Raw genomic sequence first — 115,343 nt, forward strand, 5'->3', positions numbered from 1 at the left:
TGATGACGAGATTATTCCGATCCAAAAAAATCCGCGTCATCCGTTTCATCCGCGTCATCCGTGTTCTATTTTACTTCGAAGCGAATGGAACACGGATTCGGCGGATTTGTGCGGATTGTACGGATTATTTTTATTGATGTCGAGATTATTCCGACCCAAAAAAATCCGCTTTATCCGGATCATCCGTTTTCTATTTTACCTTTAAGCGAATGGAACACGGATTTGACGGATTGTTTTTATTGAGGACGAGATTTAATTCAATACAAAAAGATCTCCTTTATCCCTGCCTTCCGCAGGCAGGCGTGTCATCCGCATCATCCGTGTTCTATTTCACTTCCAAAAAGGATGGCCCGCAGAACTTGTCCCGGTTTTTCGGGATTGAGCTGATTTCCGCGGATTGTTTTTATTGAGGTCGAGATTTAATTTAACCTGATACAATCTGCTTTATACGTGTTATCTGAGGGCAATTCTACCATGAAGTAAATTCAATACTGAACTATATGGATTCCAGGGCCTTGATGAGTTTTTCCTTCACTTCGCCTGCAAGTGGTTCAATTGCTGGATTGTCAACAGCAGCCATGGCCGCCGAGGGGTCCATGATGGCCACTTCAATTTCTCCGGTTTCAGTTTCGCGGATAGTTACGTTGCAGGGCAGGAGGGCACCAATATTTGGTTCAGCCTGCAACACTTTATCTGCAAACGTCGGGTTGCATGCGCCAAGAATTAAATAAGGTTTGTAAACCTTGTCTAATTTCTTTTTCATGGTGGCCTGAATGTCTATTTCTGTTAATATTCCGAAACCTTCTGCTTTAAGGGCATCCTCCGTTTTTGTGCGTACGGAAGCAAAGGATTGGTCAGAGATTGTTTTTGCTATGAAGTATTTCATGGAGAACTTGTATTTGTTTAGTTAAAGGTAAGAAAAAATTGATTTGTTTTTTGTGATATGAGATACAAAAGGAGTCATGTCTAATCGATTGGTTATATGGGAAGAATGATCCGTCTAAACATGTCCCCAAAAATAAAGTGGAAACCAGTTCTTAGATTTATCTCAAAAGGAGAAAAATGCTTTAAAAATTTGCGTATTTCGGAAGAAAATTACTCAATTTTTGAATTGGTTTAATTTATTTCCCAAATCCGCTGAGTAAAAAAGATATAGGGGGGAATTGAATTTAATAAAAAATAATTTGCGATCTAACAATTTTGCCTTACATTGGGTTTGAACTATGGAAATGGTTCCAATCAACCCAAAATAATTGCTGAATAATTGGTTTTAGCGGGTTCTTTGGATCAATCCATCTGTCAAAAGTTAACCTATAAAACCTAAATGTATGCTTAAAAAATTCTACAAGGACCGTTTGTCTGTCGTTATTAGGACAGGAACGGTTTTTTTATGTTTGATTGTGACCCTGTTAGGAGCTCATAGCGCCAGGGCCCAAGGTTCCCAACCTTTTCAGGTAAGCGGAACAGTTACTTCCTCCGATGGGGGGGAAACCTTGCCGGGTGTTAATGTCCTGGTGAAAGGTACTAGTATTGGTACAGCGACCGATATGGATGGCAACTATTCGCTGCAAGTTCCATCAGCAGACGCTGTTTTGAGCTTCTCCTTTATCGGATTCGAGGTACAGGAAATTAGAGTAGGCAATAGGGCCAATATCGACGTGGTTCTGAGTCAGGAGCTATCGGCACTTTCCGAAGTTGTCGTAGTGGGTTATGGTACTCAGGAACGTGCAAAAGTTACCGGGGCGATTTCCTCCATTAGTTCAGACGAAATTAGGGCCTTGCCGGTTCCCAACCTTGCTTCCGCCTTACAGGGACGTGCCGCAGGTGTAAGTGTCACCAATGCAGGTGCACCGGGAACCAATCCAATTGTCCGCGTGCGCGGTATAGGTACGGTGGGCAATAATGACCCGCTTTATGTTATTGACGGTGTGCCTGCCGGAGGGCTAAACCAAATCAATCCTGCTGATATCGAATCCATAGAGGTATTGAAGGATGCATCTGCTGCGGCAATCTACGGTTCCAGGGCCGCAAACGGTGTGATTCTGGTCACAACCAAAAAAGGAAAAATAGGTGCTCCACGGGTATCGGTAGACTCTTATTATGGAACTCAAACCGCCTGGAGACAACTGGATCTTTTGGATAGGGATCAGTATATCGCATTTGGCAGAGATCTTTTAGCCAATGGAAACCAGCCTGCCCCACAACGTTTTGATGATTTGGGAGAATATGAGGATGTAAATACCGATTGGCAGGGAGAAATGTTTCAAACCGCACCTATCCAAGACCATAACGTGGCTATCTCTGGAGGATCGGAGACAGCATTGTATAACGTGTCTTTTGGTTATTTCAAGCAGGAAGGTATCATGAGGGGAACCGGCTTCGAGCGTGTTTCATTCCGAACAAATACAGATTTTAAAATCAACAACCGAATAAAGATTGGGCAAACGTTGACTTTCGCCTATTCTGATCGGGCCAACGAGCCACTGACCGGTGGCAGAAGCCAAATCGAACATATGGTAAAGCAGGTCCCATATATACCTGTCAGGGATCCAAACCGATTGGGAGGATTTCGTTCGCCCGATCGGGTGGACGGTTCTGACCCAGAAAACCCCGTTTTGAATGCCGCATTAAGAACCAATCGTCAACAAGATTTTAAAATGTTGGGAACGGCTTACTTGGATGTAGACATTTACGAGGGGTTAAAATACAAGTTTCTAGTCGGTATGGATATAGGCATTGGGACGCAGGACCAATATACACCGAGGTTTGATGCTGGTGATTTTAATTTCCAGCCTTTTGCCTCAATTTCCCAAAACCGATCCACATTCGTGTCACCGTTGATTAGTAATCAACTGTCTTATAGTAAGACTTTTGGCAGCCATACGCTTGATGCTTTGGCCGTATTGGAGCAACAGACATTTGTGTCTTCCGGACTGACTGGCAATGGCCAAAACTTTCTGACGAACGAGGTTAGGGTATTGCAGGGAGTTCAAAACCAAACAACCTCTGGGGATAAAACCGAGTATGGCCTTATTTCTTACATCGGAAGAGTAAATTATGACTATGACCAGAAATACCTGATTAGTGCGTCTGTAAGAAGGGATGGCGGATCGCGGTTTGGACCGGCCAATAAATGGGGGACGTTTCCATCATTATCTGTGGGATGGAGACTAAGTCAGGAGGCCTTTATGGAGTCTTTACCGGCTGTCAGTGATTTGAAATTAAGGGCAAGTTATGGGGAGACGGGAAATGACCGAATTGGTGATTATGTCTACCAAGGAACAATAAATAGCAACCACTTCTATAATTTTGCGGGTTCTTTGGAAGGTGCAAGTACCATATCCGCATTAGCTAATGCGAACCTGCAGTGGGAAACGACCATCATGAAAAACATTGGATTTGATTTAGGATTGTATAATGACCGGATAAATTTGTCAGCAGAATGGTTTGACAACACCACAGAAGGAATGATACTGGGAGTGCCAATCCCACCGTCTTTGGGGTATGACACTGCTCCAGTAGCAAATGTGGGTAACGTATCCAACCGAGGATTGGAGTTTACTGCTGGATATCGCAAATATACCGGTGATTTCCAATTTTCGATTGACGGAAATATCGGTTTTATATCAAATCAACTGACTTCTTTAGGCTCGGGGAATACAATTTTTGGACCTGAATTTCAAGGTGATGCCATGACATTTACGGAAGAAGGTCAGCCTATTGCCTATTTCTACGGCTGGCAAATGGATGGTCTGTTCCAGCAAGGAGATGATTTCAGCCAGCAACCTAATGCAGCCCCAGGCGACATCCGGTTTAAAAAATTCGATGATGAATCAACGCTTCTTTCAGATGCAGACAGAACCAATTTGGGACATTATCTGCCTGATTTTACGTATGGACTGAATCTGTCAGCGAATTACAAGAATTTCGATTTCACCATGTTTTGGCAAGGGGTACAGGGAAATGAGATATTCAATTTATTGAGATTTCATACCGAAGGAATGACTAGGTTGTTTAATGCTAGTACCGTTGTATTGGACCGTTGGACACCCGAAAATACCAGTACAGATGTGCCAAGGGCGGTATCTGGTGATCCTAACCGTAATGCCCGCTCCAGTTCACGCTGGATTGAAGATGGTTCTTATCTGAGATTGAAAAATTTATCAATTGGGTATACTGTGCCTGCGCCGCTGTTGGATTCCTTCAGTAGAGGAAACATCTCGAATCTGAGAGTTTATCTATCCTCTCAAAACCTGTTGACATTTACCAATTACACGGGCTATGATCCGGAGATTGCCGCCCGCGAAGGAATCAACAATACCCTGGGTGCTGGCATTGATTATGGTCAGTTTCCGGCAGCGAGAACCATCATGGCCGGGATCCAACTTACCTTTTAACATAGTATTCATTCAAACTTATATATAGTATGAAATCAAAATCAACATTAACCTTTCTGATTTTGTTGATCGGGTTTGTTTCTTGTGACGAAGAAATACTGGAACCTGTCAATCCAAATCAGTTGGGCATAGAAACCTTTTACCGAACTGGGCCACAATTAGAGGCAGCAGTCAACTCGGTTTATGCGGGTTTACAGGCAAACAATTTGTATAATAGGGAATATTTCTTCCTGCAGGATTTACTTTCGGATGACTGCGATACCGGAGGACCTCAGTTGGAAGGCGCCAGAGCGCAGGTCCTTAATCATGTGTTCGACGCATCGAATCCGTTGGTCACGGCAAACTGGAGAGGCTGGTTTCGCATTGTTCACCGTGCCAACCTGGTACTGGAAAATGCCCCAAATGCTGTAGATGAGATTACAGACAATCTACGTAATCGAATAGTTGGTGAGGCGCATTTCCTCCGGGCATTGGCCAATTTCGAATTGGTAAGCTTATGGGGCCCTATACCTTTAATGACTGAAAGCGCGACCTCCCCGGATGGTTTGCCTAGATCTTCTGAGGAGGAAGTATATGAATTAATCTTTAGTGATCTTCAGGTCGCTATAACCAATCTTCCGTTAAGAAGTGAATTGACAGGAGCAAACACAGGAAGGGCATCAAGAGGAGCAGCTCAGGCATTGGCAGCAAAAGCACACTTGTTTAGAGGTAATTATCCTGCGGCAAAGCCCTTTTTGGAAGCGGTAATTTCTTCCGAGCAGTATAGTTTGGTAGATCGTTTTCTGGATAATTTTGAGGAAGAAAATGAGAACAATGCTGAATCCGTGTGGGAAATCCAATTCACCGAGGAATATGGTGATGCCGGTGGATGGAATGCGGACGGAAGTGGTATAGCAGAAGTAACCTTTCGTGGTCAGGAATATGGTCCTAATGCTTGGCGGAACGTTATCCCAAGTGATGGCCTGGTTGCTGAATTTGAAACCGTTGCGGGAGGTGCCCAAAAGGACGATCCACGAGGAGTTTATTCGTTTTTTAGAATTGGAGACACGTATAATAATGGGCAAAGTGTCCTATCCGCTGGCGATGTACAGGGAAACATAGAACGGCCAAGCTGGAGAAAATACCAGATGATCTATAAAAGGCCCAATGAGGACACCCGTTCAGGAATTAACTTCAGGGTGATTCGCTATGCGGATATCTTGCTGATGATGGCTGAGGTGGAGAATGAAACCGCAGGTCCAGCATCAGCTTTACAATATATCAATCAGGTGAGGGCGAGGGCTGATGTTGACATGCCTCCTTACCCCACGGCACAGTATCCCACAGGGTCCCAAGCTGAAATGCGCAGAGCGATACAACATGAGCGTCGGGTTGAATTTGCCGGTGAGCAAATCAGGAATAGGGATATCCGAAGATGGAGGAGGCAGAATATGCTTCCTTCGGAACCTATCGCTGTATTTAGACCCTATAATGATTTGTTACCACTGCCCCAAGTCGAGATCGACAACAACACGGGGTTATCAGGAGCCGATCAGAATACCGGATATACGGCGGAATAGGAAAAACAAATAAAAAAATAGCCGCATTATTTGCGGCTATTTTTTTGTCTTTTCGGATTGATTCTAACTTTACTGAACTAATATTTTTCTAGATTCATACGATGCAATATGCTTTTTATAGAATTGGGTCTAATTATGGAAGTTATAATTAAATTAATAGCTATGAAAATTTCTTTCTGTTTGTTTATTGTTTTATTAATTAATGGATTTAATTCAAACCAAAATGACCCGTTTTTAATAAAAGGAGATTTGACTTTCCAAAAAGTGTCATTTATGAGTCTTTATGGAGCATCAGATTCTGCTTATCATTTTTATTTGAATAAGATTGATAGTACTTTATTGTTAGGTGAAAACAGGGAGAATCACGAATATGAGTTGTTTAAACATTTCGATAATTTACGAGTGCATAATTTATTAAAAAGCCCTTATGTGTTTCTTCGGGATGAATCTGATTCATCAATAGTTATATATCTGTCTATTAGGGAATATGATAAAATTAAAGATTTTAAACATTCCGAGTTAATTGACGATCATAAAAAAGTTATAATTTCATTAGAAGTTCAGCAATTAGATAAACATATTTATTATTCTGAAAAAATTGTTGATTTAATGAGAGTTAGTGAACAAACATATCCTAATCGAAAACCAATTAAGAAGTTTTTCTAAGTTAGTCTTTTATTTAAATATCGGTTAAGGGGAAATGATAATGTGCTGAAATAGCACCTGGGAAATCATCAATTACCCGGCGATCATTTTCTGAGGAATTTGATTCTAATAGGAATTACAAACTCTTTTTGATAGGAAGGTATAGCTGCAAACTACACCTAGTCGGGGACTTCGTTTTAGCTTTTCGACACATTCCAAGCTTCTAAGAGTTCGTAAATTTTTCTTGAAAAATCTTCTACAACTTCATTTATAAAAAAGAGAAATTGAAACAAGTCTCGACTATGACCGTCAAAAGACACTGTTTCTTTATCAACTATCTCAATTCTTACACCAATTTCTGGATCTCCTGGGCTTATTTTGTGTACTCTCCCTTCTTTTATTTCAATATCTGGTACCTTTTTCCCATCAACTATGTTTCCAGTAACCTTTCCATTGTAGCCTCCCGCAACTATCCCTTTCGTTGTCACAACACCCCACTTAGTGGTTCTCCGGTCTATTTCAATTAATTGTCTATGTTTTAATAAATTATTGAATTTAATGAGCTCGGTTAACATTGGATTTCCTGTTACAAATGGTTGAATGGATAAAATTAAATTATACAAATCTATATTCAAGATCTCCATTGGCCCTACCCAACTTCCTTGGGCTGATTTTTTAAAATTTTCTTCATTGTCATAGAGAGGAAAAAAAATTTGTCTAGGATTCTTGTTTGGACCAGCTTCATTAATATCCATTGCGATGTAATCCAATATGCTGATATAATCTTGTAAAATAGATTTTACTTCGAGCTTAATTTTTAATAAGTTTCTTTTTTTCCTAATACCATTGATTCTGACAATATTATGACGAATTAAATGTTCAATGTCGATTTTTCTAGTATTCATATCTTGCAGTTTATTTGTGGTGAATTTATTCAAAAATAAGCTGATTCCATAGGACTAAATGTTATTTCATGATTTAATCTATTTTCAAACCATTTTTCGGTGATAGAGAAGATAGTAAAGGCCACCTTCTTCGTATCACAATCTTATTTAATCCATTTGTCCTTTAGCGGTCTAGCAAATTCATTATTTTTGAGACCTACCATTCCCATATTCGTGATTCTGGCAGGGATTTGCAATCTATCGTTGTATCCTTATTAATTACTAATTAACTTCTTTGTTGGTCACCATATTTAAGGCTAGAGGGGGTTGGGGATTAGCTAATAATGACAGCCCAACCGATCGAAAATTGTCCGTTCCATTACGTCGCACCGGGATTTCAAATTCCATTTGCATGGAAGACGTTTTTCAATGCTATGTTATATAAGTTTGGTGGCTAATTCGATTTCTTGTGACAAAGACCTTATTTGGTCAAAGAACATATTGCAACTCTTTTTAAGTTTGTTAATATAACTTTGAAAGTTAACTTACCTAGACGAAGTATTCAGGTAATTTTGATGATATTTATTTCATTGTAAATTATTAATTTCTAGGAAATGGCTAATTGGTTGGAAAACTGATTAAACTCATCTTTTTAATTGATTTGTATTGGAAATTATTAACCTTAACTGTCGTATATTAGGGTCAAATAGAAATAGGTATCTGTTAATTATCTCACCATGAAAAAGCTACTAGTGCCCACCGATTTTTCCCCCCATGCTGATCTTGCCTTAGACTATGCTGTTGAAATGGCAAAAAATAACAAGCTTGAAATCGATTTGCTTCATGTGTTGCATACACCTATCAATTGGCTAAAACTTGAAAAGACGCAAGAAAACCTGTACCCTGAGATACAACAATCAATTCGCATAGCCAAGTCAAATTTGTCCGACAGAGTGAATAAGGCCAAGGAAATTGGTGTGATGATCAATTCCCACCTTCATTTTAGCCAAGGAAAGGACCAGATTTTGCCTTTTGCCGCAAGGGAAGGCGCCTCTATGATTGTAATGGGCTCTCACGGCTTCTATGGCTGGAAAGAACACATGCTTGGATCAAACACTTATCACGTGTTGCGAAAATCGCCAATTCCCGTGCTGGTGGTAAAACCGAATGAAAATGCTAACGTGCAGTTGAAAAACGTGGTTTTCGCTACCGATTTCAGCGAAGCTTCAGGAAGAGCATTTGGAAGAATATTAGCTTTCGTTTATACCTTTAAGGCTAAGTTGAGCCTACTTTACGTCAATACGCCGGCAAATTTCTTAGAAGAAAGTCAAATGGAGGAATTGGGAAATGCTTTTCTGGAAAAGTATGCCGATAAAGCATACCCCATCCATTACTACAGTGCATATAAAGAAGAAAGAGGCATTTTACAGTTCACCGAAAAAACTGAAGCTGATGCTGTCGCTGTGGTGACTCATGGAAGGTCGGACTTGCAGCAGTTGTTTTTGCCTTCGGTGACTGAAAATTTGGTCACTTATCTAAAGGTACCAGTGTTTGCAATTAATCTGACCATGTTGAATCAGGAAGCTTGAGAATAAATCCGGCGAATTATATTCCCCCGTGATTTGATGTTCCTTGGCCAATTGTGCGGCCAAAACTTGTAGCTTCGATTGATCCTTTTTGTATTAATTCATTTAAAAGTTCTGGCAAACGGCTCTGTCGCCATTTGCCTTTGGCAATGTAAAGTAAAACACGCTTCCTTTATCCACTATAGATTCTAGCCATATAGAGCCTCCGAGATGCTCGATAATTTTTTTGGTGGTCGCAAGCCCAATTCCGGTTCCCGGAAATTCACTTTTGCTATGAAGTCGTTGGAAAATAGCGAATACTTTTTCGAAATCCCGCTCATTAATTCCAATACCGTTGTCCGAAACGGAAAAAATCCAATGATCAATTTCCTCATTTGCCACGATTTTAATTTGGGGAACAACCCCTTTTTCGGTATATTTCAACCCGTTGCTAATCAAATTTTGGAATATCTGATGTAATGGTGTTTTATTTGAGCGTATGACGGGGAGTGTGTTGTATTGTACAATCGCTTTCTTGTCTTCTATTTGATTTTTCAGCAGTACTTTGATCTCTTCCACCGCTTCGCCCAGATCCACGTCAACCAATTCTTCATCTGTTTTGCCTACTCTCGAATACTCCAGCATATCGAGAATAACCTGTCGCATCCGCTTTGCACCGTCTACAGCATAAAAAATATACTCTTTGGCCTTATTGTCCAGTACATCGCTGTATTTAAATTCCAATTGACTCATGAATCCGGTGACCATACGCAGTGGCTCCTGTAAATCGTGTGAAACAGCGTACGCAAACTGCTCAAGTTCAGCATTTGACAATGCCAACTCCCTTGCCTTTTGTTTTAACTCCAACTCGGCCACTTTTACAGCGGTAATATCGTAGGCAACCCCGTATATTCCTTCGGGAATATTGCCGGTTTCGTCAAACTCATACTTTGTTTTGGAGGCGATATGTTTGACCGTTCCATCCCGTAGCTTAATACGGTGATTCAGCTCCCGAGTAATATAGGTCTTTTGTGAGATCTCAATCTCAGCCAATACATACTCCAGATCATCCGGGTGAATAAACCCTAACCATTCTTCATATGTGTGGAAAATGTCATCGATAGGCAATCCGTATATACGACAGGTTTCCTCAGACCATAATGCTTTGCCAGTTGCAAAGTCCAACTCCCAGTGGCCAAGCTTAGCAAGTGCCTGTGATTCCTTTAGGCGGGCTTCATTTCTGATACGTTCTTGCTCAGCTTTCTTGATTGGCGAAATGTTTTTTGAATGACATGCTGCTCCAATTACAACGTTCTTCTCCCAAATTGGATAATATATGATTTCAGACCAAATTTCTGCGGGAGGACCTGTGTACTCCACCTCTGTGATCACTTCCCCTTTAAAAACCCTTTCATATGTTTTTTTATACTTTTCGTGATGATCCCCAGGAAAACCCTCAATAAATATGGAATCGCCTATACTTACGGCACGACTGGTAATCAAGCTAATTATATCTACAAACGCATTATTGGCGGCTATTAACTTAAAATTACAGTCGATACTCCACATAAAATCACGGGTATTGTTGATCAGTGCTTCAAGGTTGTTTTTCTCAATGAGATTTTGATTTGCTTTAGCCACACGTTCGGTTACATCTCTAAGATTGATGACGACGCCATATACCGCCGGATCATGCAGCATGTTTTTAATTGATGACTCTATTAAGCGCCAAGATCCATTTTTATGCTTCATTCGGAAGGTTTGTGGCGGTAAAACCTTGTTAATTGTGTTTACCATCTCTTCCCAGACTCCGGATAATCTGTCCCGGTCATTCGGGTGTGTCAGCGAGAATATATCCAACTTCCTCGCTTCCGCATTGGTATACCCCAATACAGCTTCGATAGATATTGTGACATATGAAAAAATCCCCTCTTGCGATATAACGGCAACTGCGTCTGTGCTGAGCTCCAAGATTGCTTGAAACCACTTTTCGTTCTCTATTGCTACCTGCTTATTCATGTGAGTTATACTTGATTTAAAAATCGGAAGGTTCTTATGCCCCCTAATCTGCCAATTTAACGTGGCAGGATGCTGGAAATAATATTTAACCTTCAATAGGCTCTGTAGGAGTGAGGGTAAAACCAGAATCAACTTCAGCCAGCAATAAAATAAATGCGCTTCCAAACGACAAATCGGTTGAGGCTTTTTTTGTTGATGTAAGAAAAAACTTTAAAGATTAGTTTTTTGTTGAGGAAAACCCTCCTTTGGCAATATTTCTCTTTAATTTATGTTTAAAATGATAACATTCCTGTTTGTACTATGTTCCCAATCCCCCAACACTTCAATCACCGGATTGATAGGTATTTCCAATTAATGAATAAACATTTTTTGGATTTCAATTATTAACCTACCTTCAACCCAATTGATTTTCTTCTAAATCCCCTTGTTCTATTAACAACATCCGTAACGTTATCCCTTATACTTTTCTTAAAGTTGCTAAAGACTCTTCCCCTACTATACAAACCTACTATCAAAAATTGGCAGTATTCCTCTTTGATATTCCTTATCTATTTGATTCAAAAGGAATTATGGAATAACTAAATACAAAAGTCAGTTTATATCTTATTGCATACTGATATGCAAATATGTCTCAAATATAATGGTTTGTTACAAAATTCAAATATAATTTACCCAAAAACTAAAAGGAATTAGTAAAATGTTGAAAGGTTTGTTTTATGTTTAAATAATTTGATGAAAAAATATTAATAATTTAAGATTAAGTTTTCGACAATTTTCACATCGGTAAATTCTGTTTTCATTTTGACTTAAAAATTAAAATAAAATGCCCCGGACTTTAAGTATACTCAAACCCGGGGCAATTTTGGTCATATTGAAAAAGTTTTATTCTATTCAAAAAACCTTTTTAATGCCGCAATTTTGTTATCGAGCGACATCTCCACAGCCCTGTACGCCTCCCTGTTGGGAAGTTTTTCATTTACGGAAATATAATACTTGATTTTTGGTTCTGTTCCCGAGGGCCTTGCCGAAATTTTGCTTCCGTCTTCCAAATAAAACTGAATTACATTGGACTTGTCAAGTTCTAGAGCCTCTTCAGAGCCGTCTATCATATTATAGACTTTGCTTTCCTGCACATCAACAATTTTAATGACCTTTATACCATTTATTGCCTCAGGTTTGTTAGCACGAAATCCGTGCATTAGTAGCTGTATTTGCTCAGCACCGTCTTTACCTTTTTTGGTAATGGAGATCAACGACTCTTTGTAGAATCCATACTGTAGGTAAATTTCAGCCAGTACATCAATAATATTTAGGCCTTTGGTTTTGTAATAGGCTACAATTTCAGCAACAATCGCGCATGCGGATACGCCATCTTTATCCCTGACAAAATCACCTACGAGAAATCCATAACTTTCCTCGCCTCCGGCAATGAATTGGGCTTTTCCTTCTTGTGCAAGAATGACTTCAGCGATATATTTGAATCCGGTAAGAGTAGAAAAGGTTTTAACCCCAAAGCCTTTGCTTATCTCCGTGATCAAATCTGTTGTGACGATGGTGTTTACGGTAAATTGATCACCTGTCAACCGCCCATGTTCCCTCATTTTACTCAGCAAGTAATAAACGATTAGAGCACCAGTCTGATTTCCGTTGAGCAGTTCATATTCCCGGTTTTCGTTGGGAATGACAGCGGCATATCGATCACCGTCCGGATCACAGGCCAAGACCAGTTCTGCATTTATCTCCTTGGCCAGTTTTACTGACATTTCCAATGCCTCCGCCTCTTCTGGATTAGGGTATATCACAGTGGGGAAATTCCCGTCCGGTTCGATTTGCTCCTTCACGACGTGAATGTTCTCAAAACCAAAAATCCGCAACGCTGCCGGCACCATCTTGCCAGAGGCCCCATGTATGGGTGAGAAGACAATCGTCATGTCTTTCTGAACAAATATTGATTCCGGAGACATGGATAGTTTTTTGACTTCATTTAAGTAAATCAAATCAAAATCCTCCTCAATAAACTCGATCAAATTATCGTTTTTGCTCCAATTTACATCATCTATGGATTTGATTTTTAACACTTCGGCAATGATGTTTTTATCGTGTGGAGGAACAACCTGCCCCCCGTCTTCCCAATACACTTTATATCCGTTGTACTCTTTGGGATTGTGGGAGGCCGTCACCATTACCCCGCTTTGGCATCCATAGTGTCTGATGGCAAAAGACAACATAGGAGTAGGGCGCATTTCACGGAAATACTTGACATGTATTCCATTTGCGGTTAATACATTGGCTGTGGTTTCGGCGAATAGCGTATTGTTGATTCGGCTATCATGGGTAATAGCCAGTTGGATTTTCTGGCCCGGAAAGGATTGAAGCAGGTAGTTAGCCAAGCCTTGGGTTGCCATTCCGACGGTATATACATTCATTCTGTTGGAGCCCACACCCATTAATCCACGCAGTCCCCCCGTTCCAAATTCAAGATCCCTATAAAAGGAATCAATAAGTTCGGTTGGGTCTTCAGATGCCAAAAGGGCCTCTATTTCCGTTTTGGTTGAAAGATCGATGTTACTGGTCAGCCAGGAGTTGGCTTTGGTGATAATTGAAGCGTCTGTCATTGTTTATAAAAAGTTTGTTTAAAATGCTTAGGATATCTATGCTGAAAATTAGGGAATTATTACGTTTTCCCCATATCTGAAAGTAAAAATATCATTTTTTTTCCCAAAGAACTTAGCAAAATCAGGATTAAATCAATCCCTTAAAACCGCAAACCATCCAGGTTTTACGAATAATCAACTAACTGTTCAAGTTGAACGGGTGAAACCCTGAAGGTTTTTTCTCATAAAGATCACCATGTTTCAGGAAAGTACGTCGGATTTTAGGTAATTTTAAAGGTTTTAATTGACAGCTAAATCCATCTCTCTATCGGTTATTAAGATGTATATACAAATTGGTTATTTTTGGCTCCATCTCTCAGGATATCATAAATCAAACCCGCTCCCGCATAAGCTGTAGGTGTAAAATTTAAAGGTGGTTTTTGGAATCTCTTCCTATATCCCGTAACTTCATGTTTTAATTTAACAGCTTTCACCAATTATGGATTTAAATCAATTAGATAAAGACTTGACAGTCATCATAGAACTGCGGATAAGACTGACAAAATATTCGTATGCCGACCATGAATATGATGAAATCGAAGAGGAGCTCCATGATTTGGAAGACGATTTCAACGATAATTACGGGGAAGATTTGGAAAGGGAATTGGAAAAAATCTATGCCAAGTTGAACTCCGATAACGAAGTGCTTTTGCCCTCCGCCTACTTGGCCAATCAATATGTGCCTCTGATGCCTGATGCGAGAGGTATAGTTTCGTATGAAGTGAAAGGCAAACAGGGCGTACCCATAGAGTCGGAGCAATTTGACGGTCAAGATGTTCGATTGGTGCTAATTTCCAATCCTGCTAGAATTGTCATGCAGATCAATGGGCTTTCACTTAAAGACGTATGGAGGTCACGGTAATTGCCGTTGATTTTTTTGATCCTTCGTGAGACTTGGTAAGCATATGAGTAAAAGGTTTTTATTTTTTGGTAGGGTCATCGTTTTGGGAATCATCCTGTATGCTTGTAGCCGACCGCCAGCCAACATAAGTATGGAGTCGGAAATGGATGGAGTATCTTTAACCCAACAATCGACCTCAACTTCCACATCTATTCCTGCTAACGCTGGTCAAAGAATATCCACGGACATGAAACAGCGTACTCAAATAGGCGTGTTTTTTATGCCCTCGTGGAACACCTCTTCCGATCCCGGAGTGGATGTGGACAGTTTTTGGTCCTGCCTACAAGGAAGGGGAGACTGTGCATTTTTGAAAGATCCCTCAAGCTGGGGAAATAATGGCAGGATTTTCAACCGGCAATATCCCTATGAAGGACCTTTTTTGGACAAAAAGCCCCATGTCAGCCTTAAAGGATTTTATAAAAGAGATGACCCTGAGGTGGCGAGGAAACAAATCCAGTATATGAAAGACTACGGGATTGATTTTTTTGTATATAAATGGTTTTTTGGAAGGCATTACTACTATCACCTGGATTATGCTCCCCAATCATCCATATTTTATCCAAAAGGCTGGCCCGTGGATTCGCAGCGGTCGGGGAGGGTGAAAGTGCCCGGAGTCGAACAGTGGGAATCACAATTGAAAGTACTATTGGAGGAGAATGCTAAACTTCCGGCTACGAAGCGGATAAAATTTGCCCTTAGTTGGACAGATGATAGCGACCATAGATGGAACGATTGGCTGAAATTAGGGTCTCCAGGGACTCTTTCCAGTAAAGCAAATTATCCCGGGGAAAAGCCCGATAAGGAAGCCTATCTACAGGTGCACGATAAAATTACCCTCCTTTGGATTCAAAAATACTTTCTGCGGGATGATTATCTGAAGGATGAGACAGGAAGGCCGATTATGTATATGTACTTTCCTCACGATACGGAAGCTAGGGCGTCGTTTTACGGAGTAACCCTAAAAGAACTGCTAGAACGGTCTACTGGATTGGCGAAGAAATCGGGGTTGCCGGGAATCAAATTTGTAGCCGTCACTTCAGGGGTGATGCGGCAGGAGCAAAGGGCGTACGGAATGCCTACTACCTGGAAAGCGAAAGATCCCAATCGCCCCTGGCTGGGTGGGGAGTATGGTGGGCAAATGTTGATGCAAGAATATGTGCCCCGATTGAAAGGAATGGGCTTTGAGGGGATGACTGGATATGTGTATCATATCTATATGAACCGGGACAATAAAAGTTATGACGACATGCGTCAGACCTACCGGGGCCACTGGGATAGGTGGAGTACATTTTTTCGCCCTGATACGGAATTTGAATACCAGGTACCTGTGGCCATGGGCTGGGACCGTAGACCGGCAGGGGGAACCTGGCCTCAACCCAGCGGATTTCCCAGTGAGCCTGCCAAGGACAAGGTAATTAGCACCAAAGCAACCTTTAGGGCGAAATTGGCTGAGGCTAAAGAGGTGTCCGAGTCAAACCGTCCCAGCAACGGAAACACAATTATGATCTGCTGCTGGAATGAATACCTCGAAGGAAACCACATCGAACCCACCGAAGGCCATGGGTTCGGATATTTGGAGGCTATTAAGGAAGTAGTGGGAAAATAATCAATTGCGGCCAAAAGTTATGATTACCAATATAAATCATCGTTCGTCATATCCAGTTATCGCTCCGCAAATGCCCCACCCCTTCCCTCACCCTAAAGGGGAGGGCGATCGGTTCCGTCTTTTGAGATGCTTTTTTACTCTAAATTAATATCTGTTCTCAAAAATATTTCAGCAAAGGCTAGTCCCTGACATTCTCGGAATTTAAACGCTGATTTCCACCTTCGTAATAACCACAAATCCAACATCCCAAAACCGTTTTGTTCTGTGGATCTCCATTACGTTCCGTTATCGGCCGTAAATATTATTTCAACTATATTTCGGCCGCTAGGCCATACCCTGAACCGCTACGATAATCAGGGTCTTCGCTTCGCTCCGATTTCAATTGTATTTCGATTCCCTATATCAAATAAATATCCAATACTAATTAACATCCAATATCAATCAATAGCCAGTATCAACAAGTATCCAATATTTCAGCAGAAGGCTTTATTTCTACCATATTTCCACCATATTTCCATCCCCAATATCCACAAATATCAAAAAATCATCTAAACCCCAACTTCCTCCTTACCCTACCAAGCACCTTAAAGGCAACATCTCTTGCCTTCGCTTCTCCTTCCTCAAGTATCTGGTTAAGTTCTGCTGGATTGCTCATATAATGATCATAAAGCCTACGCTCTTTAGCATACTTTTCCAGAATCAATTGAAGTAATTCTTTTTTGGCATGTCCGTAGCCGAAATTTCCCGCCAGGTATTTTTTTCGTAAATCAGCCGTTTGATCTTTTTCGGCAATTAGGCTGAATAGTTTGAATACCGTACAGGTATCGGGGTCCTTAGGGTCTTCCAGCGCAGTGCTGTCGGTTATGATGCCGTTCACATTTTTCTTAAGTTCCTTTTCTGGCAAAAATATATCGATGTAATTGCTGTAGGATTTACTCATTTTTTTTCCGTCAGTACCGGGAATGATCATGACCTCCTCACTGATACGGGGTTCTGGGAGAAGTAGCATTTCTTCCTCAAACCGGTTGTTAAACGCACTGGCGATGTCTCTGGTGATTTCCAGATGCTGAAGCTGGTCTTTGCCAACGGGCACAATATGGGCATCGTACATCAATATGTCTGATGCCATCAATACCGGATAGATAAACAAACCTGCGTTTACATCTGCCAGCCTATCGGCTTTATCCTTGAAGCTATGCGCGTTGGCAAGCATGGGAAAAGGGGTGAAGCAGCTCAAATACCACGTAAGCTCTGTGACTTCGGGGATGCGGGATTGCCTGTAAAAAACGGTTCGCTCCACATTCAGCCCAAATGCCAGCCATGCCGCAGCTACCGCACGGACATTCTCTTCCCGTTGCGGCCCCTCTTTGACGGTGGTCAGGGAATGGAGGTCGGCTATGAAAATAAATGATTCGTTGGCATCTTCCTTAGCCAAATTGATGGCAGGGAGGATAGCTCCCAATATATTTCCCAAATGAGGTTTTCCCGAACTTTGAATTCCAGTAAGTACACGTGCCATTGGTAAGTTTTTTGACGCAAATTAAATAATTAAACACATTATTCGTCGTGATTTTAACGTTATTTGTACCTATGAAGCTTTCACCTATCTTTTCCTACCTGTTTATATTGACGCTGTTTTCGTGTTTTCCTGCTAACAGTCAGGATGTTGAATCCCCCTTGCTTGCGTGGGAAAAAAGGGTAATTAACTTGGGATCGGTCTTAGAGGAGAATGGGCATGTACAAGCTGCTTTTAATTTCACGAATCGGACTAATCAACGGTTGGTAGTTGAAGAGATTATTACGGAATGCGGGTGTACCACAGCGGAATATTCCCGGGATACCCTGCTTCAAAATGAGAAGGGAAAGGTTGTGATTAACTTTGACCCACAGTCTAGGGGAGGGGAGTTTGCCAAGATGATATTGGTAAAGACCAATGTGGAACCCTACATTGATACGCTCATTGTGGAAGGGTTTAATGTGCCCCTTCCAGCGAGCGCAACAGCTCATTACGCCATTGAAAAGGCCGGACTTGGGTTCAAGCTTGATGTAGTTAACTTGGGGCAGATTTTTACCAACGAACCAAAAATAAAGCATGTCGATTTTTTCAATTTCGGAGATTACCCTGTTCAACTCAATCAAATACAGAGGGATTTACCTACCTATATAAAGGCAAAGCTTATTCCCGCAGTAGTTACTGCGAAAACCAGGGGAGTGCTCGAATTAGTTTATGATGCAAAGGCAAAGGATGATCTGGGTTTCTTCGATGAAACTATAAAACTGGCTTTGCTTTCTGACGAAAAAAAGGAGCTGCCCGTTCAGGTATTGGCTACCATTCATGAGTACTTTGAGCCTGTACCCTATGCAGAAAAGGACAATGTCCCCCGACTTGAAATTAAGGAAATGGAAATTGACCTAAACAAAATTAAAAGCAACTTGGTGATATCCCGCCTAATTACACTGGAAAATAAGGGTGGCCAACCACTTGATATCCGAAAGATTATCTCCAACTGTGATTGTGTAAGCCTTATTGTCCCTAAAGAAAGAATGGAACCTGGAGAAAAAATGGACCTTACGGTTACTTTCGATCCGAAGGGTAGAAAAGGAATTGATCATAGGACAGTAACCATATTCAGCAATGATCCGCTATGGCCCACCCGAACGGTTAAGATCAAAAGCAGGATCAACTAAAAGCCGAAATGCCGGTGATTTCCTGTCCGAGTATTAGCAGATGGATGTCGTGGGTACCTTCATAGGTGACTACGGATTCAAGATTCATCATATGGCGCATAATACTATATTCTCCGGTAATACCCATCCCACCTAAGATCTGTCTCGCCTCCCTGGCGACTTGCAGCGCCATGGCGACATTGTTTCGCTTTGCCATGGATATCTGGGCAGTAGTTGCCTTGCCTTCTTCCATCAATTTCCCAAGACGCCAATTAAGTAATTGTGATTTGGTGATCTCAGTCAGCATTTCAGAAAGCTTTTTTTGAGTCAATTGAAATGATGCGATTGACTTACCAAACTGTATCCGCTCCAACGCATAATTTTTGGCTGTTTCATAGCAATCCATAGCAGCACCTACCGCTCCCCAGGAGATACCGAAACGAGCCGAATCCAAACACATTAGCGGAGCACCGAGTCCACTTTTTCCCGGAAGAAGGTTTTTTTTCGGGACCTTTACTTCATCGAACACTAGTTCCCCGGTACATGAAGCGCGAAGGGACCATTTGTTGTGGGTTTCTGGAGTGGAAAATCCTTCCATACCCCGCTCCACAAGCAAGCCATGGATTCTTCCTTCCTCGTTTTTCGCCCAGACGACAGCGAGGTCAGCCTGCGGAGCGTTTGAAATCCACATTTTGGCTCCATTGAGCAGGTAGTGGTCACCCATATCTTTAAAATTAGTCGTCATTCCAGATGGATTGGAACCGTGGTTGGGTTCCGTTAGTCCAAAACACCCCAGAATTTCCCCAGATGCCAGCCTGGGAAGAAGGCTGCTTTTTTGCTCCTCTGATCCAAATGCATATATGGGATACATGACTAGAGATCCCTGTACGGATGCCGTCGATCGCATACCTGAGTCGCCCCGCTCCAGTTCCTGCATCATTAATCCATATGCGGTGTAATCCAATCCTCCTCCGCCATAATTTTTGGGAATCTGAGGACCGAAAATTCCCTGGTCACCCATTATTTTCACGATGGACGAGGGGAAATAGGATTCTTGTGCCCATGATTCTATATAGGGAGAGATTTCCTTCTTGACAAATGAGCGGATTGATTCCCGGATTAGTTTTTGCTCTTCCGTAAACAATTCATCCAGTTGATAAAAATCCACCCCTTCAAACGTGTCCGACTTTAAAGATTTCTGTTTTTTGCCTATTGAGGTCATATGTTTGGTAAATTAAGTAAAATGATGGAATTTTACACGCAATTACTCCGCCTAAGGTCGGGAATTAGATAATCCAATTCCGAATCAGTTTAGTAAAGTAAACGTATTGGATTCTCATCGGTTTTAAGTTGTATTGTAAAGTGTTGATCCGGAAGGAGACTTCACGGATGAAAGTTGTTGAAATAATTTCAAACAAATACCTGTCAAAATAAATTGTCTTCCATGGATCAGGAATACCCCTCTCCGGAAATTATTGCGAAAATCAAACAGCTTGAGGAAAAATTTCGGTCCTCTGGACAGGACCTTTCGTCTTATTTGGAGGGTTTGCTCCATGCGGACTACCTGAATTATTGGGACTATATTAATTTGGACACCCTGCTCACTCTGCAGCAACCACGTACATCCTTTAAAGATGAACGGATTTTCATTATTTACCACCAAATCACCGAGCTGTATTTTAACCTTATTATTTGGGAAATCGAACAGCTGGCAGCTGTGGAAAATCTCCCGTTAGGTTATTTCAAGGAGCGCTTAAAGCGGGTAATTATGTATTTTGACTTGCTGATATCTTCGTTTGCGGTGATGTCCAAAGGAATGGAAAGGGAGCAATTTATGAAATTTCGAATGTCACTTCTACCATCCAGCGGATTTCAGAGCGCCCAGTACCGGATGATTGAGATCATGTGCACAGATATCCAAAACTTGGTTCATTTGAGGGAGAGGGAGGATTACAAAGATATCAACCTTACCAACATCGATTCCCTGTTTAATATCCTTTATTGGCAATATGGCGCAACGGAGCTAGCTTCTGGTGAAAAAACTTTGACCTTGAAGTCATTTGAGAAAAAATATGGTGTAGAGCTGAAAGAACTGATCGCTTCTTTCCGAAAGAGAAACCTCTGGAAAAAGTACCTTTATTTGGAGGCGAAAGACGAAGAACTGACCAAACTGATGCGGGAGTTGGATCTGAAAGCCAATGTTTTTTGGCCGCTTGCCCACTATAAGTCTGCTGTCAAATATCTCCAAAAGGACCCCAAAGATATAGCCGCTACCGGTGGCACCAATTGGCAAAAATACCTCCCGCCCCGCTTTCAAAAGGTTATATTCTACCCCGAGTTGTGGAGTGGGAGCGAGATAGAAAATTGGGGAAAAAGTTGGGTAGAGGAAGAGGTTTTCGGGACGATTTAGGGATAATTGGTTGTAATAATTCTACCGATAATTCTTTTACCTTGGCTTGATTTCGTCCACCATAAATCGGGGATTCTGTTTGAATTTTTCCCAATCGGATTTCAGTTGTCGTAACAAATCTTGAATATCTTTATTATATTGGACTTCTTCCGGCAATTCATCGATGTATTTCATCAGATTATAGCAGGTTGTGAATTGGCCGCAGGCAACTAAGTTATCCAGTCGGTTTAATTTTCTGTCTTTATCGTCCCACCAAAGGGTTGTAGGCATTTGGGAAGCAATGAGTGCTGATTCTTTAATTCTTTCGCAATGTTTCCCGTAGATTCCTGTATTTATGACGGATTTGATAAGGTTTTGATGCTCACCGTTTAATTCATAGACTGTATTGGTGATGAGTCGGTTTTTATTTTTTGGGTTTTCATAAAGGAAGTTATAGTTGATTCTTCGTAGTTGATGGAGAAAAATATAATTTACCATAGTAAAGGTGGAAGAAAGCCTCTCAGTAAGCATTCGTCGTATAAGAGATACGCTTAGGGTGTCCATTCCTTGTATGTTGGATAAAAGCACGGAAGGGATGTTGTTTCGAAAAACGTTTTGAAGGGAATAATTGAGAAACCGGGCACTTAGGCTGGTGAAAATCCCAAATCCGCTCAAGACAACCCCCATTCCGGCCAAAACTCCTCCGATTATGTATATCCCCGGCCAAGGTTTGCCAAAGAACAAATCCATCGAATTGACCAAGATCAATAAAAGTCCACTCAATAATGTGATAAGGTAGTACCTGTTGAAACTAAGGGCTTTTAAAAAATTGCTGAAAACTGATTCCAGCGATTTTTTCCCATGTTTGGCTAGGTCGGTTTGATCTTCCTGCCAGGGTGGCATCATATAGCTGCCTACATCATTGACCATGATTAAATCCAACGGAGTGCCCGGGTCGTTGGAGTTGTTTATGTTCACCATGCTGCCTATACCTTGGTTGTCCACGATTCCACCATCCATGATGCCAACACCATTTAGGAAATTCGGTTTTTCCTTGAGATTTTGGTAAGCGGCCACCGGCTGGCCGTTTCGGAAGTCATCTGGGAAAATAATCGGCTCAAACCCCATCGGGAAACAAGAAGAGGCGGCAATTGCATCAGCGATACGGATACCTCCCCGGAATGGATCTATTTCTTCACAATAAAGCCTATAGTTGCCAAATAGACCGAGGTTTTGAAAGCGGAAAGCCAAGCCAAAGGAGAAATCAGTGGCGTTGAAACAAACATATTTCAGATGGGAACCCGCTAACTCATCAAGTTCACCCATGTTCGCAGGTTGTAGCAGAGTATCGTAGGCTATGGCAAAAGCGTTTATAAGCGATCTTTTTTTTGAGTTAGATTTCCATAGCTCATCCTCTTCCATATAACAAAGAGCTGTCTTCAGCAGCTCATCTTTATAATGAAAGGTATATAGATTGTCGAAGAATTCAGAAAAAAGGATCCCCTTAGCCTGGCATGAAGCATAATATCCCCCGGTAATCGTTCCGCCGCTGACAGTGCTCATCGCCGTTACTTTTTCTAAGAGAATGCTATCGGCGAAGTGCTTCTGTTGCAGATAGGAAAGGACCCCCAAAGAGAAGGCAGACGCACGGTATCCACCTCCGCTGAAACACAATCCTATCGATTCAAAAGGGCGGAGGGTAGGGTTAGTTAACATATCGAAATCTGTTAAATGAAAACTTTTATTTAATCTAAGTATTTAATTTAGAATATGATACTAATTCCATTTTTTTTTCCGCCGGACAGGATTGAACTTTTTATAGGAAAAATGGGTAAAGAGTCAGGCAATCAGATATGTTCCATTTGACGCCACTTTTACTTTAAGGATAACTACCTTACCCATGAAAAAAGAAATTCAGCTTACCCTATCTCCCAAGGAAGCTTTTGACCCACCAAGTTTCCACCAATCGGTTAGGGAGCGCGTGGGTATTTCTCCAGATGTAGACGATGTTTTTATCCGGCAGACCAAAAGATCCATTGACGCAAGAGGCAGGGATGTTAAAGTCAATGTATCTGCTGAGATTTTTATCAACGAACCGCCAACCCCACTAATCCACGCAGGGAAATCCTACCCAAACGTAAGCCAAGCAGATCCGATCGTAATCGTGGGTGCAGGACCTGCCGGTATGTTTGCTGCATTGCGGGCCATTGAGTTGGGGATTAAACCCATTGTTGTGGAGCGGGGAAAAGACGTGAGGGCCCGGCGAAGGGATTTGGCAGCGATCAATAAAGAGCACCTGGTAAATCCGGAGTCAAATTACTGCTTTGGAGAAGGAGGGGCAGGGACCTACTCAGATGGAAAGCTGTATACCCGTTCAAAGAAACGTGGGGATGTCCGCCGAATCATGGAGATTTTTGTTGCTCATGGAGCCACCGAGGAAATCCTCGTGGATGCTCATCCCCACATCGGGACAAACAAATTGCCCCAATTAGTGACAGCGCTGCGCCAATCTATACTGGATGCGGGAGGTGAGGTGTATTTTGACATGCGGGTGGATGATTTTATCCTTGAGGGAGATGAAATCAAAGGAGTTGTTTGTTCCTCCGGTGAAAAATTTCTTGGACTGGGAGTTATTTTAGCAACAGGCCATTCCGCAAGGGACATCTTTCACCTACTGAGCCGTCGTAATGTACAAATTGAGGCCAAACCTTTTGCACTTGGCGTAAGGATAGAGCACCAACAAAAACTGATAGACCAGATTCAATATCACTGCCCCACCGATCGAGGCCCCTATCTGCCCCCATCCTCTTATTCGCTGGTTCAGCAAACCCAACACGACCAACTCCAGCGCGGTGTCTTTTCCTTCTGCATGTGTCCTGGAGGATTTATCGTTCCGGCGGCCACCTCACCCGGGGAGATCGTAGTCAACGGAATGAGCCCAAGTAGGAGGGATGGCAAATTTGCTAATTCAGGTATGGTTGTTGCCGTAGAGTTGGAAGATCTTGCGGCCTATCAAAAACACGGCCCCCTCGCCGGGATGATCTTTCAGCAGGAAATCGAACAGCGGGCTTGGGAGGTTGGAGGGAGAACTCAGCAAGCGCCGGCCCAACGGATGGTTGATTTTGTAAACGGGAAAGTAAGTGACAGTTTGCTTCCCACGTCTTACCAACCCGGAATTGTATCTGTATCCATGGACAGGGTTTTGCCAGAGTTTATCTCCGCTAGATTGAAACAGGCCCTTGGATTATTTAACAATAAAATGAGGGGGTATTATACTAATGAAGCGCAGCTTATCGGTATAGAAAGCCGTACATCATCTCCGGTCAGGATACCACGGGAAAAGGATACTCTAGAGCATCCGCAAATTAAAAGGCTGTTTCCCTGCGGTGAGGGAGCCGGATATGCCGGCGGAATCGTCTCAGCGGCCATGGACGGTGAGCGCTGCGCTGAGAGACTCATTGAGCTATATAAAAAAAAACAGCGGAGTGACCGCGAATAAATAAAAAATAATGCAGGAAAAAAAAACAGTTATACTTGGAGCTTCACCCAATCAAAGCAGGTATGCTTATGCAGCAGCTCAAATGCTTCACGAACAAGATATTCCATTTGTTCCGGTAGGAATCAAAACAGGTGAGGTATTTGGAGAGAAGATTTTGGACTTGAAGGAAAAACTCTCAATTGATGAGGTGGATACCGTTACCTTGTATATTTCCGCGAAAAATCAGCCGGAATGGTATGATTATATTTTGTCATTAAAACCAAAACGTATTATATTTAATCCGGGAACCCAAAATCCCGAACTGTCGGCGTTGGCTAAAGAAAACCAAATTGCTACCGTATCCGCCTGCACACTAGTCATGTTGAGCTCAGGACAGTACTGATCCGTTTTTGATGCTGTTTAAAATTAGTAAGTAATGGAAATCTCCACCAAGATTGTTTTTGTTATTTAGAAAGGGGCAGGTGCTGCTTGGATGGGTCTTCTAAAAACATGTTCATAACCCAAATGTGGGGAGCGGATATCAAAGATACCATGACAAAAAACAGCAATGTAAGTTCCCTCTCTGGCAGCCAGTCATTAAGAAATATTAATATAAAAGAAATACCGAACATACTGATTAATGAGAATGGTAGGAGTTGCTTTACAAATAACAGGAATTTGTTTTTATTGCCATCAAAGCTTAGGCTTGAATACTCTTCAATAAGACTAGGAAAGGCATGCCAAAAGCCAAAATAAGTGATAAATGCCAACAAAAGGGGCATATGGTATAGACAAATCCCCAAGACAACCATTTCGATGATGTAAAAGAACTTTTTTTGCGACGTTAACCGGGCGATAAAGAAGGAACTCAAGAAAAACAGTGAAATAATCGAAACGGCTGAATATGGGCGGATAACCTGAATATCTACCATAGGTTGGAGAATTTCTGATGTGCGATCAAAATCGCCAAACAAGATAACTGCAAGAAAATAGAACCCCGTACATAAATACAATATGTATTTATTGTTTTCCACCTTTATCGGGATGAAGTTAGCCTGTCCAAAATGATAGGCTGACATAATCAAAAAAAGAATCAGGGATGTAATCGGCAAATAAACCCAGCAAACTAAATAGATAAGCATGATGCCAAGGTAAAAAAAAATGAATTTTTGTAACCCACTTTTGCCACCTGCTTTTTTGTGGTAAAGAAGATGATCAATAGCCCCATGGGGAATACCCAACGAAGCCATCACAAGTAGAAACCATCCCCAAAGTAACGTTTCATTCTCTTGTATTAACCACAGGTAACCCAAACCTATTAGAATCCCTAATGCCTTTCCAACAACTTCAATGGCTTTCATAATTCAATAGGGATTTGATAAAAACCTCGAATTTTAACCGAATTAAAATGGAAAGTTCCTGAAGAAACGAAGTCTCTTCATTTAGAAAAAGTAAAATATCTCTTCCTTTATTTTTTTGGAATAAGTCTTGAAATAAGTGTGGTAACTCGTTTGGCCATTTACAAGCTATATTGAGCAAAATGTTATCGTAAAAGGAGAATCGAAACTTTCTCTTCCACTTTAAATTTTTGCTAGGAGACTTGTTCACTAGAGAGTTAACAACTTTTTTGCTGTGTTTTTGAATAGTGTGGAATGTGTAGCCGGTGGAAGGTTTGGTACAGCCGGCAATGGAACCCAACAAAATCAAATCGGAATGGTCAAGTTGATTATAATTGTTTTTTGTAGACATGGGTATGGCTCCTTCTTCCCTAAAATTTATTTTATAATCCTCCACTCCCAGTTTGTTTTTGATGTATGAGGATAGTTTTGCTTCAAGCTGCGTTTTATCAATATTTGTTTCTTTGGTAAAAATGGTGTACTCTACCAAACCTCGTTTTTCACTGAACGGCAAAATATACACAAAGGCCGTTTCTGTGTCTATTAATGAATCAAAATCCATTAATGTTACCGTCTTTGGGTCAAAACAGGGATTTTTGCTCTCAATTTCCCAACCTACAAACACCTGTTTTAAATATCTTTTTGTTGACTTAGAAGATAGCGGTATTGAATTAAAGATCTTTGTGCCTCTTATTACCCCATGATTTCCCGTTCTCACCACAGGTGCCCCATTTATGATAGGGATATCGATCACAGCGTCTAGAATCCAAGTTATGTTTTTTTGGACCCGGATTTTTGCAAGAACATGGTTGTAAAAATCTGAAGATTTTATTTGGTAATATTTCAGGTTTCCGAGAGATTTATCAACGGAATGCAGGCCGTTTGTAATTGACATTTTATCCCAATAAATCACGGGTCCTGTTCTTGGGTGAATTTCTAATGGATCCTCCGACCAGTAGCACCAGGTACGGTCATTTTGTTGTTTTGGGTCATTATCAATTAGTAAAATTTTTTGATTTTTGAGGGGGCTATTCAATAAATGGTAGACAAAACTCAGTCCAGCACACCCTAATCCCGTTACTACAATGTCATAATCCATAAGCGGATAAAAGTAAAATGGATCCCACGTTTAGCAGGACCCATAGTTTTTTAAGAGGTGGCAACTGCGACTGTCTTACTAGACTCTGACACAGCAACATAGTATATTACCAAGCCAAATCCGATTTTATTAATGGCATCTGCAAGATTATAGAATAAATCTATACTGCTCACTGCAAAAGCACCCGATAATAAATTTCCAGGTAAAACCATATATCCAATTGGATAAATCGACCACCCTAGGGTGATGAATATTTTTAGAAGAAACATAGCCCTTCCTAACGCAGGACTATCCGAAGTTTTTGTCAACCTCGCTATATCACCCGCAAACACCTCGTATACAATATACAAATAGCCGAGAGTAGATATAATGCCCCAAAGAATATTGTTGCTGATACCGGAAGTTTCTCCTATGTATCCTGTGACAAGCATGACTAAAGAAGCAAGAATTAATTTGAACAAGGTACCACCTTTAGCACCAAACGGCTTGGTCAACAAATAGAATTCAACGCACATTAAAGGAACTGTCAGCGTCCAATCCACATATCTGAATGCCGTAGGACTTTGACCAGTTTGGAGATAGAAATCTCTCATGTAATAGTAATGGATGGCCGCGATACCAGTAATTAGGGCGGAGACGAGTAACGAGAGTTTCCACTTACCATCAACTGTACTTCTTTCCACTAAAAAGAAAACGGCTGATGCAAACATAGCCATATATCCTATAAAGAAGGTAATGGCTACCGGGTCAGTGTTAATGATTTTTTCTAGACCGACAATTTCTGCTACTAATGGAATATTCATAACGTGTTTTTAGAGGGGTTATTGATGTATTTTGTGAAATTTATAAAACTTGTCTAGATAAGAAAACAGAATTAAATTTGTTTAAAAAAAAACACATAATATTAAACAAATGTAAATATATAGTTGGTTTTCAAGTATAAAACACGTGTCGTCGTGTTGAGGTTTGTGATGTGGTATTATTAAATAACACAAATTTACAGAATAATATTTTACACATTCGATTTTGTGCGGTAGGTGTCTAAAAATGAAATCATAGGAGTGACAATCGAAAAAATAAGGGTATGTAGTTCGGTTTTTTTTCTGTATTTTTGTAAATAATTTGAGTTTTTAAAAATGGTCCTTTTTAGCAAAAGGATTGCCGTAGATACTTCGCATGAGTAAAGAAAAAGAATCAAACAGGGGTGATTATTCCGCCCAAAACATCCAAGTATTAGAAGGGTTAGAGGCAGTCAGGAAGCGACCTGCCATGTACATCGGAGACATTGGTGTTAGGGGGTTACATCACCTGATTTGGGAGGTGGTTGACAATTCCATTGATGAGGCCTTGGCAGGCCATTGTGACACAATCCGTGTGACGATTAATGAAGATAACTCCGTGACTGTTGAAGATAACGGTAGGGGAATTCCCACCGACTTCCACGAGAAGGAAAACAGATCAGCCTTGGAAGTGGTTATGACGGTTCTTCACGCAGGGGGTAAATTTGACAAAGACACTTATAAAGTTTCCGGAGGACTTCACGGAGTAGGTGTATCCTGTGTTAATGCCCTTTCCATCATGTTAAAGGCAACTGTCCATCGTGGAGGAAAGGTTTTCGAACAGGAATATAGCAAGGGGGTTCCTCAGTATCCGGTCCGGGAAATAGGAACAAGCGAAAAGAGGGGTACCACAATTCATTTCAAGCCGGATGATGAAATCTTCCAGGCAACGGAATACAAATATGAAACCATAGCCACCCGAATGCGTGAAATGTCTTTCCTTAATGCTGGGATAAGCATCCATTTGGAAGATTTACGGGAACAGGAAGACGATGGGACTTACAGAAAGGATCATTTTTATTCGGAAGGGGGCTTGGTGGAGTTTGTCGAATACTTAGACGAGAACAAACAAAAGATCATCGATTCACCCATATACATCGAAACGGAGAAAAATGGTGTTCCTGTACAGGTAGCGATGAGCTATAACTCTTCTTATACTGAAAATGTAGTTTCCTATGTGAATACGATCAACACGTATGAAGGAGGAAGCCATGTTTCCGGATTTAGAAGGGCGTTGACTAGAACCTTGAAGTCCTACGCCGACAAGTCGGGCATGCTGGACAAGGTGAAGTTGGAGATTGCCGGAGATGATTTTAGGGAAGGGCTAACTGCGGTAATTTCCGTCAAGGTCGCTGAACCCCAGTTTGAAGGGCAAACAAAAACCAAGCTGGGGAATTCCGATGTGGTTGGAGCGGTAGATGGGGCTGTTTCAGAGACGCTCCAGTCTTGGCTGGAAGAGCATCCAAAGGAAGCAAAAATCATAGTTGGCAAGGTAGTATTGGCTGCTCAGGCGCGACATGCAGCCAAGAAGGCCAGGGAAATGGTGCAGCGAAAAAACATTTTGGGAGGTGGTGGACTACCCGGAAAACTTGCCGATTGTGCCAATTCTGACCCTACGGTATGTGAGTTGTACCTCGTGGAAGGGGACTCAGCAGGAGGGTCTGCCAAGCAGGGAAGAGACAGGGATTATCAAGCCATCTTACCTCTAAAGGGTAAAATTCTCAACGTGGAAAAGGCACTGGAGCATAAAATTTACGACAACGACGAAATAAAGAACATACTTACTGCGCTTGGAGTTAAGATTGGCACGATGAACGATGAAAGGGAACTTGATCTTTCCCACCTGAGATACCACAAAATCATTATAATGACGGATGCGGACATTGACGGTTCGCACATTCGTACGTTGATATTGACGCTTTTCTTCCGGTATATGCGGACATTGATCGAAAGGGGATATGTCTATATAGCACTACCTCCCCTCTACCTGTTAAAGCGGGGTAAGGAAGAGAGATATTGTTGGTCGGAAGAGCAACGTAAGGTGGTTACCCAAGAACTTGCCCCGGATGGCAAGGTGGAGAGCGTTGGGATTCAGCGGTATAAGGGTCTCGGTGAAATGAATCCTGAGCAGCTTTGGACTACCACAATGGACCCAAGTACCCGTACCTTAAAGCAGGTGACAATAGACTCTGCCGCAGAGGCAGATCACCTTTTCAGTATATTGATGGGTGATGAAGTCGCTCCGAGAAGAGAATTTATTGAAAAGAATGCAAAATATGCCAAGATTGATACCTGATAATCAGGAGCAAATATAAGATAGGGGCTAAATGCCCCTTTTTTTTTCTCTGATTATTTTATTAAAATTACATCATCCATAACAGGATTTAACTAAAATAAAATGATCCAACCCGATAAAATAGAAGAGATTATATATAGTAGTGATTTGATTAGTAGGGACTTGAGCTGGTTGAAGTTTAATGAACGGGTATTTGATCAGATCCTGAAAGACACAAGGAATATATTTGAGAAATTTAAGTTTTTGGCTATAACAGCCTCTAATTTGGATGAATTTTTCATGATCCGGGTAGGATCACTTTATAATTACCTGGATTATGACAAGGTGCGGGTAGACTATTCCGGTTTGAGGGAGGACGCGTTCAAAATGAAACTGATGGTTGAGTGTCAGAATTTTCACGTACGGCTGCAGGAACATTTTTTGAAAGAATTATTGCCAAAGACTGAAGAAGCTGGTTTTATCCTCAGCAATGTAAAGAATCTTCAACCTGAGGAACAGCAAGCCATTAAAGAGTATTTTTTCAAAGCCGTCTACCCCATGTTGACTCCTATGGTGTTTGATGGATACCATACCTTTCCTATCTTGATGAACAAATTGCTGATTTTTGGAGTCATAACTATCAACGAGGGAGATAAAAAAGATAACCGAAAGCTGTCTTTTGTTCAGATTCCTTCCAATATTCCCCGGTTTTTTGAGTTGGAGCGAGAGAATGTGATGATATTCATTCCCATCGAGGAAGTTATCCGTGAGCATATTTTTTCGCTTTTTAGAAATGTCAATATTGAGTCTGTCAACCTTTTTAGGATTACTCGAAATGGCGATTTTACGTTAGAGGAAAGTGAAGATATGGACTCCAATTTTTTGGAAGAGGTAAAGCGAAAGCTCAATGAACGGAAGACTGGCCGAGTGGTAAAAATCGAAATTGAGGAGGGATACAGCAAGTGGATGATCAATTTGTTGAAGGAACGTTGGGTAATCAATGATGATAGCATCTTTAGGATTTCAAGAAAAAGCCTGATGGATTTTACAGGGCTTTGGCAGATGATCGGTAACAAAAGGTTTAAGGAAAAGATACCCTCACCACCTAATCCGGTACCGCCACTTTCATATCCCGATGCAGCTACAGAGGATATCTTTCAGGTATTAAAAAACAAGGATATTTTGCTTCACCACCCTTACAACAGCATAGAGCCAATCATGGTTTTGTTGGAAAAGGCTGTGGATGATCCCAGTGTCATGGCGATTAAGATGACCATCTACCGATTGGCAAAAAATTCCAGGATTGTAGGAGCACTTTTGCGAGCCGTTGAAAACGGGAAACACGTGTCCGTTCTATTTGAGGTAAAGGCCAGGTTCGATGAAGAAAACAATATGCGGGAAGCCAAACGGCTTCAAAAGGCTGGTTGTTTCGTCATTTATGGGGTTACTAACCTGAAGACACACACCAAGCTAATGCTGATTGTGAAAAAGGACGAAAATCAAGTGACCCGGTATGTACATTTGGGGTCTGGAAATTACAATGAAGAGACTTCCAGAATTTACACGGATATAGGTCTGCTGACCACCAATGAAGTGCTTGCCAATGACGTTTCGGAATTCTTCAATGTAATCACCGGACATTCCCTGCCAACGACCTATAAAAACTTGCTCACTTCCCCTCGTGAGATGAGGAAGAAATTGATTGAGTTTATAGAAGAAGAGGCCGAACACGCTAGGAAAGGACTGCCCTCGGGGATTTTCATCAAATTGAATTCTCTTGAAGATTCCGAATTCATCTATGCACTTTATCGGGCTTCACAAGCCGGTGTTTTGATAAAACTTATCATTAGGGGCATATGCTGCTTGAGGCCAGGCCGAATGGGGCTAAGTGAAAATATTGAAGTTCTATCAATCGTCGGGGATTTTCTGGAACATTCGAGGATTTATCACTTTCACAACAACGGAAATTCCCGAACCTATGTGGGTAGTGCTGATGCTATGGTGAGAAGTTTTGACAAGCGGTTGGAGTCTCTGTTTCGGATCGAAACGCCTATTTTAGAAAAGCAGCTAATGAATATCTTGGCCTACAATTTGAAAGACAACGTCAATGCGTATCGCATGCAGGAAGATGGAACCTATGTCAGCAAGCAGACAGAGTCGAATGAGGAACCGTTTAATATCCATGAGAAGTTTTTCAACCTTACCCCTGAAATGATCACCGATGTAAAACTTATTGATTAGGCTGAATTGACGGGTTAAATTGTTTATTGGCCTGATCGAATAGGTAATGCATTACCCCGTCTTTCAATCCAACGTCAGGCACAATCATACGATTTGAATTTGCAGCCGACATAGCCGTAAGATAAATTTTGGATGCGGGAATAATTACATCTGCCCGGTCTTCATTTAGATTGAGCAGATGTACTCTTTCTTCGAAGCTATAACCCTCGAGCCGTGTCTGAATAGTTCTAATGGTCGTTAGGTCTAAGAAACGTTTATTTTTCCGGGGCTTGGACAGTTCCATAATTTTATTGATATTTCCTCCAGTTCCTATACAAGTTACGCTCTGTTCTTTATGTAAATGTTGCGAGATAAAATGGATTAATTCAGTCTCCATGGAAAGAGAGGCATTGTCATTCAGTGTTCTGACTGAACCCAATGCGAATGATTTACTCGCAATTTTTTGCGCCTTTTTGTAGATATTGAGTTCCGTACTCCCTCCGCCCACATCGATATGCAGGTATGTCTTATGATCAATGTACGACCAAAGCGCGCGGTCAATAAGTTCAGCCTCCCTATCGCCATCAATGATAGTGATGGATAATCCGATTTCATCAGACACCTGTTGGGCAATTTCTTCCCCATTTTTCGATTCACGCATGGCTGAAGTTGCACAGACCATATAGTGGTCAACTTCGTACAAGTCGATCAAGGTTTTATATGCTCCCATCAGTTTTATAAACTTCTTACGGTTTGTCGGGCTGATTTCACTATGCAAAAAAACATCTTTGCCCAATCGAAGTGGGAATCGGAGATATTCTACTTTTTTAAAAGTGTGTCTCCCTTGATAGAAAAATACATTTGTGATCTGTAAACGTATGGCGTTTGAGCCAATATCAACTGCTGCTAATTTCACTTGATCTTTAATTTTGGCCATATGCAAATATCGGACAGAAAACCTTCTGTCCGATATTTTTGATGACAATTAAAAGAATATGGCCCAATTTGGTTCGCCAATGCCTATCTTTTCCTGGACAAAGCCACCAATGCTATCCCGGCAACAAGAGCCGCACCTCCAGCATAAGGTGGCCAGTTTACTTGATTTTCTTTTGCAGCAGTGACCTCAATGGGCCCTGCGTCAATAACGGTCTCTTGAGTGGTGTACGTGATTCCTGTGATGATAAACATAACCACCCCAATTACAATCAGAATTATTCCAAAAATTTTCATAGTATCATTGTGTTTGTTTCATCACATTTAATCAAAAAGCTTACCAATTCTACCAAGCTTTATGAAATGAGAAACCGTCAAAACTACATTTCCATATACCTTCCTTTTAGCAACTTTCTACGTAACCGAAAATAATTGATAAAGCCAAGTGCAACTAACAAAACACTGATCAAGAATGAAACATATCCAAAGTCTTTCACATTTTCGAGATCTTCCACTTTGATCAAGGCAGTTCCGCTAACCAAGAAATACAAACTTGTCCTTATATAGGCCAATAAGGTTCGATCGTTGGCAAGTTTAGTACGCTGCCTTGCTAAAAAATCCCTTACTATTAACGTGTTTTCTATTTCAGATTCCATATTTTTGTTTTTGCCAAAATTCAGATTTTATTTTAATTTACTTTGATTTAGTCCAATTGGTGAAAGATATTTTTTTACAAACATTGGCTTAATCGGTTGGTTATTTTGAATATAACTAAGGTAGTTGATTTCCTAAATATAAAATAAATTTAATTGATTCATTTAAACTCAGTTATCATGCGCAAAATAATATTCCTACTTGCAATTTTCTCTGGCTTTACACTTCAAACATTTGCCCAAGTGGAAGAGTTGGCAGATCAACTTGATATTTTATCCGATGAAGCAAAAAAAGACACTACCTACTGGGTTTCAGACTTTAGTGCGGGCCTCAATTTTAATCAGGCAGGATTTAGCGACAATTGGAAGGCTGGTGGTATCAATTCGGTTGCTTTCGGAAGCATTGTGGCTGGTAAAGCATTTTACAAAAAGGGTAAATTAACCTGGGACAACGAATTGGAATTGCTTTACGGTATTGTGAAAAATGAAGGTCAGGGCACAAGAAAGTCGAATGATAGGATGTTTTTTGACACGAAGCTCGGCTATATGCTGTCGGATAAATGGGCGGCATTCTCTTCGGTCAACTTTCTCAGTCAGTTTACTGACGGATTTGAGTATGAGGCAGACGGCTCGCAGCAACTCATTTCCGGATTTATGTCACCCGGCTTTCTTACCTCCTCATTGGGTTTTGAGTATAAACCCAATGATGAATTTAATCTTAGGATCGGCCCCTTTTCCCCAAGGTTTACATTCGTAAATGATCGGGAAATAAGCTTGGCTGTGCCAACAAATTATGGTGTCCCCATTGGAGAAACTACTCGAATCGAATGGTTCGCACTACAACTCTTTGCCAATTATGACAAGGATATCAACGAGAAATTTAATATCAGAAGCAGGTATATGCTTTTTGCCAATTATGAAACCTTAGCTTGGAAAACCATCGATCATCGGCTTGACATAACCTTGACGGCGAAGATAACTGATTTCATAAATGTGACCATGACCAGTATAAGTTTATACGACATCGATCAGGATCCGGGAATTCAGTTAAGCCAAGGCTTGGCATTGGGTATTTTGCTTAAAGTCAACAACAAATAACCGCCATTTACGAACCTTTTTCCAATATGATTTTGATAATTCCATTTAATTATTAATTTTGCTAATATTATGGTAGTTAAATAATAGTTGGTTTAGTTTTCAAAAATAAAAAGCAGGAGATTTTCTCCTGCTTTTTTAATTTAACTCGGTATTATATCTCTTCTATTTACTGAGATCCAATACTCTGATATTTTTAAAATAGACGACATCTCCATGGCCTAGAAACCCGATGTGGCCTCCTTTTCTAGCCAATCCAGAGTGTTCCCTACCGTCCAGCGTTCCTTTTTCTATTGCTTCGGTAATGTCCACATCCAAAATGGTAACTCCGTTTAGGATGACCTTAATCTGATTTCCTTTGGCGACCACTTCCTGATAGTTCCATTCACCCACAGGATTTAAATGACCCCGCTTAGCGGCTGCCACACCATACAATGAACCATGGAATTGGTATTCCTTCAGGTTTTTGTAAATATCGGCGGTATTGTCCAAGATTTGTAGTTCCATACCTGCATAGGCTGCATCGCCTGTCAGCGGAGCCCGGATTCCAAGTCCATTATTGGCGCCCGGAGTTAACTTAAACTCAAATCTGAAAACAAAATCATCAAATTCCTTTTCGGTGAAAAGGTTTCCACTTCCTCCCCGGTCTGGATAAATGGCTATAGTTCCGTTTTCCACCACATAATCCGTCTTATTACCTGTCCATTTATCTAAATGAGTACCGTCAAAAAGCAATTCATATCCCGCTTCTTTTTCTTCGGCACTTAGCTGAAAGGGCTCTGCGCCATCTAGTTCACGTATGTAGATATCCCGGTAGGCGACATAAGTACCATGGGCTTGAAGTTCGATCATTTCCTTTGCAATCAGGGGCTGGCTTCTATCCCAGTAATTCTCCAATGTCACATTATCCACTACCAATTCTCCGTTGAGGTAAACTGTGACCTTTTCCCCGATCATTTTGATATGAAAGGTATTCCATTCTTCCACCGGATTGTCAGCAACCTTAAGCGGTTTGCTTGGGTGTGTGGCGTTGTTATACAAACCACCTGATCCTACCTCCGCACCGACATTAGTCCGGGCAGTGTCCCAAATCTGTACCTGCGGAGTACCTCTTAAATATATGCCCGCATCTCCTTCTGCGGTTATTTTCCAATCTACATACATTTCATAGTCTCCGTAATGCTTTACTGTTCCGATGTTTTCTCCTTTTCCTTTAAAGATGAGTAAGCCGTCTTTTGCTTCCCAACCTTCTTTCATGACAGTATTTGCCTTATCCTGTTCCCTTTGGTAGGATTTTTCATCCATGGCTGCCCGTTTGATAGGATTAGAAAAAACACCCTGCCATCCCTCCAGATCCTTTTCGTTGAATAGGGAATAGAAGCCCTTTCCTTCGCGCATTTCATCCAGGTATTTTTGGAGGGAAGTTTTGTAGTATTGGCTATCTTGGCCACTGATCACATCTCTTGTTTTTTCCACGAGCTCGCGCACAACGTCTCCGTAGAAATCCCCATTGTTTGCAACAATATTCATTACCGATCTCGCAGCAACTTGCGTCAAGGCAGGATTATCCAAATATTTGCCTGCTGTCACCAATGCTTGAAAGGTAGGATATTGACCCAGACCCCTCAAGGCGGTGGTTTTTATGCTGTTGTCGTTTGATAGTTCCAGCGCATTTCGAAGTGCAATAACCTTGTTTTCGTCAGTATCCTTACCAGAAGGTATAAGGGCTACATATCCTTTCAAAGCTTCTTCTTTTTGGGTACCTGAGGCATCTCTAGCGATGCCCAGAAGCATGGATGCAGCGTTGGTATCGGTAGCGGTGTTCAAAGAGCGAATGGCAGCCAGTTTTTGTGTTTGATCTCCACCATCATAGATGGTTTGCAACTGTTCGAATGCTGCTTTTCCCCCTGTCTGGGCAAGAATATCATAAAGTAAGACTTGTTTTGTTTTCTCCAAGCCGCTGATGTTCTGACTCACCCATTGTACCTGGTTGGTAGGATTTTTCATCCTGAGGGCGGCAGTGACGATCGCTTTCTGAATGGATTGAAGATATTCCTGATTTTGTTCAGCCTTCATCAAACCCATTAATTGGTCGAGGTGGGTTGTGTTCGCCATTGAAGCAAGGGCTGTATAGGCTGATTTCTTCACTTCAGGACTTCCATTGTTGATTTGTTGCAAAACGACACCCATATGGGCTTCTGCTGATCTCGCAGCCAGAATTTCAATGAGAATTTTTTTGCCTGGATCAGATGCGCTGGGAATAGCTTTAGCGACTTCTGAAGCAACGTTGTCCCCCGGCATGGTCATCAAAGCAGTTTGGAGGACACTAAGGGCTTCCTCATCAGCATCATTAACGAGTTCCAATAATTCAGTTAAAGCTTCATTTTCTGCTACCAAAACAACGTTACTAATAGCCGCCCTGCGTACGTCGGAATCTGAGCTTTTCAGGTACGGAGATATCAACGGCAACGCCTGTTTATCACCATACTGCCCAAACATGTGGATGATCGAAACTTTTGCGCCCGGAGAAGCTTGGTCCAATGTCGTTTTCCAAGTAGAAAAATTATCTTTCACATCCGTATCAAGGGCATATTTCAGGGCGGCTCCCCGATATAGTTCAGTTTCTGAAAGGGAAGCAGCCTGTAATATTTTTGTAGCATTGGATGGGTTAAGTTTTGCAATCAAACCCAAAGCCCCTGCTTTTGTATGTGGTTGTCCCTTGGCGTCTACTGCTTTGTGAAGACCAGTTGCCAGTTTTAGAGCTTGCTTTTCGGAACCTTCATCCGCCAGCCTGCCTATAAAACGGAGGTACATGGCAGAAGCATTGGTCTCCTCATATGTATAACTGGCTCTTTTTGCCGCACTTCTCAGCACTTTTGCACTTTTAGGTACCGCGATTTGGGCCAGTGCATAGAGCGATACTTTCTGTAAATTGACGTTGTCAGATTTCACAAACGGGACAATGTCTTGAACAGCTTCTTTGCTTTTCATATTTCCCAGTGCCTCGATGAAATTTTTTCGATGCGCGTCATTTTCCGAGGACCTGAGAGCTAACAGCAAGGCTTGCTCAGCGGATGAAGATCCAATGTTATCAAGGACCATGGAGGCTGTGCTGGAAAGCCTTTCATCGTGCAAATAGGGTTCTACAAAAGGAGTAGCGTCTTCTTTTCCTATCCATTGAAACTGGCGAAGCAAAAACTCCTTGCCTTCCAAATAATCCAGCTTGTCCAGTCCCTTACCGTACGCTTGCACGGCCATTCGCGCGTAGTCGCTTTTGGAAGGATGGCTGGCATAAAAGGCAAAACCCGCCAGTGCATATTCCAACTTTTCATTATTGGACGAGGGGGAAAGCATTAGCGCCATTTTTGTAAGGCCCTCCTGGCCCAAACTGGCCATGTTTTCCATCAAATTTATATGGGAATTTTCATCCTGAGAGGGGAATCTGTTTAACAAATCGGCAATCTGGGTGTCCAACGTTCTCCCCGCATCCATAGATCCCTGTGCCAACAACACCGTGTGTTGTATGAGGAATGCCAAAAGGATGTATATTAACTTTTTTATTGCGGTATATGACATATTTTATTTTCTTTTTTGAGGGTATGTTTGTGGAGTTAGATCGTGTAGGGAGCGCGCATGGGTTGATCGATCAACCGGTTGGCCGCATCATCATTGATAAATTCCTGTTTGACAGGATCAAATTCCAGATCCCTTCCCAATCTCAACGCAACTAATCCCATATTGACCATAGTGCATGACCTATGTCCGTTTTCCTCATTCAAGGCAAACTTTTTTCTGGTTTTGACAGCATCGACAAAGTCGGTGACCTGGGGTGCGGGATCAGGGAACTGAGCCAATTTACGTTTAAAGTCAGGAATGTCAGATTCGAACCCTCTATACAGATTTCCCTTTGGTCCTGAAATGTAGGGTGATTCGACGGTTCCTTCCCCATCTAGGATAATTTGGCAGCCGTCCTCATAGGTATAGGTTATTTTTCTCCAAGTACCTACCGCGTCAGGGTGCTGCTGCGGTGCGTCTATTTCTACCTTTACAGGACTTGTGCTGTCTTTGCCCAGAAAATATTGGATTGGATCCATGTAGTGTTGACCCATATCTCCAAGGCCTCCGCCGTCATAGTCCCAATATCCGCGGAATGTCCCGTGGGTACGGTGTTCGTGATAAGGTTTGTAGGGAGCTGGACCCAACCATTGATCGTAATTCAACTCTTTAGGAGGGGTTTCCGGTTGCAAATTGGTGCGGCCCACCCAGTAGAATTTCCAGTCAAATCCCGTGAGTTTTCCAACAGTAACCTTTAAAGGCCATCCCAGCATTCCTGAATCTACCAGTTTCTTGATGTTTTTCACCTCAGTATTCATTCCGTAGAAATTAGCATCAAAGCGGAACCAGGTATTAAGCCGAAATATATTACCATGTGTCTTGATCGCTTCTACTACTTTCTTGCCTTCACCGATGGTCCGTGTCATTGGCTTTTCGCACCAGATATCTTTTCCCTGACGGGCAGCGTCCACTGACATGATACCGTGCCAATGGGGAGGCGTGGCAATGTGCACAATATCCACCTCCGGCAGACGGATCAATTCTCTGTAATCCTCAAACGTTTTCACACCTTGTCCCAGTGTTTCGAGAGATTTTTGTATATGCCGCGTATCTACGTCGCAGATGGCGACTGTTTTGGTGCCGGCATAGTCAAAATGCCCCCTTCCCATACCGCCTACTCCAATTATGCCCTTGGTAAGGTGGTCACTTGGGGCCAGAAAGCCTTTGCCCAGCACATGGCGCGGCACGATGGAAATGCCCCCCAATGCCAAAAGAGAACCTTTAATGAAGTTCCTTCTGGATTTGTTTTGATTATCGTTCATTGTGTATTGAGTTGTTTAAGACCTTGGAAAATTAAGAACCCAGAGGTTAAAGAGTCTTTCCCGGTTTGTTTATATGGAATAATTTATTGAAAATGAGTAATACTTTTTCAGTTCAACCTGTGAATATATCTTCTTGGAAAAGGATTACCAAATAATCGGACTATTAGAACCTGATTTTTATCTAAGGGGAAAGATTCGGATTATCTTCGGTGAAAGTTCGAGATGTGTTTTTTTAGGAAAAATGAAAATCCGGGCTCAAAATCCCCATCAGGTGGACAATTACCGTCGAAAAATCTTCTTGTGGCCATTAAGCACATTAAGGATCTTGCAGTAATGAAATAGCCCACCTTTTTCTAATTAGAAATCATTAAAAAGTAATCCAATCCACATATTTAAGGTTGTTATAGATAGTGGAATGCTGCAATTCCAAAGTCTTTTTAAAAAATATAAATTTTGCTTGATTTATTCTTCTCTGCGTTTTTTCATCGCACTTCTCCAGAAAAAATACCCTATCACGACCAGTGCAGGTAGAATGATAAACATCACCACATTTGCCGTTTCGCTCAAATCTACGGGACCTCTAGGTCTTGGGATACCCGGCTGTTTCTGGCCGTAGGACAAGAATGCCCCAAGGAAAATGACTATAAATGTTAGTATTCGAATGGGAAGTAGGTTTTTCATGATAATTATTGTTTAACAAAAAAACTTGCTGTACAGATTAATCCGCAAACAGCAAGCCATACCCGAATAATTGAAAGAAAAAAGTGGTATTTTAATCAATTGAGTACAGCGGGGTTGGCTAACTTACCCATAAAAAGAAGGGCTCCACTGTGATTTTCCTGTATAAAGAAAACGAAAGGCTTGTCCAGCGTTATCACTGTCGGAGTAGAAGGAATTGAAGTTGTTTCAAGAATCTCCACTATCGTTGCGGCTGCTGCTTCAGTTCCTTTTTCATCCACTTCGATAAAGGCGTCATGGATTACCCGGCTTATTTTTAGTGCGTCAGTCGGGTTGCTGAATAGCCGGGTGAAATTTTCGGGATGGTACTCAAATGGCGAGACCAGGCCCATCTCTTTGAGGTCATCCTTCATATTCTTCATTTTATGTTTCATCTTAAATTTGGGCATTTTTAAGATAAAATTCGCCTCTGAAGCCGTTGCCCTCCAGTTCTCAAGGTTTTCGAAGGAAAAAGATTCTAAGCGGGCGTCAAGGTTATGATCGAATCCAGTGAGGATTCCCATATTGTATTGACCGGTACTATAGGGTATTTCGATGTATTGCAGTTCCCCGTCGGAATAATATCGAAAAGCCGCTGCTTTTTCCAGTTGCATCATATCGACCTCGATTTGCTGGTCAGGAGTGACAAAGAAAGGTTCCTTGGCAGTCTTGTTAGCAGGAAACTGATATTTCCAGTCACCTTTAAAATAAATGGCGTTAACCAAATACATGACGGCATTACCCGGGATAAAATCCAACATGTCCCTAATTATCCCTTGGGTTTTATTTTCTATCCAATTGTTGATGATGTCAACCGATTGCGGATTTGACATATCTAGGGGATCCACCGCGGCATGGTAGTGTTTTTCCGCAGCCTCCTTGAAGGGTGGATGTACCTGATAGCCTTCTTTGTACCAGATTGCGTTTGCTATAGCTATGTTTACTTTAGGATCTACCGCCAAGAGGAACTGGGTGAGTTCTTCCGCAGCCTTATTTGCTTCTTCTATGGACATGCCTTCAAACCGAAGAAGATCAATAAACTCCTCCAACACCTGCCCCTCGTTGCCGTTCATGGTCATGGCAAGCGCCTGATGTATGCTGTATGGGCTATAAAATGAATTTTCCAATCCTGCTTTTTCAAGCTGGTGAAAAAGATCAAGGGCAAATTTGGTGTTTGCAAAGACCATTTCCTTCTCGTAGGCTTGCAGCGTCCGAATATTTGGCGAAATGAGTTCATCACCATCCCCGCCTCCCCAATCGCAGGAAGCAAGTCCTCCGGCAGTTACAAACCAGCACAATAAAGTCCACTTTTTCATAGCACATTTATTTTGAGTCGTTTAAATGCCCAGACGGAGAAGATTCCTCGGATGCTACATTAGAAACAAAAAAAATCAAAAAAAAATAAAAACCCTTATCGGGATTTTTCCAAGGCTCTTTCTATATCCAAAATAATATCATCCACATGCTCCAGTCCTACGGAAAGGCGAACAAGTCCGTTAAGGATGCCCACACGTTCCCTTTCCTCCTCGGAGAGTTTGCTGTGGGTGGTGGATGCCGGGTGGGTGATGATGCTGCGGCTGTCACCTAAGTTGGCGGTTACGGTGATCATTTGTAGCTGATCTATAAAACGCTGTGCCCTTGGCAGCCCGCCTTTCAGGGTGAGCGTGATGATGCCTCCTCCGTGCTTCATCTGCTTTTTGGCCAGATCGTATTGTGGATGGGTAGGGAGAAAGGGGTATTTAACAAATTCCAATTCCTTGCTATCTTGAAAATATTGGGCAATTTTTAGCGCATTTTCACAATGCCTGTCCATACGAACAGCCAAGGTTTCCATGCTTTTGGCCAATACCCACGCATTGAAAGGGGAGAGGGAGGGACCAGTATGCCGCATAAAAAACTGTACTTCTTCGATGTACTTTTTTTCCCCCAAGATTAACCCTCCAAGTACGCGTCCCTGTCCGTCGATGAATTTGGTGGCACTGTGTGTGACGATATGGGCTCCCCACTTTGCGGGCTGCTGTAGGTAAGGGGTGGCAAAGCAATTGTCTACAACTAGGATCAGGTTGTGGGTATTGGCGAAGTTGGCGATATATTCCAAGTCAATGATTTCCAACCCAGGGTTAGAGGGAGTTTCTATGAAAACCATCTTGGTCTTGGGGGTGATGAGTTTCTCCCAATTGAGGATATCGCTGATGTCTCCATAAGTATGGTTGATGCCCCATTTGGGGAAAATGCGGGTAAGTAGCTGATGGGTAGACCCGAATAGTGACCTCGATGCCAATACATGGTCACCTTGCGATAGCAATGCGGCCATACTTCCAAACATAGCGGCCATCCCGGAGGCGGTCGTCACGCCGGATTCTGTACCCTCAGCGGCACATACTTTTGCAATTAGGTCGCTGGTGTTGGGATTGGCATACCGGGAGTATATGTTGCCCGGGATTTCTTCCGAAAACATCTGCCGCGCCTCCTCCGCACTGTCGAAAACAAAACTTGAACTTAGGTAGATGGGAGCGGAATGTTCACGCTGATTGGAAGCCGACTCCGCTATGCGGACCGCTTGGGTTTCAAAATTGTTATACGCCATGGTTGGTTTGAAGAGCTAAAGGATTGAACACACTTCTATCGAAACTTAACTCAATAAGTCGGAAGTCTTCAGGTCTTAAGGCCTGAAAAAATATAGTATTTGAACGAAAGGAGTGTGACATATGTGCTAATTTATAGTTCCCGTTTTGGTTGGGCAGGTTTTGGCACCTTTCGACCGTCGAAGGTTGCCAGAGGGTCAATGAGCCTGTTCTCTCACCTCTTCTTTATAAATCAGTTTCCTGAAATGGTGACGCAAAGTAAAGGCAGGGAATCATCAATTCCAAATATGGTCTTTGGTTTTATCTGCCATTTGATCCATTATTTGGAATTGGTGAACTTTCCATGTGAATTAATGCAACTCGATGTGTTTGAAGAAGGAGAGGAGTTTTTTTTTGATTTTTGGTGGCGAAAGCCGTGGACGATCAACCTATGGAGGAGGCAGGTAGCTTTACACAGAGAGGCTGGATACGGAAGGGAGAGTTGATGATTAAAACTTTTCCAAAATGTTGAACTTTAGAAAAGTTGACTTACAAATAAAATATGAAAAGGCAAAACTTGCTCTTCGTATACAAATTTTCGAAAATTAAACACAGTTAATCAGCACTCAGTATTTCACCTAAATTTTAAATATTTTTAGCATTGCTTTAGAAAAAATAAAAATTATTTTTGCCCTTTCTTTAGCCAACTCATTACATGAGAAACTTTATACTATTTTGTATTTTTCACTTGGTTTATTTTTCTTCATCCGCTCAAAAGATTACCGTCAGTGGAACGGTCAAGGATGCGGAGAATGGTGAAACGCTTATTGGAGTCAACATTTTTGACAAGGTAAACCAGAAAGGGGCTGTAACCAATAATTACGGATTTTACAGTTATTCATTTTCTAAAAAAGAGGTGCAATTGGTTTTTACTTACGTTGGTTACGATCCTGTCCTGATACCATTAAGTATGGAGAAAGATACCATCCTAAACGTAGAGCTACAACCAGCGGGGTTTCTCAGTGAGGTAATTGTTGTAGGAGAGAAGTCCGATCCCATACAGGAAAGTACACAGATGGGAACAGTGAATGTACCGCTTAGAGAGATCAAAAATCTTCCAGCTTTAATGGGTGAAGTGGATATCTTTAAAGTTATCCAGTTATTACCGGGGGTTCAGTCCGGTTCCGAAGGTGCTTCGGGACTATATGTCAGGGGAGGAAGCCCGGACCAGAATCTAGTACTGCTCGACGGTGTTCCGGTTTACAATGCCACCCATTTGTTTGGGTTCTTCTCGGTATTCAATGCGGATGCCATCAATAATGTTGAATTGATAAAGGGGGGATTTCCCGCAAGGTACGGAGGTAGACTATCATCGGTGATTGATATCAGCATGAAGGAAGGCAATATGAAAAAATTCCAGGGAGAAGGCAGCGTTGGTTTGATCGCTTCCAAGCTCACTTTGGAGGGCCCTATTACCAAGGATAAGACCTCCTTTTTGTTGTCGGGCAGGAGGACCTATCTGGACATGATTGCAAGACCCATTATCAGGAATACCTCAGGTGGTCGGGAAGATGTGGGGTATTATTTCTATGATGTCAATGCCAAAGTCAATCATATTTTTAACGAGAAAAACAGACTTTACCTCAGTTATTACGGAGGAGATGATAAAGCCTATTCTTCATTTAACAACACTTGGGAACGGTGGGATAATGAAGGGACTATGAACAGCAAGGAAGAAGCGGGGCTTGGGTGGGGAAATAATATCGCTGCGGTCCGGTGGAACCATGTATTCAACCAAAGACTTTTCGCCAATTTCACAGGAACGTTTACCAAATACAGGTTTAATCTTTTTACCGAATATGAAGACGTATTTACTGAAAATCAGACGGGAAACTCTACCCGTGATTTTTACACAGCCAATTATCTATCAGGAATTAGGGATTTGGCGTTAAAAGCTGATTTTGACTTTATACCGAATCCCCAGCATTATTTTAGATGGGGCGGAATGGTAATAAATCATAGGTTTACTCCGGGGGTTTTTGTCGCAAGAGAGAATCAAACACCTGAAACTAGGGAAGGAGCCACCCCTTCAGATTCTCGGGAACTTTCTGTCTATGTAGAGGATGATTTCAGTATAGGTGACCGTTGGAAATTCAATATTGGAGCCCATTTTTCAGGATTCTTGGCAGATACCGAAACCTATTCCTCCTTCCAACCCAGAGTCTCCATGAGGTATCTTTTAGATCCAAGTTCCTCCTTGAAATTCTCATACGTACAAATGGCCCAATTTGTCCATCTCCTTACAAATGCAGGATTGGGTCTTCCAACCGATCTTTGGGTTCCGTCTACGGATAAAATCGGTCCCCAGGAAAGCTGGCAGGTAGCAGCCGGATATGTTAAGAATTTGGGATATGGCTTTGAATTTTCAGCTGAAGCCTATTACAAACACATGGATGGCGTTATCGAATATCAAGACGGAGCTTCTTTCCTCAATACCTCCGAAGACTGGCAGGAAAAGGTCACTGCGGGGGAAGGCAAAAGTTATGGACTGGAAGTCCTGTTACAAAAAAAGGCAGGAAGGACAACAGGGTGGGTAGGTTACACGCTGTCAAAGACAGAACGCCGGTTTGATGATATTAATTTTGGTGATTGGTTTCCATTCCGATACGATCGTAGGCATGATATCAGTGTAACGGCTGTCCACAAACTATCCGAAAGGATTGACCTCTCTGGGACTTGGGTTTTCGGGAGTGGAAGTTTCATCACGGTACCTACCCAGCAGTATCAACATTCTTTCTCTGTGATTAATGATTCATATTACCGGGAGTGGGGCCAATACGTTGACCATTTTGAATCCAGAAATAATTTTCAAATGCGGAGTTACCACCGCATGGACGCAGGTATCAATTTCAACAAGCCAAAGAAGTGGGGAGAGCGGACCTGGAATGTTTCGATTTACAATGTTTATAGCAGGTTGAATCCATTTTATATGGATATAAGCTATAACTATGATCAACAGCGAAATCAGTTAAGGCAATTTAGCCTTTTCCCTATTGTCCCTTCAGTTTCTTACAGATTTACCTTTTAATTATGAAGATCCAGATCCCGTTAGTATATTTCTTCAGCATTATTGCATTGTCTTCTTGCGAACAATTTCTGGAAGTTGAATTACCGGGGCAAGAACCCAGAATGGCTTTGAATGCGCTTTTGGACCCTTCCGATACACTGAAAGTTTTCTTGACCAGAAGCAAAGGAGTGTTGGAAGATAGGGATTTCAATGTAGAATTTGATTTAGTTGAAGGTGCCGAGGTTTATCTTAAAGATCCAGACGGGCAAATTTTTCCGATGGGGTATATAAACAGAAGCCGACCGTATGAACCAAACGCCTTTTATTTTCTTAGTGGCCACGAATTCCGGGAAGACCAGAATTATGAGATAGTGGCAGAACATCCACAGTACCCCACAATCAGCACTGAGCAAAAGCTGCCAAATAGAATTCAAATAAAATCAATCAACGTCGTCAATTTGGGACCAAGAGCGGATTCTGAGAGTGAATTTGAAGTGACAGTGAAATTTGAAGATCCTCCGGGACGAAATTTTTATGAGGTTTCTGGGAGCGTTCTTGCCTATGATTCCGCCGGAATGTATTATCTACAATCTCAGCTTAATCCAGAGCCTGTAAACCCAGCCTACAAAAAGGATTATTTAATGAGAAATGTAATCGTTTTTGATGATATTTTACTAAACGGTTCAGAGTCAGAAATAGTATTCAGGACAAGCCTGTGGAGAGATTACGATAAAGAACTTACAATAAAACTCTCTCATGTTTCAGAATCGTATTATAGGTATTATGATACGGCTGATCTTCAGCGGTCCAGTCGTGGCGATTTTCTTTCCCAGCCTGTATTGGTCTACAATAATGTCACCAATGGTCTGGGAATATTCAAAGCCAGAAATACAGATCAGCGGGTTGTTGTAGTAAGGGTTGATGATTGACAGGGTAGTTCTATGGCGCAATAGATAATAGATGGTTTCTTCACTCTCTTCCTTCTAGTAGTATGGAAATGACAAAGATATCTGATAGGACTGAGGATTTGATTTTCCAAGTTGTTAACGTTCTGCCACCATTGGAAAAATTACCAACAGTTCATGGTCTCAGTTAAAGGCTCCGTCTTAATTCCAAGCTTGAACAGGTATGAGTTTAAATTGGAGAGTGGTACCAAGCTGGCATAAATTATGCTAGCTGTTTGGTGTGTCTATTAATTTTTTATTATTCAAAACCTTCCATGATCATGTTTAATTTAGGTAAAAGAGAAATTAAATTTCTGTACAACAGCAATAAATCGGAAGATAGGGAAGCGTATGCCTACGTTCTTACTCTTCATAACCATGTGATAAATGAACTGGATCTGAGTAAAAACGACATGACCCCAACCCAGTTTTTAGAATTGGCAAATAAGCTAGAAAAACGGGTTATTGATCTTTTTGATAAGGATTCCGATTATTTCAAGGCTAATATTCAGGGAAAAGATATTGAAGAAACCGACCTTTTGACTTTATTGATAAAAGAAAAATCCGCATTGAAAACACCAATTTTGATTTCTGAAGAAAAGGCTGAGGTTTTGGAATATCCGAGGGACACCATTAAGATGGATATGGTATTTGATAAGATGGGACCGAACAGGATGTGAAAAATTCATTTGAAAGGTTAAAGGGAATCTTAAGATGAGTAAATCATTAACAAATTGATTATCTTTAAACTATGGAATGGCAAAAGTATATCATCTCAGACAACTCCATCCTTTTAGGCAAACCTACTGTCAAGCGGACCAGAATATCCGTTGAGCACATCATCGGATTGATGGCGCAGGGCTGGACAGATCAACAAATTCTTGAAAATTACCCCCGACTACCTCAAAAATCCTTGCAAGCGGTTTTTTCATATAGTAAGGAGTGATTTTATTTTATGGATCAACAACCTGTACATGATTTTGATTTCGCACCTTTGGCGCTTGGTTTTAACATGTAATTAGTACCTAGGGCTTCACTCTAGGCTAGTCATTTTGGGCCTTTGGCGCTGAGTTTTGAAATAGCGGTAACGGATCGTTGTTAATTGGCATTGCTTGCGAGGGCTATAAAAAAGGTGACCTACCATTTACGGGCATCTCAGGTTCTTAATCAATCTCGATGCATTCTTGTCGGGTATTTTTTGGTTCACCCATACCTTTTAAAACTCGGAGATTTTCCAAAACCTATTATCTAACCCTAATCGTTCCATTTGATGGTCGACGTGGATTTGATTCCGAGTCGATACGGCAAAAGAGGTATTGAATTATGGATATGATATTATAAATCAATTTAATTTACGGGGAATGTAGCGCAGATTCAAATCTTGGTATACATTATTAAACTAAAAAAAGCCGCCAACGCAAAAAGAAACCCAACAATACCATACCCTAAAAGCCAACTCAGTAGTATAATGAAAATGTAGTAAAGCGGACATCCCACCAATCCAATAACAAACTTAAAAGTCCCATAAAACACAGGATCTTTGATTTTTTTTCTGGCTCTTTTCCATACCAGCCATAAGGGCCAATGTAGAAGTAAAGTCAACCACCGAATTTTTTTAACACTACTGAATTCTTGGTTAGGGGAATGAATTGGCTGCTGTCCAGATAAAAAATCCCTAACCTTCTCAGGAGAGGTAAGCGGGATGTGGTTTTCTTTCAGGGAAATTAATGACTCTTCATAGCCTTCATCCGGAATATGAACAGTTAATTCCTTCAGGGCTTTATAAGCCGTCTTGGTTAAACCCCGAGAATCGTTAAGATAGGAAGAAACTAAAATGGGTTTTCCGACTTCAACTCGAACAGCCGCACCAACTTTTTGATGTGCTTCATAGGAAATTCCAAATGGCAGGATGGACAGTGGGAGAGAAGTGTGCTTTCCCATAGCTCCAAAGGCAATTCGGGTAAAGCCCTTACTCAATGGCCTGGCATTCCTCCGTAAGCTGTGATTTCCCTCCGGAAAGATCAGGATAGACTGATTTTTAGCCAATAGGTCTTCACAACGGGAAAAACTTTCTTGGTTACCGGAAATGCTGGAAAGTCCATCCCTGATACGAAATACGGGAATCAGTTGAATTATGCTTAGAAGCTTGGCAAATAATGGCTTTTTGAATAAATCAGCTCTTGCCAAAAAATAGGGCTTCATACCTGTCACGGTGGCGATCAGCAAGGGATCCAAAAGCGCATTTTGATGATTTGCGATTATTATTATTGGGGTATTGCGGGGAATACGATTCGTCCCGGAAACCTCGATGCGGGAAAAATAAATGGATAATCCCCATTTAACCCAGATACGCAGAAAATCATTGAACAGCGCTTTCAACGTGCTCTAAATTTTTTCCAAGTGACCGCAACCGTCATCCCAGAGATAATATGCCAGATTCCCCACCATCCGGCAATAATGGCCATTCCACCCAATCCGTCAAAGTACGTGAAAATCAGAACCAGTGCCAACCCGGAGTTTTGGATGCCAGTTTCTATTGTCAACGTTTTGGTATCGGGCAGATTAAGTCCAAAAATTTTGGCCAAGGAAAACCCCGAAAGCAAGGCGGCAAAGTTATGGGCTAATACCCAAAAGAATATAAGTAGGATAAATTTCAAGAAAAGGTGGTAATTACTAAAAAATGCTACTACAACAATAGCCCCGAAAATCAAAATACTGACAGGCTTTAGAATTTTACTGGCAGTTTTGCTGAATTCGGCAAAATGATGGTTGACATACATTCCCAGTAGAAGTGGAACGCCGAGAATTAGCGCCACCGTTTGAAACACATCAAAATAATCTAAACGTATTTCCTGAAGCATAGCTGCGGAGGGTGGATAAAAGCTGGCCCATAAGCCAAAGTTGAAAGGTGTCATGACTACGGCAGCAAGGGTAGCAAAAGCTGTCAGACTGACAGACAGGGCGGTGTTTCCACCGGAGTAATTGGTAAGAAAATTAGAAATATTTCCTCCAGGACAGGCAGCTACCAGAAACATCCCCATAGCTACACTTGGAATCGGATGTATCAGCAGCACCAGCAGAAAGGTAAGAAACGGCAGCATGAAAAACTGGGAGAAAATCCCGATAAAAAAAGGTTTTGGTGATTTAAGTAGATAGGAAAAGTCCCTAAACCGGATATCCAAAGCCACTCCAAACATAATTATGGCCAAGGACACATTCAACATAAAAAGGGAATCCCCCTTGAATTCCAGTATACTTCGATCAAGTTCTTCCAGCATGCATTTTTTTCTCAAAAATATGGAATAAAAGCAGGGGATAAAATTTCCTTCCTAGTATTAATTTTGATAAATTTGACCATCGAAAATTTTGAAAAGGTTAAAATTCAATTCGCTTTTAGCAATTATGGTTGGATTTTTGCTGCTAATCGATTGAATTCATAGTAAGTTTTTAAAATCTCTTACCATATTTTATAATTACAAGAAAAACAACAATTTATATTATGGGAACAATTAAAGTAGGTATTAACGGATTCGGGAGAATTGGAAGGCTGGTTTTTCGTGCAGCTCAGGAAAGAGACGATGTTCAGATAGTTGGCATCAACGATTTGATTGATGTAGATTATATGGCCTATATGTTGAAGTATGATTCAACGCATGGACAATTTAAAGGTGATGTCGAAGTAAAAGACGGTAAGCTAGTTGTCAACGGGAAAGCTATCCGCGTCACATCTGAAAAAAACCCTGCCAACCTAAACTGGTCCGAAATAGGTGCTGAATATATAGTTGAGTCAACTGGATTGTTTTTGACTAAGGAAAGTGCCAAAGGTCATATTGACGCAGGTGCCAAAAAAGTAATAATGTCTGCTCCCTCTAAGGATGACACCCCCATGTTTGTAATGGGAGTTAATGAGGATAAATATACATCAGACATGACATTTGTGTCAAACGCATCCTGTACTACCAATTGTTTGGCTCCTTTAGCTAAAGTTCTACATGACAACTGGGGTATCGAAGAAGGTCTAATGACTACTGTTCACGCCACTACTGCTACTCAAAAAACAGTAGATGGTCCTTCAGCCAAAGACTGGAGAGGTGGTAGAGGTGCCAGCCAAAACATTATCCCATCATCTACAGGTGCTGCCAAAGCCGTTGGAAAGGTAATTCCTGAACTAAACGGTAAACTTACCGGTATGGCTTTTAGAGTTCCTACACCTAACGTTTCTGTGGTTGACCTTACCGTTAGACTTACAAAACCAGCGTCCTATAAGGAAATTTGCGCTAAGATGAAAGAAGCGTCTGAAGGTTCTTTAAAAGGAGTGATGGGCTACACTGAAGACGATGTAGTTTCAACTGATTTCCTAGGAGATTCGAGGACCTCCATTTTTGACGCAGGAGCTGGTATCCAATTGAGTGATACTTTTGTGAAAGTTGTTTCTTGGTACGATAACGAATGGGGTTATTCGTGCAAAGTTGTGGACTTGTTGGAATACATAGCCAAAAAATAAATAGTTAATAATCACAAAAAAAGGCCAAACAATTGTTTGGCCTTTTTTTGTGTATTTCGTTTGCGATCCGAGCGATTTTTAACAGTAAGAAAGGACTATAACGTTTTGAGACTTTTGATCATTTGCTCAATATGGGCCTTGCCGTCAAACATGTCCTGATATATAGCTTGAATGACATGATTTTTGTCCAACATATAGGTAATACGTTTGGGGACACGAATCAATGGAACAAGCGCATCATATGCCTGACAAGTTTTTCCGCTGCTATCACTAAGTAGTTCAAAGGGGAGTTCATATTGCTTTTTAAACCTCATGTGAGTAGCCATGTCGTCTCTGCTTATGCCAACAATGGATATATCAAGCTCCTTGAATTCCTCAAATTGATCCCGAAACTCACAAGCTTCAGCAGTGCAGCCTCCTGTAAAATCCTTGGGATAAAAATAAATTATGCAGGGTTTTCCCTCAAAGCCTTTTGAAAGACGGAACATTTTTCCATCTGTTGATGGAAGAGTAAAATCAGGAGCTTTTTGCCCAATTTTTAAAGCCATTTTTGAAATTTTCAGTGGTTGATGTTATAAGAACCAAATGCGGTGAAATATGTTTGGCAAAATATTATAAGGTTTATGGAAAATCGATTACTAATAATCCATATTTTTGTTCTTTAATCACCCAAAGGTATATTCTAAACTAACGGATCCGGTTTTGAGTTCAAAGAGCGTTCAGCATATGTTATTGGCTGGGATTTTTTTCGCCTTCATGAATGTGACGGTAAAATTTCTTCCCCACATTCCGGCTATTGAAATCATTTTATTCCGGTCAATTTTTAGCTTTATATTCACCTATCTAGTCCTAAGAAAGAAAAATATACCAGTCCTAGGGACCAATAAAAAATTGCTAGTCTTGCGGGGAGTCGTTGGTTCGGTAGGCTTGATAACTTTTTTTTACACCCTCCAGAAAATTCCTTTGGCAAGTGCGGTAACCATTCAGTATATGGGTCCTGTTTTCACCAGTATATTGGGTATTTTTATTGTAAAAGAGCGGGTCAAACCCATTCAGTTTTTCTATTTCGCCATCGCATTTTCGGGGGTTTTAGTAATTGAGGGATTTGATCCACGGATAGACCCTGTATATTTGTTAATTGGAATCGTTTCTGCAATCTTTTCAGGTTTAGCCTACAATGTAATCCGAAAGCTGAAAAATACCGAGCACCCTTTGGTTATTGTATTCTATTTCCCCTTGGTCACCACGCCTGTAGCAGCTCTTATATCCTATTACGGCTGGGTGAATCCAGTGGGTTGGGATTGGCTGCTTTTGTTGGCCATTGGAATTTTTACACAGTTCGCCCAGTATTTCATGACTATGGCTTATCAAAATGCCAACTTGTCTAAAGTCGCAAACCTTACCTATGTGGGAATAATCTATGCCTTGGGATTTGGGTATTTCCTTTTTGATGAAACCTATAATCTGTGGACCTATGGGGGGATGTTGTTGGTTTTGAGTGGAGTGATTCTCAATATGCGATTTTCGGGTAAATAATACCCCGTTAAATTGTGAGAAAGGGGCTCTGCTTTTGTTATTTATTCCATTAAATTTGAAGGATGCTAATAAATTAAGTCAATTGACTGCATGAAATCGAGCATGACGTACCCGTTACACACTGGGATGACTATCAACCATGCGAGATTCCATGTGACCTCTGAAAAACAATTATAGACACGTGAAAATAACCAAAGATTTATACCAGGGTTCCCTAACCTTGCTAACCGATTTTTATCAATTTACCATGGCCTATGGATATTGGAAATCAGGAAAAGCAGAACAGGAAGTTGTTTTTTCCCTTTTTTTCCGAAAAAATCCGTTTCAAAGTGGTTTTACAGTTGCCGCTGGGCTGGACTATGTAATAGATTATTGTAGAAATTTTTCTTTTGAAGAAAAGGATCTGGATTATTTGACGCAGATGGAAAATTCCAATGGGGATCCCACATTTGAGAGCGGATTTATCGACTATCTGAGGCACCTGAAATTCAGTTGCGATATAGATGCAGTAGAGGAGGGGGAGGTGGTTTTCCCAAATATGCCTTTGGTAAGGGTTAAAGGTCCTTTAATCCAGTGCCAACTTTTGGAGACTGCCCTGCTTAATATTATCAATTTTCAGACCCTTATTGCGACTAAGGCGGCAAGAATTGTTTTGGCGGCAAAAGGCGATTCCGTGCTGGAATTTGGCTTGCGACGGGCCCAGGGAATAGACGGTGCGTTGGCAGCGAGCCGGGCATCCTATATTGGGGGATGTACTTCCACCTCGAATGTGATGGCAGGCAAATTGTTCGGTATACCAGTCTCCGGCACCCATGCCCATAGTTGGATAATGGCTTTTGACACTGAACTGGAGGCGTTTGAGGCTTATGCTGAAGCTTTTCCTGAAACTACCGTTTTATTGGTAGATACCTATGATACGATTATGGGAGTGAAAAATGCCATCAAGATTGCCAAAGAGCTGCGGGAGGAAGGTAATGAATTGAAGGGAATCCGGATAGATTCCGGGGACTTGGCCTATTTTAGCAATAAAGCTAGGGAAATGCTGGACGAGGCGGGATTTCCGGGCGTGAAGATCGTCGCCAGCAATGATTTGGACGAGCATATTATTACTTCATTAAAATTGCAGGAGGCTTCTATAGATATTTGGGGTGTTGGAACCAAGTTAGTAACAGCCTATGACCAACCAGCATTGGGTGCCGTGTATAAAATGTCCGCAATGAAAAATATTGAAGGAAATTGGGTACCTAAAATCAAACTCTCCCAGCAGTCGGTAAAAATAAATGTGCCGGGATTCCACAACGTAAAACGATTTTATTTCAAAGGAAAGGCTATCGGTGATATGATTTATCTGGAGGGAATGGCCTCGAAGGATCAAGTAACTATTATTGATCCCATTGATCCTACAAGGAGAAAACGCATAGACACATTACAGGCTGAGGAGCAAATATTGCTGGTCCCAATTTTCAAATCGGGTCGGAAAGTATATAACAGGCCGGATTTAAAGGACATTCGCCAACGGACCATAATGCGTTTGGAACAGTTTGACAAAACCCACAAACGTCTAACCAACCCGCATATTTATCCGGTGGGATTGGAAGAATCTCTCCACGAGTTGCGGACTGATTTGGTTCTAAAAAGTAAGCCCATAAACTACATGGACCAATAATCAAAAGAAAAACCAGATGAAATCGAGCATGACGTAAGCGACACACACTGGGATGACTATCCGCCATGCGAGATTCCATGTGACAACTGAAAAACAATTATAGACACATGAAAGCATTATTGATAATAGATGTCCAAAATGATTTTTTACCAGGAGGGGCATTGGCAGTTCCAGATGGAGATCAGATCATTCCTGTGATCAACCGTCTTCAGGAATCTTTTGATTTTATTGTTGCTACCCAGGACTGGCACCCTGCCAACCACGGTAGTTTTGCAGCGAATCATAAAAATAAAAACCCGGGAGAATCTGTGAACCTCTCAGGTATAGAGCAAATATTATGGCCTATCCATTGTGTGCAGGATACGCTGGGAGCTGAGTTTCATCCAGAGTTGAAGCGGAAAAAATGGAAGGCTGTATTTCAGAAAGGGACTAATCCTTATGTAGACTCCTACAGCGGTTTTTTTGACAACCAGAGATTGCAGGACACTGGTTTAGGAGACTATTTGAAGGGACAGGGAATAGATACGGTTTATGTGGCCGGGTTAGCAACAGATTACTGTGTTAAGTTCACTGTTTTGGATGCCTTGAGTGAGGGATTTAATACCTACCTCATAGAAGATGCTACAAAAGGCGTGAACTTATCTCCAAATGACAGCGAACGGGCCATCACGGAAATGTCAAAGGCAGGCTCCGAGGTAATTAAATCCAGTTCAATTATTATATGACCAATAGATTTTCGGCCCTGACGCCATCATGCGGGGAATACCTAGTGGATGATCATCGTTGTCTCTGTCAACTTTCTCCAACCGCATGATTTCCATGCTGCCGCAAAGAAAGGATAAATGTCCTTCATCATTAATTTTGAATGTATGGGCTGACTTCAATAGTGTGAGAAAGATATCCTCTCCGTCCCCGTCACACCAGACTTTTGTCATTCCCAAAAAGCCCATCACGTCTATTTCGTTTCCTTCAAGCTGGGTGAAAATGCTGAAATTATTGCATCCCGTAAAGCCAAAGACCTGCCTATTGATAATGTCGAAATAAAGTCTGGGTTTTTTGCCTGGAAAAAGTTCTTCGAATGGTTTGAATTTATCATAGATGGAATGAACCTCCCATAGCCCCTCCAATTCTGCACTTGTAGTGATTTTTATCTCTGGTATTTCGATGTTATCATTTTCTTCGGCCTCCGCAATTTGCCCAAAACATACTCCTGAAGCGAATAGAATCAAAACCATCGGGATATTGAATTGCTGTTTCATGGTCACTGGGTTTCTTGATTGTGAAATATAACAAAAAATTACATTATTCCATTCTAATAGCAAAAAATTTGCCAATTATAAGATGAAATAGCATTTTACCTAAGTTTATAGTAGGTGGTATAATGGTATTTGTTTTCTTTATCTCTTAGTTTAACCAATTAGCCAGTTATAATTATTAATTACGAATTACGAATTACGAATTTTCAATAAATAACCAAATAACCTAATAACCTAATAACCAATAACCCAATAACTCAGTAACCCGTCAACCTATCAACCAATATCCCGTCAGTAATATCAGATTGATCTTAACCTTACTAAGTGGTTCAAAATAATCCGGCGTAAAACAAAAAAAAAGCGGCAATAAACTCAGTTTATCGCCGCTTTTTACATTTAAGATTTATCTCGGTCAGATTCGTGAGGGGGCTTATTCTTCAATGGAAGCGTGCAATTTGCCCAATTCCTGATCAATGGTCCAAAGACCGATTCCTTCTTCTCCAATGATGTCAAAGAGCTCCAATGCCCTACGGGCAACGGTTTCTTCCTCCCGCTGCTCAGTCACGTACCACTGCATAAAGCTAAAAGTGGCAAAATCTTTTACGTTAAAGCAATGGTCCACAATCAAATTGATTGATTTAGTCACTTCAATTTCATGCTCCAAAATCAATTCGAATACCTCTCTCAGCGAATTAAACTTATTCCGAATCCCGGTTATCTCAGGCTGAATGGCATGGCCCCCCGCATCGTTTACATATTTGAACAATTTCAGCATATGCTGTCTTTCTTCATCTGCATGGTCATACAGAAATCTGGCGGAATTGGAAAACCCCATCATTTCACACCAAGATGCCATAGACAGATAATAGGCCGATGATTCGCCCTCCATTTCAATTTGTTTGTTGAGTTTTACTTCGGTGTCAACCAACAAAGAACGCTTTAAGGTGACTATTTCTCTTTCTACTGTTTTCATATACAATTTGTGCTCGGTTAGGATACTTTATATTTTACGTTTAAGTACACGAATATAACCAAATAATCTGATATAAGTTCCCGATATTGCGGAGGTCAATTCAGTTTAGAATTGGTATAATTAAAACAATTAGAATTATATTTGGTTTATTTATATTTGAATTAAGTATAAATAAACAATGTCAGATCAGTTTAAAACCTTATCTTAAAAAATCATTTTGGAACGCTCTACTCCCTTTGGGCGAATTTGTTGTTGCTTGGAATGGTAGCAGGAGGAGTTCATAAGTCAAAACTCTCAAGCCTCGGAACATTTACAATGTATCCCCAACCGCTGTTTAAAGCGTTAAAAAAGTGCAATTATAAGGCACAGCACTAGATAGAACCCCCATAACCGTTAGTTTGTGCCAATTTTACCTAATTTTGCATCTCTGTCTTGTAAATTCCAGTTTACTTAAAATTCTTATTCTAGTTGCTGGACCTTAACTTTACCAATTGAATAAAAAATTATTGTTTTCTCAATGAAATTTGTAGCCTTAATTCCCGCCCGATTTGGTGCCACCCGTTTCCCAGCCAAATTGATGGCGGATCTTTATGGTAAGCCGCTGATTGCCCGAACTTACTTGAGTACTGTTGCGACAGGGATTTTTGATGATGTGGTCGTAGTAACGGACCATGAAGAAATAGCCGAGGTGATCCGCAAAGAAGGTGGGAAGATTTTTATAAGTCAAAAAGAACATGAAAGCGGCTCCGACCGGATAGCTGAGGCAGCCGCCCATATGGAGGCGGACGTCATCGTTAACGTACAGGGTGATGAACCGTTTCAGGATAAAAAATCTTTGCAGGATCTTGTGAATTCTTTTGGAGATAGTAGGGTTCAGGTAGCCTCCTTAATGATGACCATTTTCGACGATAGCCAGATTCAGAATCCCAATGCTGTCAAGGTAGTGGTGGACAAGGACAATTTTTCCATGTACTTCAGCCGCTCCCCCATTCCCTTTATACGGGAGTCTCCGTCGGAAATCACCTTTTACAGGCACATCGGAATATATGCTTATAAGAAGGATTTGCTGATGGCTTTTACTCAGTGGCCAAAATCCATCTTGGAAAAAGCCGAGATGCTGGAACAACTGCGGCTTTTGGAACAGGGTATAAAAATAAAGATGATCCATACGGACCATCAGGCAGTTGCAATTGACACTGCAGAGGATTTGGAAAAGGCCAAAGAATATTTCAGGGCAAACTTTAGTGATCAGTTGTAACCTGTGTCAAAATCTGACTGGAGAAAGCCTCGTTAAGGGTTGTTGGATTACAATAAAGCCTTCCCCTTCCTTGGAATGGCAGGCATTGCACCCGGCCGTGAAGGATTTATAGCCCGCCAAAAAGGAGTCATTGTCCTCACTAGCGATTGCCTCTTCCATTTCGGGGATGGTTTTCTCCATAAACTCCACCGCCGATGCTGCTCTAACAGGCCGTCTTTTTAACCCATCTTCCATAGCTTCGACGATATGCTCAAGTTGGTGACCTGCATACTTCCAATTTTCGTCCTCCCCAGCCCAATAAAGTTCGCTGTACCGGTAACTCACCTCTACCATTGTTCTGCTAAATCCACCCAGTTGGTGGGCTACTTCCTCAAGTTTTTCATCTGTGTTGCCTTTCAACCAGCCTTCCGACCCCAGTTCGGAGTAGGTATTTGTTTCAGTTGTATGAGAGCATCCGAACAAAAATAATGATAAAGAAATATTAAATATTAGTTGAGAGATTTTCATTGGAGTTTGTGTTGTTTTTTTAATTTAAATTTTGGTTTTTTTTTCAAGGTTTCAAATTAACAATTACTTTGCCTTAGTGTTTCATTTTGTTTCATAAGTCAAAATACCTGTCTTTTTCAAAAATTCAAATAACGTAAAATATATTTTCACAACTGATATTTTAGTTTTATCCAATTTTTTTATTTTAAACGACAAAATAAAAACGCATTATGTGAACTTTGCAACTATAGGGTAAAAAAATATTTTGGTTTGAAGAACTACATAGCTCAATTAGATTTTTATAATAGTTTTAATCAAATTGTGTAAAAAAAAACCGCCTTATTGTAAGGCGGTTTTCTGTATATTAATATCCTTGGTTTTGTTCCAAAAAGCCCGGCGAAGCACTTGCGGCGTCGATTACGTTTTGGGGGATAGGATAAATCCTCCGGATAGGGTTGGAGCTTGTTTTGTCTATCCATTGGTCTTCCCACTTACCAAAACGAATGGCATCAGTTCTTGCCTGCATTTCCACATAAAGTTCATAAGACCGCTCCAAATAAAGCGACTCCAAGTCGATGGATGTGAGTATCTGGGCACCTCTCGCTCCTCTAACGGCATTGACATCCGCCAAGGCAGCAGTTGGGTTTCCTCTTCTAAGTTCTGCTTCCGCACGCATCAAATAAACATCACCCATCCGAATTAAGGGGATGTTCACTCTGCTACAGCATTGGCCGGTTTGCGCCATGGGGTCAAAAGCAATCTTAATAGCTCTGGGACCGTTGGAATGTCCCCGGTTATTGCTTAGATCCACGTTAATGGTGTAGACTACATCCTCTCCGGTTCTGGTTCGGTTTACCAGCTTTTCAATTACCAATTCACCGTTGGCAGTTCGCTTAAACTGATTATTGGCATCCAATACGATTCCGTATTGTTGCCCCACCTGTATTCCCCTGTTCCAGCGGAACTGGCTTTCCGGAATCGATCCTCCGTCTGGAATATTTCGCTGGAAAAAACGGGGATCGTCATGGTTGCCTTCCCATTTGTTGTAGAAATCTGTTGTTAGAGATACCCCGTCACTACCTACCGCCAAAATATTGGTCAAAGAACCATGACGGCTTCTGGAAGTGCCAAACCAAGCATGTCGGTTGGATCCGTTGGTTTCCAGCCGCTGGTCAAAGGCAAAGATATGCTCCTTATGGTCGTGGTTGTTTATGTTCCAAATAGAGAAATAATCTTCGGTTTCCAGACCATATAATCCTGAATTAATTATTTCCGTTGTAAAAGCTACAACCTGTGCCATATCGGCATTGTCAAAATTAAAGCTAGCCGCATATCTATCCGCATAAACAGCTTTGTTAAGTAAAATCCTGGCCTTTAATCCCCATGCAGCAGCTTTGGAGAATCTAGTGGAACCTACCTCAGATTTTGTTCCCAATAATGGTTCTACGGCATCGATTTCACTTAGGATATAATCAACAGCCTCACTTCCCCTATATATTCTGGAAAGTATCGGGGTTCCTACCTCCTCAGGTAACTTATCAAATGCAACCCCATAGTGGTCAAACAGAACCCAGTTATAATAGGCACCCATCGCACGAGCCTCCGCAATATACCGTTCGGGTCCATTTATAGCCGCCAACGTTTGCTGAGCTCCCGCTGCGCGGGCGATTCCCTGGGTGACATGTGACCAAACGTTTCGCACGGTACCATGGAAAGGTGTCCAACTATGTTGATGCATTTCTATAAAGATACCTCCATCAAACCAGTCAGTGCCTCCTCTGAAAGGAACGATTGATTCATCCGATGCGATGGACTGCATATTAAAAATCCAGTTATGTTGCCCATACATTTCATTCATCCGGGCATATACAGGTGCTAAAATCTGGTCGGCTGCTTCCGGTGATTCAAGTACTCCTTCTCCAACAGCTGTGTCCAAGATAACTTCCGTGAGGTCTGTACAGCTGACCCCTAACAGTATACTAATTGAAAGGATTATTTTCGCTATATTTTTCATCTCTCGGTGACTTTAAAATGTGATGTTTAAACCTAAAACCAACGCCCTGGCGGTGGGATAACGCGTTCCGTCTATTCCTGTAGACACAAAACCACCCTGTGATCTTGGAGTATCCACTTCTGGATCGAATCCGGGGTAGTTGGTAATGGTGAGCAGGTTTTGTCCTGTTACGGAAAACCGCATATTCTGCAACCAGGAAATAGAACTGGTATTGAAGTTATACCCGAGGCTGGCGTTGTTAAGCCGGATAAAATCACCGTCATGTATAAACCGGGTAGAGGGAGAGGCTGAGTTGTTTCTACTTTCCTCAGGGAAATCCAGCACGTTGGTTGATACATTGTTACCTGCTACCAGTCTTGGAAGGTTAAAGTAGGCATTTTCATCGTTCCAATAGATCTGATTGCCAGATACGCCATTGAAATTTACTGTTAGGTCAAACCGTTTGTAAGATGCATTAGTGTAAAACCCAAAGATGGTTCTTGGCAGTCCGGAACCTCCATTGACAAAATCGGCATCAGTTATTAACCCATCACCGTCTACATCACGGAATTGGTTGTTTCCAGCCTCATCCAAGCCAATCCATTCATGTATCCAAAAGGTGCCTACCGGAAAGTCATTTAGGAATCCGTTAACCTGGACACCTGACAGCCCCGGTCCTCCGATACCCCCGGTACGCAAGATGGAAACTGGCAAATTACTCACGTTGTTGCGCAGGAAGCTGATGTTTCCGCCAATATCCAACCTGAAATCGGTTCCGATATTTTTTCGATATCCTAGTGCTATCTCCAAACCTGTATTTTCGATTTCCATTGGATAGTTGCTCCAGAAGGATGAAGTAGCGACAATGGGGTCCACACCTGTTAAAGTTTCCCAAAGAATGTCACTGGATACTTTCCGGAAGACATCAACGGTACCATACAGTTCCTCTCCAAAGAATCCAAAGTCAAATCCAATATTTGTCTGTGAGGAGACCTCCCATTTGATACCTGGGTTTTGCAGCCGAACAAAGTTAATTCCCGGTGACACTGCTGAGTTGGCACCTGGTGTAAGTGCATAGCCGGATCCAGGACCGGTATTTACCGTCAGTAATTGTTGGGTAATATAGGAGGGAATATCCTGGTTACCAGTTCTTCCCCAACCCGCTCTTAATCGGAGATTACTCAGTGACACCGCACTGCTTAGAAAGCTTTCATTGGAAATCTGCCATGCAGCGGAGAAGGATGGGAAATAGCCGTAGCGGTTATCAGCTCCAAATCTCGACGATCCATCCGCTCTCATTGTAGCTGTCAGATAATATTTTTCATCGTAGTTATAATTAATCCTACTGAAGTAAGATTGTAACTCATTTTCACTGGCTCCACCACCGGGTCTGTTGATCCCGATTGAGAGGTCAGATCCGATTCCGGGGTTTCTATATGCTTCGATTTCCGTAGTTGCGAAGTTATTAATACTCCAGAACCTGAAGGAATTGTTGAATTTTTGATACGAATATCCTGCCAATACACTGAAATCGTGCTTTCCATCACCGAGCGAAAATCTGTAATTCAAGAAACTTTCTGTCAGAAAATTGCCATTTTCCGTGGTAGCATCCTGCAACCGACCTCCTGGATGAGGTAGACGCTGTACCGTGTGCCTGCTAATCTGGCTTATTCGTGAACCTTGGGAATTGTCCACAGCCACATTCAACTTGTATTCCAAGCCTTTGAAAATTTCAAAACCTACATCTATGTTACCTAAAACCCGATTGACTTTTGAGAATTCGGTGTACATATCCATCATCATTAGCGGATTTATTCCCTCGGGGAAGAGGTAAGCAGAACCATCCGCATTTCGGGTGGGATAGGTTGGATTTGCGGTAAGTGCGTTAGACAAGGCATCACCGCCAACTCCGGCGTTGTCGCCAATGGGAGGGGAGTCATTTCGGGTGTTACTGGTAGTTAGGTTGATGCCGAATTTCAGACGGTCATTGATAAAACGTTGACTCATGTTCATTCGTGCGGTATACCGCTTCATCGAACTCTGCATCACGACGCCTTCCTGATCCAACGCACTGATGGAGGCATAGAAATTTCCGTTTTTCGTGCCACCTCCATAGGAAATATTATGGTCATGCGTAAAAGCCGACCGGAATATTTCATCCTGCCAGAATGTGTTTGCAGGACCTATATTGTCGGGATCACCATATTGGTTGGTAAAATCCCTAAACTGCTGCGCATTGAGTACATCAATGGTTTTTGTAACTTGGGAAAAAGCAAAGCTGCTGCTATAGTTAAGTTTTGGCTCTGCGGCGTCCCCTTTTTTCGTTGTGATTAAAACTACCCCGTTTGCACCCCTAGAACCATAAATGGCCGTAGCAGAAGCGTCTTTCAATACATCAATGGATTCAATATCTGCCGGGTTAAGAAAGTTCAACGGGTTGGCTGGTGCTGAACCCGAAACGCCCAAATCTGCCCCACCGGTAGTGGAAGAAGCATTATCAAGCGCAACTCCGTCCACCACAAACAACGGCCCACTGCCACTCCTTACAGATCCTGGTCCACGGATGGTCATTCTGGAGGCGGCACCAGGTTCTCCGCTTGTTGCCGTTACATTTACGCCGGCAATTTTACCCTGAAGCAATTGCTCCGGAGATACGATTACGCCTTTATTAAAAGCTTCTTCCTTCAAGGACCCGATTGATCCGGTAAGATCCGATCTTTTTTGCATCCCGTATCCCACGACTACGACTTCCTGTAAACTGGACTCATCCAGTTCCATGGTAGTTTCAATCACAGTCCGATTGCCCACCGGTACTTTTAACGCCTTGTATCCAATGAAAGAAATAACCAAAACGGCATCATCGGGTACTTCAAGAGTATAATTACCATCTATGTCTGTAACTGTGCCCCTACTTGTACCGTCGATAGTTACGGTCGCTCCGGGTAGGGGATCTCCGTTTTCGTCCTTGACTGTGCCGCGGATATTGATATCCACAATAGCTGGCAAATCTTCAATATTCTCCGACAATTTTATGGCATCAATACTATTATTTAATTGACGGAATCGGAGGGAGGTTTGCTTGGAAACATCCGACAAAAATTCCTCAACTGTTCCATCTTTTTTCTCCAAAAAAATAAGCGATCGCTTATCTATGTCTTTTTGGTCAAATGAAAATTGAAAGGGAGTTTGCTTCTGAATCATTCCAAAGAACTGATTCAAGGTCAGCGTCTCCCGGTCAATTTTAACATGTACGTCACTAATGGATTTGTACTGACCATTGACATTGACGGCCAACACAAAGTTGAATATCAACAGTTGAACCACGAACCCATACAAGAAGTATCTGGACAACATATAAATTGTCTTTTGTAATTTTAATTTCATAATTTTGAAAGGTTTATTGGATTATTTCACTAAACAAGGTCTTTGCTTGCGGCTCATTCCCCAATGGTTATGCAAGCATTGACCGACACTGAGCCAACTGATTTATTCAGTTGGCTTTTTTTAACTGGTGTTTTCCGGGTTTTTTTTCATGTTTTAAAATTTAATGGTTACCTGATTTTCATTTATTGTATATGTAAATTGTTCTATGTAAGCCATGCTTTCCAAGATATTATCCAATGTTTGTCGTTGATACTCTCCGGAATAATCCCATTTTCGGGTTGGATGATTTATAGTTTTAACTTTGACCCCATACCAATTTTCAAGTGCATCAACTACTTCTATAAAACTTGCCTTTTTGAAAACTAACCAACCTTCTTTCCAGCCAATTTCCCGTTTCCAGTCGTAGGTTCCAATATCGGTTTTGTGGTTTTTTTCATCGAAAATTAATTGTTGTCCGGGTGCTAACCACTCATTGATAGCAGCATCAGGATGGGTGATTTGAACTTTTCCGGAAGCTAATGATACCTTGGTCTTTTGAGTTTGGCGGTCTCTATAGACCGTAAAGGAAGTGCCGACTGCCTTCGTCAAGAGTCCGGAGGCCGATACTACAAACGGCTGTAAACTATCTGAATGAACGTCAAAGAATGCTTCTCCACGTAGTGTGACTGACCTTTCATTCCCCTCAAACCTCTCAGGGTATGAGATTTCTGTGGATGCGTTTAACCAAACCTCAGTTTTGTCAGGAAGAGTGATTTTCAATTTCTCTCCTTTTTTGGTTTTTCTAGAGACCCACTCCACAGCAATTGGCTCTGAGATTTTTTCTTCCAAGTTTGGATTACTGATCGTGTATAAAACTGCCGTTAAAAATCCGATGAATAAGACCGCCACTACCCGCTGAAATTGGCTGAATCCATCCCACCCGAAATTGTTTGTTGGAGGATCAATATCTTTTTTAGGCCTCAACAAAAGAGTCTTTTTGTCATCCTGAAGGACTTTTAATAGTATGTCCTGTTTCAGTTCTTTGGATGGTGAATCCATAGGTATTGACCTCATTCCCGACAATAGCTCACGGGCCAGCTTTACATCTCCTATCCGATCCGGATGGGCGATCATCCATTGCTTCCAAAAAGCATCCAGCTCTTCGTCGGGATTTTGTACCCACCGTACAAATTCCGCTTGGGATAAAAGTTCAATTACTGCGTGCATGGGTCAGTCACATGTTTACAACTCACAAAGCCCTGGAATTGAAAAATGACATCTATTTTTTCGATTTTTTTTTGCCAAATTCAAGAAATTAGCCTAAAATATCTCTCAAAAAATCCAAGGCCTTGTACACCAAGTTTCTTACCGACTTAATATTATCCAATTTCATAATCTCTTGAATTTGGGAATAGCTGAGTTCCTCAAAGAAAAAATAGTAAATAACCTCTTTTTTGCGGGGACTAAGCTGCTGTAGTGCCAAATTAATACGGTTTGCGATTTCCTCACTTATCTGCCGGTCAATCAACATTTGTTCGGGAGAAAAATACACGTCAAATTGAAATTCCTCGGGAAGTTGTTCCGTTTGATTGATCCATCGCTTTTCTTCCTTTACGATTTTCCGCTTAAGCGACTTAAATAGGTAAAATTTGATGTTATCCGTTCCTCCTAACGTGGCCCGGTTTTTCCTCAGGGATATAAAAAGATCTTGGATAATGTCTTTGAGAAATTGTTCCTGTCTGACAAATCTCCTCCCATATCGGTATAACTCATCAAAATAAGTTGAATAGATCGTGATAAACGCAGACTCATTACCCAACCTAAACGTATCCCACACTTCCCTATCACTGGATTTAGAATAACCGGAAGGAATGGGGTTGAAATTATCCCTCAAGAGTATGTTGGGTCTATTTTCCAAGGGGTAACTGGTTTGGTTGTGGGGTAACATGCCTTATCTCAAAGGTATAAAATTATTTTTAGTTTGGGTTATACCAAACATTAAATTATTACTAAGTCTTAAGCACAAACAATAGATGGATTTAACAGAAATTTTATATTAAAGACGATTTTTGACTAGTTTTTTCATTTAGAATTGTGTAGAAATATTCCAAACCCGATTTAGAAATGGGGATTTAAAAAGGTTGATTTTCAAGGAATTGAAGCCATTAAATGTGTTCTAAGGTTCAGAACGGCAGTTGTATCCATAAAAACATTGTAGATAATCATTTGGAATTGACTTTAAAAAAGCCAACATTTAAATAGCCTTTCCTGTAAAAAGCATGTATTAACAAGTGAAACCCATCAAATTTCCGATCTATGTAATCAAATTTCTATTTTTATTGCGAGGCATTTTCTCAAAAGTCCTATAAGATTGCATTTGGTCTCTGAATGAAACTTCTCAAGTTTTACTTATGGCTTTCTCTATTTACTGACTATTCTATTCAATTTTATAAATTTAAACGATCAACTTGATACGCATGAAACCTATTGTTCAAATTTCACTTGATTTAACCAATATTGATGAAGCATTGGAAACAGCCGCAATGGCTCTTCGGGCGGGGGTAGATTGGCTGGAAGCCGGCACGCCTTTGATTCTGGCGGAAGGCCTACACGGTGTAAAAAAGCTCCGTGAAGCATTTCCAAATATCCCAATTGTAGCCGACTTGAAAACCATGGACGGGGGCTACCTGGAAGCGGAGATGATGGCCAAGGCCGGAGCAAACTATGTGGTCGTCATGGCCCGTGCGCATGAAGAGACCATCAAGTGTGTTGTTCAGGCAGGAAAGGACTTTGGATGTCAGGTAATGGGAGATAACCTGGGCTGTCCGGACATGGTAGAGGGAGCTAAATTTTTGGAGGACCTGGGATGTGATTTTGTGATTCATCATATAGGTTATGACGAGCGTAGGGGTATAGCTGCGCAGGGAAAAAGGATGCCCAGCCCCATGGACCAGCTTCGTGAAGTGGTGGATGCGGTAAGTATTCCCGTACAGGCCGTAGGAGGGTTATCTCTGGAGCAGGCCATTGAGTGCCCCAAGTACGGTGCTCCCCTGGTAGTATTGGGTGCTCCACTTACCATCGATGCTGACGCCTTCAAAACCGCTGACGGAAATTTGGAAGAATCCCTACGCATGATCTGCGAGGCAATTCACGCTTATGGAGATATCGCCATCAAAAAGTAAACTAAGAACCCAAAATCAATACAGCAGCAATGTCAATAGAAAAATCTAAAGCAGTAGTAAATTATGCCGAAACCAAGGGTTCGGTAGAAATTAGGGAATTGGAAGTACCCGTTATCGGTGAAACAGACATATTATTGGAGGTATCCAATGTAGGTGTATGTGGCAGCGACCTGCATCAGTGGACTTCGGACCATAGCTGGCCGGTAAATTATCCGGTGGTTCTTGGACATGAATTTGGAGGTATTATAGCCGATGTTGGAAGCCTGGTACAAGGTTGGAAAGTAGGGGATAGGGTGGTAAGTGAAACGGCCGCCGTAATCGATCCCCTGAATCCCATGAGTAAAATTGGCCTTTATAATTTAGACCCTACCCGTAAAGGCTTTGGATACGGGGTAAACGGTGCCATGACCCGCTATGTACGGGTGCCAGCCAGGTGTTTGCACCATGTTCCGGAAAATGTACCTTTCGAACAGGCCTGTCTTACTGAGCCTTCCTGTGTAGCATACAGCGCCGTAGTGGCTAATTCCCATGTGAAACCGGGTGATCGGGTATTGGTCATTGGTCCCGGAACCATTGGAATTCTTTGCGCATTGATGGCCAAACTAAACGGTGCCGAAGTGGCCATTTTGGGTTTGGAAGCAGATAGGGGAAGATTAAAAATCGCAGAACAATACGGGTGCACCGGACTGGTTGGAAATGCTACGGAATGGGCAAGAAGCTGGGATGGAATGGGTGCGGACCTAATTGTGGATGCTGCTGGACATAGTAACACGCTACAAATAGCCATGGAAGCGGTGAGGCCTAATGGTCAAATCACCAAAGTAGGCTGGGGCAAACAGCCATGCAATTTCTCGCTGGATCCCATTGTGCAGAAGAATGTACGCTTACAGGGAAGCTTTAGCCATAACTGGCCCATGTGGGAAAAGGTAATTGCCATGATGGCGGCTGGAATCCTGGATGTTAGACCCATAATCGGAGGGGTTTGGCCGTTGGAATCCTGGCAGGAAGCCTTTGAGAAAATGCACCATGGTGAGGTAGTGAAAAGTGTCCTTAAACCTTTTTGATGATGCGTTTAAAAGACAAAGTTATAGTAGTCACCGGCAGTACAACAGGTATAGGTAAAGCCATTGCCATTCGCTGCGTACAAGAGGGTGCCAAGGTTGTAATCCACGGATTGGAAGAAGATTGGGGAAGGCAGGTAGTGGAAGAGATTGGTAAGGAAAATGCAGTGCTGCATATCGACGACTTGGAGGCAGACGGAGCTCCGCAACGGCTTATCGACAAAGCGATCCAAGTTTATGGAAAGTTGGATGGTCTTGTGAATAACGCAGCCATGGTGGTTTCGTCGAATATTAAGGACACTGATAAGGCCTATTTGGAAAAGGTGCTGGCGGTAAATACCATTGCCCCTTTTTTGTTGATTAAGGCTGCGCTTCCTTTTTTGGCCACCACAAAGGGTGCCGTGCTGAATATCGGATCTGTCAATGCTTGGAGTGGAGAGCCCAACCTGTTGGCCTATAGCATTTCCAAGGGAGGTCTGATGACCATGACCCGGAATCTGGGGGATACCCTTTTTAGGGAGCATGGAATTAAGGTAAATCAGATCAATCCGGGATGGGTCCTTACGGAAACGGAAATTCAACGGAAAAAGGAGCACGGACTTTCCGATACCTGGTATGAGGGGCTTCCTGATATGTATGCCCCATCAGGCAGGATCATTTTGCCCAAGGAAATTGCCGCTGCGGCTATTTTTTGGTTGGCTGATGAATCTGGACCTGTGACCGGTCAGGTGATGGATCTGGAACAGTATCCCATGATTGGAAGAAACCCTCCCAAGGATACCAGTACTATTAAGTAAAATTTTCAATTAAAGTTAAAAATAAATCAAGACTATATATGCCCAAATTAGCAGCATTTCCAAAGGCCTTTATGCAAGCTTTATGCAAAGACGGTACCATGAAAATAAGGGAATGGGTGGATCTCGCCAGTCAATTGGAAATTGAGGGGCTGGAATGGTATGCGGGATTTTTGGAAATGGAGGACAAAATCCGATGGCCGGAATTCCGCCAGATGGTTGAGGACACGGGAAAAACCATCCCCATGATGTGCTGTTCTCCGGATTTTACCCACCCGGACGCTTCTTTCCGTCAGAAGGAAATAGCAAAACAGAAAAATTGGATAGATATGACACATGTGTTAGGTGGAAGCTATTGCCGCGTATTATCCGGCCAAAAACGTCCTGAACTAACTATTGACGAGGGGGTAAAACTTGCAGCGGATTCAATTACGGCTTGCATCCCTTATGCCGAAGAGCGGGGAATTACCCTGATTTTGGAAAATCACTACAAAGACGATTTTTGGGAGTATCCCGAATTTGCCCAAAAGATGGATGTGTTTTGTCAGTTAGTTGACAGCATTGACCATCCAAACTTTGGGGTTAACTACGATCCCAGCAACACCTTTCTAGCGGGTGAGGATCCTCTGGAATTATTGAAAAAAGTCTCCCATCGAGTAGTTACCATGCATGCCAGTGACCGGTACCTGAAATATGGCACCATTGAGGATCTCCGCAATGAGGAAGGCGGAGCTGTAGGCTATGCCAAGCGGTTGAGCCATGGTGAAATAGGGAAGGGCATGAATGACTATGATGCCATCTTTTCTGAATTGAAGCGGGTAGGTTTTGACGGCTGGATCAGTATTGAAGACGGTGTCGACGGCATGGATCAGTTGGAGCGCAGTGTAGCCTTTTTGCAGCGTAAGATTGCGACCTATTGGCCAAATAATTAACTTTATTCAAAAACAGTAAAAACCCTCAAGGAGTAACCCTGAGGGTTATGTAATTAAAGCAGATTCTTATGGAAGCTACCCTATTATACGATTGCCGATCCGAATTGGCAGAAGGTCCCCTTTGGCATGCAGCTTGGAACAGCTTTTTGTGGGTGGACATAGAAGGTGGACATTTATACCGGTATAGCTTACCAGACGGACAGGTCACTACTTGGGATTTTCCCCATAGGCTGACGATGGTGATCGAAGCTACTGGAAACAAACTTCTCATGGCCTTGGATGCCAAGCTCGCCTTATTCGATCCAAAAACCGAATCCTTGGAATGGTTGCTTGATCTGCATCCGGATGATTCGTCTATGCGCTGCAACGATGGCGCCTGTGACCCGCAGGGAAGGCTTTGGGTCGGGACGATGAGCTTGGAAATGACTGAGGGAGCAGCATATCTTTATCGTATCGGCATTGACAGGAAACCGCATCAGATGATTTCTAGCGTGACTATTTCTAATGGGTTATGCTGGTCTTTAGACGGTAAAACGATGTATTACATCGACAGTCCCACTCAAAAAGTGCAGGCATTTGACTTTGATCAACACACCGGAGACATTCGTTTTAAAAAGGACGTGATTTTGGTTCCTGAGGAGCTAGGTACGCCCGACGGCATGTGCATGGATGAAAATGGACTGCTTTGGATTGGCCACTATGGCGGATCGGGAGTGCATTGCTGGAACCCGGAAACCGGAAAATTGGTGGATAAAATAGAAGTACCAGCACCCAACGTCACGTCCTGTGCCTTTGGTGGCACAGATGGGAAGCAGCTGCTTATCACCACTGCTAGGGAAAATATGAGCGACGAAAAACTGGCTGAATATCCATTAAGCGGTTCCGTATTCGCGGCAGAAATGCCTGTGAAAGGAGCCCCCGTTTATTCTGCCAATTTTTAAGGCTGTGGGAGAAATTCAGAGGTGATGATTTGTTTGGGGATTTCGTTGCGTCATAAACTTTAAGACGGCTCTAAAACTAATCACAGTTGGATATTCCTGGTTGATGAATAAGCCGTTTTGGTCTAACGGTGTACCTGGCCAATCAGGTATAATTGTCCGCAAGGCTGGATTTGAGGTATATCTACTAACGGTTGGCATTTTTCTTTTAGCGTATAGCCGTTTAAGTAGGAGTAGTAATGCTGTCAACATTGTTGCTGAATTTTTTTTGGTTTAAAGAATGTTAGTGCCTTGCTATTTGTCCTGTCAACGCTGTAGGGGCATAACCGAACTGTTTTTTAAATGCAAACGAGAAATGGGATAAATTTTCAAAGCCAACTTCGTAACAAACCTCAATGGGCTTACTCTTTCGTTCCGCAAGTTGGTAGTGTGCCAATTCAAGCCGTTTTTGAGTCAGCCACCTTTGTGGGGTAATGTTATACGCATTCATAAAGTCCCTCTTGAAAGTAGTAAGACTTCTTCCCGTCAAATAGCTGAACTTTTCCAGTGGCATATTGAACATATAATTTTTTTCCATAAAGCTGATCAAATTGGCTTTCTGAGGGTCGTCAAAGTTTGCCAACACGCTGTCAATTTCCGTATCAATGGTTCTTAAAATGCTTATTGCTTCCGTAATTTTTAGCAATGCTAGATTTTCCGGAAAAGGTTCTTTCACATCAAAATACGGAACTAAAGAAGCAAGACAACTTTCAAGTAATGGGTGGTTCTTAAAAATGTGAATTTTTGGAACAGGAGTAATATTAGTTTTTACTTCTACCTTACTGTAAAAATTTCTTAGAATTTTCTCTGTTAAAAGCATTACGACTGTTTTATGCGGTAAGCCGTCCTTTGGATAATTGATAACTGTAGCAGGCTTGTTTCTTGGAATAAGAAAAATATCGCCAGTCCTAAACGTATGCGTTGCTTCAGCCTGCACAATTTTGGTTTCACCCGAAATGAACCAAATGAGCATGTGTTGGTCAAACACGATTTCCGTTTTGGAAAATTTATCCTCATAACAGGAAAGTTTTATTTCGGGTATCAGATGTTTTGATATGTGTTCCATTTTTTAAATTTATAAAGTAAAATTGTTTTGAAAATACACTTTTAAACAAATTGTCATTAAGTGAGTTGAATTTAGGTAGTTGCTCCTGCCACTACCTAAATTCAATAATTTTTTGATTACTAATTAGCCATTACAGGAATTGAGATGGTTTTAATTTTATGATATTCTTCAAATCCCGCAACTCCATAACCCGTCCTATACCTGACTGTTTGTAACCACCTTATCGAACTGGAACTTTAAACCTGTTAGTTTTTCACCCAATTCCCACAAGCGTTTTGCTTTTGCTTCGTCTAAGGAATAGCGTTTTACACCATTTGACATTTCGGTGTCTGAAGCCAATGGAGCAATGTCGTTATCTTCACAATACACACCACCAATGTTGTGTAATTGTGGACTTGTAGCGCACCATATTGTTGTAGACGCACCTTGCGGAATGGTTTTAAGGGAAGCCGCAACTTCGGGCATCACATTTCCCTGTTCATCACAAAAGCCCATTTTCACGAACAATTCTAATGGAGCTTCCCTGCCTAATTCAGTTCCGCCTATAGAGCCGGGGTGTAAGGAATATGCCCTTACTCCAAATTCTTTGGCCCGATTGTCCAATTCAAGAGAAAACGAATTGACAGCAGTTTTTGATTGTCCGTAGGCTTGTAAGGTTTCGTATTCCCGATGTTCAAAATTCGGGTCGTCAAAATTGATAGGTGCGAATTGATGTCCGTGGGAAGAAACGTTGATGACTCTGGCTCCATCCGCTTTCTTAAGCGCAGTCCAAAGTTTGGCCGTAAGTTGATACTGTGCTAAGTAATTTACCGCAAATTGCGATTCTATGCCACGGCTGTCCCTTCTTAGTGGTACCCACATAATACCTGCATTGTTGATAAGCAAGTTTAATGGTCTGCCCGAAGCCAAAAACTTTTCAGCAAATGCGTCAATAGAAGTGGGATTAATCAAATCCATCTCTTCTATTTCCACATTCTTAATTCCTCGAAGATTTTTCTTTGCCTTTTCGATGTCCCTTGCTGGAACAATGACGGTTGCACCCGCATTTGCAAGTGTTCTAACCGTTTCCAATCCAATGCCTGTGTTGCCTCCGGTTACAATGGCAGTTTTTCCTGAAAGGTCAATTCCTTTTATCACTTCTGTAGAGGTTGATTTTGGGTTGAAGCCAGAACCTATCGGTTTCTGTAAAGCCCCTTGATAATTGTTAGTTTCCATTTTTTAAATTGTTTTGTTAGATTAAATTGATAGGTCAAATGTAGCGCACACAAAAGCATATCACTTTGTTTAAAAGTCCGAAGTTGCTTTGTTTAAAAGGCCGGGTGACAGATCGGTAAAACCTAAAAAAATATTTGTACTAATCGCTGGGTATGTATAACGATCGTCTGCATTTCCTGGAATGGTTGGATTGCGTATCGGAGCAAAAACCAACTTGCAACATGTTAATTGGAAATAAAACCTTCTTGTATTTTTTTGCCATAGTAAAAATAAAAGTACGGCAGGGGCGGCTATTGTGTAGAAAAGTTGTTAGTTGAGTTGTCAGACTCTGCTCAGAGATTCCTTTTTGCGTTCAATATGGGGATGGTTATAAAATGGGCATTATTGCGTTGGGAGAAAAATGCATCACAGATTACCTGTCCAAAGTTACCTCCGGATGGTGGTAACATTGGACAGGTAGATGTTGAGCCTATTTGTTTACCAATTCCAAAAGCATTTCCGGTTCGTCGGTAGTGATAAACTCCACATTATTATCCAACAGCCACTCCATGTCTTCTTTTTTGTTTACCGTCCAGCAATTAACGGTCAATCCCAAATCATGGGCTTCTTGGATCCAATGTGGGTTTTCCCGCAGTACCCGAATATTATAGTCAAACCCAAAATAACCTTCATCCTTCAATTCCTGGGGAGTTTTGTCTCCCATCAAATAGGCCACATTGGCATCAGGATCCAGTTCGATGATTTTGCTTCCGATATGTTTGTCGAAGGTGATGTAATCCACCCACTTTTGGGCACCCATCTTATGAACCATTTCCACGGCCTTGGTAGCCAGTTCCTGCCCCCTTTCTGTACTGATTTTGGAGGGTTTTACCTCCATGATGAGTTTTGTTTTATTTTGCGACATCCCTTTTCGGAGCACTTCCTCCACGGTGGGCAGGCGCTCACCGTTGGGTAGCCTGAGGGCCAAAATTTGTTCGTATGTAGAGGTTTCCATCACTAGACTATCATAATCTGCATCATGATTTAGGATCAGAATCCCATCGGCCGTCATCCAAACATCAAATTCGGACCCCATGCAGCCGATGTCAATGGCCTGTTTAAGAGAAGCCAGGGAGTTTTGGGGAAGGCCTTCGGCTTTCCAAGCACCGCGGTGGGCGATTACTTTGTTGTTAAGAAATGTGTCGGGTTCTGGCCCGCACCCCGCAAGTATCATTCCTACTATAAAGGTCATAAAAATAGAACTACGTGTCATGGATATAATATGGTATGTTGATAGATGAATAAAATTCGGTTAAATAGTTGGGGATTGCAAAGTGGATGGTTTAATTTAATGTGAATTAATCGTTGGACGGATATTTATTGATACTGGATATTAGTTGATATTCAGTAGAAATATAGTGGAAATACGGTAGATATATGGCCTAGGGCCGAAATATTGGATTTGATATTTGTTGATATTAGATACTAATTGATATTGAAAGGGGGGGGAATATTACAAGATCCAAAAAACTAAAAAAATAGAATTCAGTAATAAACCAACGGATAGTAATGTTCTGTAGCTAAAAAGTCATCAGAATTAACAAGGGGATTTCATTAATGACGTTTTTCAGAATAGCCCCAATCATGTAGTTGGAACCTTATCTTTGCGTGGATTTTAACGAGTTTTTCCAACATTGCATTTGAAAAATGTACATCCCCCGAGACATCGATAAAGAGCTGGCAATATGGTGTTACGAAAAATCCGGAAAACCGTTGTTGGTCCGCGGTGCCCGTCAGGTAGGGAAATTAACTCAAATTTACCAATTGATCGCTATTTTTACACGTATAACTCTTACTATGAAAATAAAATCAATAATTCTCGCCCTATTATTTCTTGCAGCTTTCACTTCCTGTTCAAACTATTTCGTTTCACGCTTGCGAAGCACAAATATGAATCAACTTGAACTGGGTATGTCCAAAGAACAGGTTACCGGAATTCTTGGCAAAGAATACACAATTGCTGAGAAACGGATGGAAGGTGGAAACCAGATAGAAATACTTTCCTACCGCAATTCTCCGGAAACAGATGAATTTTACCAGTTTGTTTTTGTAAACAATGAGTTGGAGCGATGGTATAGAGAGTTGATGCCTAGGTATGAAGTTAGGGAAAACTAAGTCTTATAACGTCTAATGATAAATGGTTAATCGTTAACGGTTTTGTAGATTTAATCTTTGTGACTTCGTTGATTTTATCTTTTCCGGGTTCATAGCGCCACCCAAAATCAGCTAATAAATCAATTCGACCGTTTGCGGTTTTTTCCAGGTACAAATGGTTTTTCATAACCAAGATCAGACTGTAACTGCCTTAAAGTCCATCGTCATCGAATACATTCAATTTTCCATTGTAATAGTTAGCTGTCAATTGGCGGTCCTACTTCTAATTCATAAGACTGTTTTAGAAAGCAAAGGCAAACGCTTTCCCCTGAAAAAATAATTTGATGTTGTCGTGAACTGTTAAAGTATTTAGTGGCCAATTCTTTAATAAAAACGGGTTTTTAGCCCCGCATTAGGTAGATAAAAACTCCGAATCTTTCTAACTCACCTTTTCGGGTGGGATTTATTCAAAAAAGTAAGCTATCTTTTATTTCCCTTTAATTTTCTTTGGATTATCAGCCAATCTCCTTAACTTAATCTCTGAAAATTATTGTGGCCTATGAATACCCAGTTTGACACCATTCCTTTTGAAGCGCTGGACGGCTTCTCCTGTAATTTAAAGCATTTTATTTCACCGAACCCTACCAAGGGCCCGGTTTTGCTGGTTCACGGGGCAGGGGTGAGGAGCAATATTTTCAACCCTCCCTCCCAACAAAATATTATCCATATGCTGGCTGATGCAGGATATGACGTATGGTTGGAAAACTGGAGGGGAAGCATAGACTTGGCGCCAAACGAGTGGGACTTGGACCAAGTGGCGAAAAACGATCATCCTGCCGCGGTCCAAAAAATTACAGAACTGACCGGAAGTCAGGAAGTAAAAGCTATCATTCATTGTCAAGGGAGTACCAGTTTTATGATATCCGCCGCTTTGGGCTTATTGCCTCAGGTAAAGGTGATCGTAAGCAATGCGGTTTCCCTGCATCCGGTCATCCCCAAATTCTCGGTCTTCAAGCTTAATGTGCTGCTGCCAATTGTGGGTACCGTATTTAATTACCTAGACCCGTCGTGGGGTATTGAAGCTCCAGACACGAAATCGAAGGTGATCAGAAAGGTAGTTCAGGCCACCCATTGGGAGAAGGATACGACGGTGGGGAAAATGGTCAGTTTCACCTACGGTGCAGGCTGGCCTGCACTATGGGAACTGGATAATTTGGACAAAAAAACCATGGACTGGATTCAATACGAGTTTGCCCATGTGCCGATTTCTTTTTTTAGGCATATCCGAAATTGCGTCAAAAATGGAGTATTAGTACCATCGGGAAACGGTGAAACCCATTACGAGGTAACCCCCATGCAGACCGATGCCCGCATAGTCCTGTTTGGTGGGGTAAAAAACAAATGCTTTCTGGCAGAGAGCCAGGTAAGAACATTTAATTATTTGGAGAAGGAAAAACCGGGTTTCCATAAATTATACTTAATGGAGAAATACAGCCATTTGGATATATTTTTTGGGAAAAATGCACACGTCGATGTGTTTCCACTGATGATAAATGAATTAGATAAAGGATAATAACTTATGCCCCCAAAAAGAATCAAGCAATACACCGGAAGGTATGCCCTAGTTGATGGCATTCCCTATCAAATGCCCGTTCGGGCCGCCAATTCACCGGCGTTTTTAGCTGGATTTACCTGTGATTGGGAAAAAGCGAATGCGTTGCTTCCCGGAAATGAAATACATGCACTTAAATTACCCAACGGCAGGGCCATTCTTCTAATTACCGTCATCAATTATGTCGATACCAGCATCGGCAAATACATTGAATATAGTATAGCGATAGGGTGTACGAAAGGGAAGAAGCCAGCACCCCGGATATTGAATACAGTTTTTTTTAAATCCTATGGTACCGGACAGTATATTCTGGACCTGCCGGTTAGTTCGGAAATCTCGGTAAAAGGAGGCAAGGGTATCTGGGGCATGCCCAAGCATCAGGCCAATTTAGACTTTATCGATACCGAAGAGGCAGTGAGCAGTCAATATGAAAAGGACGGTTTATTTGCGTTCCGCATTGAAATCAAAAAACCTAAATCACCTTCTCTTCGGATTAAGATAGGCGCCACCAATTATTGCAGGTATAGAAATATGCTGATGGCCTCTTACATATATTTTGACACCAAAGCAGGAGTCAACCTCTTTGGAAAGGCCCAAGCCAAACTCTATATCGGAGATCATCCCAATGTGGCAATGCTGCGTGACATAGATATCAACCCAGATCCCATGTTTACGGTATATATGCCTGCAGCAAACGGGATTTTGGATGATCATATGCAGTGTTGGTTTATGACTTACGATGAACCACCGGCTGCAATGCCAGAGGGATTTGAAAGTGTCTTTCATCTTGGCAACGGAGAAGAATGGTTGGCACCTCCCAGTATTGTGGATTACGAAAAATATGCCGTTAAATAACATGTAACCACCAAACTAACTATGGAAACTACAAAAAAAGGTCCTTTCTGGAAGCGCCACCTGCAGCTGTTGGTTGTGTTGATCTCAATTGTAACCGTGGTTTTAGGGATTTTTCAATTATTGAATCCCCAAGCTGCCTTAGGAATGATGGGGAAGGGTGAAATCCTTCCTGTCACTGCCCATTATTTTTCCATGTTGGGGTTTTTCATGATATTGTTTAATGGCATGGTGCTACATACGGTCTATGAAATTCAAACAAGCAAAACAATAATCTTGTGGGCAGCCCTACAAAAGGTCGGGGTGGCGGTTCTTGTATTTATCGGAATAATTGGCGGCCATTTTCATTTTACAGCCATAGGCGTAGCATTGTTTGATTTGTTTTCAGGAGTTATTTTCCTTTCGTATTTTGCCCAGCTTAATAAAGCGTCCTCCCATCCAAACCCCTTACAGACCAATGTTTCACCGACCGATATCGTCTGAGGAGATTCCACGTAGGGCGTTAATTTTGGCGGGAGGTGGAGTTAGGATAGCTTATCAGACTGGTGTTCTTCAGGCCTTGGAGGAGGAAGGGGTCGGTTTTCAACACGTGGATGGCACTTCTGGGGGTATTTTCAACACGGCCATGCTCGCAAGTGGGCACAGCGTAGGAAAGATGATGGATCGGTGGAGAAGCCTTCCCATGTCTTTTTTTGCGGCTGGAAGACCTTTTTGGGAATATTTCCGGCCACTTCGGATGTGGGGGTTCAGCGATGCCAAGGGAATCCGGAAAAAGGTGTTCCCCCATTTGGGAATAGATATTTCATCCATCCGATCAGGAGGATTTCCGGCTAATTTCAACCTGTGTAACTTTACCACTAAACAAATTGAGGCCATACCAACCCGGGAAATTACGGAGGATCACCTGATTGCCGGGATATCATTGCCCATGCTAATGCCTGCGCTCCACATCAACGGATCTTGGTATATGGATGCGGCTTGGGTGAAAGATGCCAATTTATTGGAAGAAGTGGAATTGGGGGCAACGGAACTCTGGTTGATCTGGGCAATTGGAAATTATCCCACTTACCTTAAGGGGGCCTTTCACCAATATGTACACTCCCTGGAAATGAGTGCCAACGGAGGGCTTTTTGAGGAACTTGAAAGGATAAAACTGATCAACAGGATTCGGAAGCTGGAAGGAAGGTCGGAGGGGGAACAGGTAAAACTTCACCTGATCACATCTGTTTTTCCCTTGCCATTAGATTCAGAGTTGTTTCTCCAAAAAATTACAGCCCGTGATCTCATAAATCAGGGGTATGCAGACGGCAAGCGATATCTAACTAGTAGGAAGCCTGAAGGAGTTTCCCTTGACCATACAGTAACGCAGACCGAGGATGTTGGCGAAACCTGTGCCTTCCGTATGAAATATTCCGGTAAACTGATTTGGGATGGGCTTCCTAAGGATACCGTATTTTATGCCCTATTTAAAATATCCACAACTAAATTGGAAGAAGTCGCCATAGATTTGTTTTCCAGTATATATTTTGCTAAGTTGGACTTGGAAATACCGCTTTTTGCCAAAGAAGTATCCGTAAAACCTCATTTTGGCAATACCTTAGTCGAGGTAATTAGTGAAATGGTCCTTTCGGGGAAAATCTATCTGGTTCATACGAATTGGATACTTATGGGTCCTTGGTATCAGGTAGTTGGTTTGGATTTTAAGGATGTCGCTGTTCGGATTTTCCCGAAAAATGAGATTTCTGAAAAGCCTGTAATCGAAGGAAAACTTTTCCAGTCATTTTGGGATAGGGTAATGGCCTCATTTTTTACCTCAACCAAAGGGAAAGATGGTATGGGGGCGGGAATAAAAACGCGAATAAATTTATTACGAAAAATGATTCAGATATGAAGTTTGAAAAGAAACCCATGGTCAATTGGTATGATCCCAAGCAGCTTGCGTTCACCGGCATGAAGACGGTTTTGTCCTCTGTATTTGGGAATTTTGCAGACCGTAGGGAAATGCAGGCAGCCTTAGACCAAGAAGTGAACCCTTTCGACTATTCCGATAAAAATGAAATGTGGTTTGATTTTGTCTCAGATTTGGGAGACGGATTCAACCCAACCTATACCTTGGCCCATACGCTGGCTCAGCCCTCCATTGAAGCGGAAGGAAAAACCTTGAAAAGGGGAGAATTTTTGGTGATGGGAGGAGATGAAATATACCCTACTCCGGAAACGATCGAATACGACAACCGACTGAGGGGGCCTTATTATGCTGCTTTCCCAAAGACAAAAGACAGTGATGAACATCGGCCGGACGTTTATGCCATTCCCGGTAATCATGACTGGTACGATGGGTTGACCAATTTCCTCCGACTATTTACGCAAGAAAGGTCATTGGGAAATTGGCAAACCCGGCAAACAAGAAGCTATTTTGCGATCAAGCTTCCTCATGATTACTGGTTGATAGCCATCGACGTACAATTAAATGCGGATATCGATTACCCTCAAATCTGTTACTTCAAAGAAATTGCCCAAAAACACTTTACTTCCTATACCAAGGTGATTTTGGTAACTGCGGAACCCGCTTGGGTCTATAAGTCCTTTGATCCGAAAAACACATCCTATGACAGGATAAAGTTTTTTATAGAAAGAGTTCTATTTGGGAAAGGGGAATCAAACTACGAAGATAAGAACAAAAGTATATCCGTAACCGCCATATTGACGGGTGACCTGCACCATTATGCCCGATATGAGGAGATCCATCCCGACAATCGGGTCCGCCAACTTATTACAGCGGGAGGTGGAGGGGCATTCATGCATCCTACCAACACACTTCTCGATGAGATCGAAACGTTGGATGGAAAAAAGGCTCATTTGAAAGAAGTCTTTCCTTCAAAAGCAGATTCGGTTAGGTTAAGTCTCCTTAACCTTATTTTCCCTTATTTCAGTGTGACAATGTTATTATTTTTTGGGACTCTTCATGCATTTACCTCCTGGATCCTTCAGACCAAACGTTATGCTAGCGGTGATACCATTATGGTCAGGCTCAGCGAAATTGATCTTTTTGACGGAGGGTTTGGAGCGTTTTTTTCAGCCATCACGGAATCATTAAGTCATAATCCGGGAGCCATTTTCCTAAATGTGCTGCTTTTTATAGGACTTATGGTATTTACTGACATCAAATCTTATAACGGAAAGTTAAACTATCTGGCAGGATTTGTACATGCCATCCTTCATCTTGTAAACTTATATGTGTTGTTATGGCTTTTTTCCCGAATAAACCTTTTTGAATTGGGACTGGCCTTGGATTCGTCGGGACAAGTGATCCTTTTTGTTGTAGAAATGATATTGGTAGGAGGTGTTATAAGTGGTGTTTTGTTCGGCATCTACCTGACATTTAGCGTTCTTGTGCTCAAAAACCACATTACTGAGGCATCATCTTCTTACCGTTGGGAAGGATATAAAAACTTCCTTCGTATACACCTCGATAAAGATGCCCTTACCATTTATCCTATTGGATTCAAGACAGTAGTCTCCGACTGGAAAAATATTGGAAGCGACGAGTCCCCAAAATTTAAGGGAAGCCCCGCTAAATTTTCAATTATAGAACCCCCCATTGTGATCAAACATGAAATCAAGCATGACGAAGAGCGAATCACACTGTGATGATTATCTGTCATGCGAGATTCCCTGCCTGTCGGCAGGCAGGTCTGGCCTTTGAAAAACAAAACATAAACAGATGAAATCGAGCATGACGCAGGCAACGCACGGAGGGATGATTATAATTGCGAGATTCCATGTGGCCATTAAAAAACAATTATAAACACATGAAATCGAGCATGACGTACCCGTCACACAAAGGGATGACTATCAACCATGCGAGATTCCATGTGACCCCTGAAAAACAATTATAGACACATGAAAAAGCTCTCTAAACCACTCACTCACCTAAAGGAAAAGTACGACGTAATAATCATCGGATCAGGTTACGGAGGGAGCATAGCAGCCTCTAGGATGGCCCGTGCCGGCCTTTCTGTTTGCCTCCTGGAAAAAGGTAAGGAATTTTTACCAGGAGAATTCCCCAACACATTGAGGAAGGCTTCAGGGGAAATGAACTTTATTCGGGGTAAGTCCCCGGGTATCAACCGCAACGGTCTGTACGAATTTACCATGGGTAACGGGATCAATGTATTCAAAGGCTGCGGATTAGGTGGAACATCCCTCGTTAATGCCAATGTTTCAATCCGGCCCGAACCCCGGATTATGGAAGACGCTGCCTGGCCCAGCGCCATCCGGGAAGATGTGGAAAGCTTCCATGAAGGGGTAGACAGGGCTTGGGAGATGCTTGTACCCAATCCCTATCCGGAAGGAAAAAACGGGTATCCGGTTCTTAAGAAAACCGATGCGATGCGTAAATCAGCCAAATTTATGTCGGAGCCTTTTCGGCTTTTGGATATCAATGTGACCTTTGAGGATAAGCAAAACCATGTGGGGATAAAGCAACCCAAATGTACCAATTGTGGCGATTGTGTGACAGGATGTAATGTGGGAGCCAAAAACACCACTGCCATGAATTACCTGCCTGATGCTTTTAACCACGGGGCGGAAATTTTTACCGAGATAAATGTGCGTTATGTGGAGAGGCAGGGAGATTATTGGCAGGTATATTTTCATCCTGCGCGAATCGGAAGGGAAAATTTTGACGCACCTTTGATGTTTATCCGATCCAAAAATGTGATACTCAGTGGCGGATCGCTAGGTTCGACTGAAATCCTTCTCCGTTCGGCACAAAATGGACTTAAGGTTTCCCCTAACTTGGGAAAACGGTTTACCGGAAACGGAGATGTGCTTGGATTTGGCTATAACAACGACATACCCATCAACGGAATAGGTTTGGGGAGAAAAGGCACAGATTCCATAGCCAATGTGGGTCCCTGCATTACCAGTGTCATTGATATGCGTGAACGCACTGATTTAGAATCAGGAATGACGTTGGAGGAGGGTACTGTTCCTGGCCCCATACGCTCCATTTTGCCTAAGGCCCTTATAGCATTTTCCCGTCTTGCGGGAAAGGATACGGACCGAGGGTTTATGGATTACCTGCGGGAAAAATGGAGGGAAATCCGAAGCCTTGTTCTAGGTGCCTTTCACGGTGCTGTGAACCATACCCAAATTTACCTGGTCATGACCCATGACGATGGCAACGGGGAAATGGTCCTTACCGACGGAAAACTAAGCATCAATTGGAGGGGAGTGGGCAAACAGGAAATCTTCAACAAGGTAAACGGTGAAATATTCAGCGCTACCAAAGCTCTCGGAGGCACCAAAATTCCGAATCCGACCTGGAACAAAATGATGAACTACGATTTGGTAACCGTACATCCACTTGGAGGCTGCGCTATGGGAGATGAAGCCCAGAGTGGTGTAGTGGACCACAAAGGACAGGTATTTGCCAGCACAGAGGGAAATGAACTCCATCAGGGACTATATGTGATGGATGGGGCGGTGATCCCGAGGCCGGTGGGTACCAATCCCCTGCTTACTATAAGCGGATTGGCGGAACGTAGTTGCAAGCTTATTGTGCAGGAAATGGGTTTGACCTTATCCTATTCCTTTAATCCGCCCCAGCATGCTGACAAGGAAACCTCTCCGGTTGGTACTGGCGTTCAGTTTACTGAAACTATGCGCGGATATTATGGGCCTGGAGAAACTGAAGATTATGAAACGGGATTTCAGATGGGCAAAAGCAGCCATTCTGAATTTGAATTTACCCTGACTATACAGACTGAAGATATAGATGCATTTGTGGCAGATGAAAAGCATCAGGCCCGTATGATTGGTACCATGCTGGCTCCTGCCTTATCTCCTTATCCAATGACGGCCTTAAATGGGGTATTCAATCTGTTCATAGATAATCCCCAAGCGCCAGACAGAAAAAAGATGAAATACACCGCGCAGTTGTACAGCCGGGAAGGTCAAAACTATTATTTTGAAGGATTCAAGGATATATTCAACGACAAAGGCTTAGATGTGTGGAAAGACACCACGACCTTGTTTATCACTATCTATGAAGGAACCGATTCAACTAGTAACCCTATCGGAAAGGGAAAACTGGTCATTCGAATTGCTGATTTCATGCGTCAACTCCGAACTGTCAAAGCAATTCATGCCCGCAGCACCTCTGATGGGCTACGTGCGGTAAGCGCATTTGGTAAGTTCTTCGCCGGAAATGTATTTGAAACCTATTTTAAACTTTGAGATTTTGAATGACCCATTTTATTCACCGGGGGAGCAAATTACATTTCGTTTCTTGAGAACTACATGCTTCTTCTGCGTTCAGTCTTCCACTACAAAGCTGTGTGATTGAAAGAGAGGTTGACCGTCTGTGGATATCCCTTCTACGATCACCCTGTATTTCCCAGGTGTATCAGCTGTATAAAAGGATAGTGTCCTGCGGGTTCCTGCGTTGAGGGCGATGTTTGGCTCCCAATAGATTGTACTTCTCCAATCGGGGTAGTCAAAGTAATCCGAATTGGACTCTTCATAGGTAGGGGAGTAAAACCTACGGGTCTTGGTATATCCTCCGGCAAGGTGCGTCATGATATGCTTACCCCGTTCTGGGTCCACTTCCTCAAGTTCGCCACCCCGGTGGGTAAAGAGTGCAATCACTCCGCCGCCGGCCCGGCCGCCGTAGATACCCGCTGAACCAGGACCTTTAAGGATTTCAATCCGGCTTATGTCAAATTGATTAATACTTTGCATGGCTCCTTCACTGATGGGCATCCCATCTAATAGGTAGAGAGGTGTGCCCTGACCTCGGATTACTGCCCGAAATTCATTCATTCCAGTGCGGGTAACCTGAAGTCCAGCCACACGGCCTTGCAAGCTTTCGAGGATGTTTCCCGACGGAGCTACAGGCAACTGCTCCCTATTCAACGTTACGTCTGCCCGGCTATGTAGTCGAAAGGGCTCCATAATCTCCGCTCTTCCTTCAATGACGACTTCCTGAAGCAACACCTCCCTTAAATCCATACCAGCTATCGCCGACTCGGTAGCTTGAAAGCGCTCCTCAAAAGCTGTCTGGAAATACTCGGAAGATAAAGGTGGCGGCAGGGCAAGGTTTGGGCGAAGGACATGAGAACTTCGTGGGGGAGGGTCTTGCCGTGAAAGCATTGAAATTTCCACATCGGACCTATCTCCTCTGCTGTCCGAACCCTGCACAACAACTTGAATCGTATCTCTAAAATAAAATCCCTGAAATCCAAAATAACCCTCCGCATTAGTGGAGGTGGTGATAAAGGTTTGGTACTGGTCCTTAAGATAAAGAAGAGTTTCGCCATCGGCTACAGGATCTCCATTGCTACGGGTAAGTCTTCCCCAAAGTGTCAGGTCTTGTTCTTGGGCAAAACGGATTGCCGGATACTTAGATTCCATGATGTCTGTCCATTCAAAGGTACGCCAACCTTGAGTCATCATCAGTAAGCGAAGAGCCTCTTGATGTTCCCGGTCATCGGATTCAAAATAGTACCCCGGTGAGTGCACGCTTCCTTTGAGCTCTGAACTTAATAACAAATAGGTTAAGATATTTTCCTGGTCGGAGTGATATGGAACTAATTCCTCGGCGATCACTGCCATGGAAAGTTTCGCAGGTGTGTCGCTACCCATTGCGGAAAATTGTACTGACAGGTCTACTTTTTCCCTCGTGCCGTAGCTGGGTTTTTCAGTGCTTATGCTAATTTCGTGATTAGCATGAGGTTTTTTGAAAATTAGCCTTTCCGCAAGAGGTTCACCATTGTCGGTGGCTAGAGTAATTCTAGAAATTCCGGAAGGAAATTGTGATTTGCTAAGGGAATGGTGGTAGTCTTCATCGGCTGATACCAGGAATGATTCAGCATGAATTAGTGTATCCGTATTCATAATGACCAACCATATTTTTGGAATTTCGGAAACGTTGGTTCTTATGGCGATTTTCACTGAATCGGAATTTGAAACTTCATCCACCTCCATGGCATAGCCTTCAGGCAGGGCTTTAGGTAGGCGGTATTCAAACATTTCACCATTCAAGCCAGGGATCTTAGCAATTAGTTGTGTGTTGGCTTCAGGTTGGACGGTAAATGATCCCGTGCCTTCATGCACATCAGAAAAAGTCAGGATTTCCTTTCCATCTCCGTCGATCAAACTTCCCTGAATGGACACTCCCTTACCCCAATGGTCCGTAGCTTTGAAAGCCACCACTTGGGATATGCCTTCAATTAGCTCCCCACCCTCAGGAAAAAATCGCATCTCTATTTCAGATTGTATTTCTTCTTCTCTGGTTGAAATGGTGTCAGATGTGGATATGATGGAAATTTCCCGTTGGAAAAAATAGGCTTCTCCAAAGTTTTTTTGCCAATGAGTGTGGGCGGAAAGCACATATGCGCCTGACGGCAGGTCGTCAGGCAGTAGTATGTCACCGAAAGTGGCACCATCCTCAATGGGAAGTGTTATGCTCTTAATCGGTTGATGGTTATTGTTTACTAAGTCTACATAGAGGACACCGCTTTTCTGAGAAGGTAGGAGTGAGGCCGCATCCACGACATATGCTGCCAGCCAAAGCGTCTCCCCAGGAAAATATTGCGTTTTATCCTGTTGGATATAAACCTTTTCAGGTCCATAATTGACCGAGTAAGTTTGTATGAAGTTTTTGATCCGTTCAGGATCAATTTGCACAGGAAGTAAATATGCACAAAAGGAAATACCTAGTGCAACACATGAGAACAAAACTGTTAAATAGAAACTTTTCATGGAGAAGGTAGATTGAGTAAATATTCCTTGAAAAAGTTGGCGGATGGTAATGAGTTGATTTTACTAAATTATGTACGTATAGGATAGAAATAAATGACCAATTATTATGCCAGATTGAGTATCTGGAACTTTCGCTCGACCAAAGGAAAACACACAAACCGTAAAAAATTATTTTAAATTTATAAAATCAAATTAAACCAATTAATATTTTACGTATAGGATCTTTAGTGGTTTCTTATTTAAATCAAAGATTAATATTCGGCCAATAATTAATTAATACCAAAAATAGAAATCTTAATTTTAAATACAAAAAATAGATTTTTTACGACAGAAATGGTTATTTAAACGTATATTTGATAACTTTACAACTACTAACAATACCACCACCATGAAAAAGCATTTATTGTTTATTCCTGATATTTTTTTAGTTATGTTGATCATTTTCAGTTGTGAAAGAATGGATCTGACTGAATGGAGGAATTCAACGGATAATTTCCCATACTCAAATCAAAATACAACAGACCTAAATAAAGTAACTTTAGATAGCGTCAGTTCTACCCCGGATGTTGATATATGGAAAAATCATCGTGCCGTAAATCAGGAAAGGGCAAAAATCATTTTAGGTAATTTTCGAATATTAGAAATTGGAGAGAATTAATTGGTTGCAACGGTTTTTAGAACCAAGGCTAAATGCTATTTGTTTGTTGGAAAAATAGCTTTATCCGGATATTTCTTTAATTCAGCCATAATCACTTCGACCAATTTCCCCCTGACTTGGCCCGATTTCTTGGGTTCTACGAGATAGCGTAAAGTAACTTCTATCCAAGTATTGGAGTGCGCGCGGAGGATCACCGCTGGATATTCATTCACATCCAGCGCATCAACAGGAGTCTCTGCCAATATTTTTTTAAACCTTGCCACCCGTCTCACCATAGCTTTTCCAATCTCTCGCTCAGCGATACGTTGCACAGTATCTGTCACAAATTTAAAATCACTTCCATGGGACAAGTAAAAATTAAGCTCATTCCAAATAAATGGGAACAATGGCCAGGAGTAATTGTAAATATACTCATTGAATACTTTGGAATTTGCAAACCGAATTATCCGGCCACTTGGATGGTCTCCAGATAGGTAATCTCCATTAAACTCCCATAGGGTGGTATCAATATAACTTACGTTTATTACATCGCCATATACGTTGCCAATCCGTATTCTGTCTCCAACATCATATGGCTTTCGGATAAGTAGGTATATCCATCCAAAAAAACTTGTGAGGGGATTTTGCAGGGCCAGGCCCAATATAAGGGATACAATCCCAAAAGATACCATTGCGGCGTACCAGTTGGCAAAAAGCAATGAAAGAACGATAAAGAAAACCAGGATGCCGGCAAATAAATCAGTAATGCGGTTAAAATTGAAGACAGTAGTCTCATTTCCAACTTTACGATTGACAATTTTTTTTAAAAGCCGGTTAGCCGTTAACACTAAACTAACAAACATTACCGCTAACACAACCCTTTGCACGGTAGGTATGTAATTGGCCGGTATTGGTAAATAGTCCTTAGCTAACAAAAAATAGAAAACCCCACATCCAACAAATAATATAGCTGTAGCTCCCAGAATAGGAGCCTCCCTTTTTAAAGTTTCGGAACTATCCTTTGGCAAGTTGATCGCATTCTCGTACAAAGCCCGTTGTACTTTTTCATCTTTTTTGATTTCTTCTAATTCTTTATCCTCCATTTTTAGAGCTATTTATAAAAGCGATTGTTTCGATAAATTCATGTCTGTGAAGATTTAAGTAAAAATAAGTGCTGACACTGTAGGCAACAAGAATGCCAAAAAGATTTTTTCAATGAAGGACAAAGGGTTAGGATGAACGCTAATTTTTTGAAATTCTCAATACCCATATACCTAATATTTTGGAAAAAAAACAACGGCAGAATTTCTGCCGCTGTTTGGGATTGGTTAGGTAGGTCAATAGGTTGATAACGGATTCATGGGCAACTAACGCCGCTATAATTTCAGCTATTTTTTAAATGTAAAGTCCGGGAGCGGTATGATTTCTCCACCCTTCATAGCTGATTCATGTGCCAGAATTCCAACACAGGTTATATTTGCAGACTGTCTTGCGTCGGGATAAGGGGCTCTTCCTTCTTCAAGTGCTGAAAGAAACTCATGTACCAAATGGGGGTGTGAACCTCCATGTCCTGCACCTTGAATAAAGGAAAGGTGCTGGTTGTCGTCCGAATCATAGACTCCCGCTGAGGTAAACGATGCGATCTCTTCTGGCAGTAAGTGGGCAAAATCAGGGATTTTCACTTTTTCGGGCTCCTCACCGGTATGGATCACGCTATCCTCATGCTCGATAAGCGTCCACTCAAATGATTTTTTAGAACCATAGGCATCGAAACTTTCCCTATACTGTCTTGCCGTATTGAAAAGAGAGCGGGTAACTTCGGCTGCCAAGTCGGAGTCCTTCAATTTGATATGACAGGTCTCAATGGCAAAGGGAGATCCGTATTTTTCAATCAGGTTTTCATCGATTCTGCCGGAACCAAAGCAGGAGACATACTCTGCCTGCGCCTTCGGAAGAGCAAGTACGGGACCCACACAGTGGGTGGCATAATGCATGGGCGGCAAGCCTTCCCAATACCCAGGCCATCCGGCCATTTCCTGTTGATGGCTGGCTCTAAGGAATTGTAGTTTACCCATTTCACCTTTTTCATACATATCCTTGACAAAGAGGAATTCACGGCTGTAAATGACCGTTTCCATCATCATATAGGTAAGACCCGATTTCTCCGTTTCTTCTACTATTTGCCTGCATTCCTCTACAGTGGTTGCCATAGGGACGGTGCAAGCAACATGTTTTCCAGCCCTAAGGGCCTTTAAAGATTGCTCCGCATGAGCCTGAATGGGGGTATTGATATGAACTGCGTCGATATTTGGATCTTTCAACAACTCATCATAGTCGGTATATCTTTTTTCGATGCCAAAAGCATCACCGATTTCATTGAGTTTATCCTCGTTTCGTTGACAGATAGCATACATATTAGCCAGCGGGTGTTTTTGGTAGATGGGAATAAATTCCGCTCCAAAACCAAGTCCTATGATGGCTATGTTTATTTTTTTGTCGTTCATAGTATATGTGTATTGTTGATTACTCTAAAACTGATTATGTTGATCAAGAAGCCCATTCTTTTAGGAACTTTAATCCTTCCGACGCAAAGTCATCTTGGCTTTCAGCCAAAGGCCTCCATATACAGACAGCACCGGCCAATTCTTTGATTTCAGGGGTAAAACTTTCGATGGATACCGTTCCTTGGTAGTTGATTTTTTCCAACCCCCGTCGGTAATCCTCCCAACGGGTTTGTCCCGTACCGGGTGTTCCTCGGTAATTTTCGGAAACCTGCACATGTATAAGTTTCTCGCCCACCAATGTGATGGCATCTTCGATACTTCTTTCCTCGATATTCATGTGAAATCCGTCCAGCAACACTTTGGCTGCCGGGTGGTTGATGTCATGTATTAGCTGCATCAAATCTGCGGCGTTGTTAATTAGGTCTGTTTCAAAGCGGTTTAAAGGTTCGAGTGCAATTTCCTGACCAGCGGATGCGGCCATTTTGCAAACGATATGTAAGTTGTTGACAGCTCTGTCCCATTCCACTCTTTTCTGTTCAGGAGAAAGCAGTCTGGCTTTGCCCACGGCAGAGTACATGGGGCCTGCGACAAACTTGGCACCTAAAGCGGAACTGATGTCGAAGCATTTTTGGATATAGTCAAAGCTAGTTTGATGGAATGAAGGATCATCGTGAGTCAGGTCTCTGGATGGACCAAAGGCCCCACAAATTACTGGCTTAAGATCATGCTGCATCAAAGCATTCTGAACTCCAGCCACATCGATAAGGTCAGGGTCCTCTACCGGAATTTCCACTGCGTCAAAACCCATACCTTTAATTTTCTCAAATAGGGCAGGGGTGTCTGATTTAAAGGGAGATGTCCAAAGCCACGTCGTGACTCCAAAAGTTACGTTTAAACTCATGTTATCTAGTTACTGGGTAAATCGACCTAAACACGGAATGTACTTGGGTCGACATGAAATTTTTAAAGTTAACAGGTTCTATTCCACAATCATGATACCGTTCATGATTCTCCAGTGGCCGGGTACGGTACAGATGTACACATATTCCCCTGGAGTGTTGGGCGCCCGAAATACAAGTGATTCACTGGATTCGGGGTCAACAAGACGGGTAGCCGCAATTATTTCCGGCATTTTAGGAACGAAATTCATTTCAGCTCCATTTGGGTCCCTGGCTAACGCATCTGCGGCAGCACCTACTTTTTCCATGGTTCCTGGCATGGCGATTACCAAGTTATGCTGCATGAAGTCAGTATTTTCAAAGTCAATTGTCACTTCGTAACCTGCCTTTACCGTAAAGGTTGGTTTGTTAAATTTCATTTCATGTTGGATGACACCCATTTTGACAGTAACTGAGCCAGCGGCAGCATCTTCCTGTACGGGCTCTTGGCTCAAGGTGACACGCTGTTCCTCACCTGTAGGTTGAAGCAACCTTAAATACGACTCACGGGAATTCATGCGGCCTCTAAACCAAAATGGTCTAGGATAATCACCTACCTGCTTATCCCCCTGATTATCATTTCCGATACGTACTCGTTCTGATGCTAGAGAAGTTGTAAAAAGGCCATTAGCATTTGTGGTGGCAACAGTTTTTTCGTTTATCAGCAAATTCATTGAACCATCTTTCAGAAGATTGGCCTGAACTACGAATTGTTGGGTGGGCAGATTACCCTTGGAATCAATTTTATAGGATCTACCACCTTGTTTGACCAACCAGTGTACAGCGTTATTCTGTACATAAAGGCTGTAGCCATTATCTACATCGCCCTGTGCCACGATAATGCCCTCCAATACGTCATCTCCTGATTTGCTGATAGTAGCCTTTAAGTGTATCTCCTTGTTTTCAATGGCAGGAGGAAAAGGAATTCCCGCTCTTCGGTCAAGGCTATATTGCTCCTGCACTAAACTTTTTGAAACACGTTCTGCAAGATTTAACAGCGAGTCCGGTTTTGTAATCTGTGCTACCTGTTTTACTTGATCTTCAAAGGATTGGGGATGAGCCAACACGGCAGCAAACAAAGCTTGGGGAAGGTAGTCATCGGTATTATTTTCCTCCAAAAGGCTGGCATCAAGCAATGCTTTGCCTAATCCCGCCAAAGGTGGCATATCCGCTACTGCCAATAACGCTGCCTTTCTGGTGTTTAAGTCCGCATCATTTACCAGGTTGGCGTCCAAAATGGCTTGAGCACCGGCTTCGGTACGTGGTAGAACATGCACAGCGTTTTTCCGTACCCCGGCTGCTGTATGATTTAAGGCCTTATAAACTACTCGGTTTACCTTATCATTGGATCCGTCAAGCATACCCAAACCATGAAGTGCCCACAAAGCATGCACGGCAGGGCTGTTTAAACCAATTTCATCGACCGAATTAGTATCTACCAATTTCAACAGTTCATCAACAATTTCTTTATTCTGGTTTTCAACAATTAATCGTTGCGCAGTTCTTCTCCAGAACATGTTGTCGCTTTTCAACCCTGAGATTAGGTCCCTATTACTTGTAGGATCGATTTTAAACGGTTTGTATTCGGGAGCACCCTTATAAACTAAACGGTAGATCCTTCCGTGTTCTGAATCACGTAGGGGATTAATATATGCGTTGCCCTCTCCGTTTTCAAAACCTTGGGGGGTAGGATTGTGCTGTATGATAAAGTTATACCAATCTGCAATCCACAAAGCCCCATCAGGACCAACTTCCGCATGTACCGGCGAAAACCATTCGTCGGAACTGGCTAGAATATTAAACCCATTTCTTTCCCTGAATCCAGAACCGTCTTTTTCGATTATTGCCCTGTGTAGTACCCTTCCAGTAGGTTCTGCGACAAAAGCAACTTTATTCCAGTAGGATTTAGGAAAACTTCTTGCAGTGTAAAGGTGGTGACCGGCTGCCGCTGTATAGCTTCCATGCCAGTCAACCTGCCGTAAATAGGGGGTTAAATGGGGCATGTCATAATGCGTGTCAATTCCGTGTGCCGCATTCACCGAACCGCCTTGGATTGGTCTTTTAACATATTTATTGTCCATAGCTAGATAGACACTATGTTGCCCGTTTGCAGTGGAGATAAACACGTCAAATTCCTCTGAAAACCCCAACCCCCAGGTATTGTTGCTGGTGTTGCCCAAGAACTCAAAATCAGTACCATCCGGCTTGAATCGGTAAACGCCTTGGCTGAAATTAAAGGGCTTTCCATCAATTTCTCCATTGAATCCGGAATAACCCAATACACCCCAAACCTTGTTGTCAAATCCATACATCAGGTTGGAAGGACCAGCATGGGTATCACTCTTACCCCAGCCGGTGATTACAGTTTCCCGCAAGTCGGCTTTACCATCTCCATTGGTATCTTTGAAAAAGACAAAATCAGGTGCCATGGAAACCAATAAACCACCATTTACCCAAACCATGCTGGTCGGGATATTTAAATTATCTGCAAAAACAGTAATTTTATCTGCCTTGCCGTCTCCATCGGTATCTTCTAACAGCTTGATGAGGTCATTGCCGCCATCTTTTCTTACTTCGTTGGGGTAGTCCTTTGTCTCGATGACATAAAGCCTGCCCTGATCGTCCCACGCCATTGCCATGGGGTTGATAATGTCTGGCTCGGAGGCGAACAACTGCAACTCGAAGCCACCCGGAATTTGCACCAGTTTCATAGACTCTTCCGGTGAAAGGGGATGCTGGTATTTTGGAGCTGGATCCCTTCTTTCATAATTGGGTATTTCAGCCTCGCTGAATACCGGCACGGGAATATTGTAATCCATCACTTGTTGCACAACGTTTTCACCAACAGCCCAATAGACGCCATTGGCAACTAACGTATGAAAATCCGGTTTGCTCCAGGTGCGCTCATCATGGCCGTAGGCGGTGTAAAACACCCTTCCTTTTCCTTGCTCACGGACCCAAGTCCAAGGTTCCCGGTGGTCTCCCTCTACCCGTTCCATCAGGACGGTCATATCAGGATTCAGTTTACTGTGAACGTACGTTTCATCCCATGTCTCAAATTCATTGACTCCCTGCATAATCTGGTGGGAGGGGTCAATAATATCAACAGTAAAGTCTCCTACTCCATGGGATTTGAACTGGCCGCCTACAGTTTCCACGAACCAGTCCGAATTGCGGAAGCAAAAGGATGCACTGTGAAGGGGTATAAAGGCTTTTCCACCTTCCACATATGATTTCAGGGATTTTTCCTGCTCGGAGGTAATTTCATCGTGGTTGGCATAAATCATTACTCCATCAAAAAGAGCCAGATTGTTGTCGTTTAGATCATTGGGATCCGAAGTATAAGTGAGGTTGATTCCTTTTTGGAAAAGCGGCATGGCGAGCATGGGCATCAACTTTTCGGAATTGTGGTGCTGACTGTCGTGCCCCAGAAAAAGGATCTCTATCCTCCGCGGACCGTCCGATAGTCCAAGACGGGTGGCCTTATCTCCACAGGCAGCAAACAGCGCTGCGAAGATTAATATAAAACCGAGTTGTTTCATTTTTTTGAGTTTATTGAGCATGCGTTAATTTAGTATAATAAGTGTAAAGATGATAATTATTGATGAGTCTTTCTCACTCTATTTTACCAAATTCTGACTGTATTTTATCACGATAATGTAAAAATTACTATTTTTAACGCATTAAATGAGAGTGATGTGAACAAACCATTTCAAAAATCGAAAATTCCTGGCCACATGGCATTTGTGGTGAGGGAATTAATTGCCTCTTCTTTCGATTCCAATTGGCATTTCCATCCCGAATACCAGCTATTCTTAGTGCTGGAGGGCAGGGGTACCCGGTTTGTGGGAGATAACATGAAACCTTTCAGGGAGAATGACCTGGTTTTTACAGGGCCAAATCTCCCCCACCTATGGCGAAATGATCAGGAATATTTCGATAAGTCCCAAAAATTAAAGACACATGGTATTGTGGTCTATTTCTCAGCGGATTTCATAGGTGAGGGATTACTTGAAAAGGAAGAATTTGAGGGATTAAAGCATCTGTTGCATCGTTCGGTGAGGGGACTGGAAGTAGATGGGGAAACCAACCGTGTGATCCGGCCCATGATGAAGAGGTTGCTGACCTTGAAGGGACTGGAAAGTATTATTCACCTGTTAAGAATTTTGCAGTTAATGGTTGTTTCCAGGGATTGCCACCCCATTGTTCAGGCTGGATATACCAACCTGAACAAGGCTTCGGAAGAAGACCGGATGAGCCAGGTCTATGATTACGTAATGGAGCATTTTAAGGAGGGAATACGGTTGGAAGATGTGGCTACACTTACGAATATGACAGTAAGCTCCTTTAGCCGCTATTTCAAGTCCCGTATGAATAAATCGTTTTCAGATTTTCTCTCTGACGTACGGATCAGTCATGCCTGCAAACTGCTTCATGAGGAAAGGATTAATATCAGTGAAGTATGCTATGAAAGCGGCTTTAACACCCTTTCCAATTTTAACAGGCAGTTTAAGGACCGGATAGGGGTTACGCCTATGTCCTATAAAAAGGATTTTCAGCAGCGGTTTGGGTAAAATTATAAAATCAGGCCGTAAAATGGGTATAGCTTGGAATATGTGAACGAAGCATTTGGAAATGATGGCCTAAACTCTTGGAGGGCAGTGACAAAATATAAACTTGCTTCTTTTGCATAAGAAATTTGTTTAAAATCTCTAAAAACATGAATAAGTTGATTTTTTCTTTTATTCAGCCAATCAAATTATTTAGAGCGGTATACCGGTCCAAGGTTTAAAGCGGTTTTTAGTATGGAGGAGGTTTTAAATTAATGTATTTATAGGTACTAGTCTCTTATCCTTTAAAGCCAAATATCTATGGATTATTTGGTTTGGTGTCATTTATATTTTTTAAAGTGCCGGAAAATTTAGAATAATAAATGTCATAATGTATTTTATTGTAAATTTTATATCCCTACTTTAGTGTCCAACCCAAAATAGCAATAATGGAAAAAAGTTTACACCAACTTCGAACGGGACAGGTATGTGATGATTTTGAAAATTGGCAGAAAATCAGAAACAATGAACGTACCGGATTAGAAGCGATTTACAAGAAATATATTTCCCAGCTTTTTTCATTGGGTAGATCCATTGTTTCAGATGAAGACTTTGTAAAGGACTGTATTCAGGATGTTTTTTTGGACCTTTGGAAGTACAGGAATTCGATCAAAACGGTCGATAATTTTAAGTTGTATCTTTTTAAATGTTTAAGCCATAAAATTTACAGGCAAATAGAAAGCTCCAAAATGGAAAGGGGATTATTAGAACTTGAAAAATATGATGTATTGTATTTTTTAGAATCTGCCGAAAGTGATTTGATTAGAACCCAAATTGATCAAGAAAGAAGTTTTAAATTATCCAATGCCATAGATAAATTGCCTGCACGCCAGAGAGAGGTCATCCGGTACTATTTTTTCGATAGTTTTAGCTATGAGCAAATCGCTGAGGTTATGAAAATCAACGTTCAGTCGGTCTACACGTTGGTTTGGAAAGCCATTTCAGGATTAAAGAAAAGCCTGTAAGGGAATTTTGTCGATAAATTTTTTTCTCAAATCCATTTCAAATTTGGCGAATATTTAAGCTTTAATTTACAGATTTTTTAAGCGATGGTCATTTTTGTTTCCGCAACAATAAATTTCATTTTTTTTTGAAATTATAAGGATAGATTTTGTAGAAAACCTGCTCATATGTATTAGGTTTTAGAAAAATGGATATAGCCAAATATACAGCTGAGGATTTTGTTTTGGACCCTTCCTTTAGGAGGTGGGTGGTAAATCCCGATGCCGAAACCAAAATTGAATGGGAAGAGCTTCTGTCGAAAAATCCACATCAGTACGAAGCGGCGGAAATGGCTAGAGAAATTATCTTGAACCTTTCAATTAAAAACCATCATATAGAAAATAATCTAATATCTGAAATCTGGGAACAAATAGAGCGGAATCTGGATGTGGAAACGTCATTTGATTACAAGGTGGTTCCTCTCGATTCAAAAAGTACTTTAGGGAAAAAGTCAAACAGAACTCCGTTTATCAATTTGAGCTTTTGGTGGGGAGTAGCCTGTTTTTTCATCGTATGTCTGACGTTTCTCTATTTATTTGGCCCGGTGGAGGAGGATGAAAAATTAGTAATATCTGAACCGAAAACTTATGTAGAGCGGATTACACCTCCGGGGGTAAAATCGAATCTCATGCTTTCTGACGGGTCCAAAATAATCCTCAATTCCAACAGTAAGCTGAAATTTAGGAAGCAGTTTGACTTGGACAAAAGAGAAGTGTTTTTGGAAGGGGAGGCATTTTTTGATGTGGTGGAGGATTCTCTTCGACCATTTATCGTAAATATAGGCCAGGTCAATGCCGTAGCTTTAGGTACCTCTTTTAATGTAAAAGCCTATAACAAATCCAATATGGATATTGCACTGGTTTCGGGTAAGGTATTAATAGAAGACAGGGAAGGCGACAAGCCTTCTGTTTTATTGGTTCCGGGGCAGATGGCACAAATTGGAAAAGGGACGTTGCAGGTAACAGACTTCGATAGAGATTTAATTCTTAGTTGGACAATAAAGCAGATTTTATTTAAAGAAACCCCGATAGACGAAGCCATTTTCTTGCTGGAAAACTGGTATGGTGTTAAAATTCATGTTTTCAACCGGCCTAAAAGCAAGGTGACCTTCTCCGGTAAATTTCAGGATGAAACATTGAAAAATGTCCTTCTTGGACTAAGCTATGTAGCAGGTTTCAATTTTTCAATCCATCAAAATGAAGTAAAAATTAAGTTTGACAATTAATCTTTTAACCCGAAATAAATTGCTTATGAAGAAACGCCAATATTGAAAAAATAACCTAAGCTTATTTGACAGGGATTTTTGAAATATGTGGATAATATGTTAAAAATCCCGGCGAAAAAACCCGCCAGTCCATCAAAAAAATATACCCAATCAAAAAATGTAGAGATATGAAAAATCCTATACCGTTAGCCATTCATTTGGCCAAATTGTTTACTTATGTTTTCTTAGTCCAGTTGGTGTCAGTGGGCTTGTTATTTGCTAACGACACACATGCTCAGATAAAGAACATTGAAGAAGTAATGATCAGTGTAAAGTTCCACAATACCAAAGTGGAGAGGGCATTTTCCCGGATTGAAAAGGTGTCTGGGTTCAATTTTATATACTCTGGAGAAGATTTGAAACAGCTTTCACCCATTACTATTGACGGTGATGAGACAAGAAGTTTGTATGAAATACTTCAAAACATCTCGTCACTAACAAAACTAGAGTTCCGACAGGTCAACAATAACATTCACGTCAGAGTAAAGGGGAAACCTATAGTTGAGGAAGTAGCCGTTGAAATGTCACAAGAAGCCGCAGCCTTTCCAATCACAGGGGTAGTAACCGACGAATCCGGCGAATCTCTCCCTGGTGCTACCGTAATAGTGGAAGGGACAACCATTGGGACAGTTACCGATGTTGATGGTAAATTCTCTCTCGATGTAGAGCAGGGGGCTGTTTTGGTAATATCGTTTGTTGGTTTTGAAACCCAGAAAGTCACAGTTGGTGCCGCTACTACCTTAAACGTCCGGATGATCATGGATTCAAGATCACTTGAAGAAGTAGTTGTGGTTGGATACGGTGAACAACGAAAAGTCACTTTCACCGGATCGGTGTCTTCGGTGGGAGGTGATGCTATCAGAACAGCTCCAGTCACCAATGTAAGCAATAGCTTGGTAGGTAGGCTTCCCGGTCTGAGTTCTGTAACCAGAAGTGGTGAGCCTGGAAATGATGATTCCACCATTCGGATAAGAGGGACCAACACCTTGGGTAATAACGGTGCTTTGATTGTAGTGGATGGTATACCAGGTAGGTCATTGGCCAGGATAGACCCTAATAGTGTGGAAAGCATAACGGTTTTAAAAGACGCTTCTGCCGCTATTTATGGTGCCCAAGCGGCGAATGGGGTAATATTGGTTACTACCAAAAGAGGAAAAAGCGGAAAAGCAATCATTGAAATAAACTCCAATCTTGGCTGGAACCAACCCACCGTGCTACCTGAAATGGCAAATGCGGAACAGTACCTCACCATGCTCAATGAGATAGATATGTATAGGAACAGGCCAGTGAGGTTTACGGATCAGGAAATTAGTAATTTCAGGGAAGGCACAGACCCTTGGCTTCACCCTGATACAGATTGGTTTGGAGAAGTGCTTAGGCCTTGGGCACCTCAAAGTTACCATACCGTAACAGCTTCTGGGGGAAATGAGAGTATAAATTATTTCGTCATGTTTGGTGCTAAAGGCCAAGATGGTTATTATTATAATAGTGCCACCCGATACGATCAGTATGATTTCAGAAGCAACCTGGACGGAAAAATAAATGATTATATAAAAATCGGTTTTGATGTGGCCGGCCGACAGGAGGTAAGAAATTTCCCTACCCGTTCAGCAGGCAATATTTTCAGGATGATCATGCGGGGTAAACCAAATATGCATGCTTATTGGCCTGACGGCAGTCCCGGGCCGGATATCGAGTATGGTGACAATCCATCTGTCATCACCACAGATGCCACAGGCTATGACCAGACCAATATGTACAATTTACAAAGTACGTTGCGGTTGAATATAGATGCGCCTTGGGTAAAAGGCCTTTCCTTTAATGGAAACGTAGGTTTGGATCAGACGTTTACGATGCAAAAGAGATTCGAAACGCCTTGGTTTCTATACTCTTGGGATGGAAATACACTTGGACCAGACGGAACACCTGAATTGGTCAGAGGACAAAGAGGCTTCAATGATCCCAGGTTAACTGAAAATATGGGTGCAGACAGGCAGCTGCTTGTCAACGGAATGCTTAATTACAACCGTACCTTTCAAAATGACCATTCCATGAGGTTAATGGTAGGTATGGAATCCCGGACTGGATATGGCAACACACTAAATGCATTCCGTCGATTTTTTGTTTCTACTGCGGTGGACCAAATGTTTGCGGGCGGGAATGCTGAAAGAGACAATGGTGGATCTGCCTATCAAAATGCTCGGTTTAATTATTTTGGTCGGTTCAATTATGAGTTTCAGGAAAAATACCTGGCAGAGTTTGTATGGCGGTATGACGGCTCTTACATTTTCCCACAAGGTAGCAGATTTGGGTTTTTTCCCGGAATTTCCGTCGGATGGAGGGTCTCCGAAGAAGATTTTTGGAAAGGATTCATGCCTAATGCCGACCACTTTAAAATCAGGGCCTCATATGGACAGACGGGTAATGACCGGATCGATGAGTGGCAGTACCTAGCGTCCTACGGTTTTGGAAATATCCCTTATATTTTTGGCGTTGACCAGGAGAACCAAGCACTTAGAGAACTCAGGATACCAAATCCAAACGTAACCTGGGAAGTGGCCGACCAGTATAATTTTGGCGTTGAACTGGGTTTCTTCAACAGTCGCCTTACAGTAGAAGCTGATGTTTTCTACAATTATCGCTCACAGATCCTCTGGTGGAGAAATGCTTCTATTCCAGTGTCTACGGGATTGACCCTTCCCCGAGAAAATATTGGCGAGGTATCCAACAGAGGCTACGAATTTATCACTACCTATAATGGAAACGCAGGTGATTTAACCTATCAGATTTCTGCCAACGCAGGTTATGCCCTAAACAGGGTGGAATTTTGGGATGAATCTCCCGGTGCTCCTCAATATCAACAAACTACAGGCCGACCTATCCCGACCAATCCAAATAATCCCAACCAGGATCTTTTCTATCAATCAGTTGGAATCTTCAGGGATCAGGAACAACTAGATGCAACCCCACATTGGCCGGGAGCCAGGCCTGGGGACATCATATTTGAAGATGTCAATGGTGATGGTGTGATTGATGGAAATGACAGGGTGAGAAATGAGCGAAATAACATACCCAGGTTTACCGGGGGGCTGAATATGAGCGCACAATGGAAAGGATTTGACTTGTCCATTTTATTCCAAGGAGCTACTGGAGCAGTAAGATATGTCAGTACAGAATCTGGGGAAATAGGCAATTACTTAAAAGATTTTGCCGACAACCGATGGACGCCTGAGAATAGTAATGCCAATTTTCCACGCACTTTCAACAGGACCGATGAATATTGGATGAATCAGCGAAACACATTCTGGCTCAACAGTACAGATTATGTTAGGTTAAAAAACCTGGAACTGGGTTATAATTTCCCGTCATTTATTGCCAGTAAGTTGGCACTACAGAATTTCAGGGTTTACATCAGTGGCTTTAACCTTTTCACTTACGCACCCGACCTCAGGAATTTTGATCCGGAATCTGACAGTGCTAGTGGACAAAGCTATCCCCTACAACGTGTGATCAACAGTGGTTTGACTTTAACCTTTTAAGACAATGAAAAGCAACAAAACAATATATGCGATTTTGCTTGCCTTGGCAGTATGGGTGAGTTCTTGTAGTGAAGAATTTTTGGACCGCCAGCCGTTGGACCAGTATGCGGAAGTTGCGGTCTGGAACGATGAAAATCTGATAGAGACATTCGTGAACAACATTTACTTTGCCGTTCCTCATGGATTCCATGCTTTAATGATGTCCAGCCTGGTGGATGAGTCCATGGCCGTATGGGATTGGGAAACCAGTAATGCCACCAAAAGTCTTATCAATCCAAGTTACTTGGGTGTTTGGGATGAAAATTTCTGGACAGGTAGAAGATATCAACAGATTAACTGGACAAATGGATTTAGGCAAATAAGAAACTGTAATATATTTATGGAAAAAATCGGCGATGCTGAATTTGCCGATGAAAATCTAAAAAGCAGACTTATAGGAGAGGTCCATTTTTTACGGGCATTTATCTATCACAATTTACTATCCATTTATGGAGGTGTACCTTTGATAAAAGGGGCCTATGGATTGGGAGAAGATTATGAACAGCCAAGAGCGAGCTATGCAGAGGTACTGGCATTTGTGGTAGAAGAAGCTGACAAAGCCGCCGAACTGCTACCCTTACAACAACTTGGGAGTAACATGGGCAGAGCTACCAAAGGAGCTGCATTAGCGATAAAAGCAAGGGCTTTGTTGTATGCAGCGAGTGACCTTTACCATAATCCCTCATGGGCACAGGGTTTTTCCCAACCTGAACTTATCAGTTTCACTTCCGGTGATCAGATGAGCCGATGGAGAGCCGCCAAAGATGCAGCAAGAGATGTCATGGATTTGGGATTGTATTCACTACATACCAGTGGCGAAGATCCATCTGAAAATTTCCAACAATTGTTTATATCTAAAGAAACTTCAGAAGACATTTATGTGAGGTTTTTGTTGCAAAGGGTACAGGAAAATTGGGATATTGGAGACCCTGGATTATTTAATGGACCCAATGGATATCATAACTGGGGTGGAAATACACCTATTGGGCAATTGGCAGATGATTTTGAAATGGCTGATGGTACCAAGTTTGACTGGAACAATCCCAACCATGCAGCCGATCCTTATGGTAGCCGAGACCCAAGGTTTTATGCTACTTTTCTCTATGAAGGTGCACAATGGAGACAGAGGCCTGCGAATTTGAGGGATTCCGATCCTCAAGGGATTATCCAGGTAGGTCAATGGGAAAGGTACAATGCAGCTACCAACCGGGTTGATATTGTCAATGGTTTGGATACCAGACAAGGCCCCATCGAAGATTGGAATGGTACGTACACAGGCTATTACCTCAAGAAATTCATTGATCCAAACGTCGATCATCAGTACTTTAGACAAGAAGTTCCTTGGAGAGTGATGAGATACACTGAAGTGCTTCTTAATTATGTGGAAGCATGCATAGAATTAGGTGAAGAAAGCGAGGCCAGAACTTACCTGAATATGATCAGAGAGCGGGCAGGTATGCCTCCTGTGACTGATTCTGGACAAGATCTAAAAGAAAGGTACAGAAATGAAAGAAGGGTGGAATTGGCTTATGAGGACCATCGCTATTTTGATGTGAGAAGATGGATGATTGCCCCCTCAGTTTATGGAGATGCCACAGGAGTCAGGGTAAGGTATCAGTTACTGCCGGACAATACTACTTCCCCAAATCCGACCTATACTGTTATCAACGTTCAGGAAAGGGCATGGCAGGACAGGTCTTACCTTTTGCCAATAAAACTGGATGAAATGAACAGAAACTTCTCACTGATTCAAAATCCCCTTTATTAACTACCTTAAATCCGAAAACCTCGCAGGTTTTGTTGATAATCAGCTTGTTGTCCAAATTAAATGGGTAAAGTCTGGAAGGTGTTTCTTCATTAGAATCATCTGATTACATAAAAGTACTGCGGATTCTAGGAACTATAATAATTTAACCGAAAAAGGCTGGTCATCCCGAGATAACCAGCCTTTTTTTAATAAAAAACGAACAGGGAAATCACCAACCGACTAAATTATTTCGGCCATGGTGCTTTTTCCGAAATCAGTTTTTTCTCAACCAATTCCTCCCAGAATTCCTGAGGAATTTTTACTTTCATGGATTCCACGTTTTCACGTGCCTGCTCCGGGTACCTTGTGCCTGGAATGACCGCGGATACAATGTCAGGAGCTGCCGAAAACTGTAAAGCGGCCGTTCTTAAGTCCGTGCCGTGTTTTTCGGCTAGTTCGCTCATTTTTTTCCGTTTCTCTTTGAAACCCTCCGGGATTTCTCCCCAGTAATCGTAGCGGTCAATTCCGGCAAGAAACCCGGCATTCAATGGGGCACCCACCACTATGTTCACTCCTTTATCTTCACAAGCCGGAAATAACCTCTCCAAAGCGTCTTCATGGTACATCAGCGAATACTGAGTGGCCGACAGACATACGTCGGGATCTGCGATTTTCAAGGTTTCCAAAATGGGTTCTATCCGGTTGACACCCAAGCCCCAGCCTTTAATCAATCCTTCCTCTCTCATCTTGGTCAACTCAGGCATGGCTCCTTCGGTGGCTACCTTGAAATATTCTTTCCAATTTTCCTTCATGTCTCCGTTATCGGGAGATAGATCGTGGATAAATACGATGTCTATACTATTGATACCTAGGCGTTGGAGACTGTCTTCAATCGATCGGCGTATGCCTGATGCCGTATAATCGTACTCGTAGTCAAAAGGAGAGGCATCCTTCCAAGTGTTGTACTTTGGTGGCTCCTTTGCGGCTTTTAATATCCTACCGACTTTTGTCGCAAGGATGTATTCTTCCCGCTTTTTGTTGTGGAGAAAGCGTCCAAAGCGACGCTCACTCAGGCCCAGACCATACCAGGGGGATGTGTCAAAAAACCTTACGCCGGCTTCCCAGGCTCCTTCCATTGCCTGTTGGGCCAGTTCATCCGTCGTAGGGCGGAAACCATTACCAATCGCCACACCGCCTAAACCAAAATTGGAAGGCAGATTTATGTTATTTAGTTTTGATCTTTCTTTCATATCCGTACCGTTTTCAAAAGCAAACCCCGGCAAATAGGAGGCCATACCAGTGGCCATCCCCATTTGCAGGGACTTGCTTATAAATTTTCTTCTTGAGTTCATGTGAATTATGCTTTTAACTCTACTGATTTAAAATTAAAGTATTTTTGAGTTATTGGCAAAAATAAACTGTGTCAAATAATTTTTTGGTGGCGATCCGTGTATTTAACACGCCCTGTACCCACACGGGTATTAGATTTAAAAAAGCTGCGTTTTGACATAGAAAAATTCAAATTCCAGCAAATAAAAAAAGCTATGAAACAGAATCTCATAGCTTTAGTCAATTAACAATAAACCCAAAATAACCTGCTGTAGGAGAAGGAGTCGAACCTCCACGGGGCAGTTAGGCAAAAACACGAGCTCGATGTTTGCTTTATCCTGAATTCCCCACCCCCGAGACCGGAGGGCATGTCTGCCAGTTTCATCATCCTACAGTATAAAAGACCATTTGTCTTTGTTTGATGTTTCAAAGGTAGCAGGTTGCCACCTAATTTGCAAATATTTCAATAAAAATATTTAAAAAATACATTATAATTAATAAAATTACATATATTATAGATAATTCGTAATTTTGGATTTGGATCTTCTTTTGATATTGAAAAATCCGTAATCCAGTTTTCGCCTGTTTAGGCCCGATTTTGCTTCAAATCAGGAAGTCCCCATGTGACGAGACCCAATAATGGCAGAAAAGAACATATCAGAAAGACGAATTCTATGCTTGTCCTGTCAGCAAGATTACCCAGTAAGGCAGAGCCCAGCCCACCCATTCCAAAGGCAAAACCAAAAAACAACCCAGATATCATACCGACCCTTCCCGGTAGAAGTTCTTGGGCATAAACCAAAATGGCAGAAAAGGCTGAGGCTAATACCACACCGATCACAACCGACAGACCAATCACCCAATGCAACCCTACATGTGGTAACAAAAGCGTGAAGGGAGCAGCTCCCAAGATGGAAATCCAAATGATGTATTTTCTGCCGTACTTATCACCCAAAGGGCCTCCCAAAAAGGTACCCGCCGCAATAGCCGCCAGAAACACAAACAGGTAAATCTGTGATTGGGGGATGCTTACCTGAAATTTTTCAATCAGGTAAAAGGTGAAATAGCTGGACATGGAGGCCATATAGAAGTATTTGGAAAAAATCAGCACCAATAAAATGCCAACCGATGCTTTTACTTGACGTTTGCTTAGATTTCGTGCTGTGATTGATTTCTTTGAAGATTTGATGGTAGATTCAATGGCTAGATAATTTTTGTACCAAACCCCGACCTTGATTAATGCAAAAATGGCCAACAAGGCTCCCAAGGCAAACCAACGGATATTTCCCTGCCCATAGGGCATCACAACCACTGCCACCAACAAGGGTCCGATTGCTGACCCGGCATTCCCGCCAATCTGAAAAATAGATTGTGCCAGCCCCCGTCTGCCACCGGATGCCAGGTAGGCAACTCGGGATGACTCTGGGTGAAATACGGAAGAACCCATTCCAACCAGCCCGGCGGCAAAAAGAACAATCCCATAACTTCCAGCAGATGCCAATAGGATCAGTCCTACCAATGAAAACCCCATTCCCATAGCTAAAGAAAAAGGCTGCGGATGCTTGTCTGTGAAAAGGCCTACGAAGGGTTGTAAAAGAGACGCAGTAATCTGAAAGGTCAGTGTAATCAATCCTATCTGCGTAAAAGTCAGCAGATAATTCTCTTTCAATAGGGGATATACCGCAGGCAGTACAGACTGAACGAGATCATTGAGCAGATGAGCAAAACTAATCGTAAACAGAATGGGATAAACTGTCGAATTGACTGCGGATACCGGTGCCGACGTGGCCGCTGTTTGGATTTTATTCATTGTTCAATAAGGTGGCTGCCTTCTTGATCTGGCCCGATAGGTGGTTGATAGCCGCCGCATAGGATTTATCCAATGCATTCAGGTTATCTGCGGATTTTCTTTCAATGTCGTACTGTATGGCCGGAAGTACCCAAGATGCATAGCCGCTAAATGGATCGGTAGACGCATAAAGCGACTTATACCACACTCCAAACGGCATACCTTCTTTCAGGATAAAAGCTTTTTCCCAAGTTAGCAGGGCTTGGTTAACCGCCTTTATTTGTTTTTTGGACAAGCTATTTGTGGCCAATTTTTGTTGCAGAACCTCATTCATATGGTTGCTACTACTTGATAGGTTTTCTAAGGCAACTTTTACCCGACTAAAACCTTCGAAATCAGGGGAATATTCTTTTATTTGTTTTTTTGCGGCCTCAAAGTGGGTATTTAGATCTTTGGCATAGCGGGTTACCTGATAAGGGATGATGGTGGCGTTTGCCAAGCGCAGACTAATAATACCCACCCATTGCTCGACAGTTCCCCCCATTTTAAAGGAGGGATCTGCAAATTTTTCATAGAAGTACAGGTCGTCATAGTTGGTATGGTAAAGCGTAGGACCTCCAGCGCCACCGCTGAGGGAAGGAATTCCCAAGTGCATATAGAATGCGATATGGTCAGATCCTCCTCCCAAGTTGCCCATAATCGGTTCTTCACCTGTACCCGCCCAGTTTGCGTAGATGGTCTCTTTGGAATCGGGTAGCGTTACTTCTTTCCCCGCAGCAGCCATGAGGTGTTTGAGGGTAGGGGAGGAAGAGCCTCTTACAGTCCTTCCGGATACGCCCGCATCGAAATTAAGGTAAGCAACGGCTTTTGCGGACAACTCTTCACGGAACTGTTCCACCCATTCGGTAGACCCTATTACCCCATGTTCTTCGCCATCCCAATGCGCAATTAGTATTGAGCGCTTGGGTCTATGCCCTGCCTGTGCGAGTTTTCCCAATGATTCGCTTAACGCAAGTAGCATCGCAGTTCCACTGTTGGGGTCAGTAGCTCCGAAGGACCATGCATCGTAGTGACAACCCAAAATGATCCACTCATCCGGATATTCCGACCCTTTTATGGTACCCACCACATTGTTAATGCGCACAAAATCTCTTTCCTGGGCTACCATTACACGCACCTGTAACGCTTCTCCTCCCTCGATGCGGTAGGTATAGGGCAAACCCCCTTGCCAGCCCGTTGGTACAGATTGGCCTTTCATTTCAGCAAATATTTCCTTTGCGGATCCATAAGGAATGGATGTCACGGGGATCGTTGGCAGTTGCGTTTCGGAAGGGTCCAGCCGCTTCACCTGTTTTTTACCGTCTAATGGCAATGCAGGTTCAAAAGGTGTAAGGGGATCTCCTGTAAAATCCTCCGTCATCAAGGAGCCTCTCTGTATGGAACTCTCGCTGTAGTAAATCCCCTCCGGGAATACCAGCCCTTTGGAGTAGCCACTGTCTCCCGGATCAGTATATATCAAAAGTCCGGCAGCGCCATATTGTTCGGCGAATTTGGCTTTATATCCTCGGAAATTCCCTCCATAGCGTGCTATTACGATTTTACCCTTTATAGAAACACCCAGTTCTTCCAGTTTTTCAAAATCTGCTTTGGTACCGTAATTGGCATAGACAACGCCTGCCGTCACATCTCCGGAGCCCGAGTAGGCATTCCAACCTTTCTTTAAATCAGGATGACTGGAATAGGGATTTTCTGGGAGTACATCTTCCTGCTGATTTAGCGGAAGCCGACGGGGAGTAACGATCTCCACATAGGATTCGCCGGGATCCTTAGGCAGGTAGACGTCATAGGGATACGCCTGAACATCCCATCCGGCCTCCTCCATGGTTTTTTCCAGGTAGGCCTTTACCTTTTCGTTGGCGGCACTGCCAACAACATGGGGTACTGAGCTGATGGTCTGCAAGTGAGATTTGAACCGTGAAAAGTCCGTCGCTCCCAAGAATTGCTGCTCCAAGTCCCGCTGGGGTAAAATTGAGTTTTCGCTAAAGCCAAAAGGAACGTCCTGCGCATGAACAAAGACAAATGTAAAAATTGATAATAAAGTGCAAAATACTCTTTTCATATATCAGACAGTTATTGTATTAGTCGGTCAACGCTCCAAAGATGCGCAGTTTGTTTGTTTCGTATACGTTTGGTGCGTAGATACCTGTCCAATTCATAGGCATCGTAATTTTCATCCTCGGGGTCAAAGCTGCTGATCCGGACCCTGCCACGGGAATGGATAAAGGAATTGTGTCCAATCCACATGCCGACATGTATGACCCGTTCCGGTTTGCCTTCTTCCGCGGGAACTCCAAAAAAAAGTAAATCTCCAACTTCCAAGTTTTCCCAGTTTTTGGAAACGTCAACCTCATCTCCTTCATGCACCTGCTGGGAGGCATCCCGGGGGATAATCATGCCGTTGAGAAAGTAAATGGTCTTGGTAAAACCGCTACAATCCACGCCTTTGGGAGATGTGCCACCCCAAAGATAAGGGACTCCCATCATGTCTTTGGCTGTGCGGATAAGGTTGTCATCTGAAAGCTCCCTACTTGCAAGCCATTCTCCGAATGGCAAGACCTCGTCTTTAGAAACGTATCCCTTGCGCCCATCAGGTATTAACACACCAAAGTGCGAAGCAGTCTCTTCCAATTTTACCAGAATATTTCCAGCAGTTAGGTCGCTGATCATTTGACCCGAGGAAGGACTATCATAGATGGCTCCAATCATCTCTGTACTTACCAATTTTTCGGCAGCGGTCCATTCTCCCATGGTGCTTTCGTTTTTAAGGGCAATTCCGGCTGCATCTACCCAAGAGATGTAGCCCTCAGGAGTCTGGACAAGATACCAACTGCCTTCTTTTTTTAGCACGTTAAGCGGGGTTCCCATCAATGCCTGTGTGGCCAACTCGGCTGAGTGCTTCGGTTCCGAGCGGATATTTGCTACAGAAAGGGTGACTAGTGCGTGTATATTTCCTGCCAATTCAGCTGCCGGCAATAGCTGAATACTATCCGTATAATCAATTCCACGATCACTAAGCTTTGTAATTAATTCCCTATGGGCTTCCGGAAGGTTTGTTTCACCGATTAATACTCCATCAACCCAACTAATATCCCACATAGCGACTCTTTTATCAGGGGCATGGGCGGCTTTGAGGTCGCTTATGATAGCATTTACGCTATCATCCGTGGTATCACCCTGACACCCAAAAGAAAAAACCATTACCCCGACACACAGGATACGAGTAAACATATTTTTCATTAAGAAAATGCGTTAGAATTTAAGCGGTTACTTTGGGTAGGTAAACCTGGAAAAGATTCAAAGAATTAATTTTCCGTCAATTAACAAATATACACCCCTTTATTAAAAAGGCAAGGGCGTAAACCCATCGAGTTTTTAAGCCAAAAACTTTATCCGCTTATTGCTCCAATCCAGGACTTCTTTCATTAAACTCTTGATAAAGCCTAATCTGACGGTTGGTCATCGGTATTTTGTATCCCTTGATAAACAAATGGCTGATTTGACTCCGGGGTTCAAAAGGATCTCCATCGGAAATGAAAAGATTGGCAAATTTCCCCTCTTCTAGGGAACCTACCTGATCTGCTATTCCAAACATTTCGGCAGGGTGGATGGTGACAGCCTTTAACGCTTCTTCTATACCCATTCCGTATGCTGCGGCAAATCCGGCATGAAAAGGAAGATTTCGGACATTTTCAGCGTCATTGGTACGCAGAGCTACTTTTACGCCTGCTTTAGCCAATAAACCGGGATTAGTATAGGCGGCATCATATCGGTCAGATTGTCTGGTGGGTATGGTCAGAACTGGCCCGGTAATAACGGATAGCCCGGATGAGGCAATTTCCTCCGCAATCCTCCATCCTTCAGACACACCTGAAAGTATAGCTGTTACATTTTTATCTTGTACCCATTTAATCGCTCTCCGGATGTCTACAGCAGCATTGACTTCGATTAATAGGGTGATTTCCCCTGCAATAACCTTGGACAAATGCTCCATCTCCGGGTAATAGTCAAGCGTGGCACCGGCAGATTTAAGCCGTTGATAGGTCACTGCCCTTTCCCAAATATCATCCAACTTTTGTTGAGCTTCCTCGGCTTCTTTCTGAACCTTCTCGTCCGTTCTGTTATCTAAGGTGCTGGTTCTCGCACTACTGGGGAAATTCAGCAAAATTGCCTTGAAGCCTCCGTACATTTGATCAGGCGTGTATCCGTTCAGGTGAATAAGTGCGGCTGTGCCGGGAAACAATCCCCCCGATGGCAAAGCGATACTGCTTGTCACGCCATTTACCCGAGTTACAGGTATTGCAACGGAGTTTGGGTTAACTGCTGTCAATGCTTGCATGTTTGGCGTAACATTTCCGATCTCCATAAAATCCTGTGTTTCTGCCACAGAACTGACCTCTACCAGTCCCAATCTATTTCCGGAATCGATAAAACCGGGGTATACAAACTTTTCCGTGCAGTCTATTATTTGAGCATCAATTGAAGCTAGGTTTTTACCTATACGCTGTATCAATCCATCCACAATCAATAGGTCTGTATTTTCCTTCATCCCCTGGGTAACCGTTACCAGCGTGGCATTTTGGAGCAAAAATGTTCCCGTTTCAGGTTTCAAAAATTCCCCATCCTCCTGGGCTTGGCAGAAAATTGTAAACCCCAAAAAAAGAACTAGTAATTTATATTTTAAGGCTTCCATGTCGAATTGTTTACTTTTCGTCCCTGTCCAGCTACTGGGCAAAGATCGACAAGAGTTAATGTCTGTGTTCAAATAAATTTCTGCCAAAATTGGTAAAATAAAAATCTACATTCTGCATGCAGTTGTGATCGTGTTCTTTAAGAAATATGGGCTCGATCAGTTCTGAAGGATTTATTTTTAACCGTTGGTCGGCTTCGTCACTCGCTCTGTCAAAGTATTTGATTCCGTCAACAAATGTCATTTGCGGAATGGCATATATGGATAGTGGGTGATGGTCGAATACTACCAAATCCGCCTGTTTACCCACTTCGATGGATCCTACGTAGGGGTCAATGCCCAATTGTTTGGCCGGATTGATAGTAATCAAAGCCAATGCTTCCTCGTCCGATAGTCCCCCGTATCGCTGGGATTTGGCTGCCTCGTGATATAGGTGGCGGATTACTTCCCCCGAATCTGAGTTGATCGAGGTTAAAACGCCATTTTTGGTCAATACGGCGGCATTATAAGCTGTAGAGTAATAAACCTCAAATTTATATGCCCACCAATCGGAGAATATGGAAGCTCCCATTGTATGTGCGGCAAGTTCAGGTGCTACTTTAAACCCCTCGTTGACGTGTGAAAAGACAATCTTGTCTATGCCATATTCCCTGCAAACTTGGATAAGCATGTAAATTTCATCTGCCCTGTAGGAGTGGCAGTGGATAATTATCTCACCTGCCAGAATATCCTTTAAGGTTTCCAGTCGAAGGCTAAAGGCAGGTGGTACGGCGGTACTGTTTTTCTGAGACTTGGCCTTTTCATATTCTTCCCATACTCTTTTGTACTGAAGTGCCTCTTCGAAGCCATTTCGAATGACAGCTTCCACACCCATCCGTGATCTGGGTTGCATATTTTTGCCTCGCCCATGAACCCTGGTAGGATTTTCGCCGAGAGCAAATTTGATAGTTCTGGGTGCTTCTGTCATTCGGAGTGCCAAGGGATCGGAGTTGCCATACCGTAGCTTCAACGTGACATTTTGGCCCCCAATGGCGTTTGCTGATCCGTGCATAGCGTGGGTTACCGTGACCCCTCCCGCTAGGGCTCGATAGATAGCCACATCGAAAGGGTCAATAACATCACCCATCCAAACCTCTGCTGTTATGGGACTGGTGGATTCGTTAATCGCTTCCAAGGCAATATGGGAATGTGCATCAATAATTCCCGGCATTATATATTTATCGGATGCGTCAACAACGGAAATATTAGCAGGTACTTTCAGATCGGGGCCAAGTTCTTTTATCTTTCCATTTTCTACCCAAATATCGGTGTGTGAAAGGGTGCCATTTGTGATGGTCAAAACCGTTCCATTTTTAATGACAAAGTCATTGGATTTGGTTTGGGCCATACCGAATAAAGGCACTACAAGCAAAAGAAAGTTTAGAAGATACTTCATTGTTTGGGTTTGGCAGTTTTTGTGGCGTTGAAAGGAAAGCTTTCGTAATCTCCAATGCGCATTGTTCCTGTTATGGAATTGTCCGAAACATCTCCCTCAACAGCAATAGTCAAGTCTTCACTGGCGGTTTTCACAACAAAAGTAAAAGCAATACGATTTGAAGATACTTTCAAATCATTAAGTGAAGAGGATATTTTACCTTTTCCCTGAGGATCATCATAGGAGATACTTCCTGTTGTCGTGCCTGATTGGTAGCTGATTTCAAAAAAACCAGTAGCTGATCCAGATGCGGTTTCTGTATCATATTCCCAGTAAGAACCTTCTTCTTTTCCATTTTTGGAGGGTTTCTTAAGCGGATATTCGAACACATAACCATTGGCAATTACATATTTAACTTGTGAGTCATCGTTAAATAACGTGTCAGTTGTCAAAATGATATTGGCCATTTTACCGGGAGCTATTTCTCCCGTTATATTTTCTATGCCCAGCATTTTAGCAGGGTTTACGGTAAGCGCTGCCAAGGCGGCCTCATTCGATAATCCGTTTTTGAGCATCAACCGGATGTTATCGTAAAATTTATCTTTACCCAAATGCTTGGCCGTAAAGGCAAAGGGAATACCAGCTTTTTCATACTCTCCCGCCACCTTAAGTTTATCTATGTAGGCACTATTGATTTCTTCTATCTGCTCAGTTCTTTCTGTTTGTTGGACATCATCAGCAAATTCCTGATTGTTTTCATCAGGAAGGTTAAGCGACAAGACCACACCCGCTCCGGATTCTTTGATAGTTGTTATCAATTGACCCCCTTCATTAATGCCTGATAAAATCAGGGAAACTCCCTGTTCGCGTTGAATGGTAATTGCTCTTCTTGCGTCCAAGTCGGAGTTGATTTCAAAGAACAACGTCTTGTTTTTTTCAACTACCGGAATGAGGGATTGCAATACAATATTGGAATCGGGAATTTTAATTCCTTGATTTGACGCGAAAATAACCTGATGGCGTGACTGTAAACGGGCATTTTCGAAGAGGTCTCTGAATTTGGCCATAACTCCCAAGTTGGTAGCGGGGTACATACCTCCAATAGTGCTAAACTTGGCGTAGCGTGCCACATCTTTTCGTATTATCGTGTTGGATTCTGGTGGACCATATACGACCAATCCGGTAGTTCCTGGCAGCATGCCCTGTCCCATCGGAACCTTATGGGCTACGGTGAAGCCGTTTTTTCTCCAATCAGCAATTTGGCTGTGCGATGGATTATAGAGGTCTAACACGTCAATGTGTGGATGAATGCCAGCTTGTATATCTGGAGGATTTGATGGGTCAAAATCAGCCTCTTTGTCTGGTATCGACAATGCTCTGACCCCTGATTTGTTAGCCATGTCTATGAATCCAGGATATGCAAACAGGGAATCTCCAGGAATCTGAAAGGCTTCAGCAGAGCTGGGTAATTTTCCTCCAACAGAAAGAATCTGCCCATCCTTGATCAGGATGTTTTGTTTTTGAATTATCTTGCCAGGCAAAGGGATAAGCGTAACGTTCGTTATTAGGTAGCTATCTGTAATTCTTTTTTGCCCGCTAGGATCACTTTGAGCATGGGCGAGGTTTACCGATATCAAACAAATAAAAAAGGATATGATATAACTATAGTTGAACTTGGACATATTTCAATGGAAATGTAATTCAAAATAAAGCCAATACGTTGATAAAAAAAAGTGCTTAAATATTAATTATCCTACTAAGCGGAAGAATGGCAAATTAACTACATGGATGTAAATACAATACACAGGTTGTACCCTGAATTGAATGAAGTGAATTATTTCTTATTGGCTTACGGCTCGACTATTTAATCGGTTCAAATGCCACGTTTCGAAATTTTTATAAAAAAATATTTATATTTGCAGGAAATTTTATAAAACAGATGGGTAAAGGATCACTCTTCAAGGAGCTATTTGTAAATATCAAAACTACAGGGGCAATCACTTTTAGCTCTAGACCGCTAGTTAATAAAATGTTATCATTTGCCGATTTTAAGGAAGCCAAAATTCTCGTCGAATTGGGAGGAGGAGACGGCAGCATCACCAGAGGTATCGTTGCAAGGATGGATAAAAGTGCCGAGCTTTTGGTTTTTGAGACAAGTAGAGTTTTTTGTGACAGCCTTGAAAGGGAATTCCCCCAAGAAAACGTAAAAATCATATGTGATTCTGCCGAACATTTGGACAAATACCTAGAAGGGAGACATGCGGATTTGATTTTTTCCTCTCTGCCCCTGAGTTTGATTCCGAAAGAAGCCCGTAATGAGATCTACCGGAAAAGCAGTCAATGCCTTCAACCCAAGGGTCTTTTGATACAAATATGCTATTCCTATTTATTGAAATTCCAGTATGCGCCATTTTTTAAACATATCAAAACTACCTTTACCCTTAAGAATTTTCCCCCAACCCTAATCATGATTTGCCGCCCTTGATTGGACGCTGAGGAAATTCGCATCATTTTTGTTACCTTGTGATAATGGGCGATGACTTATTAAAAGGCAGGGGTGCAAGGATTAGACCGAAAAACAGTTTTTCATCAACTGATCAAGTAACAGAATTCATAGAGGGAATAGATGAGCCGCTTCTTACCTCCAAGCCTACCACGGTATTTATTCCTACACAGGTCAGGCAGGCAATTAGTAAAAATGACAGTCCCGAC

At 42.2% G+C, this 115,343-nt stretch carries 86 protein-coding genes and 1 riboswitch (1 of these 87 running past the window's edge); of the genes, 43 read left to right on the top strand and 43 right to left on the bottom strand.

Annotation, left to right across the window (positions count from 1 at the left end; translation table 11 throughout):
* Positions 1 to 496: 496 nt before the first annotated feature.
* Entirely contained in the window at positions 497 to 886 is a 390-nt protein-coding gene (locus tag FQ608_RS21320; RefSeq protein WP_158860525.1) for a DUF302 domain-containing protein, read from the bottom strand.
* Between the two features lie 442 nt (positions 887 to 1,328).
* Here FQ608_RS21320 and FQ608_RS21325 point away from each other — a divergent pair, with 442 nt between their 5' ends.
* The 3 genes from FQ608_RS21325 to FQ608_RS21335 all read left to right on the top strand — a co-directional run bounded on the left by FQ608_RS21325 (position 1,329) and on the right by FQ608_RS21335 (position 6,622).
* The gene (locus tag FQ608_RS21325; RefSeq protein WP_234364315.1) at positions 1,329 to 4,397 is read left to right on the top strand and encodes a SusC/RagA family TonB-linked outer membrane protein; all 3,069 of its coding nucleotides are present in this window, start codon (positions 1,329 to 1,331) and stop codon (positions 4,395 to 4,397) included.
* Between the two features lie 29 nt (positions 4,398 to 4,426).
* The gene (locus FQ608_RS21330; protein ID WP_158860526.1) at positions 4,427 to 5,956 is read left to right on the top strand and encodes a RagB/SusD family nutrient uptake outer membrane protein; all 1,530 of its coding nucleotides are present in this window, start codon (positions 4,427 to 4,429) and stop codon (positions 5,954 to 5,956) included.
* A 135-nt stretch (positions 5,957 to 6,091) separates the two neighbouring features.
* Complete coding sequence (locus FQ608_RS21335; protein WP_158860527.1) at positions 6,092 to 6,622, top strand: hypothetical protein; 531 nt, start codon at positions 6,092 to 6,094, stop codon at positions 6,620 to 6,622.
* A 176-nt stretch (positions 6,623 to 6,798) separates the two neighbouring features.
* Here FQ608_RS21335 and FQ608_RS21340 read toward each other — a convergent pair whose 3' ends face one another.
* Positions 6,799 to 7,506 carry a hypothetical protein gene (locus tag FQ608_RS21340; protein ID WP_158860528.1) on the bottom strand — a complete coding sequence of 236 codons (708 nt, stop codon included), beginning with the start codon at positions 7,504 to 7,506 and terminating at the stop codon, positions 6,799 to 6,801.
* 716 nt (positions 7,507 to 8,222) lie between these two features.
* On the opposite strand from FQ608_RS21340, the gene FQ608_RS21345 reads away from it, so the two are divergent.
* Entirely contained in the window at positions 8,223 to 9,074 is an 852-nt protein-coding gene (locus FQ608_RS21345; protein ID WP_158860529.1) for a universal stress protein, read from the top strand.
* Between the two features lie 102 nt (positions 9,075 to 9,176).
* Here the strand turns inward: FQ608_RS21345 and FQ608_RS21350 are convergent, their stop codons facing one another.
* Both FQ608_RS21350 and FQ608_RS21355 read right to left on the bottom strand, forming a co-directional pair.
* The gene (locus FQ608_RS21350; protein WP_158860530.1) at positions 9,177 to 11,069 is read right to left on the bottom strand and encodes a PAS domain-containing sensor histidine kinase; all 1,893 of its coding nucleotides are present in this window, start codon (positions 11,067 to 11,069) and stop codon (positions 9,177 to 9,179) included.
* A gap of 887 nt (positions 11,070 to 11,956) precedes the next feature.
* A complete protein-coding gene (locus FQ608_RS21355; RefSeq protein WP_158860531.1) occupies positions 11,957 to 13,684 on the bottom strand; it encodes a phospho-sugar mutase in 1,728 nt (575 codons plus the stop codon).
* 478 nt (positions 13,685 to 14,162) lie between these two features.
* Here FQ608_RS21355 and FQ608_RS21360 point away from each other — a divergent pair, with 478 nt between their 5' ends.
* On the top strand, positions 14,163 to 14,585 hold the full coding sequence (locus FQ608_RS21360) for a hypothetical protein (RefSeq protein ID WP_158860532.1): 423 nt from the start codon (positions 14,163 to 14,165) through the stop codon (positions 14,583 to 14,585).
* Positions 14,586 to 14,628: 43 nt separating this feature from the next.
* Entirely contained in the window at positions 14,629 to 16,230 is a 1,602-nt protein-coding gene (locus FQ608_RS21365) for a glycoside hydrolase family 99-like domain-containing protein (protein WP_234364316.1), read from the top strand.
* Between the two features lie 544 nt (positions 16,231 to 16,774).
* On the opposite strand, the gene trpS is transcribed toward FQ608_RS21365, so the two are convergent.
* Positions 16,775 to 17,749, bottom strand: coding sequence for a tryptophan--tRNA ligase (trpS, locus tag FQ608_RS21370; RefSeq protein WP_158860533.1), 975 nt, complete (start codon positions 17,747 to 17,749; stop codon positions 16,775 to 16,777).
* A gap of 71 nt (positions 17,750 to 17,820) precedes the next feature.
* Here trpS and FQ608_RS21375 point away from each other — a divergent pair, with 71 nt between their 5' ends.
* Positions 17,821 to 18,918, top strand: a complete 1,098-nt coding sequence (locus tag FQ608_RS21375; RefSeq protein ID WP_158860534.1) for a DUF1573 domain-containing protein — start codon at positions 17,821 to 17,823, stop codon at positions 18,916 to 18,918.
* Here FQ608_RS21375 and FQ608_RS21380 read toward each other — a convergent pair.
* Entirely contained in the window at positions 18,911 to 20,119 is a 1,209-nt protein-coding gene (locus tag FQ608_RS21380) for an acyl-CoA dehydrogenase family protein (protein WP_158860535.1), read from the bottom strand. The genes FQ608_RS21375 and FQ608_RS21380 overlap by 8 nt on opposite strands.
* Before the next feature lie 222 nt (positions 20,120 to 20,341).
* On the opposite strand from FQ608_RS21380, the gene FQ608_RS21385 reads away from it, so the two are divergent.
* Positions 20,342 to 21,307 (top strand): tryptophan 2,3-dioxygenase family protein, encoded by a 966-nt coding sequence (locus tag FQ608_RS21385; RefSeq protein WP_158860536.1) that lies wholly within the window; start codon positions 20,342 to 20,344, stop codon positions 21,305 to 21,307.
* A gap of 36 nt (positions 21,308 to 21,343) precedes the next feature.
* On the opposite strand, the gene FQ608_RS21390 is transcribed toward FQ608_RS21385, so the two are convergent.
* Complete coding sequence (locus FQ608_RS21390; protein WP_158860537.1) at positions 21,344 to 23,002, bottom strand: patatin-like phospholipase family protein; 1,659 nt, start codon at positions 23,000 to 23,002, stop codon at positions 21,344 to 21,346.
* A 184-nt stretch (positions 23,003 to 23,186) separates the two neighbouring features.
* Here FQ608_RS21390 and FQ608_RS21395 point away from each other — a divergent pair, with 184 nt between their 5' ends.
* Together FQ608_RS21395 and FQ608_RS21400 are read left to right on the top strand one after the other, a co-directional pair.
* A complete protein-coding gene (locus tag FQ608_RS21395; protein ID WP_158860538.1) occupies positions 23,187 to 24,785 on the top strand; it encodes an NAD(P)/FAD-dependent oxidoreductase in 1,599 nt (532 codons plus the stop codon).
* 10 nt (positions 24,786 to 24,795) lie between these two features.
* A complete protein-coding gene (locus tag FQ608_RS21400; RefSeq protein WP_158860539.1) occupies positions 24,796 to 25,167 on the top strand; it encodes a CoA-binding protein in 372 nt (123 codons plus the stop codon).
* A gap of 61 nt (positions 25,168 to 25,228) precedes the next feature.
* Here FQ608_RS21400 and FQ608_RS21405 read toward each other — a convergent pair whose 3' ends face one another.
* Genes FQ608_RS21405 through FQ608_RS21415 form a run of 3 tightly spaced genes read right to left on the bottom strand, consistent with a single transcriptional unit; the run spans position 25,229 to position 28,063 of the window.
* The gene (locus tag FQ608_RS21405) at positions 25,229 to 26,125 is read right to left on the bottom strand and encodes a Brp/Blh family beta-carotene 15,15'-dioxygenase (protein ID WP_158860540.1); all 897 of its coding nucleotides are present in this window, start codon (positions 26,123 to 26,125) and stop codon (positions 25,229 to 25,231) included.
* Entirely contained in the window at positions 26,112 to 27,260 is a 1,149-nt protein-coding gene (locus FQ608_RS21410) for a lycopene cyclase family protein (protein WP_158860541.1), read from the bottom strand. Before FQ608_RS21410 ends, FQ608_RS21405 begins: the two co-directional genes overlap by 14 nt.
* Positions 27,261 to 27,310: 50 nt before the next feature.
* Positions 27,311 to 28,063: a bacteriorhodopsin gene (locus FQ608_RS21415; RefSeq protein ID WP_158860542.1), complete on the bottom strand. Its 753-nt coding sequence runs from the start codon at positions 28,061 to 28,063 to the stop codon at positions 27,311 to 27,313.
* Between the two features lie 373 nt (positions 28,064 to 28,436).
* Here FQ608_RS21415 and gyrB point away from each other — a divergent pair, with 373 nt between their 5' ends.
* Entirely contained in the window at positions 28,437 to 30,395 is a 1,959-nt protein-coding gene (gyrB, locus tag FQ608_RS21420; RefSeq protein WP_158860543.1) for a DNA topoisomerase (ATP-hydrolyzing) subunit B, read from the top strand.
* Positions 30,396 to 30,497: 102 nt separating this feature from the next.
* On the top strand, positions 30,498 to 32,615 hold the full coding sequence (gene ppk1 / locus FQ608_RS21425; RefSeq protein ID WP_158860544.1) for a polyphosphate kinase 1: 2,118 nt from the start codon (positions 30,498 to 30,500) through the stop codon (positions 32,613 to 32,615).
* Here the strand turns inward: ppk1 and FQ608_RS21430 are convergent.
* The 3 genes from FQ608_RS21430 to FQ608_RS21440 form a co-directional block, all read right to left on the bottom strand.
* A complete protein-coding gene (locus FQ608_RS21430; protein ID WP_158860545.1) occupies positions 32,605 to 33,510 on the bottom strand; it encodes a Ppx/GppA phosphatase family protein in 906 nt (301 codons plus the stop codon). The genes ppk1 and FQ608_RS21430 overlap by 11 nt on opposite strands.
* Before the next feature lie 104 nt (positions 33,511 to 33,614).
* Entirely contained in the window at positions 33,615 to 33,782 is a 168-nt protein-coding gene (locus FQ608_RS21435) for a hypothetical protein (RefSeq protein ID WP_234364317.1), read from the bottom strand.
* Between the two features lie 125 nt (positions 33,783 to 33,907).
* The gene (locus FQ608_RS21440) at positions 33,908 to 34,183 is read right to left on the bottom strand and encodes a DUF202 domain-containing protein (RefSeq protein WP_158860547.1); all 276 of its coding nucleotides are present in this window, start codon (positions 34,181 to 34,183) and stop codon (positions 33,908 to 33,910) included.
* Between the two features lie 177 nt (positions 34,184 to 34,360).
* Here FQ608_RS21440 and FQ608_RS21445 point away from each other — a divergent pair, with 177 nt between their 5' ends.
* On the top strand, positions 34,361 to 35,278 hold the full coding sequence (locus FQ608_RS21445) for a DUF3078 domain-containing protein (protein ID WP_158860548.1): 918 nt from the start codon (positions 34,361 to 34,363) through the stop codon (positions 35,276 to 35,278).
* Between the two features lie 162 nt (positions 35,279 to 35,440).
* On the opposite strand, the gene FQ608_RS21450 is transcribed toward FQ608_RS21445, so the two are convergent.
* The 5 genes from FQ608_RS21450 to FQ608_RS21470 form a co-directional block, all read right to left on the bottom strand.
* Positions 35,441 to 38,851 (bottom strand): DUF1080 domain-containing protein, encoded by a 3,411-nt coding sequence (locus tag FQ608_RS21450; RefSeq protein WP_158860549.1) that lies wholly within the window; start codon positions 38,849 to 38,851, stop codon positions 35,441 to 35,443.
* Between the two features lie 35 nt (positions 38,852 to 38,886).
* Positions 38,887 to 40,152: a Gfo/Idh/MocA family oxidoreductase gene (locus tag FQ608_RS21455; protein WP_158860550.1), complete on the bottom strand. Its 1,266-nt coding sequence runs from the start codon at positions 40,150 to 40,152 to the stop codon at positions 38,887 to 38,889.
* 462 nt (positions 40,153 to 40,614) lie between these two features.
* On the bottom strand, positions 40,615 to 40,833 hold the full coding sequence (locus FQ608_RS21460; RefSeq protein WP_199856440.1) for a hypothetical protein: 219 nt from the start codon (positions 40,831 to 40,833) through the stop codon (positions 40,615 to 40,617).
* 95 nt (positions 40,834 to 40,928) lie between these two features.
* Positions 40,929 to 42,185 (bottom strand): serpin family protein, encoded by a 1,257-nt coding sequence (locus tag FQ608_RS21465; protein ID WP_158860551.1) that lies wholly within the window; start codon positions 42,183 to 42,185, stop codon positions 40,929 to 40,931.
* Positions 42,186 to 42,280: 95 nt separating this feature from the next.
* Positions 42,281 to 43,456 carry a trans-sulfuration enzyme family protein gene (locus tag FQ608_RS21470; protein ID WP_158860552.1) on the bottom strand — a complete coding sequence of 392 codons (1,176 nt, stop codon included), beginning with the start codon at positions 43,454 to 43,456 and terminating at the stop codon, positions 42,281 to 42,283.
* A gap of 128 nt (positions 43,457 to 43,584) precedes the next feature.
* Positions 43,585 to 43,688, bottom strand: a riboswitch (SAM riboswitch).
* 11 nt (positions 43,689 to 43,699) lie between these two features.
* Here FQ608_RS21470 and FQ608_RS21475 point away from each other — a divergent pair.
* The 5 genes from FQ608_RS21475 (at position 43,700) to FQ608_RS21495 (ending at position 48,390) form a co-directional block, all read left to right on the top strand.
* Complete coding sequence (locus tag FQ608_RS21475; RefSeq protein WP_158860553.1) at positions 43,700 to 43,939, top strand: hypothetical protein; 240 nt, start codon at positions 43,700 to 43,702, stop codon at positions 43,937 to 43,939.
* A gap of 209 nt (positions 43,940 to 44,148) precedes the next feature.
* Positions 44,149 to 46,521 (top strand): TonB-dependent receptor, encoded by a 2,373-nt coding sequence (locus FQ608_RS21480; RefSeq protein ID WP_158860554.1) that lies wholly within the window; start codon positions 44,149 to 44,151, stop codon positions 46,519 to 46,521.
* Between the two features lie 2 nt (positions 46,522 to 46,523).
* The gene (locus FQ608_RS21485; protein WP_158860555.1) at positions 46,524 to 47,429 is read left to right on the top strand and encodes a DUF4249 domain-containing protein; all 906 of its coding nucleotides are present in this window, start codon (positions 46,524 to 46,526) and stop codon (positions 47,427 to 47,429) included.
* 296 nt (positions 47,430 to 47,725) lie between these two features.
* The gene (locus FQ608_RS21490; protein WP_158860556.1) at positions 47,726 to 48,124 is read left to right on the top strand and encodes an arsenate reductase family protein; all 399 of its coding nucleotides are present in this window, start codon (positions 47,726 to 47,728) and stop codon (positions 48,122 to 48,124) included.
* 71 nt (positions 48,125 to 48,195) lie between these two features.
* A complete protein-coding gene (locus FQ608_RS21495; RefSeq protein WP_158860557.1) occupies positions 48,196 to 48,390 on the top strand; it encodes a DUF433 domain-containing protein in 195 nt (64 codons plus the stop codon).
* Between the two features lie 428 nt (positions 48,391 to 48,818).
* On the opposite strand, the gene FQ608_RS21500 is transcribed toward FQ608_RS21495, so the two are convergent.
* Together FQ608_RS21500 and FQ608_RS21505 are read right to left on the bottom strand one after the other, a co-directional pair.
* Entirely contained in the window at positions 48,819 to 49,823 is a 1,005-nt protein-coding gene (locus FQ608_RS21500; RefSeq protein ID WP_158860558.1) for a lysophospholipid acyltransferase family protein, read from the bottom strand.
* Positions 49,820 to 50,722, bottom strand: a complete 903-nt coding sequence (locus FQ608_RS21505) for a bile acid:sodium symporter family protein (RefSeq protein ID WP_158860559.1) — start codon at positions 50,720 to 50,722, stop codon at positions 49,820 to 49,822. The genes FQ608_RS21500 and FQ608_RS21505 overlap by 4 nt, the downstream gene beginning before the upstream one ends.
* A 221-nt stretch (positions 50,723 to 50,943) precedes the next feature.
* Between FQ608_RS21505 and gap the strand changes: the two genes are divergently transcribed.
* Positions 50,944 to 51,948, top strand: coding sequence for a type I glyceraldehyde-3-phosphate dehydrogenase (gene gap / locus FQ608_RS21510; RefSeq protein ID WP_158860560.1), 1,005 nt, complete (start codon positions 50,944 to 50,946; stop codon positions 51,946 to 51,948).
* 95 nt (positions 51,949 to 52,043) lie between these two features.
* Here gap and FQ608_RS21515 read toward each other — a convergent pair whose 3' ends face one another.
* Positions 52,044 to 52,496, bottom strand: coding sequence for a peroxiredoxin (locus tag FQ608_RS21515; protein WP_158860561.1), 453 nt, complete (start codon positions 52,494 to 52,496; stop codon positions 52,044 to 52,046).
* Between the two features lie 178 nt (positions 52,497 to 52,674).
* Here FQ608_RS21515 and FQ608_RS21520 point away from each other — a divergent pair, with 178 nt between their 5' ends.
* The 3 genes from FQ608_RS21520 to pncA all read left to right on the top strand — a co-directional run bounded on the left by FQ608_RS21520 (position 52,675) and on the right by pncA (position 55,875).
* Positions 52,675 to 53,484, top strand: coding sequence for a DMT family transporter (locus FQ608_RS21520; RefSeq protein ID WP_158860612.1), 810 nt, complete (start codon positions 52,675 to 52,677; stop codon positions 53,482 to 53,484).
* Between the two features lie 181 nt (positions 53,485 to 53,665).
* Positions 53,666 to 55,150, top strand: a complete 1,485-nt coding sequence (locus tag FQ608_RS21525) for a nicotinate phosphoribosyltransferase (RefSeq protein ID WP_158860562.1) — start codon at positions 53,666 to 53,668, stop codon at positions 55,148 to 55,150.
* Positions 55,151 to 55,257: 107 nt separating this feature from the next.
* Positions 55,258 to 55,875, top strand: a complete 618-nt coding sequence (gene pncA, locus FQ608_RS21530) for a bifunctional nicotinamidase/pyrazinamidase (protein WP_158860563.1) — start codon at positions 55,258 to 55,260, stop codon at positions 55,873 to 55,875.
* Here pncA and FQ608_RS21535 read toward each other — a convergent pair.
* Positions 55,861 to 56,409, bottom strand: coding sequence for an META domain-containing protein (locus FQ608_RS21535; RefSeq protein ID WP_158860564.1), 549 nt, complete (start codon positions 56,407 to 56,409; stop codon positions 55,861 to 55,863). The two genes, pncA and FQ608_RS21535, sit on opposite strands and share 15 nt — an antisense overlap.
* A gap of 427 nt (positions 56,410 to 56,836) precedes the next feature.
* The gene (locus tag FQ608_RS21540; protein ID WP_158860565.1) at positions 56,837 to 57,379 is read right to left on the bottom strand and encodes a ferritin; all 543 of its coding nucleotides are present in this window, start codon (positions 57,377 to 57,379) and stop codon (positions 56,837 to 56,839) included.
* A gap of 517 nt (positions 57,380 to 57,896) precedes the next feature.
* Here FQ608_RS21540 and kdsB point away from each other — a divergent pair.
* Positions 57,897 to 58,637, top strand: a complete 741-nt coding sequence (gene kdsB, locus FQ608_RS21545; RefSeq protein WP_158860566.1) for a 3-deoxy-manno-octulosonate cytidylyltransferase — start codon at positions 57,897 to 57,899, stop codon at positions 58,635 to 58,637.
* A gap of 6 nt (positions 58,638 to 58,643) precedes the next feature.
* Here the strand turns inward: kdsB and FQ608_RS21550 are convergent, their stop codons facing one another.
* From FQ608_RS21550 to FQ608_RS21570, 5 genes are all read right to left on the bottom strand, one after another.
* Positions 58,644 to 59,144, bottom strand: a complete 501-nt coding sequence (locus tag FQ608_RS21550; RefSeq protein ID WP_158860567.1) for a hypothetical protein — start codon at positions 59,142 to 59,144, stop codon at positions 58,644 to 58,646.
* Between the two features lie 343 nt (positions 59,145 to 59,487).
* Positions 59,488 to 61,137: a RagB/SusD family nutrient uptake outer membrane protein gene (locus FQ608_RS21555; protein WP_158860568.1), complete on the bottom strand. Its 1,650-nt coding sequence runs from the start codon at positions 61,135 to 61,137 to the stop codon at positions 59,488 to 59,490.
* 12 nt (positions 61,138 to 61,149) lie between these two features.
* A complete protein-coding gene (locus FQ608_RS21560; protein ID WP_234364318.1) occupies positions 61,150 to 64,500 on the bottom strand; it encodes a SusC/RagA family TonB-linked outer membrane protein in 3,351 nt (1,116 codons plus the stop codon).
* Positions 64,501 to 64,653: 153 nt separating this feature from the next.
* Positions 64,654 to 65,706 carry a FecR family protein gene (locus tag FQ608_RS21565; protein WP_158860569.1) on the bottom strand — a complete coding sequence of 351 codons (1,053 nt, stop codon included), beginning with the start codon at positions 65,704 to 65,706 and terminating at the stop codon, positions 64,654 to 64,656.
* 88 nt (positions 65,707 to 65,794) lie between these two features.
* Complete coding sequence (locus FQ608_RS21570; RefSeq protein WP_234364319.1) at positions 65,795 to 66,397, bottom strand: RNA polymerase sigma factor; 603 nt, start codon at positions 66,395 to 66,397, stop codon at positions 65,795 to 65,797.
* A gap of 559 nt (positions 66,398 to 66,956) precedes the next feature.
* On the opposite strand from FQ608_RS21570, the gene FQ608_RS21575 reads away from it, so the two are divergent.
* The 5 genes from FQ608_RS21575 (at position 66,957) to FQ608_RS21595 (ending at position 71,389) form a co-directional block, all read left to right on the top strand.
* Positions 66,957 to 67,661, top strand: a complete 705-nt coding sequence (locus FQ608_RS21575) for an orotidine 5'-phosphate decarboxylase / HUMPS family protein (protein ID WP_158860571.1) — start codon at positions 66,957 to 66,959, stop codon at positions 67,659 to 67,661.
* Positions 67,662 to 67,690: 29 nt separating this feature from the next.
* On the top strand, positions 67,691 to 68,725 hold the full coding sequence (locus FQ608_RS21580) for a zinc-binding dehydrogenase (protein ID WP_158860572.1): 1,035 nt from the start codon (positions 67,691 to 67,693) through the stop codon (positions 68,723 to 68,725).
* 2 nt (positions 68,726 to 68,727) lie between these two features.
* A complete protein-coding gene (locus FQ608_RS21585) occupies positions 68,728 to 69,519 on the top strand; it encodes an SDR family NAD(P)-dependent oxidoreductase (RefSeq protein WP_158860614.1) in 792 nt (263 codons plus the stop codon).
* Positions 69,520 to 69,557: 38 nt separating this feature from the next.
* The gene (locus tag FQ608_RS21590) at positions 69,558 to 70,448 is read left to right on the top strand and encodes a sugar phosphate isomerase/epimerase family protein (protein WP_158860573.1); all 891 of its coding nucleotides are present in this window, start codon (positions 69,558 to 69,560) and stop codon (positions 70,446 to 70,448) included.
* 68 nt (positions 70,449 to 70,516) lie between these two features.
* The gene (locus FQ608_RS21595) at positions 70,517 to 71,389 is read left to right on the top strand and encodes an SMP-30/gluconolactonase/LRE family protein (protein ID WP_158860574.1); all 873 of its coding nucleotides are present in this window, start codon (positions 70,517 to 70,519) and stop codon (positions 71,387 to 71,389) included.
* Between the two features lie 280 nt (positions 71,390 to 71,669).
* On the opposite strand, the gene FQ608_RS21600 is transcribed toward FQ608_RS21595, so the two are convergent.
* From FQ608_RS21600 to FQ608_RS21610, 3 genes are all read right to left on the bottom strand, one after another.
* Complete coding sequence (locus tag FQ608_RS21600; protein ID WP_158860575.1) at positions 71,670 to 72,491, bottom strand: AraC family transcriptional regulator; 822 nt, start codon at positions 72,489 to 72,491, stop codon at positions 71,670 to 71,672.
* A gap of 195 nt (positions 72,492 to 72,686) precedes the next feature.
* Positions 72,687 to 73,706: an SDR family NAD(P)-dependent oxidoreductase gene (locus FQ608_RS21605; RefSeq protein ID WP_158860576.1), complete on the bottom strand. Its 1,020-nt coding sequence runs from the start codon at positions 73,704 to 73,706 to the stop codon at positions 72,687 to 72,689.
* A 469-nt stretch (positions 73,707 to 74,175) separates the two neighbouring features.
* Positions 74,176 to 74,958, bottom strand: coding sequence for a glycerophosphodiester phosphodiesterase (locus tag FQ608_RS21610; RefSeq protein ID WP_234364320.1), 783 nt, complete (start codon positions 74,956 to 74,958; stop codon positions 74,176 to 74,178).
* Positions 74,959 to 75,635: 677 nt separating this feature from the next.
* Between FQ608_RS21610 and FQ608_RS21615 the strand changes: the two genes are divergently transcribed.
* The 7 genes from FQ608_RS21615 to FQ608_RS21645 all read left to right on the top strand — a co-directional run bounded on the left by FQ608_RS21615 (position 75,636) and on the right by FQ608_RS21645 (position 84,546).
* Positions 75,636 to 75,860: a hypothetical protein gene (locus FQ608_RS21615; RefSeq protein ID WP_158860577.1), complete on the top strand. Its 225-nt coding sequence runs from the start codon at positions 75,636 to 75,638 to the stop codon at positions 75,858 to 75,860.
* A gap of 538 nt (positions 75,861 to 76,398) precedes the next feature.
* Entirely contained in the window at positions 76,399 to 77,412 is a 1,014-nt protein-coding gene (locus tag FQ608_RS21620) for an esterase (protein WP_158860578.1), read from the top strand.
* Positions 77,413 to 77,418: 6 nt separating this feature from the next.
* Positions 77,419 to 78,306 (top strand): acetoacetate decarboxylase family protein, encoded by an 888-nt coding sequence (locus tag FQ608_RS21625; RefSeq protein WP_158860579.1) that lies wholly within the window; start codon positions 77,419 to 77,421, stop codon positions 78,304 to 78,306.
* A 21-nt stretch (positions 78,307 to 78,327) separates the two neighbouring features.
* Complete coding sequence (locus tag FQ608_RS21630; RefSeq protein ID WP_158860580.1) at positions 78,328 to 78,786, top strand: patatin; 459 nt, start codon at positions 78,328 to 78,330, stop codon at positions 78,784 to 78,786.
* The gene (locus tag FQ608_RS21635) at positions 78,761 to 80,194 is read left to right on the top strand and encodes a patatin-like phospholipase family protein (RefSeq protein WP_158860581.1); all 1,434 of its coding nucleotides are present in this window, start codon (positions 78,761 to 78,763) and stop codon (positions 80,192 to 80,194) included. The genes FQ608_RS21630 and FQ608_RS21635 overlap by 26 nt, the downstream gene beginning before the upstream one ends.
* A complete protein-coding gene (locus tag FQ608_RS21640) occupies positions 80,191 to 81,954 on the top strand; it encodes a metallophosphoesterase (RefSeq protein ID WP_234364321.1) in 1,764 nt (587 codons plus the stop codon). The genes FQ608_RS21635 and FQ608_RS21640 overlap by 4 nt, the downstream gene beginning before the upstream one ends.
* Positions 81,955 to 82,206: 252 nt before the next feature.
* Complete coding sequence (locus tag FQ608_RS21645; RefSeq protein WP_158860582.1) at positions 82,207 to 84,546, top strand: GMC family oxidoreductase N-terminal domain-containing protein; 2,340 nt, start codon at positions 82,207 to 82,209, stop codon at positions 84,544 to 84,546.
* A 78-nt stretch (positions 84,547 to 84,624) separates the two neighbouring features.
* Here the strand turns inward: FQ608_RS21645 and FQ608_RS21650 are convergent, their stop codons facing one another.
* Positions 84,625 to 87,072 carry a TonB-dependent receptor plug domain-containing protein gene (locus FQ608_RS21650; protein WP_158860583.1) on the bottom strand — a complete coding sequence of 816 codons (2,448 nt, stop codon included), beginning with the start codon at positions 87,070 to 87,072 and terminating at the stop codon, positions 84,625 to 84,627.
* A gap of 388 nt (positions 87,073 to 87,460) precedes the next feature.
* On the opposite strand from FQ608_RS21650, the gene FQ608_RS21655 reads away from it, so the two are divergent.
* Positions 87,461 to 87,730: a hypothetical protein gene (locus tag FQ608_RS21655; protein ID WP_158860584.1), complete on the top strand. Its 270-nt coding sequence runs from the start codon at positions 87,461 to 87,463 to the stop codon at positions 87,728 to 87,730.
* A 35-nt stretch (positions 87,731 to 87,765) separates the two neighbouring features.
* Here FQ608_RS21655 and FQ608_RS21660 read toward each other — a convergent pair whose 3' ends face one another.
* The 4 genes from FQ608_RS21660 to FQ608_RS21675 all read right to left on the bottom strand — a co-directional run bounded on the left by FQ608_RS21660 (position 87,766) and on the right by FQ608_RS21675 (position 94,693).
* Positions 87,766 to 88,812, bottom strand: coding sequence for a mechanosensitive ion channel family protein (locus tag FQ608_RS21660; RefSeq protein WP_158860585.1), 1,047 nt, complete (start codon positions 88,810 to 88,812; stop codon positions 87,766 to 87,768).
* Between the two features lie 285 nt (positions 88,813 to 89,097).
* Entirely contained in the window at positions 89,098 to 90,213 is a 1,116-nt protein-coding gene (locus tag FQ608_RS21665; protein ID WP_158860586.1) for a Gfo/Idh/MocA family oxidoreductase, read from the bottom strand.
* A gap of 43 nt (positions 90,214 to 90,256) precedes the next feature.
* On the bottom strand, positions 90,257 to 91,114 hold the full coding sequence (locus FQ608_RS21670) for a sugar phosphate isomerase/epimerase family protein (RefSeq protein WP_158860587.1): 858 nt from the start codon (positions 91,112 to 91,114) through the stop codon (positions 90,257 to 90,259).
* A 78-nt stretch (positions 91,115 to 91,192) separates the two neighbouring features.
* A complete protein-coding gene (locus tag FQ608_RS21675; RefSeq protein ID WP_158860588.1) occupies positions 91,193 to 94,693 on the bottom strand; it encodes a PVC-type heme-binding CxxCH protein in 3,501 nt (1,166 codons plus the stop codon).
* A 156-nt stretch (positions 94,694 to 94,849) separates the two neighbouring features.
* Between FQ608_RS21675 and FQ608_RS21680 the strand changes: the two genes are divergently transcribed.
* From FQ608_RS21680 to FQ608_RS21700, 5 genes are all read left to right on the top strand, one after another.
* Positions 94,850 to 95,725 carry an AraC family transcriptional regulator gene (locus FQ608_RS21680; RefSeq protein ID WP_234364322.1) on the top strand — a complete coding sequence of 292 codons (876 nt, stop codon included), beginning with the start codon at positions 94,850 to 94,852 and terminating at the stop codon, positions 95,723 to 95,725.
* Positions 95,726 to 96,150: 425 nt separating this feature from the next.
* Positions 96,151 to 96,726, top strand: a complete 576-nt coding sequence (locus FQ608_RS21685) for an RNA polymerase sigma factor (protein WP_158860589.1) — start codon at positions 96,151 to 96,153, stop codon at positions 96,724 to 96,726.
* A 185-nt stretch (positions 96,727 to 96,911) separates the two neighbouring features.
* Entirely contained in the window at positions 96,912 to 97,988 is a 1,077-nt protein-coding gene (locus tag FQ608_RS21690; RefSeq protein WP_158860590.1) for a FecR family protein, read from the top strand.
* 167 nt (positions 97,989 to 98,155) lie between these two features.
* The gene (locus FQ608_RS21695; RefSeq protein ID WP_158860591.1) at positions 98,156 to 101,566 is read left to right on the top strand and encodes a SusC/RagA family TonB-linked outer membrane protein; all 3,411 of its coding nucleotides are present in this window, start codon (positions 98,156 to 98,158) and stop codon (positions 101,564 to 101,566) included.
* A 4-nt stretch (positions 101,567 to 101,570) separates the two neighbouring features.
* The gene (locus FQ608_RS21700) at positions 101,571 to 103,373 is read left to right on the top strand and encodes a RagB/SusD family nutrient uptake outer membrane protein (protein WP_158860592.1); all 1,803 of its coding nucleotides are present in this window, start codon (positions 101,571 to 101,573) and stop codon (positions 103,371 to 103,373) included.
* Positions 103,374 to 103,597: 224 nt separating this feature from the next.
* On the opposite strand, the gene FQ608_RS21705 is transcribed toward FQ608_RS21700, so the two are convergent.
* From FQ608_RS21705 to FQ608_RS21735, 7 genes are all read right to left on the bottom strand, one after another.
* Positions 103,598 to 104,704: an aldo/keto reductase gene (locus FQ608_RS21705; RefSeq protein WP_158860593.1), complete on the bottom strand. Its 1,107-nt coding sequence runs from the start codon at positions 104,702 to 104,704 to the stop codon at positions 103,598 to 103,600.
* 563 nt (positions 104,705 to 105,267) lie between these two features.
* Complete coding sequence (locus tag FQ608_RS21710) at positions 105,268 to 106,491, bottom strand: MFS transporter (RefSeq protein ID WP_158860594.1); 1,224 nt, start codon at positions 106,489 to 106,491, stop codon at positions 105,268 to 105,270.
* Complete coding sequence (locus FQ608_RS21715) at positions 106,484 to 108,589, bottom strand: M28 family peptidase (RefSeq protein WP_158860595.1); 2,106 nt, start codon at positions 108,587 to 108,589, stop codon at positions 106,484 to 106,486. Before FQ608_RS21715 ends, FQ608_RS21710 begins: the two co-directional genes overlap by 8 nt.
* A gap of 11 nt (positions 108,590 to 108,600) precedes the next feature.
* Positions 108,601 to 109,758, bottom strand: coding sequence for a C40 family peptidase (locus tag FQ608_RS21720; RefSeq protein WP_317168944.1), 1,158 nt, complete (start codon positions 109,756 to 109,758; stop codon positions 108,601 to 108,603).
* A gap of 166 nt (positions 109,759 to 109,924) precedes the next feature.
* Positions 109,925 to 111,220 (bottom strand): amidohydrolase family protein, encoded by a 1,296-nt coding sequence (locus FQ608_RS21725; RefSeq protein ID WP_158860597.1) that lies wholly within the window; start codon positions 111,218 to 111,220, stop codon positions 109,925 to 109,927.
* A gap of 55 nt (positions 111,221 to 111,275) precedes the next feature.
* Positions 111,276 to 112,652: an amidohydrolase gene (locus FQ608_RS21730; protein ID WP_158860598.1), complete on the bottom strand. Its 1,377-nt coding sequence runs from the start codon at positions 112,650 to 112,652 to the stop codon at positions 111,276 to 111,278.
* Complete coding sequence (locus FQ608_RS21735; RefSeq protein ID WP_158860599.1) at positions 112,649 to 114,313, bottom strand: amidohydrolase family protein; 1,665 nt, start codon at positions 114,311 to 114,313, stop codon at positions 112,649 to 112,651. Before FQ608_RS21735 ends, FQ608_RS21730 begins: the two co-directional genes overlap by 4 nt.
* Before the next feature lie 257 nt (positions 114,314 to 114,570).
* On the opposite strand from FQ608_RS21735, the gene FQ608_RS21740 reads away from it, so the two are divergent.
* Both FQ608_RS21740 and FQ608_RS21745 read left to right on the top strand, forming a co-directional pair.
* Positions 114,571 to 115,116 carry a class I SAM-dependent methyltransferase gene (locus FQ608_RS21740; protein ID WP_158860600.1) on the top strand — a complete coding sequence of 182 codons (546 nt, stop codon included), beginning with the start codon at positions 114,571 to 114,573 and terminating at the stop codon, positions 115,114 to 115,116.
* A gap of 44 nt (positions 115,117 to 115,160) precedes the next feature.
* Positions 115,161 to 115,343, top strand: the start of a protein-coding gene (locus FQ608_RS21745; protein ID WP_158860601.1) for a PA0069 family radical SAM protein. Its footprint extends 885 nt past the window's final position; 183 of the gene's 1,068 nt are visible here — the first part of the coding sequence; it begins with the start codon at positions 115,161 to 115,163; its stop codon lies beyond the right edge, outside the window.

The organism is Lunatibacter salilacus, from assembly GCF_009797935.1.
GTDB classification, from domain to species: Bacteria; Bacteroidota; Bacteroidia; order Cytophagales; family Cyclobacteriaceae; genus Lunatibacter; species Lunatibacter salilacus.

What these genes read in the sequence shown, in the direction of transcription:
- FQ608_RS21320 (WP_158860525.1), bottom strand. Translation starts at nt 886, where the DNA reads ATGAAATACTTCATAGCAAAAACAATCTCTGACCAATCCTTTGCTTCC.
- FQ608_RS21325 (WP_234364315.1), top strand. Translation starts at nt 1,329, where the DNA reads ATGCTTAAAAAATTCTACAAGGACCGTTTGTCTGTCGTTATTAGGACA.
- FQ608_RS21330 (WP_158860526.1), top strand. Translation starts at nt 4,427, where the DNA reads ATGAAATCAAAATCAACATTAACCTTTCTGATTTTGTTGATCGGGTTT.
- FQ608_RS21335 (WP_158860527.1), top strand. Translation starts at nt 6,092, where the DNA reads ATGGAAGTTATAATTAAATTAATAGCTATGAAAATTTCTTTCTGTTTG.
- FQ608_RS21340 (WP_158860528.1), bottom strand. Translation starts at nt 7,506, where the DNA reads ATGAATACTAGAAAAATCGACATTGAACATTTAATTCGTCATAATATT.
- FQ608_RS21345 (WP_158860529.1), top strand. Translation starts at nt 8,223, where the DNA reads ATGAAAAAGCTACTAGTGCCCACCGATTTTTCCCCCCATGCTGATCTT.
- FQ608_RS21350 (WP_158860530.1), bottom strand. Translation starts at nt 11,069, where the DNA reads ATGAATAAGCAGGTAGCAATAGAGAACGAAAAGTGGTTTCAAGCAATC.
- FQ608_RS21355 (WP_158860531.1), bottom strand. Translation starts at nt 13,684, where the DNA reads ATGACAGACGCTTCAATTATCACCAAAGCCAACTCCTGGCTGACCAGT.
- FQ608_RS21360 (WP_158860532.1), top strand. Translation starts at nt 14,163, where the DNA reads ATGGATTTAAATCAATTAGATAAAGACTTGACAGTCATCATAGAACTG.
- FQ608_RS21365 (WP_234364316.1), top strand. Translation starts at nt 14,629, where the DNA reads ATGAGTAAAAGGTTTTTATTTTTTGGTAGGGTCATCGTTTTGGGAATC.
- trpS (WP_158860533.1), bottom strand. Translation starts at nt 17,749, where the DNA reads ATGGCACGTGTACTTACTGGAATTCAAAGTTCGGGAAAACCTCATTTG.
- FQ608_RS21375 (WP_158860534.1), top strand. Translation starts at nt 17,821, where the DNA reads ATGAAGCTTTCACCTATCTTTTCCTACCTGTTTATATTGACGCTGTTT.
- FQ608_RS21380 (WP_158860535.1), bottom strand. Translation starts at nt 20,119, where the DNA reads ATGACCTCAATAGGCAAAAAACAGAAATCTTTAAAGTCGGACACGTTT.
- FQ608_RS21385 (WP_158860536.1), top strand. Translation starts at nt 20,342, where the DNA reads ATGGATCAGGAATACCCCTCTCCGGAAATTATTGCGAAAATCAAACAG.
- FQ608_RS21390 (WP_158860537.1), bottom strand. Translation starts at nt 23,002, where the DNA reads ATGTTAACTAACCCTACCCTCCGCCCTTTTGAATCGATAGGATTGTGT.
- FQ608_RS21395 (WP_158860538.1), top strand. Translation starts at nt 23,187, where the DNA reads ATGAAAAAAGAAATTCAGCTTACCCTATCTCCCAAGGAAGCTTTTGAC.
- FQ608_RS21400 (WP_158860539.1), top strand. Translation starts at nt 24,796, where the DNA reads ATGCAGGAAAAAAAAACAGTTATACTTGGAGCTTCACCCAATCAAAGC.
- FQ608_RS21405 (WP_158860540.1), bottom strand. Translation starts at nt 26,125, where the DNA reads ATGAAAGCCATTGAAGTTGTTGGAAAGGCATTAGGGATTCTAATAGGT.
- FQ608_RS21410 (WP_158860541.1), bottom strand. Translation starts at nt 27,260, where the DNA reads ATGGATTATGACATTGTAGTAACGGGATTAGGGTGTGCTGGACTGAGT.
- FQ608_RS21415 (WP_158860542.1), bottom strand. Translation starts at nt 28,063, where the DNA reads ATGAATATTCCATTAGTAGCAGAAATTGTCGGTCTAGAAAAAATCATT.
- gyrB (WP_158860543.1), top strand. Translation starts at nt 28,437, where the DNA reads ATGAGTAAAGAAAAAGAATCAAACAGGGGTGATTATTCCGCCCAAAAC.
- ppk1 (WP_158860544.1), top strand. Translation starts at nt 30,498, where the DNA reads ATGATCCAACCCGATAAAATAGAAGAGATTATATATAGTAGTGATTTG.
- FQ608_RS21435 (WP_234364317.1), bottom strand. Translation starts at nt 33,782, where the DNA reads ATGTTTATCATCACAGGAATCACGTACACCACTCAAGAGACCGTTATT.
- FQ608_RS21440 (WP_158860547.1), bottom strand. Translation starts at nt 34,183, where the DNA reads ATGGAATCTGAAATAGAAAACACGTTAATAGTAAGGGATTTTTTAGCA.
- FQ608_RS21445 (WP_158860548.1), top strand. Translation starts at nt 34,361, where the DNA reads ATGCGCAAAATAATATTCCTACTTGCAATTTTCTCTGGCTTTACACTT.
- FQ608_RS21450 (WP_158860549.1), bottom strand. Translation starts at nt 38,851, where the DNA reads ATGTCATATACCGCAATAAAAAAGTTAATATACATCCTTTTGGCATTC.
- FQ608_RS21455 (WP_158860550.1), bottom strand. Translation starts at nt 40,152, where the DNA reads ATGAACGATAATCAAAACAAATCCAGAAGGAACTTCATTAAAGGTTCT.
- FQ608_RS21460 (WP_199856440.1), bottom strand. Translation starts at nt 40,833, where the DNA reads ATGAAAAACCTACTTCCCATTCGAATACTAACATTTATAGTCATTTTC.
- FQ608_RS21465 (WP_158860551.1), bottom strand. Translation starts at nt 42,185, where the DNA reads ATGAAAAAGTGGACTTTATTGTGCTGGTTTGTAACTGCCGGAGGACTT.
- FQ608_RS21470 (WP_158860552.1), bottom strand. Translation starts at nt 43,456, where the DNA reads ATGGCGTATAACAATTTTGAAACCCAAGCGGTCCGCATAGCGGAGTCG.
- FQ608_RS21475 (WP_158860553.1), top strand. Translation starts at nt 43,700, where the DNA reads ATGGTGACGCAAAGTAAAGGCAGGGAATCATCAATTCCAAATATGGTC.
- FQ608_RS21480 (WP_158860554.1), top strand. Translation starts at nt 44,149, where the DNA reads ATGAGAAACTTTATACTATTTTGTATTTTTCACTTGGTTTATTTTTCT.
- FQ608_RS21485 (WP_158860555.1), top strand. Translation starts at nt 46,524, where the DNA reads ATGAAGATCCAGATCCCGTTAGTATATTTCTTCAGCATTATTGCATTG.
- FQ608_RS21490 (WP_158860556.1), top strand. Translation starts at nt 47,726, where the DNA reads ATGTTTAATTTAGGTAAAAGAGAAATTAAATTTCTGTACAACAGCAAT.
- FQ608_RS21495 (WP_158860557.1), top strand. Translation starts at nt 48,196, where the DNA reads ATGGAATGGCAAAAGTATATCATCTCAGACAACTCCATCCTTTTAGGC.
- FQ608_RS21505 (WP_158860559.1), bottom strand. Translation starts at nt 50,722, where the DNA reads ATGCTGGAAGAACTTGATCGAAGTATACTGGAATTCAAGGGGGATTCC.
- gap (WP_158860560.1), top strand. Translation starts at nt 50,944, where the DNA reads ATGGGAACAATTAAAGTAGGTATTAACGGATTCGGGAGAATTGGAAGG.
- FQ608_RS21515 (WP_158860561.1), bottom strand. Translation starts at nt 52,496, where the DNA reads ATGGCTTTAAAAATTGGGCAAAAAGCTCCTGATTTTACTCTTCCATCA.
- FQ608_RS21520 (WP_158860612.1), top strand. Translation starts at nt 52,675, where the DNA reads ATGTTATTGGCTGGGATTTTTTTCGCCTTCATGAATGTGACGGTAAAA.
- pncA (WP_158860563.1), top strand. Translation starts at nt 55,258, where the DNA reads ATGAAAGCATTATTGATAATAGATGTCCAAAATGATTTTTTACCAGGA.
- FQ608_RS21535 (WP_158860564.1), bottom strand. Translation starts at nt 56,409, where the DNA reads ATGAAACAGCAATTCAATATCCCGATGGTTTTGATTCTATTCGCTTCA.
- FQ608_RS21540 (WP_158860565.1), bottom strand. Translation starts at nt 57,379, where the DNA reads ATGAAAACAGTAGAAAGAGAAATAGTCACCTTAAAGCGTTCTTTGTTG.
- kdsB (WP_158860566.1), top strand. Translation starts at nt 57,897, where the DNA reads ATGAAATTTGTAGCCTTAATTCCCGCCCGATTTGGTGCCACCCGTTTC.
- FQ608_RS21550 (WP_158860567.1), bottom strand. Translation starts at nt 59,144, where the DNA reads ATGAAAATCTCTCAACTAATATTTAATATTTCTTTATCATTATTTTTG.
- FQ608_RS21555 (WP_158860568.1), bottom strand. Translation starts at nt 61,137, where the DNA reads ATGAAAAATATAGCGAAAATAATCCTTTCAATTAGTATACTGTTAGGG.
- FQ608_RS21560 (WP_234364318.1), bottom strand. Translation starts at nt 64,500, where the DNA reads ATGAAATTAAAATTACAAAAGACAATTTATATGTTGTCCAGATACTTC.
- FQ608_RS21565 (WP_158860569.1), bottom strand. Translation starts at nt 65,706, where the DNA reads ATGCACGCAGTAATTGAACTTTTATCCCAAGCGGAATTTGTACGGTGG.
- FQ608_RS21575 (WP_158860571.1), top strand. Translation starts at nt 66,957, where the DNA reads ATGAAACCTATTGTTCAAATTTCACTTGATTTAACCAATATTGATGAA.
- FQ608_RS21580 (WP_158860572.1), top strand. Translation starts at nt 67,691, where the DNA reads ATGTCAATAGAAAAATCTAAAGCAGTAGTAAATTATGCCGAAACCAAG.
- FQ608_RS21585 (WP_158860614.1), top strand. Translation starts at nt 68,728, where the DNA reads ATGCGTTTAAAAGACAAAGTTATAGTAGTCACCGGCAGTACAACAGGT.
- FQ608_RS21590 (WP_158860573.1), top strand. Translation starts at nt 69,558, where the DNA reads ATGCCCAAATTAGCAGCATTTCCAAAGGCCTTTATGCAAGCTTTATGC.
- FQ608_RS21595 (WP_158860574.1), top strand. Translation starts at nt 70,517, where the DNA reads ATGGAAGCTACCCTATTATACGATTGCCGATCCGAATTGGCAGAAGGT.
- FQ608_RS21600 (WP_158860575.1), bottom strand. Translation starts at nt 72,491, where the DNA reads ATGGAACACATATCAAAACATCTGATACCCGAAATAAAACTTTCCTGT.
- FQ608_RS21605 (WP_158860576.1), bottom strand. Translation starts at nt 73,706, where the DNA reads ATGGAAACTAACAATTATCAAGGGGCTTTACAGAAACCGATAGGTTCT.
- FQ608_RS21610 (WP_234364320.1), bottom strand. Translation starts at nt 74,958, where the DNA reads ATGACACGTAGTTCTATTTTTATGACCTTTATAGTAGGAATGATACTT.
- FQ608_RS21615 (WP_158860577.1), top strand. Translation starts at nt 75,636, where the DNA reads ATGAATCAACTTGAACTGGGTATGTCCAAAGAACAGGTTACCGGAATT.
- FQ608_RS21620 (WP_158860578.1), top strand. Translation starts at nt 76,399, where the DNA reads ATGAATACCCAGTTTGACACCATTCCTTTTGAAGCGCTGGACGGCTTC.
- FQ608_RS21625 (WP_158860579.1), top strand. Translation starts at nt 77,419, where the DNA reads ATGCCCCCAAAAAGAATCAAGCAATACACCGGAAGGTATGCCCTAGTT.
- FQ608_RS21630 (WP_158860580.1), top strand. Translation starts at nt 78,328, where the DNA reads ATGGAAACTACAAAAAAAGGTCCTTTCTGGAAGCGCCACCTGCAGCTG.
- FQ608_RS21635 (WP_158860581.1), top strand. Translation starts at nt 78,761, where the DNA reads ATGTTTCACCGACCGATATCGTCTGAGGAGATTCCACGTAGGGCGTTA.
- FQ608_RS21640 (WP_234364321.1), top strand. Translation starts at nt 80,191, where the DNA reads ATGAAGTTTGAAAAGAAACCCATGGTCAATTGGTATGATCCCAAGCAG.
- FQ608_RS21645 (WP_158860582.1), top strand. Translation starts at nt 82,207, where the DNA reads ATGAAAAAGCTCTCTAAACCACTCACTCACCTAAAGGAAAAGTACGAC.
- FQ608_RS21650 (WP_158860583.1), bottom strand. Translation starts at nt 87,072, where the DNA reads ATGAAAAGTTTCTATTTAACAGTTTTGTTCTCATGTGTTGCACTAGGT.
- FQ608_RS21655 (WP_158860584.1), top strand. Translation starts at nt 87,461, where the DNA reads ATGAAAAAGCATTTATTGTTTATTCCTGATATTTTTTTAGTTATGTTG.
- FQ608_RS21660 (WP_158860585.1), bottom strand. Translation starts at nt 88,812, where the DNA reads ATGGAGGATAAAGAATTAGAAGAAATCAAAAAAGATGAAAAAGTACAA.
- FQ608_RS21665 (WP_158860586.1), bottom strand. Translation starts at nt 90,213, where the DNA reads ATGAACGACAAAAAAATAAACATAGCCATCATAGGACTTGGTTTTGGA.
- FQ608_RS21670 (WP_158860587.1), bottom strand. Translation starts at nt 91,114, where the DNA reads ATGAGTTTAAACGTAACTTTTGGAGTCACGACGTGGCTTTGGACATCT.
- FQ608_RS21675 (WP_158860588.1), bottom strand. Translation starts at nt 94,693, where the DNA reads ATGAAACAACTCGGTTTTATATTAATCTTCGCAGCGCTGTTTGCTGCC.
- FQ608_RS21685 (WP_158860589.1), top strand. Translation starts at nt 96,151, where the DNA reads ATGGAAAAAAGTTTACACCAACTTCGAACGGGACAGGTATGTGATGAT.
- FQ608_RS21690 (WP_158860590.1), top strand. Translation starts at nt 96,912, where the DNA reads ATGGATATAGCCAAATATACAGCTGAGGATTTTGTTTTGGACCCTTCC.
- FQ608_RS21695 (WP_158860591.1), top strand. Translation starts at nt 98,156, where the DNA reads ATGAAAAATCCTATACCGTTAGCCATTCATTTGGCCAAATTGTTTACT.
- FQ608_RS21700 (WP_158860592.1), top strand. Translation starts at nt 101,571, where the DNA reads ATGAAAAGCAACAAAACAATATATGCGATTTTGCTTGCCTTGGCAGTA.
- FQ608_RS21705 (WP_158860593.1), bottom strand. Translation starts at nt 104,704, where the DNA reads ATGAACTCAAGAAGAAAATTTATAAGCAAGTCCCTGCAAATGGGGATG.
- FQ608_RS21710 (WP_158860594.1), bottom strand. Translation starts at nt 106,491, where the DNA reads ATGAATAAAATCCAAACAGCGGCCACGTCGGCACCGGTATCCGCAGTC.
- FQ608_RS21715 (WP_158860595.1), bottom strand. Translation starts at nt 108,589, where the DNA reads ATGAAAAGAGTATTTTGCACTTTATTATCAATTTTTACATTTGTCTTT.
- FQ608_RS21720 (WP_317168944.1), bottom strand. Translation starts at nt 109,758, where the DNA reads ATGTTTACTCGTATCCTGTGTGTCGGGGTAATGGTTTTTTCTTTTGGG.
- FQ608_RS21725 (WP_158860597.1), bottom strand. Translation starts at nt 111,220, where the DNA reads ATGGAAGCCTTAAAATATAAATTACTAGTTCTTTTTTTGGGGTTTACA.
- FQ608_RS21730 (WP_158860598.1), bottom strand. Translation starts at nt 112,652, where the DNA reads ATGAAGTATCTTCTAAACTTTCTTTTGCTTGTAGTGCCTTTATTCGGT.
- FQ608_RS21735 (WP_158860599.1), bottom strand. Translation starts at nt 114,313, where the DNA reads ATGTCCAAGTTCAACTATAGTTATATCATATCCTTTTTTATTTGTTTG.
- FQ608_RS21740 (WP_158860600.1), top strand. Translation starts at nt 114,571, where the DNA reads ATGGGTAAAGGATCACTCTTCAAGGAGCTATTTGTAAATATCAAAACT.